Origin of the sequence: Rhodococcus sp. 15-725-2-2b (assembly GCF_002259075.1) — a bacterium.
Lineage (GTDB): Bacteria > Actinomycetota > Actinomycetes > Mycobacteriales > Mycobacteriaceae > Rhodococcoides.
The window spans coordinates 230,686-346,028 of sequence record NZ_NPFL01000006.1; the positions used below are offsets into that span (position 1 = coordinate 230,686).

108 protein-coding genes (2 of these 108 only partly in view) are annotated in these 115,343 nt (G+C 65.1%); 51 read left to right on the top strand and 57 right to left on the bottom strand.

What is annotated here, in order from left to right; translation table 11 throughout:
• Window positions 1-192 carry the 5' end (the start) of a 2-hydroxyacid dehydrogenase gene (locus CH306_RS06825; protein WP_082073834.1) on the bottom strand. The gene continues 804 nt to the left of window position 1, outside the view, so 192 of the gene's 996 nt are visible here — the first part of the coding sequence; the start codon lies at window positions 190-192; its stop codon lies off the left edge, out of view.
• 339 nt (window positions 193-531) lie between these two features.
• Here CH306_RS06825 and CH306_RS06830 point away from each other — a divergent pair, with 339 nt between their 5' ends.
• From CH306_RS06830 to CH306_RS06860, 7 genes are read left to right on the top strand one after another with little or no spacing between them, the layout of a single operon-like run.
• Window positions 532-2,109: an ABC transporter substrate-binding protein gene (locus CH306_RS06830; RefSeq protein ID WP_094646412.1), complete on the top strand. Its 1,578-nt coding sequence runs from the start codon at window positions 532-534 to the stop codon at window positions 2,107-2,109.
• A 1-nt stretch (window position 2,110) separates the two neighbouring features.
• Window positions 2,111-3,040 carry an ABC transporter permease gene (locus CH306_RS06835; RefSeq protein ID WP_032396714.1) on the top strand — a complete coding sequence of 310 codons (930 nt, stop codon included), beginning with the start codon at window positions 2,111-2,113 and terminating at the stop codon, window positions 3,038-3,040.
• Window positions 3,041-3,049: 9 nt separating this feature from the next.
• On the top strand, window positions 3,050-4,036 hold the full coding sequence (locus CH306_RS06840; RefSeq protein ID WP_032396715.1) for an ABC transporter permease: 987 nt from the start codon (window positions 3,050-3,052) through the stop codon (window positions 4,034-4,036).
• On the top strand, window positions 4,033-5,052 hold the full coding sequence (locus CH306_RS06845) for an ABC transporter ATP-binding protein (RefSeq protein WP_032396716.1): 1,020 nt from the start codon (window positions 4,033-4,035) through the stop codon (window positions 5,050-5,052). Before CH306_RS06840 ends, CH306_RS06845 begins: the two co-directional genes overlap by 4 nt.
• Complete coding sequence (locus CH306_RS06850; RefSeq protein ID WP_094646095.1) at window positions 5,045-6,040, top strand: ABC transporter ATP-binding protein; 996 nt, start codon at window positions 5,045-5,047, stop codon at window positions 6,038-6,040. The genes CH306_RS06845 and CH306_RS06850 overlap by 8 nt, the downstream gene beginning before the upstream one ends.
• Window positions 6,040-6,777 carry a sulfite exporter TauE/SafE family protein gene (locus tag CH306_RS06855; RefSeq protein ID WP_094646096.1) on the top strand — a complete coding sequence of 246 codons (738 nt, stop codon included), beginning with the start codon at window positions 6,040-6,042 and terminating at the stop codon, window positions 6,775-6,777. Before CH306_RS06850 ends, CH306_RS06855 begins: the two co-directional genes overlap by 1 nt.
• Window positions 6,778-6,826: 49 nt before the next feature.
• Entirely contained in the window at window positions 6,827-7,900 is a 1,074-nt protein-coding gene (locus tag CH306_RS06860) for an SDR family oxidoreductase (protein WP_094646097.1), read from the top strand.
• 62 nt (window positions 7,901-7,962) lie between these two features.
• Here CH306_RS06860 and CH306_RS06865 read toward each other — a convergent pair whose 3' ends face one another.
• The 3 genes from CH306_RS06865 to CH306_RS06875 all read right to left on the bottom strand — a co-directional run bounded on the left by CH306_RS06865 (window position 7,963) and on the right by CH306_RS06875 (window position 11,570).
• Complete coding sequence (locus CH306_RS06865) at window positions 7,963-9,381, bottom strand: xylulokinase (protein WP_094630600.1); 1,419 nt, start codon at window positions 9,379-9,381, stop codon at window positions 7,963-7,965.
• Window positions 9,382-9,419: 38 nt separating this feature from the next.
• Window positions 9,420-11,117, bottom strand: a complete 1,698-nt coding sequence (locus CH306_RS06870) for a SulP family inorganic anion transporter (RefSeq protein ID WP_032396720.1) — start codon at window positions 11,115-11,117, stop codon at window positions 9,420-9,422.
• 108 nt (window positions 11,118-11,225) lie between these two features.
• Window positions 11,226-11,570, bottom strand: coding sequence for an ArsR/SmtB family transcription factor (locus tag CH306_RS06875; RefSeq protein WP_032397267.1), 345 nt, complete (start codon window positions 11,568-11,570; stop codon window positions 11,226-11,228).
• 116 nt (window positions 11,571-11,686) lie between these two features.
• On the opposite strand from CH306_RS06875, the gene CH306_RS06880 reads away from it, so the two are divergent.
• The 5 genes from CH306_RS06880 (at window position 11,687) to CH306_RS06900 (ending at window position 16,435) form a co-directional block, all read left to right on the top strand.
• Entirely contained in the window at window positions 11,687-12,334 is a 648-nt protein-coding gene (locus CH306_RS06880) for a TetR family transcriptional regulator (protein WP_032396721.1), read from the top strand.
• 148 nt (window positions 12,335-12,482) lie between these two features.
• Entirely contained in the window at window positions 12,483-13,640 is a 1,158-nt protein-coding gene (locus CH306_RS06885) for an acyl-CoA dehydrogenase (protein WP_032396722.1), read from the top strand.
• A 5-nt stretch (window positions 13,641-13,645) separates the two neighbouring features.
• A complete protein-coding gene (locus CH306_RS06890) occupies window positions 13,646-14,494 on the top strand; it encodes a 3-hydroxybutyryl-CoA dehydrogenase (protein WP_306436765.1) in 849 nt (282 codons plus the stop codon).
• A gap of 115 nt (window positions 14,495-14,609) precedes the next feature.
• Complete coding sequence (locus tag CH306_RS06895) at window positions 14,610-15,404, top strand: SDR family NAD(P)-dependent oxidoreductase (RefSeq protein ID WP_045197389.1); 795 nt, start codon at window positions 14,610-14,612, stop codon at window positions 15,402-15,404.
• A gap of 137 nt (window positions 15,405-15,541) precedes the next feature.
• Window positions 15,542-16,435: a glucose 1-dehydrogenase gene (locus CH306_RS06900; RefSeq protein ID WP_094646413.1), complete on the top strand. Its 894-nt coding sequence runs from the start codon at window positions 15,542-15,544 to the stop codon at window positions 16,433-16,435.
• A gap of 77 nt (window positions 16,436-16,512) precedes the next feature.
• Here CH306_RS06900 and CH306_RS06905 read toward each other — a convergent pair whose 3' ends face one another.
• From CH306_RS06905 to CH306_RS06925, 5 genes are all read right to left on the bottom strand, one after another.
• Window positions 16,513-17,271, bottom strand: coding sequence for an SDR family oxidoreductase (locus CH306_RS06905; RefSeq protein ID WP_094646099.1), 759 nt, complete (start codon window positions 17,269-17,271; stop codon window positions 16,513-16,515).
• Between the two features lie 67 nt (window positions 17,272-17,338).
• Window positions 17,339-18,076 (bottom strand): lysophospholipid acyltransferase family protein, encoded by a 738-nt coding sequence (locus CH306_RS06910; protein ID WP_032396726.1) that lies wholly within the window; start codon window positions 18,074-18,076, stop codon window positions 17,339-17,341.
• Window positions 18,077-18,091: 15 nt separating this feature from the next.
• Window positions 18,092-18,847 carry an ABC transporter permease gene (locus CH306_RS06915; protein WP_094646100.1) on the bottom strand — a complete coding sequence of 252 codons (756 nt, stop codon included), beginning with the start codon at window positions 18,845-18,847 and terminating at the stop codon, window positions 18,092-18,094.
• Entirely contained in the window at window positions 18,844-19,839 is a 996-nt protein-coding gene (locus CH306_RS06920) for an ATP-binding cassette domain-containing protein (protein WP_094646101.1), read from the bottom strand. The genes CH306_RS06915 and CH306_RS06920 overlap by 4 nt, the downstream gene beginning before the upstream one ends.
• Window positions 19,840-19,935: 96 nt before the next feature.
• Window positions 19,936-20,802, bottom strand: coding sequence for a lysophospholipid acyltransferase family protein (locus tag CH306_RS06925; RefSeq protein ID WP_230596977.1), 867 nt, complete (start codon window positions 20,800-20,802; stop codon window positions 19,936-19,938).
• Between the two features lie 228 nt (window positions 20,803-21,030).
• Here CH306_RS06925 and CH306_RS06930 point away from each other — a divergent pair, with 228 nt between their 5' ends.
• A complete protein-coding gene (locus CH306_RS06930; RefSeq protein ID WP_032396729.1) occupies window positions 21,031-22,434 on the top strand; it encodes a GntP family permease in 1,404 nt (467 codons plus the stop codon).
• Between the two features lie 58 nt (window positions 22,435-22,492).
• On the opposite strand, the gene CH306_RS06935 is transcribed toward CH306_RS06930, so the two are convergent.
• Entirely contained in the window at window positions 22,493-23,095 is a 603-nt protein-coding gene (locus CH306_RS06935; RefSeq protein ID WP_094646102.1) for a YdeI/OmpD-associated family protein, read from the bottom strand.
• A gap of 119 nt (window positions 23,096-23,214) precedes the next feature.
• Between CH306_RS06935 and CH306_RS06940 the strand changes: the two genes are divergently transcribed.
• Window positions 23,215-23,685, top strand: a complete 471-nt coding sequence (locus CH306_RS06940) for a YdeI/OmpD-associated family protein (protein WP_179272783.1) — start codon at window positions 23,215-23,217, stop codon at window positions 23,683-23,685.
• A 150-nt stretch (window positions 23,686-23,835) separates the two neighbouring features.
• Here the strand turns inward: CH306_RS06940 and CH306_RS06945 are convergent, their stop codons facing one another.
• From CH306_RS06945 to CH306_RS06965, 6 genes are all read right to left on the bottom strand, one after another.
• Window positions 23,836-24,798 carry an SMI1/KNR4 family protein gene (locus tag CH306_RS06945; protein ID WP_094646104.1) on the bottom strand — a complete coding sequence of 321 codons (963 nt, stop codon included), beginning with the start codon at window positions 24,796-24,798 and terminating at the stop codon, window positions 23,836-23,838.
• Window positions 24,799-24,818: 20 nt separating this feature from the next.
• Complete coding sequence (locus tag CH306_RS06950; RefSeq protein WP_032396733.1) at window positions 24,819-25,523, bottom strand: M50 family metallopeptidase; 705 nt, start codon at window positions 25,521-25,523, stop codon at window positions 24,819-24,821.
• A gap of 77 nt (window positions 25,524-25,600) precedes the next feature.
• The gene (locus CH306_RS06955; RefSeq protein WP_094646414.1) at window positions 25,601-26,557 is read right to left on the bottom strand and encodes an acyl-ACP desaturase; all 957 of its coding nucleotides are present in this window, start codon (window positions 26,555-26,557) and stop codon (window positions 25,601-25,603) included.
• Window positions 26,558-26,685: 128 nt separating this feature from the next.
• Window positions 26,686-27,120 carry a GtrA family protein gene (locus tag CH306_RS06960; RefSeq protein ID WP_143545375.1) on the bottom strand — a complete coding sequence of 145 codons (435 nt, stop codon included), beginning with the start codon at window positions 27,118-27,120 and terminating at the stop codon, window positions 26,686-26,688.
• Window positions 27,121-27,284: 164 nt separating this feature from the next.
• On the bottom strand, window positions 27,285-27,452 hold the full coding sequence (locus tag CH306_RS29005) for a hypothetical protein (protein ID WP_176459207.1): 168 nt from the start codon (window positions 27,450-27,452) through the stop codon (window positions 27,285-27,287).
• Window positions 27,453-27,528: 76 nt separating this feature from the next.
• Window positions 27,529-28,914, bottom strand: a complete 1,386-nt coding sequence (locus tag CH306_RS06965; RefSeq protein ID WP_094646105.1) for a maltokinase N-terminal cap-like domain-containing protein — start codon at window positions 28,912-28,914, stop codon at window positions 27,529-27,531.
• A 157-nt stretch (window positions 28,915-29,071) separates the two neighbouring features.
• On the opposite strand from CH306_RS06965, the gene CH306_RS06970 reads away from it, so the two are divergent.
• Together CH306_RS06970 and CH306_RS06975 are read left to right on the top strand one after the other, a co-directional pair.
• Window positions 29,072-29,836, top strand: a complete 765-nt coding sequence (locus tag CH306_RS06970) for a pirin family protein (protein ID WP_094646106.1) — start codon at window positions 29,072-29,074, stop codon at window positions 29,834-29,836.
• A 111-nt stretch (window positions 29,837-29,947) separates the two neighbouring features.
• Window positions 29,948-30,424: a DUF4190 domain-containing protein gene (locus CH306_RS06975; RefSeq protein WP_230596931.1), complete on the top strand. Its 477-nt coding sequence runs from the start codon at window positions 29,948-29,950 to the stop codon at window positions 30,422-30,424.
• 17 nt (window positions 30,425-30,441) lie between these two features.
• Here the strand turns inward: CH306_RS06975 and CH306_RS06980 are convergent, their stop codons facing one another.
• The 4 genes from CH306_RS06980 to CH306_RS06995 form a co-directional block, all read right to left on the bottom strand.
• Window positions 30,442-31,560, bottom strand: coding sequence for a GGDEF domain-containing protein (locus tag CH306_RS06980; protein ID WP_094646107.1), 1,119 nt, complete (start codon window positions 31,558-31,560; stop codon window positions 30,442-30,444).
• A gap of 105 nt (window positions 31,561-31,665) precedes the next feature.
• The gene (locus CH306_RS06985) at window positions 31,666-33,249 is read right to left on the bottom strand and encodes an ABC transporter permease (protein ID WP_256981074.1); all 1,584 of its coding nucleotides are present in this window, start codon (window positions 33,247-33,249) and stop codon (window positions 31,666-31,668) included.
• Window positions 33,246-34,124 carry an ABC transporter ATP-binding protein gene (locus tag CH306_RS06990; protein ID WP_045197412.1) on the bottom strand — a complete coding sequence of 293 codons (879 nt, stop codon included), beginning with the start codon at window positions 34,122-34,124 and terminating at the stop codon, window positions 33,246-33,248. The genes CH306_RS06985 and CH306_RS06990 overlap by 4 nt, the downstream gene beginning before the upstream one ends.
• Window positions 34,121-34,735: a TetR/AcrR family transcriptional regulator gene (locus CH306_RS06995; protein WP_094646417.1), complete on the bottom strand. Its 615-nt coding sequence runs from the start codon at window positions 34,733-34,735 to the stop codon at window positions 34,121-34,123. The genes CH306_RS06990 and CH306_RS06995 overlap by 4 nt, the downstream gene beginning before the upstream one ends.
• A gap of 54 nt (window positions 34,736-34,789) precedes the next feature.
• On the opposite strand from CH306_RS06995, the gene CH306_RS07000 reads away from it, so the two are divergent.
• Window positions 34,790-36,748 carry a M13 family metallopeptidase gene (locus tag CH306_RS07000; protein ID WP_094646108.1) on the top strand — a complete coding sequence of 653 codons (1,959 nt, stop codon included), beginning with the start codon at window positions 34,790-34,792 and terminating at the stop codon, window positions 36,746-36,748.
• Between the two features lie 35 nt (window positions 36,749-36,783).
• Window positions 36,784-38,094, top strand: coding sequence for a cytochrome P450 (locus CH306_RS07005; RefSeq protein WP_094646109.1), 1,311 nt, complete (start codon window positions 36,784-36,786; stop codon window positions 38,092-38,094).
• Here CH306_RS07005 and CH306_RS07010 read toward each other — a convergent pair.
• From CH306_RS07010 to CH306_RS07030, 5 genes are all read right to left on the bottom strand, one after another.
• Window positions 38,072-39,154, bottom strand: a complete 1,083-nt coding sequence (locus CH306_RS07010; RefSeq protein WP_094646110.1) for an ABC transporter ATP-binding protein — start codon at window positions 39,152-39,154, stop codon at window positions 38,072-38,074. The two genes, CH306_RS07005 and CH306_RS07010, sit on opposite strands and share 23 nt — an antisense overlap.
• Window positions 39,154-40,479 carry an ABC transporter substrate-binding protein gene (locus CH306_RS07015; RefSeq protein WP_094646111.1) on the bottom strand — a complete coding sequence of 442 codons (1,326 nt, stop codon included), beginning with the start codon at window positions 40,477-40,479 and terminating at the stop codon, window positions 39,154-39,156. Before CH306_RS07015 ends, CH306_RS07010 begins: the two co-directional genes overlap by 1 nt.
• A gap of 28 nt (window positions 40,480-40,507) precedes the next feature.
• Complete coding sequence (locus CH306_RS07020; protein ID WP_179272836.1) at window positions 40,508-41,368, bottom strand: carbohydrate ABC transporter permease; 861 nt, start codon at window positions 41,366-41,368, stop codon at window positions 40,508-40,510.
• A gap of 26 nt (window positions 41,369-41,394) precedes the next feature.
• Window positions 41,395-42,327 (bottom strand): carbohydrate ABC transporter permease, encoded by a 933-nt coding sequence (locus CH306_RS07025; protein WP_176459206.1) that lies wholly within the window; start codon window positions 42,325-42,327, stop codon window positions 41,395-41,397.
• A gap of 133 nt (window positions 42,328-42,460) precedes the next feature.
• On the bottom strand, window positions 42,461-43,369 hold the full coding sequence (locus tag CH306_RS07030) for a L,D-transpeptidase (RefSeq protein ID WP_094646113.1): 909 nt from the start codon (window positions 43,367-43,369) through the stop codon (window positions 42,461-42,463).
• A 295-nt stretch (window positions 43,370-43,664) separates the two neighbouring features.
• On the opposite strand from CH306_RS07030, the gene CH306_RS07035 reads away from it, so the two are divergent.
• The 4 genes from CH306_RS07035 to CH306_RS07050 are packed head-to-tail and all read left to right on the top strand — an operon-like array spanning window position 43,665 to window position 46,763.
• The gene (locus CH306_RS07035; protein WP_256981075.1) at window positions 43,665-44,384 is read left to right on the top strand and encodes a glycosyltransferase; all 720 of its coding nucleotides are present in this window, start codon (window positions 43,665-43,667) and stop codon (window positions 44,382-44,384) included.
• Window positions 44,381-45,376, top strand: a complete 996-nt coding sequence (locus CH306_RS07040; protein WP_094646115.1) for an acyl-CoA dehydrogenase family protein — start codon at window positions 44,381-44,383, stop codon at window positions 45,374-45,376. The genes CH306_RS07035 and CH306_RS07040 overlap by 4 nt, the downstream gene beginning before the upstream one ends.
• A complete protein-coding gene (locus CH306_RS07045) occupies window positions 45,370-46,119 on the top strand; it encodes a PIG-L deacetylase family protein (RefSeq protein WP_179272825.1) in 750 nt (249 codons plus the stop codon). Before CH306_RS07040 ends, CH306_RS07045 begins: the two co-directional genes overlap by 7 nt.
• Window positions 46,116-46,763: an SAM-dependent methyltransferase gene (locus CH306_RS07050; RefSeq protein ID WP_094646116.1), complete on the top strand. Its 648-nt coding sequence runs from the start codon at window positions 46,116-46,118 to the stop codon at window positions 46,761-46,763. Before CH306_RS07045 ends, CH306_RS07050 begins: the two co-directional genes overlap by 4 nt.
• A 6-nt stretch (window positions 46,764-46,769) precedes the next feature.
• Here the strand turns inward: CH306_RS07050 and CH306_RS07055 are convergent, their stop codons facing one another.
• Both CH306_RS07055 and CH306_RS07060 read right to left on the bottom strand, forming a co-directional pair.
• Window positions 46,770-47,507: a GAF and ANTAR domain-containing protein gene (locus tag CH306_RS07055; protein WP_094629187.1), complete on the bottom strand. Its 738-nt coding sequence runs from the start codon at window positions 47,505-47,507 to the stop codon at window positions 46,770-46,772.
• Window positions 47,508-47,605: 98 nt separating this feature from the next.
• On the bottom strand, window positions 47,606-48,631 hold the full coding sequence (locus tag CH306_RS07060) for a zinc-binding metallopeptidase family protein (RefSeq protein ID WP_032396748.1): 1,026 nt from the start codon (window positions 48,629-48,631) through the stop codon (window positions 47,606-47,608).
• A gap of 222 nt (window positions 48,632-48,853) precedes the next feature.
• Between CH306_RS07060 and nhaA the strand changes: the two genes are divergently transcribed.
• Both nhaA and CH306_RS07070 read left to right on the top strand, forming a co-directional pair.
• A complete protein-coding gene (gene nhaA, locus CH306_RS07065) occupies window positions 48,854-50,710 on the top strand; it encodes a Na+/H+ antiporter NhaA (protein ID WP_094646117.1) in 1,857 nt (618 codons plus the stop codon).
• A gap of 94 nt (window positions 50,711-50,804) precedes the next feature.
• The gene (locus CH306_RS07070) at window positions 50,805-51,191 is read left to right on the top strand and encodes an SdpI family protein (protein WP_179272824.1); all 387 of its coding nucleotides are present in this window, start codon (window positions 50,805-50,807) and stop codon (window positions 51,189-51,191) included.
• 16 nt (window positions 51,192-51,207) lie between these two features.
• On the opposite strand, the gene CH306_RS07075 is transcribed toward CH306_RS07070, so the two are convergent.
• Together CH306_RS07075 and CH306_RS07080 are read right to left on the bottom strand one after the other, a co-directional pair.
• Window positions 51,208-52,293: a DNA polymerase domain-containing protein gene (locus CH306_RS07075; RefSeq protein WP_094646119.1), complete on the bottom strand. Its 1,086-nt coding sequence runs from the start codon at window positions 52,291-52,293 to the stop codon at window positions 51,208-51,210.
• 2 nt (window positions 52,294-52,295) lie between these two features.
• Window positions 52,296-53,345 carry an ATP-dependent DNA ligase gene (locus CH306_RS07080; RefSeq protein WP_094646419.1) on the bottom strand — a complete coding sequence of 350 codons (1,050 nt, stop codon included), beginning with the start codon at window positions 53,343-53,345 and terminating at the stop codon, window positions 52,296-52,298.
• Window positions 53,346-53,449: 104 nt separating this feature from the next.
• Here CH306_RS07080 and lppU point away from each other — a divergent pair, with 104 nt between their 5' ends.
• Entirely contained in the window at window positions 53,450-54,049 is a 600-nt protein-coding gene (gene lppU, locus CH306_RS07085) for an LppU family putative lipoprotein (RefSeq protein ID WP_094629184.1), read from the top strand.
• Window positions 54,046-55,482 carry an MFS transporter gene (locus CH306_RS07090; RefSeq protein WP_094646120.1) on the top strand — a complete coding sequence of 479 codons (1,437 nt, stop codon included), beginning with the start codon at window positions 54,046-54,048 and terminating at the stop codon, window positions 55,480-55,482. The genes lppU and CH306_RS07090 overlap by 4 nt, the downstream gene beginning before the upstream one ends.
• A gap of 14 nt (window positions 55,483-55,496) precedes the next feature.
• Here the strand turns inward: CH306_RS07090 and CH306_RS07095 are convergent, their stop codons facing one another.
• The 5 genes from CH306_RS07095 to CH306_RS07115 all read right to left on the bottom strand — a co-directional run bounded on the left by CH306_RS07095 (window position 55,497) and on the right by CH306_RS07115 (window position 60,100).
• Entirely contained in the window at window positions 55,497-56,375 is an 879-nt protein-coding gene (locus tag CH306_RS07095) for a universal stress protein (protein WP_094646121.1), read from the bottom strand.
• Window positions 56,376-56,490: 115 nt separating this feature from the next.
• Window positions 56,491-57,105: an Rv1733c family protein gene (locus CH306_RS07100; RefSeq protein ID WP_094646122.1), complete on the bottom strand. Its 615-nt coding sequence runs from the start codon at window positions 57,103-57,105 to the stop codon at window positions 56,491-56,493.
• Window positions 57,106-57,204: 99 nt separating this feature from the next.
• The gene (locus tag CH306_RS07105) at window positions 57,205-58,053 is read right to left on the bottom strand and encodes a hypothetical protein (protein WP_094646123.1); all 849 of its coding nucleotides are present in this window, start codon (window positions 58,051-58,053) and stop codon (window positions 57,205-57,207) included.
• Window positions 58,050-58,937 (bottom strand): universal stress protein, encoded by an 888-nt coding sequence (locus tag CH306_RS07110; protein ID WP_179277668.1) that lies wholly within the window; start codon window positions 58,935-58,937, stop codon window positions 58,050-58,052. The genes CH306_RS07105 and CH306_RS07110 overlap by 4 nt, the downstream gene beginning before the upstream one ends.
• Before the next feature lie 140 nt (window positions 58,938-59,077).
• Window positions 59,078-60,100 (bottom strand): Acg family FMN-binding oxidoreductase, encoded by a 1,023-nt coding sequence (locus CH306_RS07115; protein WP_094646420.1) that lies wholly within the window; start codon window positions 60,098-60,100, stop codon window positions 59,078-59,080.
• Between the two features lie 258 nt (window positions 60,101-60,358).
• Here CH306_RS07115 and ilvD point away from each other — a divergent pair, with 258 nt between their 5' ends.
• Entirely contained in the window at window positions 60,359-62,074 is a 1,716-nt protein-coding gene (gene ilvD / locus CH306_RS07120; protein WP_094646125.1) for a dihydroxy-acid dehydratase, read from the top strand.
• Window positions 62,075-62,250: 176 nt separating this feature from the next.
• Here the strand turns inward: ilvD and CH306_RS07125 are convergent, their stop codons facing one another.
• Complete coding sequence (locus CH306_RS07125; protein ID WP_094646126.1) at window positions 62,251-64,383, bottom strand: MFS transporter; 2,133 nt, start codon at window positions 64,381-64,383, stop codon at window positions 62,251-62,253.
• 138 nt (window positions 64,384-64,521) lie between these two features.
• Between CH306_RS07125 and CH306_RS07130 the strand changes: the two genes are divergently transcribed.
• Window positions 64,522-65,193 (top strand): TetR/AcrR family transcriptional regulator, encoded by a 672-nt coding sequence (locus CH306_RS07130; RefSeq protein ID WP_052049897.1) that lies wholly within the window; start codon window positions 64,522-64,524, stop codon window positions 65,191-65,193.
• A gap of 85 nt (window positions 65,194-65,278) precedes the next feature.
• Here CH306_RS07130 and CH306_RS07135 read toward each other — a convergent pair whose 3' ends face one another.
• Both CH306_RS07135 and CH306_RS07140 read right to left on the bottom strand, forming a co-directional pair.
• On the bottom strand, window positions 65,279-65,935 hold the full coding sequence (locus CH306_RS07135) for a hypothetical protein (protein WP_032396769.1): 657 nt from the start codon (window positions 65,933-65,935) through the stop codon (window positions 65,279-65,281).
• Window positions 65,936-66,001: 66 nt separating this feature from the next.
• Window positions 66,002-66,718, bottom strand: a complete 717-nt coding sequence (locus tag CH306_RS07140; protein WP_094646127.1) for a DUF6319 family protein — start codon at window positions 66,716-66,718, stop codon at window positions 66,002-66,004.
• A 400-nt stretch (window positions 66,719-67,118) separates the two neighbouring features.
• Here CH306_RS07140 and CH306_RS07145 point away from each other — a divergent pair, with 400 nt between their 5' ends.
• Genes CH306_RS07145 through CH306_RS07155 form a run of 3 tightly spaced genes read left to right on the top strand, consistent with a single transcriptional unit; the run spans window position 67,119 to window position 71,864 of the window.
• Window positions 67,119-69,416, top strand: coding sequence for a glycerol-3-phosphate 1-O-acyltransferase (locus tag CH306_RS07145; protein ID WP_045197464.1), 2,298 nt, complete (start codon window positions 67,119-67,121; stop codon window positions 69,414-69,416).
• Complete coding sequence (locus CH306_RS07150) at window positions 69,413-70,840, top strand: HAD-IB family hydrolase (protein WP_032396772.1); 1,428 nt, start codon at window positions 69,413-69,415, stop codon at window positions 70,838-70,840. Before CH306_RS07145 ends, CH306_RS07150 begins: the two co-directional genes overlap by 4 nt.
• Window positions 70,833-71,864 (top strand): adenylate/guanylate cyclase domain-containing protein, encoded by a 1,032-nt coding sequence (locus CH306_RS07155; RefSeq protein WP_032396773.1) that lies wholly within the window; start codon window positions 70,833-70,835, stop codon window positions 71,862-71,864. Before CH306_RS07150 ends, CH306_RS07155 begins: the two co-directional genes overlap by 8 nt.
• Here CH306_RS07155 and CH306_RS07160 read toward each other — a convergent pair.
• Genes CH306_RS07160 through CH306_RS07195 form a run of 8 tightly spaced genes read right to left on the bottom strand, consistent with a single transcriptional unit; the run spans window position 71,846 to window position 79,224 of the window.
• Window positions 71,846-72,907 (bottom strand): MSMEG_0565 family glycosyltransferase, encoded by a 1,062-nt coding sequence (locus CH306_RS07160; protein ID WP_094646128.1) that lies wholly within the window; start codon window positions 72,905-72,907, stop codon window positions 71,846-71,848. The two genes, CH306_RS07155 and CH306_RS07160, sit on opposite strands and share 19 nt — an antisense overlap.
• Entirely contained in the window at window positions 72,904-73,755 is an 852-nt protein-coding gene (locus CH306_RS07165) for a carbon-nitrogen hydrolase family protein (protein ID WP_032396775.1), read from the bottom strand. Before CH306_RS07165 ends, CH306_RS07160 begins: the two co-directional genes overlap by 4 nt.
• A 6-nt stretch (window positions 73,756-73,761) precedes the next feature.
• Window positions 73,762-75,036 (bottom strand): MSMEG_0569 family flavin-dependent oxidoreductase, encoded by a 1,275-nt coding sequence (locus tag CH306_RS07170; protein WP_094646421.1) that lies wholly within the window; start codon window positions 75,034-75,036, stop codon window positions 73,762-73,764.
• Between the two features lie 8 nt (window positions 75,037-75,044).
• The gene (locus CH306_RS07175) at window positions 75,045-75,335 is read right to left on the bottom strand and encodes an MSMEG_0570 family nitrogen starvation response protein (RefSeq protein ID WP_032396776.1); all 291 of its coding nucleotides are present in this window, start codon (window positions 75,333-75,335) and stop codon (window positions 75,045-75,047) included.
• Complete coding sequence (locus tag CH306_RS07180; protein ID WP_094629172.1) at window positions 75,328-76,221, bottom strand: carbon-nitrogen hydrolase family protein; 894 nt, start codon at window positions 76,219-76,221, stop codon at window positions 75,328-75,330. Before CH306_RS07180 ends, CH306_RS07175 begins: the two co-directional genes overlap by 8 nt.
• Window positions 76,218-77,633: an MSMEG_0567/sll0787 family protein gene (locus tag CH306_RS07185; protein WP_094646422.1), complete on the bottom strand. Its 1,416-nt coding sequence runs from the start codon at window positions 77,631-77,633 to the stop codon at window positions 76,218-76,220. The genes CH306_RS07180 and CH306_RS07185 overlap by 4 nt, the downstream gene beginning before the upstream one ends.
• A gap of 1 nt (window position 77,634) precedes the next feature.
• Window positions 77,635-78,690 (bottom strand): MSMEG_0568 family radical SAM protein, encoded by a 1,056-nt coding sequence (locus CH306_RS07190; protein WP_094646129.1) that lies wholly within the window; start codon window positions 78,688-78,690, stop codon window positions 77,635-77,637.
• Between the two features lie 9 nt (window positions 78,691-78,699).
• Window positions 78,700-79,224, bottom strand: coding sequence for an MSMEG_0572/Sll0783 family nitrogen starvation response protein (locus tag CH306_RS07195; protein ID WP_027495238.1), 525 nt, complete (start codon window positions 79,222-79,224; stop codon window positions 78,700-78,702).
• Between the two features lie 272 nt (window positions 79,225-79,496).
• On the opposite strand from CH306_RS07195, the gene CH306_RS07200 reads away from it, so the two are divergent.
• From CH306_RS07200 to CH306_RS07210, 3 genes are all read left to right on the top strand, one after another.
• The gene (locus tag CH306_RS07200; RefSeq protein ID WP_045197472.1) at window positions 79,497-79,877 is read left to right on the top strand and encodes a hypothetical protein; all 381 of its coding nucleotides are present in this window, start codon (window positions 79,497-79,499) and stop codon (window positions 79,875-79,877) included.
• Window positions 79,870-80,274, top strand: a complete 405-nt coding sequence (locus CH306_RS07205) for a hypothetical protein (protein ID WP_032396780.1) — start codon at window positions 79,870-79,872, stop codon at window positions 80,272-80,274. The genes CH306_RS07200 and CH306_RS07205 overlap by 8 nt, the downstream gene beginning before the upstream one ends.
• 231 nt (window positions 80,275-80,505) lie before the next feature.
• Window positions 80,506-81,822 (top strand): HNH endonuclease signature motif containing protein, encoded by a 1,317-nt coding sequence (locus tag CH306_RS07210; RefSeq protein ID WP_094646130.1) that lies wholly within the window; start codon window positions 80,506-80,508, stop codon window positions 81,820-81,822.
• Between the two features lie 98 nt (window positions 81,823-81,920).
• Here the strand turns inward: CH306_RS07210 and CH306_RS07215 are convergent, their stop codons facing one another.
• The gene (locus CH306_RS07215) at window positions 81,921-82,349 is read right to left on the bottom strand and encodes a type II toxin-antitoxin system Rv0910 family toxin (protein ID WP_032396781.1); all 429 of its coding nucleotides are present in this window, start codon (window positions 82,347-82,349) and stop codon (window positions 81,921-81,923) included.
• A gap of 60 nt (window positions 82,350-82,409) precedes the next feature.
• On the opposite strand from CH306_RS07215, the gene CH306_RS07220 reads away from it, so the two are divergent.
• The 3 genes from CH306_RS07220 (at window position 82,410) to CH306_RS07230 (ending at window position 87,206) form a co-directional block, all read left to right on the top strand.
• Window positions 82,410-84,680 carry an ATP-dependent DNA ligase gene (locus CH306_RS07220; RefSeq protein WP_094646131.1) on the top strand — a complete coding sequence of 757 codons (2,271 nt, stop codon included), beginning with the start codon at window positions 82,410-82,412 and terminating at the stop codon, window positions 84,678-84,680.
• A 228-nt stretch (window positions 84,681-84,908) separates the two neighbouring features.
• On the top strand, window positions 84,909-86,123 hold the full coding sequence (locus CH306_RS07225) for a lipase family protein (RefSeq protein ID WP_094629168.1): 1,215 nt from the start codon (window positions 84,909-84,911) through the stop codon (window positions 86,121-86,123).
• A gap of 87 nt (window positions 86,124-86,210) precedes the next feature.
• Entirely contained in the window at window positions 86,211-87,206 is a 996-nt protein-coding gene (locus CH306_RS07230) for an iron-siderophore ABC transporter substrate-binding protein (RefSeq protein ID WP_094646132.1), read from the top strand.
• A gap of 36 nt (window positions 87,207-87,242) precedes the next feature.
• On the opposite strand, the gene CH306_RS07235 is transcribed toward CH306_RS07230, so the two are convergent.
• The 4 genes from CH306_RS07235 to CH306_RS07250 all read right to left on the bottom strand — a co-directional run bounded on the left by CH306_RS07235 (window position 87,243) and on the right by CH306_RS07250 (window position 93,193).
• Window positions 87,243-89,108 carry an ABC transporter ATP-binding protein gene (locus CH306_RS07235; protein WP_032396785.1) on the bottom strand — a complete coding sequence of 622 codons (1,866 nt, stop codon included), beginning with the start codon at window positions 89,106-89,108 and terminating at the stop codon, window positions 87,243-87,245.
• 110 nt (window positions 89,109-89,218) lie between these two features.
• Complete coding sequence (gene lon, locus CH306_RS07240; protein WP_094646133.1) at window positions 89,219-91,534, bottom strand: endopeptidase La; 2,316 nt, start codon at window positions 91,532-91,534, stop codon at window positions 89,219-89,221.
• A 109-nt stretch (window positions 91,535-91,643) separates the two neighbouring features.
• Window positions 91,644-92,345 carry a type 1 glutamine amidotransferase domain-containing protein gene (locus tag CH306_RS07245; RefSeq protein WP_094646134.1) on the bottom strand — a complete coding sequence of 234 codons (702 nt, stop codon included), beginning with the start codon at window positions 92,343-92,345 and terminating at the stop codon, window positions 91,644-91,646.
• A gap of 65 nt (window positions 92,346-92,410) precedes the next feature.
• Window positions 92,411-93,193, bottom strand: coding sequence for a putative protein N(5)-glutamine methyltransferase (locus CH306_RS07250; protein ID WP_094646135.1), 783 nt, complete (start codon window positions 93,191-93,193; stop codon window positions 92,411-92,413).
• A 63-nt stretch (window positions 93,194-93,256) separates the two neighbouring features.
• Between CH306_RS07250 and CH306_RS07255 the strand changes: the two genes are divergently transcribed.
• Together CH306_RS07255 and CH306_RS07260 are read left to right on the top strand one after the other, a co-directional pair.
• Window positions 93,257-93,655, top strand: a complete 399-nt coding sequence (locus CH306_RS07255; protein ID WP_045197485.1) for an MmcQ/YjbR family DNA-binding protein — start codon at window positions 93,257-93,259, stop codon at window positions 93,653-93,655.
• 55 nt (window positions 93,656-93,710) lie between these two features.
• Window positions 93,711-94,517: a pentapeptide repeat-containing protein gene (locus CH306_RS07260; RefSeq protein ID WP_094629163.1), complete on the top strand. Its 807-nt coding sequence runs from the start codon at window positions 93,711-93,713 to the stop codon at window positions 94,515-94,517.
• Between the two features lie 3 nt (window positions 94,518-94,520).
• On the opposite strand, the gene CH306_RS07265 is transcribed toward CH306_RS07260, so the two are convergent.
• Entirely contained in the window at window positions 94,521-94,730 is a 210-nt protein-coding gene (locus CH306_RS07265) for a DNA-binding protein (RefSeq protein WP_094646136.1), read from the bottom strand.
• A 35-nt stretch (window positions 94,731-94,765) separates the two neighbouring features.
• On the opposite strand from CH306_RS07265, the gene CH306_RS07270 reads away from it, so the two are divergent.
• The gene (locus CH306_RS07270) at window positions 94,766-95,653 is read left to right on the top strand and encodes an oxidoreductase (RefSeq protein ID WP_094646137.1); all 888 of its coding nucleotides are present in this window, start codon (window positions 94,766-94,768) and stop codon (window positions 95,651-95,653) included.
• 74 nt (window positions 95,654-95,727) lie between these two features.
• Here the strand turns inward: CH306_RS07270 and CH306_RS29010 are convergent, their stop codons facing one another.
• Window positions 95,728-96,759, bottom strand: a complete 1,032-nt coding sequence (locus tag CH306_RS29010; protein ID WP_179272823.1) for a GGDEF domain-containing protein — start codon at window positions 96,757-96,759, stop codon at window positions 95,728-95,730.
• A gap of 537 nt (window positions 96,760-97,296) precedes the next feature.
• On the opposite strand from CH306_RS29010, the gene CH306_RS28785 reads away from it, so the two are divergent.
• The gene (locus CH306_RS28785) at window positions 97,297-97,671 is read left to right on the top strand and encodes a hypothetical protein (RefSeq protein ID WP_143544362.1); all 375 of its coding nucleotides are present in this window, start codon (window positions 97,297-97,299) and stop codon (window positions 97,669-97,671) included.
• 87 nt (window positions 97,672-97,758) lie between these two features.
• Window positions 97,759-98,643: a pirin family protein gene (locus CH306_RS07280; RefSeq protein ID WP_094646139.1), complete on the top strand. Its 885-nt coding sequence runs from the start codon at window positions 97,759-97,761 to the stop codon at window positions 98,641-98,643.
• 9 nt (window positions 98,644-98,652) lie between these two features.
• Here CH306_RS07280 and CH306_RS07285 read toward each other — a convergent pair whose 3' ends face one another.
• The 4 genes from CH306_RS07285 to CH306_RS07300 all read right to left on the bottom strand — a co-directional run bounded on the left by CH306_RS07285 (window position 98,653) and on the right by CH306_RS07300 (window position 103,271).
• A complete protein-coding gene (locus CH306_RS07285) occupies window positions 98,653-99,666 on the bottom strand; it encodes a hemolysin family protein (protein WP_094646140.1) in 1,014 nt (337 codons plus the stop codon).
• Window positions 99,663-101,066 (bottom strand): hemolysin family protein, encoded by a 1,404-nt coding sequence (locus CH306_RS07290; RefSeq protein WP_094646423.1) that lies wholly within the window; start codon window positions 101,064-101,066, stop codon window positions 99,663-99,665. Before CH306_RS07290 ends, CH306_RS07285 begins: the two co-directional genes overlap by 4 nt.
• 192 nt (window positions 101,067-101,258) lie before the next feature.
• Entirely contained in the window at window positions 101,259-101,828 is a 570-nt protein-coding gene (locus CH306_RS07295) for a ribonuclease H family protein (protein WP_094646141.1), read from the bottom strand.
• A gap of 102 nt (window positions 101,829-101,930) precedes the next feature.
• Complete coding sequence (locus CH306_RS07300) at window positions 101,931-103,271, bottom strand: MFS transporter (RefSeq protein ID WP_256981078.1); 1,341 nt, start codon at window positions 103,269-103,271, stop codon at window positions 101,931-101,933.
• Window positions 103,272-103,300: 29 nt separating this feature from the next.
• On the opposite strand from CH306_RS07300, the gene CH306_RS07305 reads away from it, so the two are divergent.
• The 5 genes from CH306_RS07305 to CH306_RS07325 all read left to right on the top strand — a co-directional run bounded on the left by CH306_RS07305 (window position 103,301) and on the right by CH306_RS07325 (window position 107,874).
• Window positions 103,301-104,233 (top strand): DNA-3-methyladenine glycosylase family protein, encoded by a 933-nt coding sequence (locus CH306_RS07305; protein WP_094629156.1) that lies wholly within the window; start codon window positions 103,301-103,303, stop codon window positions 104,231-104,233.
• Window positions 104,234-104,284: 51 nt separating this feature from the next.
• Window positions 104,285-105,229: an aldo/keto reductase gene (locus tag CH306_RS07310; protein ID WP_094629155.1), complete on the top strand. Its 945-nt coding sequence runs from the start codon at window positions 104,285-104,287 to the stop codon at window positions 105,227-105,229.
• Window positions 105,230-105,290: 61 nt separating this feature from the next.
• Complete coding sequence (locus CH306_RS07315; protein WP_032396799.1) at window positions 105,291-106,550, top strand: multidrug effflux MFS transporter; 1,260 nt, start codon at window positions 105,291-105,293, stop codon at window positions 106,548-106,550.
• A 36-nt stretch (window positions 106,551-106,586) separates the two neighbouring features.
• Entirely contained in the window at window positions 106,587-107,111 is a 525-nt protein-coding gene (locus tag CH306_RS07320; protein WP_045197506.1) for a DUF309 domain-containing protein, read from the top strand.
• Between the two features lie 55 nt (window positions 107,112-107,166).
• Complete coding sequence (locus CH306_RS07325) at window positions 107,167-107,874, top strand: hypothetical protein (RefSeq protein ID WP_094646142.1); 708 nt, start codon at window positions 107,167-107,169, stop codon at window positions 107,872-107,874.
• Here CH306_RS07325 and CH306_RS07330 read toward each other — a convergent pair.
• Window positions 107,852-108,616, bottom strand: coding sequence for a deoxyribonuclease IV (locus CH306_RS07330; protein WP_045200588.1), 765 nt, complete (start codon window positions 108,614-108,616; stop codon window positions 107,852-107,854). The genes CH306_RS07325 and CH306_RS07330 overlap by 23 nt on opposite strands.
• Before the next feature lie 75 nt (window positions 108,617-108,691).
• Here CH306_RS07330 and CH306_RS07335 point away from each other — a divergent pair, with 75 nt between their 5' ends.
• From CH306_RS07335 to CH306_RS07350, 4 genes are all read left to right on the top strand, one after another.
• Window positions 108,692-109,426, top strand: a complete 735-nt coding sequence (locus CH306_RS07335; RefSeq protein WP_094646143.1) for an ABC transporter ATP-binding protein — start codon at window positions 108,692-108,694, stop codon at window positions 109,424-109,426.
• Window positions 109,427-109,479: 53 nt separating this feature from the next.
• The gene (locus CH306_RS07340; protein WP_032396801.1) at window positions 109,480-112,002 is read left to right on the top strand and encodes an ABC transporter permease; all 2,523 of its coding nucleotides are present in this window, start codon (window positions 109,480-109,482) and stop codon (window positions 112,000-112,002) included.
• A 183-nt stretch (window positions 112,003-112,185) separates the two neighbouring features.
• Window positions 112,186-114,744, top strand: coding sequence for an alpha/beta fold hydrolase (locus tag CH306_RS07345; protein WP_094646144.1), 2,559 nt, complete (start codon window positions 112,186-112,188; stop codon window positions 114,742-114,744).
• Between the two features lie 99 nt (window positions 114,745-114,843).
• Window positions 114,844-115,343 carry the 5' portion of an alpha/beta fold hydrolase gene (locus CH306_RS07350; protein ID WP_256981079.1) on the top strand. 415 nt of this gene lie beyond the right edge of the window, so the window shows 500 of its 915 coding nt (coding positions 1-500); its start codon is at window positions 114,844-114,846; its stop codon lies beyond the right edge, outside the window.

Sequence of the window (115,343 nt, forward strand, 5' to 3'; positions counted from 1 at the left end):
CGCGGTGATCGAACTGCCGTGTGCGGCCAGAAAGTCCTCGCGCTCGTCGCCCTCGGGAAGAACCAGCGCGTCGTACTCGGAAACCAAGGTGTCCATCAACGACGGTTTGAGTGGTCCAACTCGGAGCACTCGACCGCCCTGTTGCGAATCCTGCTGCGACACAGAGGTTTTCTCTGAGCTGACGGTGACCATTGTTCTCCTCGCGAGATGGTGGAACGTGCGCGTTTCCTGTACGGTATGCCGCTTCTCGAATACCTGTCCAACACGGAAATAACATGGACCGATACCCAAACGGCATGAACGACCCATTGCCGATGCCGCCTCGACTACCCCGACCTGCATCGGGCCTGGTCAGTCCCCCATGCCTGTGACCCAAACCCCATCGAAGCGTCCGATGTGACCCACGAAACTGCTCGAAAACCGGTTTTCGTCCGGTTGACGATGAAGATCGCACGCTCCTACCGTGTGTCTACCGTCACAGATTCGGCTGCGACATGCAGACGCGGATCCTTTTTCCCACTGGAGGCCACCATGAGCCCTGCACTCTTCGTGCAGCAGGGACGGAACCATCGCGTCATCGCATCAGCCGTTGGCGCACTGTCACTTTCATTGATCGTGAGCGGCTGCACCGTCGCCAACTCCAACAACGGTGGAGCCGCTCGCGCCGACACCTTGCGCATCGTTCTTCCGCAGGAACCGCCGACTCTCGAGGCGTGCGATGTCTCGCTCACGTCGGTCGGGGTCGTCACCCGCTCGAACATCACCGAGCCCCTCATGGAACGCAACCCCAGCACCGGCGATCTCGAGCCCAAGCTCGCCGACTCGTGGGAACAGACCTCCGACACGGAGTGGACGTTCGCGATCCACCCCGGCGTGACCTTCAGCGACGGCAGTCCCTTCGAAGCCGAGGACGCCGCGTTCTCCATCGACCGCACGGTCAATTCGGAACTGGGCTGCAACGTCGAAGGTTATGTGTTCGGTGACGCGAACCTGGTGGTGAACGCAGTCGATCCGATGACACTGACTGTGCAGTCCCCGGAACCCGACCCCATCCTGCCGCTACGTCTGTCGTTCGTCGAGATGGTCCCACGCACAGCCAGCTACACCGAGCGCGTGCGTGAACCGATCGGAACGGGACCGTTCGCGATCGAACGCTGGGACTACGGACAGAAGCTCTCGCTCGTACGCAACGAGACCTACTGGGGTCCGAAGCCCGAGTACGCCAGGGCCGAATACCAGTGGCGCAGTGAGGGAAGCGTCCGCGCCTCGATGGTGACCAACGGCGAGGCCGAGATCGCAACATCGGTCGGCCCGGAGGACGGGGCAGGTGACCTGGGAGTCGCTTACCCCAACAACGAGACCACGGCGCTCCGCATCCAGGCAGCGCAGCCGCCGCTGGACGACATGCGGGTGCGGCAGGCGATCAACTACGCGATCAACCGCGGCGGCATCGTCAAAGCACTGTTCCGCGGACTCGGCTCGCCTGCAGCGCAACTCATCTCCGAGGGGGTCGTGGGATTCAACGAGGAGTTGACGCCGTGGCCCTACGACATGGACCGGGCCCGCACGCTGATCGACGAGGCCCGCGCCGACGGCGTACCCGTGGACACCGAGATTCGACTCATCGGGCGCACCGGACAGTTCCCCAAGATCAACGAAACAGTCGAGGTGATCCAGAACTCGCTGTCCAAGATCGGCATGAACGTCACGATCGAAATGATGGATGCCGCCGGCACTGCCGAATATCAGGAACGCCCGTTTCCGGACGTCGGGCCCTACCTGCTGGTGATTCAGCACGGTAACCAGGCCGGCGACTCGGCCTTCACCGTCGACCAGTACTTCACCAGCGACGGATTCCAGAGCGCCTACGGCACAGCTGAATTCGACAAAGAGATCGCCGCGGCGGGCGCACTGACCGGAGAAGACAGGCAGGACGCGTACGCGCAGGTGTTCGCCGACGAACCGAAGGACATCATGCAGATGGCCTACATCGCGCACATGAACGGTGTGCTCGCCAAGGCGTGCTCGGTCGACTACACCCCCAACTCGGCCACGGTCGACGAAATGCATCTCGCCGCGATGACTCGCGCCGATACCGAGAGGCCCTGACATGTTCAGATTTCTCCGCAGACGGATCTACACCAGCCTCGTTCCGCTGTTCGTCGTCCTGCTCGGCGTGTTCTTCCTCGCTCGGCTCACCGGCGACCCCACCAGCCTGTACCTACCCGAGTCGGCAACTCAGGCCCAGCGCGAGGCGTTCCGCGCCACCAACGGCTTCGATCAGCCGGTGCTGACGCAGCTGCTGGACTACTTCAAGGGCGTCGTGCAACTCGACTTCGGGCAGTCGCTCCGTACCGGCGAGGACGCGTCGGCGATGGCACTGCGCGCATTCCCGGCGACACTGCAGCTGGCGTTCGCGACGATGTTCCTCGCGATCCTCGGTGCCGTGATCATCGGCTGCTGGGCCGCGTACCGGCCCAACTCGCTGGCCGATCGCATCTCGAGCCTGCTGTCGATGACCGCAGCCAGCATTCCCGATTTCTGGTTCGCCATCATGGGCGTCTACGTCTTCGCCATCCTGTTCGGCTGGCTGCCCACCTCCGGTGTCGACAACGGAATGCTCTCCTGGATACTGCCGATCGCGACTCTGCTCATTCGTCCCCTCGGAGTCCTCACCCAGGTGGTGCGCGGCGCAATGGTCTCGGCACTGTCGGCACCGTACGTTCGACTCGCGAGAAGCAAAGGCGCAGGCGACCTTCGGGTCGTCACCCACCACGCTCTACGCAATGCCGCGGCACCGGCGCTGACCGTCGCAGGCGACCTGATGGTCGGACTCGTCAACGGCGCGGTGGTCGTCGAGGCCATCTTCGGCTGGCCGGGCATCGGAAAACTGATGATCGACGCCATCCTGCAGCGCGACTTCGCGGTTCTCCAGGCGGCCGTGCTGTTGACAGCGGTGTCCATCTTCGTGCTCAACATCGTCATCGACGCCTGCTACGCACTGCTCGACGCCCGGGTTCGCGACAAGGTGAAGGTCTAGGAGAAACTGATGTCACTCGACTTCGAAGCACCGAAAACGTCCGAGCCCGAGGATGTTCCACCCCAGAGTCCGGTGGAAGCCCGCAAGGCGTCGGCCCCGCTGTGGAAGCTGCTGCTACGCGACAGGGTCGCCACCGTCGCCGCCGCGATCCTGGTGCTGGTCTTCCTCACCGCGGTCTTCGGCCCGATGCTGGTCGGCGACTCGGCAACCGATCAGGACCTCGACCGCTCCAACCTGCCACCATTCACCCTCGACACCGGGTGGATGAACATCCTCGGCACCGATCCATTGGGCCGCAGCATGCTCGCCCGGTTGATCGTGGCCAGTAGAACCACACTCTCGGTTGCCGTTCCGGCCGTCATCCTTTCGGCGATCATCGGATCGTTCATCGGTATGTGGGCCGGCTTCCATCGAGGCTGGCGCGAGACCGCAGCGATGCGCGTTGCCGACGTGATCCTGAGCTTCCCGTCCCTGCTGATGGCGGTCGTCGTGCTCTACGTGTTCTCCCCCAGCGCCGCCAACATCGTTCTGGTCCTGACGGTCACCCGCATCCCGATCTACCTGCGCACCGCCCGCGCGGAGTCGGCCGAGCTGCAGAGTCGGTTGTTCGTCGATGCCGCACGAACATTCGGCGCGAAGAGCGGATCGGTGATCAGACGCCACGTGGCCCCCATCCTGCTACCGACCCTGCTCACCGTCGCGACCCTGGACTTCTGCTTCGTCATTCTCGCCGAGTCGTCACTGAGCTTCCTCGGCATCGGCATTCAGCCGCCGGACGTCTCGTGGGGCCTGATGGTCTCGCAGGGCCGCACCTACCTGCAGACCGCGTGGTGGCTCTCGTTCTTCCCCGGTCTGGCCATTGTCCTGACCACCGTCTCTGCCACCGTGCTCGCCGCGTGGGCGCGCATCGCCACCGATCCAGCGCAGCGCTGGCGACTCAATGTGCCCCGCTCCAAGCGATCTCGCCTGCTCCCCGTACGAAAGGTCGTCTCATGAGCGCACCGGCAACCGCACCTCGACGCGCCGATACCGGCAGCGTAGCCCTGGACGTGCGTGGACTGACCGTCGATCTGCGGACCCCGTCCGGCGTCATCCGCGCCGTGGACGACGTCACCTTCACCGCCCGCCGCGGCGAAACCCTGGCCCTGCTGGGTGAATCCGGCTGCGGCAAGTCCATGACGGCACAGGCCATCGTCGGGTTGCTCGAACCGATCGCAGACATCACCGGCGGTTCGGTCGAGATGGGCGAGATCGACCTGGTGACGGCCAAGACCAAGGTGCGACGCACGGTCGCGGCCACCGAACTGGCCATCGTCTTCCAGGACGCACTGACCGCCCTCAATCCGGTCTACACCGTGGGAACCCAACTGGCCGAACCGTTTCGGATCCATCGCGGTATGTCCGGCAAGCAGGCACGAGCGGAGGCCATCGCGCTGATGGCCCGCGTGGGTATTCCCGAGCCCGAATCCCGTGCCGACTCCTATCCCCACCAGTTCTCCGGCGGCATGCGCCAACGCCTGCTGATCGCGATGGCCGTCGCCCTGAGTCCGTCGGTACTGCTCGCCGACGAACCGACCACCGCCCTCGACGTGACGGTGCAGGCACAGATCATGGCGCTGCTGAAGGAACTACGCACCGAACACGACATGGCCGTCGTACTCATCACCCACGATCTCGCCCTGGTGGCCGAGGAGGCCGACCGAGTCGCGATCATGTACGCGGGCAACGTCGTCGAGACCGGACCGGTGTCCGAGGTGTTCGGCGCACCGCGGCACCCGTACACCAAGGGCCTACTGGACTCGGTACCCGTCCACGCAGTCCGCGGTGAGGATCTGAAGTCAATCGGCGGCACCCCACCGGACCTGCACTCCATTCCCGACGGGTGCGTCTATCAGGCCCGCTGCCCGTTGGCCCGCGAGATCTGCATCAGTACTCGTCCCCCGCTCGAATCCGTCGGCAGCGGCCGGATGTCGGCATGCCACTTCCCGAACGAGGTATCCAGCCATGTCTGAGCAACTGTTGACCGTCCGCGGCCTGAACAAGACCTTCGACGTCGGCCGCGGCAAGCTCCGCGCCCTCGACGCCATCGACCTGGACCTGCGACGCGGTGAAACCCTCGGCCTCGTCGGCGAATCCGGCTGCGGCAAGTCCACTCTCGCGCGCACCCTGATGATGCTCGAACGACCCGACTCGGGCACCGTCGCGTTCGACGGCACGGATCCGTTCGCGCTGCGCGGCAAGGAACTGCTCGCGTGGCGTCGGCGGGTACAGATGGTCTTCCAGGACCCGTACGGTTCGCTCAACTCGCGAATGACCGCCGGGGACATCATCGGCGAGCCGTGGCGAACCCACAAGAGCCTGTACAGGACTCGACGCGACCGCTCCGCGCGCGTACGTGAGCTGCTGCATCTGGTGGGTCTTCGGCCGAGCGACGAGAACCGCTTCCCGCAGGAATTCTCCGGCGGTCAACGCCAACGCCTCGGCATCGCGAGAGCTCTGGCACTGAACCCCGACGTGATCATCTGCGACGAGCCGGTCTCCGCACTCGATCTCTCGGTACAGGCGCAGGTGCTCAACCTGCTCAACGATCTGCAGAAGCAACTCGGCATCTCGTACGTGTTCATCTCGCACGATCTGTCGGTCGTCCGACACGTCGCCGACCGCGTCGCGGTGATGTACCTCGGCCGCATCGTCGAATCCGGGGCCACCGAAGCGGTGTTCGACCGTCCGGCTCACCCGTACACAGCGGCATTGATGTCGGCCGCACCCACACTCGACGCGTCGACGCGCGGGACGAAGATCCTGCTCAAGGGCGAGGTACCGTCGCCGCTGAACCCGCCGTCGGGATGCCGATTCCGCACGCGCTGCTGGAAGGCGACCGAACTGTGCGCCAGTGAGGCACCCCCGGTGGCGCTCGACGCCGACGAGGCCGATCACATCGCCGAATGCCATTACCCGCTCGCAGCAGGCAACCTCGGCCTCGTCGCTGCCGGGACGTGATGGCAACACACCTGAGCATCACCGGCTTCGTCGTCGTCGCCCTGGCCATCTTCTTCGCATCGGCGATGCAGGCGTCGATCGGATTCGGCATGGGCATGCTCGCCGCACCGATCGTGGCGATCGTCGACCCCGGCCTCATCCCGGCAACCCTGATCATGCTCGCCGTCGTCGTCAGTGTGCTCGTGCTGGTTCGCGATCGCACTGCCCTCGACCTCTCGGGTGCCGGGTGGGCGCTCGCCGGTCGCCTCCCCGGTTCGGCGGTGGGTGCTTTGCTGCTCGTCCTGCTGCCCGAACGCGGACTGGCGATTCTGCTGGCACTGGTGGTGCTGGGCGGCGTCGCACTGACGTCGTTCGGCTGGGTCCCCCTGCCGCACAGACGAAATCTGATGGTGGCCGGGGCCGCGTCGGGAATTCTGGGAACGGCCACCTCCATCGGCGGGCCGCCGATGGCGCTGGTGTGGCAACGCAACACCGGAGCCGAGCTGCGCAGCACCATGAGCTGCTTCTTCCTCGTCGGCTCACTCATCTCGCTGGCGGTGCTGGCAGTGGCCGGAGCAGTGGACACCCACACCGCCACGCTGTTCGTGTTCCTGGCCCCGGCGACTGTTCTCGGCTTTCTGCTGTCGCGGGTGGTCAATCGAGTTCTCGATCGTCGACGCCTGCGGATCATCGCGATCACTGTCTCCGCCGTCGGCGCGCTCGTGCTCGTCGCCCAGCAAGTTCTCGCCCTGTTGTGAGACTCGACGCGTCACGTGTCGCTCCGGCCCCAGTGGGTAGACAGCACGGATGACTACGAACAAGACGCGCGCGCTGATCGTCGGTGCCACCGGTATCTCCGGGCAGGCCCTGTGCCGCGCCGCACTCGATGCAGGCTGGACCACCTACGGACTGAGCCGCAGCGGCAGTGTCCCCATCGACGGCGTCGTCCCCGTGGCGGCCGATCTGCTCGACCCGGCCTCGCTCGAGGAGGCACTGAAGGACGTCCGCCCCGAGGTCGTGTTCTTCACCGCCTGGATGAAGAAGGACTCGGAGCAGGAGAACATCGAGGTCAACTCGGCAACTCTGCGCAATGTGCTGAACGTGCTCGGCCCCCTCGACTCGGTGAAGCACGTCGCGTTGATGACCGGACTCAAGCACTACCTCGGACCGTTCGACGCCTACGGCGAGTCCGTGATGGCCGAGACCCCGTTCCACGAGACCGAGGATCGACTCGACACCCCCAACTTCTACTACGCACAGGAGGACGAACTGTTCGCCGGTGCCGAGAAGTTCGGATTCGGCTGGAGTGTGCACCGCGCCCACACCATCTCCGGCTTCGCCGTTGGCAACGCGATGAACATGATGCTCACACTGTCCGTGTACGCGTCGATCTGCAAGGAGCTCGGCGAGAAGTTCGTCTTTCCCGGCTCCGAGACACAGTGGAACGGGCTCACCGACCTCACCGACGCCGACCTGCTCGCCGAGCAGATGATCTGGGCCGCAACCGATGACAACGCGCACAACGAGGCGTTCAACATCGCCAACGGTGACGTCTTCCGCTGGCGCTGGCTGTGGCCGCAGTTCGCCGCGCACTTCGGCGTCGAGCCCGAGGGCTTCGACACCGAGCCGCGCCCCCTCGAACCCCGCATGTCCGACGCGGCCGCCGCGTGGAAGCGCATCGCCGACAAGCACGATCTGGCCGAAAGCGACGTCTCCCGGTTGGCGTCGTGGTGGCACACCGACGGTGACCTCGGCCGCGACATGGAATGCCTGACCGACATGAACAAGTCCAAGAAGGCAGGGTTCCTGGGCTTCCGATCCACCCCGGATGCCATCGCCTCGGTGATCCAGCGCTACCGCGACGCGCGCCTGATTCCCTAGAGAGCGCCAGAGCGGCTCCGCCGCACGTGTGTGGAACTTCGTAGTGGGCTACGAAGTTTCGCTCACATGGGGGTGGTGCCCTCGGTCAGATCCCGCACCTCGGCGTAGCGCTCCCGCACCGCCGGGGTCGGGTCGGCCTCGTAGGTCTGCGACGGTGCCTGGGCCCAGGTCGGCGGCTCAGTGGTCCCGGCCAGGGTCCACGCGGCCTGACGCGCGGCACCGTCGGCGACGTATTCACCCGGCTCGGGCACGGTCACCGGAACTCCGAGAATCGCCGGAGCCAATGCCCGCAACGCGGCGGACTTCGCGCCGCCGCCGATGAGTAGCACCCGTTTCGTCTCCACACCCTGCGCACGCAGGTGGTCGATACCGTCGGCCAAACCGCACAGCAGTCCCTCGATTGCGGCGCGCGCAAGGTGGCCGGGCGTCGAATTGTTCAGTCGCAGGCCGTGAATCGCGCCGGATGCATCGGGACGGTTGGGGGTGCGCTCACCCTCGAGGTACGGCACCAACACCAGGCCATCGCTGGTCGTCGACAGCGCCAACCGAGACAGTTCGTCGTGGTCGACGCCCAGTAGACGCGCCGTCGCATCGAGCACCCGGGCAGCGTTGAGGGTGCACACCAACGGCAACTGCCGGCCGGTGGCGTCGGCGAATCCCGCGACCAGACCCGAACCATCGGCTGCCGCAATCGATGTCACGGCCGATACGACACCGGAAGTGCCCACCGAGACCACCACGTCACCGGGCTGGGCATCGAGGGCGAGGGCCGCGGCGGCGTTGTCTCCGGTACCCGGTCCGATCAGTGCACCGCTGCGGAGTCGGCCGATGGTCTCGTTCGGTGCCGCGACCCGCGGAAGCTGCGGGTTGCGCCCACGAAAACCCAACTGCAACAGATCGGTTCGATACTCGTTCGAGGCGGCGGAGAAGTACCCGGTGCCGCTGGCGTCGCCCCGATCCGTGGCCAGGGAATCGAGCCCGGATGCGCCGCCGAGCTGCCAGCTGAGCCAATCGTGCGGAAGACATACGGCCGCAGTGCGATCGGCGTTCTCCGGCTCGTGGTCGGCGAGCCATCGCAGCTTGGCGACGGTGATCGAGGCCAACGGAACCACTCCGACGGCGTCGGCCCACGCCTGCCCGCCGTCGACGCCGGTCTCCTTTCCCAACTCCGACACCAAGTCGGTTGCGGCCTGCGCCGACCGAGTGTCGTTCCACAGCAGAGCGTTACGGACCACAGTTCCCGTCTCGTCGAGACACACCATGCCGTGTTGCTGCGCACCGACCGATACTGCGTCCACATCGTCGAGTCCGCCTGCTGCCGCCACTGCCTCGTCGAGCGCATCCTTCCAGCGCTGCGGGTCGATCTCGGTGCCGTCGGGATGGGAGGCTCGCCCCTGGCGCACCAACTCTCCCGATTCGGCATCACGAACGAATACTTTGCACGATTGGGTGGAGGAGTCGATTCCTGCAACGAGAGCCACGATGAGCGGTCCTTTCCTACGCAAGTGTGACTTGGACCCTACCCGCGGTGTTCGGCTGCCTCGGTCACGACGGTGCGTGCATAGGCGATGGCCTGCGGGGTGGTCTCGAAAACACGGCGCGCCTCGTCGTCCTTGGTGGTGAACACACCCAGCGCAGTCAGCGGTCGCAGGTGTTCGGGTTTGGCCGCGGAGATCAGGACGGTGATGTGGCGGTGTTCGAGTTCGGTGATCGTGTCCTTGAGCACGATGGCTCCGGTGGCATCGATCGTGGTCACTCGTGACATGCGCAGGATCACCACTTTCACGTCCGACACGTCGGCGAGCTCGAGCAGAAAGCTGTGCGCGGCTCCGAAGAACAACGCGCCGTCGATTCGGTAGGCGACGATGTGTTCGCGAAGCAGATTGCCTTCTTCCTCCGAGACCGCGTCGAGTGCATCCAGAGGCACCTGCTCGACCGTGGCCGATCGCGCGACCGCGCGCAGTGCGAGCACCGCAGCGAACCCGACGCCGACCGCCACGGCCGTCACCAGGTCGAAGACGACCGTGACGAGAAAGGTCGACGCCATCACCACGGTGTCCCCACGACCGGCGCGGGAAATTGCTCGGATGGAGGCAGTTTCGACCATGCGTACCGTCGTCGCCAGGAGCACCCCGGCCAGAGCCGCGAGTGGAATGTCGGCCACCAATCCCGCGGCGGAGTACATGATCGCGGCGAGAATCACGGCGTGAGTGAGTGCGGCGAGCCTGGTGCGCGCTCCGGATCGGACGTTGACGGCGGTGCGGGCGATGGCACCGGTGGCCGGGATCCCGCCGAACAACGGCGCGGCGATGTTCGCCAGGCCTTGCCCGAACAGTTCACGGTCCGGGTTGTGCCGGGCACCGACGCCCATCGAGTCCGCCGCGGTCGCGGACAGCAGCGATTCCAGGGCCGCCAGCGCTGCGACGGCCAGCGCCGGAGCCAACAACGCCGTCACGTCACCGAGGTGGAAGAAGCTCAGGTTCGGAGCGGACAGCGACGACGGTATGGTGCCGATGCGGGCGATGTCGAGGTCGAACAATCGGGTGACGACCGTTGCTCCGGCGACCGCGACCAGAGAGAACGGGATCTTCGGAGCCAGTCGGCCTCCGACGAGCATGACGATCGCGACGGTGACGGCCACGGCGGGTGTCAGGACGCTCGCGTGCGAGACGAACGAGCGCACCGCGTCGAACGCGGATTGCCACACCTTCTCACCCTCGGCGTCGGTGATACCGAGGGCCGACGGAACCTGTTGCAGCGCAATGACGACGGCGATGCCTGCGGTGAACCCTTCGATGACGGGTGCCGGCATGTACCGGACGGCTCGACCGACGCCGGCCGCGGCGAGCACGAGTAGGATTACCCCGGCCATCAGCCCGACGGCGAGTACGCCCGTCGGACCGTACTCGGCGACGATCGGGACGAGCACCACCGTCATGGCACCGGTCGGTCCGGACACCTGGAACCGTGATCCGCCGAACACAGCGGCGACGACTCCCGCGATGATCGCCGTGGTCAGGCCGGCCGCGGCCCCCAGCCCGGTACTGACGCCGAAGCCGAGCGCCAAAGGCAGCGCGACCAGGGCCACGATCAGACCCGCCAGCAGATCCGCACCGGGCGCGCGGAAGGCTGGTTTCCACTCGCTCCATCTGGGCAAGAGCGCCGTCAGAGCCCTGGAGGCGTCGGTCTTACGGTCGGATTTCGTCGGTTCGGACATGTGACGCTCTCTGAGAACTCATCGATCCTGATCCAGTTGATTGCTAAGTTTAGCAAGTAATGAATCAGGTGAACAGCAACGTGAGCCAGACCATCCGAGACCGTCGGGTCAGGTGCGTGCTCCGGACTCGCCCTCCAGCAACTCGGCCTGATTGGCCACCACTCCCGTGAGTATCTCCCGCGCAACGAGCAACAGGTCGGCCACCTTGGGCGACGTCAGCGTGTAGGACACCGACAGGCCTTCCCGAGTGCCTTCGATGAGACCGGCGCGCCGCAGGATGGACAACTGCTGAGACAGATTGGCCGGCTCGATGCCGATTTCCGGAAGCAGCTCGGAGACGGCATGCTCGCGCTCGCTCAGCAACTCCAGTACCCGAATGCGCGCAGGATGCGCCAATGTCTTGAAGAAGTCGGCTTTCATTCTGTACAGCGGCCGGCTCGATTCCGTGGCCATGAAGTCCTCCCGTGGCACCCGCCGCCGCGCAGCAGGCTACTTGCGAACACTAGCAACCAACGCACGGAAGAGAACGTCCTCCCTGCTCGTCCCGAAACTCGGCTACCTTCTCTCCCATGAGCGGAGAACCCGAAGAATCCACCGACTTCAGGCTCACCGTGGCCACCGCGGCCCTCGACCTGTTCTCCGTCAAGGGCTATGAGTCGACGACGGTGGACGACATAGCCGGTGCCGCCGGAATCTCGCGTCGGACATTCTTTCGCCAGTTCCGCGCCAAGGAAGACGTCGTCTTCGCCGACCACGAAATTCTGCTGGAGCAGGCCGGTGCGTTTCTCGAATCGAACGAGGGCGATCCGTGGCGGGCCGTGTGCGATGCCGCGCAGTTGGTGTACGAGCGGTTTTCCGAGTGGCGGGACATGTCGCGCCTGCGTTACCAGGTGGTCCACAAGATCCCCGCTCTGCGTGACCGAGAAATCGTCACCGTGTTTCGCTACGACAGACTCTTCGTCGAATATCTGCAGCGCGTTCTGCCCGATCACCCGCACCTGGAGATCCTGCAGTTCTCGGCCACGGTGACCGCAACGCACAACTACATCCTTCGTCGGATGATTCGCGACGGCCTGCCGACGTCGGTCGAGGATCTGCGTTCGGCACTCGCGCAGGTACGCGCGCAGTTCTCCGGTGAGATCGTCGTCGCGTCGTTCCCCCGAGGCACGTCCGTCACCAAAGTCGTCGACGCGTTGGCCGATCACACAAGCGCCTGATCGATCCGGACCGAATGGCACTGAGTGCCGGATGCTGAAGACCCGGCCTTGATCAGGTCCGTATTCGGTCGTACACTGGGGCAATCCTTGGCACTGAGTGCCCCCTCCGGGCAGTGCTACCCCCGACACACCGAGGAGCGTGGCCGACATGGCCGGAAATCCCGACTTCGATCTGTATCAATCGCCCGAAGAGCACGACGAACTGCGCGCGGCCATTCGGGCCCTCTCGGAGAAGGAGATCGCTCCGTACGCCAAAGAGGTCGACGAGGACTCCCGCTTCCCCGAGGAAGCACTCAAAGCGCTGAACGCCTCGGGCTTCAACGCCATCCACGTTCCCGAGGAATACGACGGCCAGGGTGCGGATTCCGTCGCCGCCTGCATCGTCATCGAAGAGGTCGCCCGCGTCTGCGGCTCGTCCTCACTGATCCCCGCGGTCAACAAGCTCGGCACGATGGGGCTGATCCTCAAGGGCTCCGAGGAACTCAAGAAGCAGGTTCTGCCGTCCCTGGCCGGCGGCGCGATGGCGTCGTATGCCCTGTCCGAGCGCGAAGCGGGATCCGACGCGGCCAGCATGCGCACCCGCGCCAAGGCCGACGGTGACGACTGGATCCTCAACGGCTCCAAGTGTTGGATCACCAACGGCGGCAAGTCCGAGTGGTACACCGTGATGGCCGTGACCGATCCCGACAAGGGTGCCAACGGCATCTCGTCGTTCATCGTGCACAAGGACGACGAGGGATTCGTCGTCGGACCCAAGGAGAAGAAGCTCGGAATCAAGGGCTCACCCACCGCCGAGCTGTACTTCGAGAACTGCAAGATTCCCGGCGATCGCATCATCGGCGAGCCAGGTACCGGCTTCAAGACCGCGCTGGAAACGCTCGACCACACTCGCCCCACCATCGGCGCGCAGGCCGTCGGCCTGGCACAGGGCGCCCTCGACGCAGCCATCGCATACACAAAGGACCGCAAGCAGTTCGGTACCTCGATCTCGAGCTTCCAGGCAGTGCAGTTCATGCTCGCCGACATGGCGATGAAGGTCGAAGCGGCTCGACTGATGGTCTACAGCTCCGCAGCCCGCGCCGAGCGCGGCGAGAAGAACCTCGGGTTCATCTCCGCGGCAGCGAAGTGCTTCGCCTCGGACGTGGCCATGGAGGTCACCACCGACGCCGTGCAGCTCTTCGGCGGCGCCGGTTACACCACCGACTTCCCGGTCGAGCGCATGATGCGCGACGCCAAGATCACCCAGATCTACGAGGGCACCAACCAGATTCAGCGTGTCGTCATGTCGCGGGCGCTGCTCAAATGAGCGACATCGACCTCGTAGGCGTCATCGGCGGCGGCACCATGGGAGCCGGCATCGCCGAGATGTGCGCTCGCTCCGGCAGTTCGGTACTGATTCTGGAGACGAGCCAGGCGACGGCCGACGCCGCCGAAGCCCGCCTCGACAAGTCCTTCGCCCGCGCCGTCAAATCCGGTCGCATCGAAGCCTACGCAGCCGAGAAGGCCCGGGCCGCAATCACGTTGACACTCGACATAAACGACTTCGCCGACCGCGACCTCGTGGTGGAGGCGGCACCGGAGATCGAATCGCTCAAGCTCGATCTGTTCGGCAAGCTCGATTCCATCGTCAAGCCCGAGGGAATCCTGGCGACCAACACCTCGTCGATCCCGGTCATCAAGATGGCCAACGCGACCAAGCGTCCCGACAAGGTCGTCGGAGTGCACTTCTTCAACCCGGTGCCGGTACTGCCGTTGGTCGAGATCGTCGTCAGCCTGCTCACCAGCGAAGAGACAGTGTCCGCGGTGACGGATTACGCCGGCAACACGTTAGGCAAGAAGACGATTCGCGCAGGCGATCGCGCCGGATTCATCGTCAACGCATTGCTCATCCCGTACATGGTCTCGGCCATCCGCATGCTCGAGTCCGGCTTCGCCAGTGCCGAGGACATCGACGAGGGCATGGTCAACGGTTGTGCACACCCCATGGGCCCGTTGCGCCTGACGGACACCGTCGGCCTCGACGTCACCCTCGCGGTCGCCGAGTCGCTCTACGCGGAATTCCGCGAGCCGCACTACGCTCCGCCGCCGCTGCTGCAGCGCATGGTGGACGCCGGAATGCTGGGTCGCAAAACCGGTAAGGGTTTCTACACGTATTCGTAATAGGCCCCCGCGTCTGCGTGAATGGTCCATTCACCCCCGTCAGGGCCGGTGAATGGACCATTCACGTCTTCGGAAAGGCGCACACTGGAGTCGTTCCACGACACTGGGAGGCTTCATGAACATCGATCTCGACGGCCGGACCGCATTGATCTCCGGCTCCAGCCAAGGCATCGGTCTGGCCATTGCCACCGAATTGGCCCGCGCAGGTGCACGCGTCGTCCTCAACGGCCGCAGCGCGTCGGCGCTCGATTCGGCCGAGGAACAGTTGCTGAAGGACGTGCCCGGTGCGCGGGTGATCGTCGTGCCCGCCGATCTGGCGACGGCCGACGGGGTGGAGACGCTGGTCGAAAAGGTCCCCGTCGTCGACATTCTGGTGAACAACCTCGGCATCTTCGGAGCCAAACCCGCCCTCGACATCGACGACGACGAATGGCGACGTTATTTCGAGGTCAATGTGCTCTCGGCCATTCGACTCATCCGCACGTATCTGCCTGCGATGACCGAGGCAGGCTGGGGCCGAATTCAGAACATCTGCAGCGATTCCGCGGTCGTCATTCCCGAGGAGATGATCCATTACGGAATGACCAAGACCGCTCTGCTCGCGGTGACCCGTGGATTCGCGAAAGCTGCTGCAGGAACCGGCGTTACGGTCAATTCCGTCATAGTCGGACCCACCCACACCGAGGGTGTCGAGAAGTTCGTCGGCGAACTCGTCGGTGACGAACTGCCCTGGGACGAGGCACAGGCGCAATTCATGAAGGAACACCGGCCCCAATCGCTCATCGGACGCCTGATCGAGCCGAAGGAAATTGGCAACATGATCGTGTATCTGAGCTCGGAACAGGCTTCCGCAACCACAGGTGGCGCACTGCGCGTCGACGGCGGCTACGTCGACTCGATCCTGCCCTGAGACCGGACACGCTCACCCTCCGAACCCTGTCCGGTCGGTCACAGTTTGTGGCCGACCGCATCGGGGCATCCGTCGAGCACACGGAATCGAGTAGAGGTTCCTCACGCAGTACGTTGCACTCGAAGGACGATTCCCCAGTGAGCGATCAGTACACCTTCACCAACCCCGTCACGCAGTACAGTCAGGACGGCTTCCCGGAACAGCACCAGGATCCGCCCGGTCTCGCGACAGATCTTCGGCCCCTCGCCGACCACGGTGAGCAAACGTACCGTGGATCCGGCCGACTGACCGGCCGCAAGGCCCTGATCACCGGTGCCGATTCCGGAATCGGACGTGCAGCAGCGATTGCCGTCGCACGCGAGGGTGCCGACGTGGTGCTCAACTACCTGCCGTCGGAGGAAAAAGACGCGCAGGAAGTTGCGCAGTCGATCCGCGACGCCGGCCGAACCGCGGTCCTGGCACCGGCAGATATCACCGACGAACAGGCCGCGCGCGGAATCGTGCGCACCACCGTCGACGAGCTCGGTGGGCTCGACCTGCTGATCAACGTGGCCGGTAAGCAGCAGTTCGTCGAAGACCTGGCCGACCTGACGTCCGAGCAATTCGATCAGACGTTCAAAACCAACGTCTACGCACTGTTCTGGATCATCCAGGAAGCGGTGCCCCACATGCCCGCTGGTTCCACCATCGTCAACACCAGTTCGATCCAGGCGTACACACCCTCACCCGGTCTGGTGGATTACGCGACCACGAAGATGGCCATCAACACCATCAGCAAGGCGCTCGCGCAGCAGTTGGCACCCAAGGGAATTCGCGTCAATGTCGTTGCGCCGGGACCGTTCTGGACACCGCTGCAGGCCGCCGGCGGGCAGCCGACCTCGGCACTGCCGGACTTCGGCAAGGAAACACCGCTGGGACGCGCCGGGCAGCCCGCCGAGATCGCCGGTGCCTACGTCTACCTGTCTTCGGCCGAATCGGGCTACGTCTCCGGCGAGACGTTGAACGTCAACGGTGGCATGCCGACGCCGTAGTCGACATCCGTTCTGCGTGAATGGACCATTCACACCCGTCTGGGCTCGTGAATGGTCCATTCACGCATCTGGAGAGGTCAGTCCTTCGGCCCACCGGCGGCGTAGACGACCTGACCCGAGATGAAGCCGGCGCCCTCGCTGACGAAGAACGATGCCAGATGCGCGATGTCGTCGGGGTGACCGACGCGATTGACCGGAATCTGTGACGCCGCAGCAGCTTTGAAGTCCTCGAAAGGCATGCCGACACGTTCTGCGGTGGCCGCCGTCATCTCCGTCTCGATGAACCCGGGGGCGATGGCGTTGGCGGTGACACCGAACTTGCCGAGTTCGATGGCGAGGGTCTTGGTGAAGCCCTGCATTCCGGCCTTGGCGGCGGAGTAATTGGCCTGGCCGCGGTTGCCGAGGGCGGACGTGCTCGACAGGTTGACGATGCGACCCCATTTGGCGTCGATCATGTGCTTTTGGACCGCGCGGGTCATCAGGAACGATCCACGCAGGTGTACGCCGAGAACGGAATCCCAGTCCTGCACCGTCATCTTGAACAGCAGGTTGTCGCGGGTGATGCCTGCGTTGTTGATCAGTACGGTCGGCGCACCGAACTCGCCGGCGATGCGATCGACCGCAGTCTGGACCGATTCTTCGTCGGCGACGTTCGCACCGATGGCCACTGCCTGCCCACCGGCAGCCTGGATCGCGCCGACGGTGTCGCTGCACGCGGCCTCGTCGAGGTCCACCACGGCGACTCCGAAACCATCCTTGGCCAGCCGCTTCGCCACCGCAGCGCCGATTCCACGCGCACTACCGGTGACTACGGCCGTCTTGATCTGATCACTCACGAATATCTCCTGACGAACGCCGAATCGAATTACCTGTCATCTGTTTCTACCAACCCCGCCGGCGCAGTCAGTACGCAGCCACCGCACCGTCGAGCGCCTTCTGCATTCCTTGCGCCACCACCCGCGTGATGTCGATCGGCTTCTCGGGCAGTTCGGTGATGGGTGAATCGATGTAGACGCTCGCCCGCTTCACTCTCGGCGCACCGGGGCCGTAGCTCAGACCGATGCAGATCAGCACCGGCTCGACCCCGAGCTTGCGCGCCCGCATCGCGATGTGTCCGATACCGCTGCCGACGTGCTGCACCGTCGTCGGATCCTCGAGGTTGCAGGTTCCCTCCGGGAACACTGCGAGGTCGTCGCCCCGCTTCATGCGCTCTGCGCTGACATCCATCATGCGGCTGCCCGCAGCGCTGACCGCGCGCATTCCGTGATTCTTGCCGCGGAAGACAGGGATTCCACCCATCATGTCGATTCGCTTGCGCTGCTTGGGTTCCTGGAACAGCTCGTCCTTGGCCAGTACCCGAGTGCGGCCGATGACCGGACGCAGCGGCGACGACCATGCCGCCGCTGCGAGCGTGTACGGATCGTTCTCGGTCAGATGATTGACCGCGATGAGCAGACGCGTGTTGTCGTAGACGAGACGACGCAGCTCCTCACGGGCACCGTCGGGATACGACACCCGCGGGCGGAAGCGTCGGGCAAGGGTGGCATAGGCCAACCTCGCGACCTGACGATTCTGCTGGTGACGCAGGTAGAAGTCGTACACGGTCACATCGTTTTCGAGAATTACCGCAGGCCGATCCATGACGCGAGCTTAGCCTCACACCCGCCTCGAACCCATAGCCCGGATCCCGACGGCAAGTCCGACCACCGCAGTGGCCGCGGCCGCGACGACACCTGCCGGCACCGTCGAACTCGCGAAGTCGCCGGCGAACAGAGCACGTTCGGCGTCCACGAGATATCCGAGAGGGTTGATGTCGACCAGGAACTGCATCCACCCCGGGGCGGCCGTCAGCGGCAGCATCGTGCCCGACAGTATGAGCAGCGGGAACATCAGCGTCTGCTGGATGGACCAGAACACCCAATCCTGTCCGCGCACAGCCAAAGCCAATGCATAGGACAGTGCGCCGAGTCCGACGCCGAACACACCGAGCAGCACGATTCCGACGGCGGCACCGATCGGATTCACGGACAGGCCGAGCGGCAATGCCACCAGAACGATCAGCACGGCCTGAGCGGCCAGCGGCACCATTTCCTTGAACGCGCGCCCGACCAGCAGCGCCGATCGCGGCAACGGTGTCACCAACATTCGTTCGTGAGACCCCTGCTGCAATTCGGCCAACAGATTCGAGCCCGTCATGGACGTTCCGAAGATGGTGATCATTGCAAGCACACCGGGAACGAACCAGTCCCACACACTTCCGGCCCCGAGACCGGGAACATCGGTGAGCAGCGGGCCGAACAATGCCAGGAGAATCAGCGGTTGGACGAGACTGAAGATGACGGTGAACGGATCGCGAACCATCGGCCGCAGTTCGCGGCCCATCACCAACGTGCTTCCGGAGAGTACGTTCATCGGAGTTCTCCTGCCGTGCCGGCGCTTTCGAGTGAAGGCGTGGCCGCCGCAGCGCTCTCTCGAAGGCTGCGCCCGGTGAGACCGAGGAACACGTCGTCGAGGGTCGGACGCGTCATGTCGGCGGTCATTACTTCGATACCGTGGGATTGACTCAGACGCACTATCTGCGGCAGAACCACCTCGGCGCGCTCGACTCGGATGTTCAACCGCGAACCCGCAACCGTCACGTCTCTGACTCCGGCCACACCGCCGATCAACGCAGCCAGCGCCGACGCGTCGGACACGGTGAGGACCACGAGGTCGCCTGCCAGTTCGGACTTGAGCGCCGTGGCGGTGTCATCGGCGATGACGGTGCCACGGTCGACGACGATCACCCGCTCGGCCATGGAATCGGCCTCGTCGAGATAGTGCGTGGTGAGCACGATGGTGGTACCCATCTCGCGTCTGAGCCGGAGAATGTGGTCCCACAGGTTCGCTCGGCTCTGCGGATCCATTCCGGTGGTCGGCTCGTCGAGGAACAACAGGGGCGGTCGATGCACCAGACCCAGTGCGATGTCGAGCCGGCGACGCTGCCCGCCGGAAAGGGTCGAGACCGTACGGGCAGCGAGCTCGCCGAGCTCGAGCGCCTCGATCAATTCGTCTGCGCGACTGCGTGATCTGGGACGTGTCATGCCATAGCACAGGCCCTGCACGACGAGCTCGTCGCGGACGCGTTGACTGTGGCCCGCGCCGTTGCCCTGCCCCACGTAGCCGAGGCTGCGCCGGACGCGATCTCGATCTTTCGTCACGTCGAATCCGGCGATTCGCGCCGAGCCCGAAGTCGGTGACAACAGGGTGGTCAGCATGCGCAGCGTGGTCGACTTGCCGGCCCCGTTGGGTCCGAGCAGCGCCACCAGTTCTCCCTCACCGATCGCCAGATCGATGCCGCGCACCGCCTCCACGGTCTTCTTGCCTTGCCGGAAAGTCTTGGTCAATCCCGATGTTTCGATCATGTGTGACGCCCCTCGTCGTAGCGGTGAATCCCTACGACGGAGACGCTAGAAACGATCGCGGTCAGGTTCGGTCCGTGTTGCCGGGCCGACGAGAAATCAACCGAAGACGGGAAACTTTCGCTTGCTGGCGAGGGCGTCCATCCCGGACTGGATGCTCGCACGTACCTCGTCGTACTTGGCGTCGACGTACGCCTCGTCCTCGCACCGAGCCGGATCGTGGTCCAGTTCCACCGGCGGCATGAAACGCGTACGAATCTTCGCGGGCAACGGAATCTGCGGCAGCGCGGCGGGCGCGATGATCCACGGAAGAGAGATCGCGATCGGGAACACCTTCAACCGTGCGATCTTGTCCAGCTTGAGCACCTTCGCCAGCTTGTCACCGCGGATGAGCACCGGCATCGCGTCGGCCCCACCCACGGTCGCCACCGGCACGATGGGTACACCCGTCCGGATGGCGAGCTTGATGAAGCCGGTTCGGCCGCCCAGCGTCGCCTCGTCTCGCTTGCTCCAGGGCCGCAACGAATCGACCTCACCGCCCGGCCACACGATGACGTCCCGGCCCTCGGCCAACGCCGTCGACATCGAGTCCGGTGCCGCGGGCAGCACGCCCATGGATCGAAAGACTTTGCCGATCAACGGGAACGCCATCAGTGCATCGTGCGCAGTGCCGTGCAGAATCCGCTTCTCGCCGAAGTGTCGCCACCATTGCGCGCCGACCGTCCACGCGTCCCACACGAACGGCGCACCCGAGTGCACCCCCACGACCAGCACCGGCGACTCGGGGATGGTCTCCCAACCGTCGATCTCCATTCGGAAGTACCGATCCATCACCCCGTTCCACAGCCGCTGCTGACGGTCCATCGCGACGGTGTTCTGGTCGTCGAGGTCCCAGCCGCCTGCACGCTCGGCAACAACGGCTCCGAGACCACCGGACGAGTTCGCCCGTCGCTCCTTCATCTTCATCCGCGCAGCGGCGGCGTACCGCTGCGCTTGCTCGCGCAGCTGTTCCTTCGTCGGTTCCCCGGTCGAGTCTCCGGCGCCGTCCCCACCCGTTACGTGATCCCCATCACTCATACTCGCACCGTACTCCACAGCACCCGAGTCGACCGACGACCGGAGCTCGTAACCCCACGCGGCTTGCAGACTGTCCGATATGGTCGAAATTCGAGCCGAACGAACGAGGTAACCCCCATGGATCCGATCGAACCGGCATACGGAACGACTGTCTTGCTGCTGATCGCAGCCGCAGCTGTAGCAATCTTGCTGTTCCTCATCATGAAGGTGAAGCTGCACGCCTTCGTCTCACTCGTCCTGGTCAGCGCGGTCACCGCTGTCGCGGCGGGAATTCCGCTGGCGGACGTGCCGTCGGCCCTGCTCTCGGGCTTCAGTTCCACACTCGGATCTGTTGCCCTACTCGTCGCCTTGGGTGTGATGGTCGGCAGACTGCTCGAAATCACCGGTGGCGCACAGGTATTGGCGGATACCCTGATCAACCGATTCGGGGCCAAGCGCGCCCCGCTCGCCCTGGGTGTCGCCGCACTCATCTTCGGCTTCCCCATCTTCTTCGACGCCGGCCTGGTCGTCTTCCTGCCGATCATCTTCACCGTCGCCAGACGGTTCGGCGGATCCGTGCTGCTGTACGCCCTCCCGACGGCAGGCGCTTTCGCCGCGATGCACGCCATCGTTCCCCCGCACCCCGGTCCCGTCGCAGCCACCGAACTTCTCGGCGGCGACATCGGATCGGTACTGCTGGTCGGCGTCCCCGTCGCCGTCGTCTCCTGGTTCGTCGGCTCCTACCTCGTCGGCACGCAGCTCGGTAAGCGGTTCCACACCCTGCCCGCCGACCTCTTCTCCGACGGCGCAGCCGACACCGACGAACACGACAAGGAAATGGCCGGCCTCCGAGACCCCGCCCCGAAGTTCGGTGCGGTGCTGTTCATCCTGCTGACGCCGCTGGTGCTGATCTCGCTCAATACCGTGGTCAACACACTGACCACTTCAGGCGTACTGACCGGGGACGAGACCTGGGCCGCGGCGCTGACGCTCATCGGCCAGACCCCGATAGCACTGCTCATCACCTTGCTGCTGGCCCTGTTCATCCTCGCGCCGGGACGCTTCCCCGTAGCCGACGGTGCCAAGTACATGGACCAGGCTCTCGGACCCATCTGCTCGATCATCCTGATCACCGGTGCCGGCGGCATGTTCGGTGGAGTACTGCGCGCCAGTGGCATCGGGCAATCCCTCACCGCCTCGTTGTCCGACATCGGGTTGCCGATTCTGCTGCAGGCCTTCCTGATCGCCACCGCACTACGCGTCGCGCAGGGTTCGGCGACCGTGGCATTGACCACCACAGCCGGGCTGATCTCGGTGCAGGTGGCCGAGCTGGATCTGAGCAACTTCAAGATCGCACTGTTGGTGTTCGCACTGGCCGCCGGAGCAACCGTCCTCTCTCACGTCAACGATTCCGGCTTCTGGCTCGTCAGCCGCTTCTTCGGCATGGACGAGAAGACGACCCTCAAGACCTGGACCGTCATGGAAACCACGCTCGGATTGGCGATCTTCGCACTCGCGTCGCTGCTGTGGGTGGTGTTCTAGCGGGGCGAGACGTGACCCGATGATCGACACTCGGCCCAGTCATCGGTGGCGCGCTCCGTCACTGTCGATCGCGCTTGGGTTGCCAACGAGCTGCGCGCTCGCCGATCGATGCGAGCCGCGCAGTCTCGTGCACTCGAGCGGCGCGGGTCTCCGGCCGCTTGGCTGTGGCGATCCACTCCAGAATGCCGCGACGCGCGGACGGAGGGAATCCGTTCCAATTGTTTTCCGCATCAACGTATTCGGAGAATGCAGCCGCAAGGTCGTCGGGAACGATCAGATCCTCGACCTCGTCGAGTACGGTCCACGATCCGTTGGCCACGGCAGCCTCGACGGCGCGCTCCCCCGCCGGGAGCATCAGACCTGCTTCACGGAGGGCTTCGACGCGAATCTTGTTCGGACGGGACCACGCGCTCGCGGGTTTCCGGGGCGAGAAATACAACATGGTTCGCTCGTCGTCGAGCTTGCGGGGTCGGCTGTCGACCCACCCCACCGCAAGGGCTTCCGACACGGCGTCGTCGTAGCTGATCGCCGGCTTTCCGGTGGCCTTCTTCCACGACACCAGCCACGCAGATTGCACCGTCGCGTGATGTTCGGTCAGCCATGTCCGCCACTGCGCACGTGTCTCGGCATGCACTTTCGGTGCGTCGTCCATGACGGCCATGCGTACCCCTTCCCTCACTGCCTCCAAGGTCCGTCATCGGCTCGAAGACCTTGCACTCGATTATGCTGCGATCGTGGGCGACATTTCCTTCGGTGTTGTGTCGACGGCGCGAGGCATCGGTGAGTGACCGCATCCGGTTCGACGGAGTGCTCGAGCCGATGACGTGGGGTAAGAACACGTACACGATCATTCGTGTTCCGACTCGTTTGGTCGAGGCGGCGGAACGGTGGCCGACTCGACGGATCGACGGTTCGATCGAGGGCTCGAGTCTCAATCTCGGTCTCAACAAGGCAGATTCGAATGTGATGCCCGGGTCCTTCGTCTACATCGGTGCAGGTCTTCAACGCCGGTTGGGCATTCGCCCCGGTGATCTGGTCTCGTGCGAGTTCGAGCCGGCCGACCCCGATCTGGTGCCGGTTCCGAAGGACCTCGAGGAGGCGATGAGGAACGCGCAGTGCACACCCGCGTGGGAGCGGAAGCGGCCGAGCGAGCGACGTCAGTTGTTGATGCCGATCGACAACGCGGCGCGCGAGCAGACCCGAGCGGCCCGAGTAGCGCGACTTGTGAAGCTGCTGACCGACAGTTCGTAGACGGATCCCAGCTGTGGATTCGGGTCCACCGCAGTCGATACAGCAGGCGGATGGTCGAGCACGTGCGACCGCCGTTTCGTGCCGATTGCGGACCCTGACCGTCCTACACAGGTGCGGAGGACGCGCAAGCAAATGCCCGTGCTGTTCAGTTCACTCGTCGGCCTCGAGCGCGCATCCCCCTGGCGGAAGCTCGAGGACGATGACGTCGTGTCCCTCTCCGGTGACGATTGCTGTGAAGACCGTTTCCGCTCCATCCATCCACACCCACCAATTCATGTTCGCACCCCGCAGGCGCGGCACCTGACGATAGACCGCTCGGGCGTCCTCGACCACGGCACTCGGGTGCAGCCTCCGAGCGGTATCGATGACGGTGCGGCGCACGTGGTCCAGATCGATCAGATCGTCGTCGTCCGATAGCTGGGATGGCCGAAAATCGATGAGCGGGAATGGTACTCGAACGACGGGAAGAGTAGTGGCGTAGGCCATCGACCCCTCCGAGAACGCGGGGTCGCCCCATTCGAGCACGCCGTCCACGAACGAGGGCGTCACGTCGTCGTAGATCGCCGATCCCGTCTCGACGCTGCGGTGCAACGCTGCAATGAATTCGGCCAACGAGTCGAACCATGGCGCACCCTGGTCAGCGGAGTCGTATGAGAAGCTGCGAATACAACCTCGCCGGGCACCCGTGCGTGTGTCGATGTAAAGTGTTCCGCCCGAACCGTCTTCGGCGAACGGAACATACGCCGGGACGAACATCTCCGCCGTCTCACCTGCCTCCTGGGCAAGGACTTCGGCCGGCCAGTCCTCACCCAGATCGTCGATCGGATGCGGATTTTCGAGACTGAACCTGTGCCGATCCACCGCTCGGTCGAGCGAGTACAGAGTGAAGTCCGGCAATACGGATCCGGCCGGCACATACTCCTCGCCGTAGGTTTCGTGCTGCCCGTCGTGCAACCCGTAGAACTCGCGCAACTCCTCCGTCCACGGCGTCGTCGCGCGTTCAGCGGCCTCGCGCTCACTCACAGACCTTGGCGGCCGAATCGACGCAGCGGTGATCGGCGCGCGTTCACGAAGCGTCGCCATGTATGCCGTCCATACCTCGGTGAGGTTCACGACTCGAACCTAGACGAGCATCACTGCACCGGCATAAGTATTCGCCACGCGCCCAATGCCAATGAGCCGACGGTGACGAGCAGGAACAGCCCGACCCAGACGATGCCGGGTAGGAAGGTCAATCGAGCCAGCTGATCGGCGTCGGAGTCCCGCGCCCGTCCTGCGCTGCGCGATTTCTGCAGTTCGAGCACGGGACGCGGACCGGCGATCAGCAGGAAGAACGTGATGAAGTACGCCGCGGCGACCTGTTGCTCTCCGGTGCCCCACCAGGACACGACGAACAGGGCGGCCCCGACGGTGACCAGGGAGAGCAATCCGTAGATGTTGCGAATCATCAACAGCATCAACGCGATCGAGACGATACCGATCCACAGCACCGCGGACGCATGCTGAGTCCCGAGCACGAACGCGGCACCGAGACCGAGTAGCGACGGCCCGACATAGCCGGCGAAAGTCATGGCGATGACGCCGAGCCCGGTGGGCTTGCCCTTCGAGATCGCGACGCCCGAGGTGTCCGAATGCAAGCGCAGGCCCATCAGCTGACGACCGGTAATCAGCGCAACGAACAGGTGCGCACCCTCGTGCGCGATGGTCACCACGTTGCGCGCGATCCGCCACGTCTGCGGCAACACGACGATGACGAGTGCAATCACAGCAGCAACTTGGACGATCCATACCGGTGGATCAGGACTCACCGCGGAGATGCGGTCCCAGAATTCGTTCACACCCAAGTATGCGGCTTCGCCGCAGTGGCATGGTTATGTGCCGCTGAGGGCACATAACCGCACCACTGCCGCAGGCACTACGACGCGCGTGCTTCGGCCTTCGCACGTTCGCGGGCGAGGGAGCGATCACGCATCTCCTCGAACTTGGTGGCCTGACGCTCGAGGTCTTCGAGGAACGCGGCGAGTTCCTCGCGCTTGTTCTCGCCGCGGCCGGTGAAGTCGTTGCGCTCGAACACGCTCCACTTGCGCAGGACCGGCCAGACGACGTCCTCGAGGTGCTGACGCAGGTCGTAGATGCCGTGCTTGGCCATCAACACACCGTTGCGGCGGAAGTTCGGCATACCGGCACCGGGCATGACGAAGTTCATCACGATGTCCGAGACCGCCTGCAACGTCTGATCGGGAGCGATGTCCATCGCCGCGCCGGTGATGTTGCGGTAGAAGATCATGTGCAGGTTCTCGTCGGCGGCGATGCGCTGGAGCATGCGGTCGGCGATCGGATCGTCGCAGACCTTACCGGTGTTGCGGTGCGAGACGCGGGTGGCCAGCTCCTGGAACGTCACGTAGGCGACCGAGTGCAGCAGACCCACCCCTGCACCGGCAGGCGACGCATATCCGTTGGTCATGTGGATCATGCGGGCTTCTTCGAGGGCGACGGGATCGACGCCGCGGGTGACGACGAGGTAGTCACGCATGACGATGCCGTGCCGGTTCTCCTCGGCGGTCCACCGGCCGACCCACGTGCCCCAGGCACCGTCCTGGGAGAAGTTCTCGGCGATCTCCCGGTGGTACGACGGCAGGTTGTCCTCGGTGAGGAGGTTGGTGATCATCGCGGCCTGTGCGACGTCGGAGAGCTTGGACTGCTCCGGGTCGTAGTCCTGGCCGCCGAGTGCGGCGAAGTTACGACCTTCGTCCCACGGCACGTAGTCGTGAGGGTGCCACTCCCGAGCCATGGACAGGTGACGGTTCACATTGTCCTCGGCAGTGGGCACCAGCTCTTGCAGAAGCTCGAGCTGTGTCAGATCCCTGGCCATCGACATGCCTCCTCGCGTTGACGTCGGCTCGCCAGCCTAGGGCGATCGATGCGTCGTGCGGGGTGCCTTGCCCGGATTCTGTTAGAGGTCGCAATCACCGGCGAGGCCGGGTGGTGCGATTTCACAGCTCACCGAGTGGCGAGATTCGATACGGGGGTTGCGAGAGTCGGTGAACGGAACACCCAGCCACGGAGAGCGAGGAATCGGGCGGCTCCGAAGATGCCACTCACGGCGATCACGACCAGAACCTGTACGTACGTCGGTGCCGCCGGGAACAGGATGTGCATTGCGGCCAGTGAGGCGGTGCTCAGACCGAGCCCGATCAGGGCCAGTCCTCCGGCTTCCCACTGAGTCTGGAACCAACCGACTCGACCGGTCGCATGGAAGGTGTGACGGCGGTGCAGTTCGTTGGCCAGGACGGTACTTGCGGCCACACCCGCGAGGTTGGCGGTGAACGATCCGAGGGAAGCGAGCGCGACGAACAACAGGGCGTACACACCGTTGCTCGACACCCCGACGATCACGAATCGCGTGAACTGAGCGAGCACCGACTCCCCGAGCATCCGCGACCTGATGCGGGGCGCACAGCCAGACGAACCGGACGCAGCTGGAGCTTTCAGGGAAATGCTCACGAGGACTCCAGTTGTAGAACCGGAAGCGTCGGTCGGCGCTTCGACTCGATACAACTCCGCGCACCGACGAATCGGTCTCGGGCGTGACGGAAGTCTCAGGCTTTCGTGGAACTTTCTTCCCGGGCGCGCTTCTTGCGGTCCAGGTCGATGTTGAGGCTGTCGGGCTTGATCGATGCGACGAACAACACCGCAACGAGCACGACCACTACGACGATGGTGACGACGACCACCGCGATGCCGAAAATTGCCAAGATACCGTTCATGTCCTGCCTCCCGTGTCAGGCAATACGGTACTTGTCGTAGACGGGCCGGTCGACGTCGCCCCTCGTGCGTCGCAGTTCAACTCACCAGGCGCGCTACGGCCCGCATCGGCAACAACAGCCAGGTGGGCCGATTGCGCGCCTCGTACAGAACTTCGTACACGGCCTTGTCCAGTTCGTATGCACGCAACAGGTCGGCCTCGTCACGGGGATCGTGCCCGGCCACCGAGGCGTATCCGTCGAAGAATGCCGAGATGCTCCGCGCCGCCCACTGCTCGGCCCGCTCACGCGCCGACTCGTCCTCGGGGCGGTCGACCAGCAGGTGGTTGGCGGCGTAGTCGAACGAGCGCAGCATTCCTGCGACGTCGCGCAGCGCGCTGTCCATCTGCCTACGTTCGGCCAGGGTCTTAGCCGGCTCACCCTCGAAATCGATGAGCAGCCACCGTTCGGGAGTGCCCAGCACCTGACCCAGATGCAGGTCGCCGTGGATGCGCTGCACCGTGGTGCTGTTCGACGCCTCCGCCCGCGAGATCAGCGCGGTCGCCGCCGGGATGTACTGCGCGATCTCCGGCACCACCCGTGCCACTCCCGATATGCGGGCGAGGATCTCCTCGACGGCGGTAGCTTCCACCGACCGCTCGGCGGTGCCCAACTCCGATGCCAAATCGTGGTGTACCTGCGCCACAGCTGCTCCGATTCGATGCGCGTCCGGGGCGAAATCGGCCGGCAGCTCTTCGATCGGTGTCTGCGGGGAATCGAACACCTCCTGCACGCTGGCCAGCGCCGCAGTCCAGCCTTCGGCGGAGTTCGCGGCGAAATCCTGGGCCATGCCGAGCGTCGTGGGTTCACCGCCGACTTCGGCTTCGAGCCAGCCGCGAAGCGGCGCGACGTTGACGCTCCCCGCCGCCGCCAACGCGCGATGCAGTTCCACATCGGGGCTGATTCCCGGCGGCACCTGACGAAACAGCTTGAGCAACAGCAGATCACCGAGAATCACCGAGGTGTTGGACTGCTCTGCCCCCAGAACCCGACCGCGCAGACCGCTCGGCACACTCGAACCGTCGACGATCCTGAATTCGATACTGCCAGTGGCTTTTCCGGCGGCAAGTGCATCGCCGTACAGGCCGATGATCTCGGGGTCGCGTAAACCGTCGAACACGGCCACCTCGCCCGCCACGGGCAGGGTCCACGGTCGGAGATCGTCGGTCAGCTCGGTGCGGAACCCCAGTGGAACCTGGTAGGTCTGCGTCACGGCGGTGCCGTCCTGCGTCAGCTGCACCTCCACCAGCAGATGCTCGGCCGCGAAATGCGGCTCGTCCAGGAGCACGTCGCGCGCGACGATGCGCACCGCTCCGACCGTCGAACCCTTTGCGCCGAACCACCGTTGACCTGGCAACCACGCCGCCAGAGCATCCTCGAGCTGGGGTTCGATCGTGCGTGCCACACTCGAGCTGGAACCGACCATGAGAATCTCTCGCCGCCTTCGGGGGAGTTTGCGGAGCTTGTGACCGTACTCAGCGAAACCTACCCACTCCCGGCGACGCTCACACACCGACCGCAAAGACACCCGAACGTTATGCAGGTCGTACGCCGGTGCACGGACATGCTCGTAGAGTGGTCACATGTCCGCTCCACTGACCGCCCACATCGACGTACACCGCGCCGGTGATCGATCGAAAACCCGTGTGTCCTGGCTGGACTCGAAACATTCGTTCTCCTTCGGCCAGCACTACGACCCCGACAACACCCATCACGGACTGTTGCTGGTCAACAACGACGACATCGTCACCGCCGGTCAGGGTTTCGAGACACATCCGCATCGCGACATGGAGATCGTCACGTGGGTGATGCAGGGTTCACTGGTGCATCAGGATTCCATCGGACACTCCGGAATCATCCATCCCGGCCTCGCGCAACGGATGACCGCGGGCAAGGGCATCATGCACTCCGAGAAGAACGACTCCTGGAGCATCGACGGCAACAGGCACACCGAACCCGTTCGCTTCGTGCAAATGTGGGTGCTCCCGGACATTCCCGGTGCCACACCCGGATACGAACAGCTCGAGATCGGCGACGAACTACTGCGCGGCGGGTTGGTCACCGTCGCGTCGGGAATGCACAAGCACCGTGATCGGGCAGCGATCACCATCGGCCAGAAGTCGGCTGCACTGCACGCGGCAAGGTTGTTGCCCGGAGCCTCCGTGACCGTGCCCGACGCCCCGTTCGTGCACCTGTTCGTCGCGCGCGGCACCGTCACGCTCGAGGGGGTGGGCGAGCTCTGGGAGGGTGATGCAGTCCGCATGAGTTCCACTGGCGGACAACGTGTTACCGCGACCGAATCGGCCGAGGTACTCATCTGGGAGATGCATTCGCGGCTCGGCGGGTGACTCACCCGTTCGATGACAAGTTGATCACGGGAGCACGTGGCTCCTGTGCGCACCGAAGCCACCCACATACACTCCGAGCGTTCACGATCGCCGATATCGGAGGTACTCAACGTGTCGAATCAGAATCCGCCGCCCGGAAACTATCCCCCGCCCGGAAACTACCCTTCACCCGGTGAGTACCCCCAGCAGGGCGGCTACCAACAACAGCCACCGGCACCGAAGAACACCGTCGGCACGGTGGCTCTGGTCCTGGCGATTCTGGGTGTGTTGTTCTCCTGGACCATCGTCGGGGGCATTCTTCTCGGCCTGATCGCCATCGTTCTCGGCTTCGTCGGACGTTCCAGGTACAAGAAGCGCACCGCCACCAACGGCACCGTGTCACTCATCGCGATCGTTCTGGGTTTCGTGGCCGCAGCGCTGTCGATCGTTCTCGTCGTCGTCGGGGTCGGCCTGTTCAACGCAGTCGGTGGACAGGACTTCACCGACTGCCTCAGCAACGCAGGCAGCGATACTGCCGCACAACAGCAATGTGCCGACGAATTCCAGCAGAACGTCGAGAACCAGTACGACGACTCCACACCGAACTGAGCCGCCGCGTCAGGCACTCAGGTCTCGGTGCCTGACGGAGACCGATCACGTCGGGGCGTCGAGCCCGCCACGACCACCTGATTGCCGCCCTGCTGCTTGGCTTCGTACATCGCCGCGTCGGCTCGCCGCAACAGCAGCGTGGTGAGTTCCACGATGTCGAAATCGATGTCCTCGGAAATTGGATACGTGCAATGCGCGACGCCGATGCTCACCGTCAGGGGCGCGGGGTCCTCCGCGGAATGCGCGGCGCAGCGATACTTCTCGGCCAGCGCGAGGGCCTGGTTCTCGGCCGATTTGGTCACCACGGCGAACTCTTCACCGCCCACCCGCGCAACCAGCACACCGTCCGTCGTCAACCGACGTGCGACGAGTTGCAGGGCCGCGTCCCCCTGGTGGTGACCGAATCTGTCGTTGATCGACTTGAATCGGTCCACGTCGACGACCATCACCGACACATCGTTCGCCCCCAGGAAATACACCGGCAGTGCCTCGTCGAGCCCGCGCCGGTTGCGCACTTGAGTGAGTGGATCGAAGTTGGCCGCCTGCGCCTGAACCTGCAGTTTGAGAAGCAGATACTGGAAGAACGTGGGGCCCATGAACGTGATGGGCAACAGCACCACCAGCTGCGCGACGGCCAATCCGGGATCGGTGTCGGGTGAGAGCAGGATCAGCACGAAGAAGAGCGTCACGGCCGACCCGGCCCACAGCAAGTGCAGCGCCATGACTTTCGGACTGTGGAAGAGCTGGACGTACACGCTGTTGGCTGCGAGCATCGCGAGGGCCAGGAAGGTGGTCTGGGGCGATCCGTAGGACAACAGAACCAGCGTCACTCCGACGTCCGAGTACACGGCGAACAACAGAGACACCCGCTTCGAAGGCCAGGGAGCTTTCAGCCAGGCGACACCGACCGCGAGCGTCGACACGATCGCAACCACGATGATCGACCGGCCGACAGTCGATGTCGGCGGGGAATCGGTGAGCAACAACAGTGCGGCAGCGGCGAGTCCGTACGAGAACGTACTCAAGGATGCAGCGAGGCGATACGGAGCGAGCGCACCGTGCAGCCCGAGGTAGCTCACCACCGATTCGTAGCTGTGCGGCTGGTTCCACCATGTGCGCAGGAATGTCGAGTGCACGTAACCTCCATGCGCGTTCGGCTCAGAGATCACGGACCCGACAGGACGCCACCATGTCGGACCGGGCCGGACAAATCGGCCACACCCGATGCTATCGGACGCACATCACGCTCGGATGCCTCTTTGTCGGAACGCTGTGAAACCTCCCATACCGACGACGATGGCGATCACGACGAGCCATCCGATCGGCGCGAATTCGACTGCCGCTCCCGGCAATCGCGGAACATGAGTGAAGGGCGAGAGATCGAGCCAGGGCTGAGGCAGGCCCACGACCGACCCGACCTGGCCGACGGCGACGAAGCCTCCCAGAACGGCCCACAGGACGGTCGCGAATCGGGGGACAGCGCCGAACAGGGCAAGGCCGATGGCCGTCACCACCCATACGGCCGGGAGCTGACCCAGTGCGCCGCCGACGACGGACGGCAGTTCGCCCGAGACATCGCCGGTCGCCGACCCGTACGTCAGCCCGATGGTGAGGCCGACGACCAGCAGCAGCCACGCCGGGCCGAGAACGGCCAGGAGTAGGTGCCCTGCCAGCCAGCGGATCCGCGAGACGCCGGTGGCGAGAACGATCTCGGCCAGACCCGCCTCTTCCTCGGCGTGGAGGCGCAGCAGGGCCGACACCGAGTAGGCCGCCACCATGATGCCGACGATGCTCAGCACGGCCGCGACGAACGATTGTTCGAGTGTGGTACCGCCGAATTTTCCGAGCGCGTCGCCGATAGTAGTACTGCTGCCGAGCTGGTCGTCGATCCCGTCCGTGGAAGCTCCGACGACAGTGCCGAACAGGGCGAGCCCGACGGTCCAGACGACGATGGTTCCGCGAGAGAGTCGCCAGGCGAGAGCGACGGGACCGGACAGTGACGGAGCGGCGGCCACCCGCCCGCGGCGCTCGGCCCGCAGCCCACTGCCGAGGTCGCGTCGACTCGCGGTCACGAATGCCGCGGCACAGAATGCGGCTGCGGCCGCCGGCGACAGCAACAGCGGCCACCACCTCTCGTCGGCGAACGGCCGCACCTGCGCCGACCACCCGATCGGCGAGAACCACGACAGGGTTCCCGAGCCGATGTCGCCGACAGCTCTGAGAACGAACGCTGCGGCCAGCACGCCTAGGGCGTAACCGCGAGCCACCCGAGCTCCCGACGCCACCTGCGCCGACACTGCCGCACAGCCGACGAAGACGATCCCCACCACGGCGACCGACGCCCCGTACGCGACGCTCCCGGCCACCGGCAGGCCGAACGCCCACAGCGAGAGAGACGACAACATTCCCGTCGCCGCCACCGCGCCGCCCGCCAACGCGATCGCCGCGGCCAACCCGGCGTAGCGTCCCACCGCCGTCGATCCGATCAGCTCGGTTCGACCCGCATCCTCCTCACCTCGGGTGTGACGGACCACAGTGAGGATCGCCGCCAGCGGAACCAGCGCCAGCACCAACCCCGAACGCCAGGACACCAGAGCTCCCAGGTCACTACCGAAGATCGGGCCGACGAGCGCTGCCTGCGCGGGCGCCGACAGAGTCCCGAGGTAGAACGCCTGACGATCCGCCGCCGTCGGATACAGGCCCTCGAAGCTGACCGCGTACAGCAGCGGCAACGCCCCGAGCAGAACGATCCACACCGGTGCCACCAGACGATCGCGACGCAGATACAACCGCAGCAACGCGCCGGTTCCTGTCAGAGCCTTCATGCGTAGTACCTCAGGAACAGTTCTTCGAGTGTCGGAGCGGAGCTGACCAGGCTGCGGACTCCGGCGTCGGCCAGCACGTGCATCGTCGCCGCAAGGGCCTCGTTCTCCACCGTGCAGGTGACCGATGATCCCGCGACTCGGACGTCGGACACCCCCGCGAGCGTGGTCAAACCGTCGGGCATGCGCTCGAGATCGGCAGTGACCGTCGTACGAGACAGGTGTCGCATCGACGCCAGAGTCCCGGTATCGACCGTCCGCCCGTCCTTGACGATCGTCACCGAACTGCACAGAGCATCCACCTCGGACAGGATGTGCGAGGACAACAGCACCGTGACTCCGCGTCGGGCAGCATCTTTCACACAATCGCCGAAGTGCTGCTCCATCAGCGGATCGAGTCCCGAGGTGGGTTCGTCGAGGACGAGCAACTCCACGTTCGACGCAAGAGCCGAGATCAGCGCCACCTTCTGGCGATTGCCCTTGGAGTAGGTGCGGGTGCGCTTGCCCGGGTCGAGGGAGAACCTCTCGATCAGCTCGGCGCGACGAGCAGAGTCGATGCCTCCTCGCATTCGGCCGAGCAGGTCGATCACCTCACCGCCGGTGAGCGACGGCCACAGCGTCACGTCACCCGGCACGTAGGCCAGGCGTCGATGCAGCGCTACGGTGTCGGTCCAGGGGTCGCTGCCGAGCAGCCGCACGTCGCCTTTCGTCGCGCGGATCAGACCCAGCAGGATGCGGATCGTCGTGGATTTGCCGGCTCCGTTGGGACCGAGGAAGCCGTGCACCTCACCGGTCGGTACGTGCAGCGACAGTCCGTCGAGCGCCCGAACCGAACCGAATTTCTTCACCAGGTCGTCCACTGCGATTGCGTCGGTCATTCTTTCGCCTCCAGATACGTGTCCAAAGCTCGGGAGTCGGTGAACAGTCCGTCGGTGTAGAGCTCGAGCGCGGGCAACATGACCTCGTGGCCTAGGGCGCTCAGTGCCTCGCGGAAATCGACGTCGGGGCCGGCCATCTGCACGTACAGCAGTAGTCCGCCGACGTTCTGTCGCGTCAGGAATCGGGCGCGTGCCGCGGGGTCTCGACTGGGGGTGAATCGGCCGTCGCGGACTCCTTCGTCGATGTAGCGGACGGCGTCGTCGACCATGTGCTCGAACAACTCTCGCGCCAGCGCACCGCCCGAGGAGAAGCTCCGCACCATGTAGGCAACCAGCGGCGCGTACTCGTCGATCCGAGCGAGCTGTTCCATCATGCCTGCGGGCGCAGCCGAGGCGGTCTTCGATTCGCGGATCACTCGCAGAACGTGCTCGTCGCACGCTGTGCGCAGCCCGTCCTTGGACCCGAAGTGGTGATTGAGCAGCCCGGGAGAGACTCCTGCCGCGGTGGCGATGGACCGCACGCCTGCGGTGAAGCCCTGTGAGCCGAAGACGCCGATCGCGGTGTCGCGGATTCGTGCCCTGGTGGTGAGATCCTCCGATACTGAACGCATGTACAGCACATTAAACACCCGTTCAATCGAGCGCAAGAGTGTAAAGATGGACGCATGACTTCAGTAGTGAACTCGGGCATCGATCTCAGCTACCAGGACGAGAACACACGCGCACAGGACGACCTGTTCGTGCACGTCAACGGCAAATGGCTCGAGGAGTACGACATCCCGGCCGACCGCGCAGTCGACGGAGCATTCCGCACGCTGTACGACCGCGCCGAGGTCGACGTACAGACCATCATCGAAGAATCGGCCGCCGCGAACCCGCCCGCGGGTAGCGACGCGCAGAAGATCGGCGACCTGTTCTCGAGCTTCATGGACGCCGACCGTGCCGAGCAACTCGGCGTCACCCCGATCGCCGACGAGCTCACCGCCATCTCCGACGCCACCGACCTCGTCACCCTCGCAGGCGTTCTCGGCTCCCTGCAACGCACGGGCGTCGGCGGTGCAATCGGCCACTACGTCGACACCGACGCCAAGCAGTCCGATCGCTACCTGGTCCACTTCAGCCAATCCGGCATCGGCCTGCCGGACGAGTCGTACTACCGCCAGGACGAGTACGCCGAGATCCGTACGAGCTACCTCGAGCACATCTCGAAGATGTTCGCGCTCAGCGGCATCGAGTACGACGCGCAGACGGTGTTCGACCTCGAGCAGAAGATCGCCGCCGGCCACTGGGACGTCGTGGCCAGGCGTGACGCCGAGAAGAGCTACAACCTGGTCGATTTCGACACCCTGGTTCAGAATGGTGCCGGATTCAATTGGGCTGCATGGATTTCCGGGCTCGGTGCCACTACCGAGCAGTTCGCCGAGATCGTCGTGCGCCAGCCACCGTTCCTCAGCACCTTCGTCTCACTGTGGACTTCCGAGGACATCGAGGCATGGAAGGCGTGGCTGGCCTGGCGCGTCGTGCATTCGCGTGCGCCGTTCCTGACGAGCGCGATCGTGGACGAGAACTTTGCGTTCTACGGAACGACGCTGACCGGTACCGAGGAGAATCGCGAACGGTGGAAGCGCGGAGTCTCCCTGGTTCAGGACGTGCTCGGGGAGGCCGTCGGCAAGCTCTACGTCGAACGCCACTTCCCGGCCGACTCCAAGGCCAGGATGCAGGTGCTCGTCGAGAACCTCACCGAGGCGTATCGACGCAACATCTCCGAGCTCGAATGGATGAGCCCGGAGACGCGTGAGAAGGCCTTGGACAAGCTGGGCAAGTTCACCCCCAAGATCGGCTACCCCGATCGGTGGCGCGATTACTCGAGCGTCGAGATCAGCGCCGACGATCTGCTCGGCAACTACCGCCGCGGCTACACCGCGGACTACCAGCGCGACCTCGACAAGCTCGGCGGACCCGTCGACCGTGACGAGTGGTTCATGACGCCGCAGACCGTCAATGCGTACTACAACCCCGGCATGAACGAGATCGTCTTTCCCGCAGCCATTCTGCAGCCACCGTTCTTCGACCCCGAGGCCGACGACGCGGCCAACTACGGCGGCATCGGAGCCGTCATCGGTCACGAGATCGGCCACGGATTCGACGATCAAGGTGCCAAGTACGACGGTGACGGCAACATGGTGGACTGGTGGACCGACAGCGACCGCACCGAATTCGGCAAGCGCACCACGGCCCTGATCGAGCAGTACAACGAATTCGAACCCAAGGCACTGCCCGGCCACAAGGTCAACGGCGAGTTCACCATCGGCGAGAACATCGGCGACCTCGGTGGTCTGTCGATCGCGGTTGCCGCCTACGAGATCTCGCTCGAAGGCAAGGACGCGCCGGTGCTCGACGGCCTGAGCGGCCTGCAGCGCGTGTTCTTCGGGTGGTCACAGGTGTGGCGCACCAAGGCACGCGATGCCGAGGCAATCCGTCGACTCGCCGTCGATCCGCACTCGCCGCCGGAGTTCCGCTGCAACGGAGTCGTGCGAAATCTCGACAGTTTTCACGAAGCATTCGACGTACGGCCCGGAGATGCGCTGTACTTGGACCCGGGGAAGCGCGTCAAGATCTGGTAGCAACAGGCTGGTACACAACGGGGAGGGGACATCGGATGAAGGAATTCGCACGCTGGCTGGCCGCACACGGGGTGGTGCGCCTCGCGGCCAAACGGGGGGCGGCCGCAGGTGATCGGCAAGCGATGCTGCTGGTCGATCCGGCGACCCGGGCCGATCCGACACCCGTCTACGAGGAGTTGCGCGCCACCGCGCCGCTGGTGAAGACACGGATCTCGAACATCACCGTGCACCACCGGGTGGCGTTCGACCTGTTGCGCTCGGACGATTTCCGCGTCACCCAGCTGGGCGCAACCCTCCCCGGGCCGCTGCGTTGGATCGAGGCGCACACCCGGTCCGGTGCACTGCACCCGATTCTGCCGCCCTCGCTGCTCTCGGTCGAGCCACCCGACCACACGAGGTACCGCAAGCTGGTGTCCTCGGTCTTCACCGCCCGCGCGGTGAAGAAGATGCGCGATCAGGTGCAGGAAACGGCCGATGCTCTGCTCGACGAGCTGTCCGACGGTTCTCCGGTCGTCGACATCGTCGATCGCTACTGTGCGCGTCTACCGGTCGCGGTCATCGGGCGCATCCTCGGAGTGCCGGTGGAGGACAATCAGCGAGTCCTCGAGTTCGGCGAGATGGCCGCACCCAGCCTCGACATCGGATTGTCGTGGTCTCAGTTCAAGCAGGTCGAACGCGGTCTGATCGGATTCGACGCCTGGCTGTCGCAACATATCGCCGGATTGCGTCGCAATCCCGGTGACGATCTGATGAGTCAGCTGATCGCCGCGGAGGACGAGGGCGTCGGCCTCAACGACGAGGAGCTCAGGGCCACCGCAGGTCTGGTGTTGGCTGCGGGGTTCGAGACGACGGTCAATCTGCTCGGCAGCGGGATCCAACTGCTGCTGGATCACCCCGACCAACTGGCTGTGCTGCAACAGGATCCGTCACACTGGCCCACGGCTGTCGACGAGATGCTGCGGATGGAGTCTCCCGTACAGCTCACGGCCCGCATGGCCAAGCGCGACGTGGAGATCGAGGGAGTGACGGTGCACGCGGGCAAGCTCGCCGTGCTGGTGCTGGCCGGTGCCAATCGGGATCCGCTGGTGTTCGAGGACCCCAATCGCTTCGACGTCACCCGCGCCAATGCCGGTAAGCACCTGTCGTTCTCGGGCGGGCGGCACTACTGCCTCGGCGCTGCACTGGCCAAGGCCGAATCGGAAGTGGGCCTCAAGACCCTGTTCGACCGGTACCCTCACCTGCGGTCGGCAGGCGAGGGAACCCGTCGCAACACCCGTGTCCTGCACGGATGGGCCACGCTCCCAGTGAATCTCGGCGAGCCGGCTACGACAACCGCAGGCCTGTAACGGAATCGAAGAAGAACAGCTCGTCCAGCTTGGGTACCAGCCGAACGGTTTCGGCCAGTGCGATGGACAGCTTGCGATCGACTCGGACCGACATCCTCCCGGATGCGGTGGTCCACCCATCGATCGTGGCGGGTGCGGAGGCGTAGACGAACGACTCCGCACCCAGTTCCTCGATCAGCTCGACGGTCAGGTGCAGGCCGCCGGCACTGTCGCCGACCAGATCCCACGATTCCGGTCGCACGCCGACGACGACCCGCTCGCCCGCCGAGGACGGGACGGGAATGCGCAACTCACCGAGTACGGCCGCGCCGTCGCGCACGGGGGCGTCGACCAGATTCATCCCGGGTGACCCGATGAATCCGGCGACGAACGTGTTGACGGGATTGTCGTACAGCTCCCGCGGCGCAGCGATCTGCTGCAACTTGCCGTCCAGCAACACGGCGACTCGATCACCCATGGTCATGGCCTCGACCTGATCGTGGGTGACGTAGACCGTCGTGGTGCCCAATCGTCGCTGCAGACCGGCAATCTGAGCCCTGGTCGACACCCGCAGTTTGGCATCGAGGTTGGACAACGGTTCGTCCATGCAGAACACCTTGGGTTGACGCACGATGGCGCGCCCCATGGCCACTCGCTGTCGCTGTCCGCCCGAGAGCTTGCCGGGCTTGCGGTTCAGCAATGGCTCGAGCTCGAGCATCTTCGCGGCATCGAGTACTCGTGCTGCGGTGTCGGACTTGCTCATTCCGGCATTGCGCAGCGCGAAGCCCATGTTGTCGCCGACGGTCATGTTGGGGTACAGCGCGTAGTTCTGGAACACCATCGCGACATCCCTGGCCCGCGGGGCCAATGACGTGACGTCCACTCCGCCGATGTCGATGTGACCGCTTTCGACGGACTCGAGACCGGCGAGCATTCGCAGACTCGTCGACTTCCCACACCCCGAAGGTCCGACGAGAACGATGAATTCACCGTCCGCGATGTCGAGTTCGAGGTTGTCGACAGCGAGCGAATCGGCACCCGGGTACCGGTGCGAAACACCGGCGTAGTGAACGGCGGCCATTACTTCGGCAGCTTCGGGGTGATCTGGCGGTCGATGATCTGCTGCAACTGATCCGAGACGGATGCGAATGTCGTTGCGACATCGGCATTCTGCAACGCGATCTGCTCGAGTCCACTACCGATGATCTTGTCGCCGCCGGGGACGAACACGCGGGCGTAATCCTGCGAACGCGTCAGCGCCAACTGGTCCACGGCCATCTTCGCGTTGGGGTTCGCCTCGAGGAATGCGATCTCCGACGGGTCCTGCTGCGCAGACTTGCGGACCGGCATGTAGCCGGTGTTCTGGGAGAAGTACGCGGTGTTGGCACCGTTGGTGACGAAATCGATGAATTTGAGCGCGTTGACCTTTCGCTCGTCCGAGATCTTCGCCGGAATGGCCAGACCGGCTCCGCCGGTGGGGCAACCGGGGGTCCCCTCGGTGGCAGGCAGGAACGCGGTACCGAACTCGAACGCCGCCCCGCCCTTGATGGTGGACAGGTCGCCGGTGGAGGCGATGGTGGACGCGATGATGCCGGCGGCGAAGTCGTTGGCGATGTCGTTGGAGACCGCGGCGTACTTCTTGGTGTGGATCATGTCCTGCAGGAACTTGCCTGCCGCAATGGTATTGGGGTCGTCGAACTTCAGCTCGAACTGATCGGAGTAGGATCCCCCGAACGTCCAGATGGGTCCCTCGAACGTCCACCCGAGGTAGTCGACGGCGTTACCCCAACCGTGAGCGAGCTTGCCGTTTCCGACGACGGCCTGAATGCGCGGGCCCCATTCGTCGAACTCCTGCCAGGTGGCCGGCCCGCGATCGGGCAGTCCGGCCTGCTGCCAGACGGCCTTGTTGTAGTAGAACAGCGGCGTCGAGCGCGCGTACGGCAATGCCCAGTGGCTGCCGTTCCAGTTGTAATCTGCCAGCAACGAATCCACGTAGTCGGACTGGTCGACGCCTGCCGCGGAGAAGTGCTTGTCGAGCGGCTCGATCGCACCGGTGAGGGCATAGTTGAACCACCAGACGTCCGAGAGCACGACGACGTCGGGCACATCGTTGCCGGACAGCGCCGCGTTGAACTTCTGCGACACCTCCTCGTAGTTCTTGCCACCGTCGATGAGATTGACCGTCAGGCCGGGGTTCTCGGCCTGGAAGCGCGAGATCAGTTCCTTCTCGAACTCCTGGGACTTGCCGGGGTGGTTCGACCAGAAGTTGATGGTGTTCGCGTCGCCTTCGACAGCCTCGCCGCCCGACCCACCCGATCCGGGGCCGCTGCACGCAGCGAGGGCTGCGGCGGCCGCGGCCGCACCGGTGAGCGTGAGGAAGCCACGCCGATTGATGATGTGTGCCATGGTGTTCGACTCCTGATAGTGAGGTGAATCAGCCCTTGACCGCACCGGAGGTGAGGCCCTTGATCATGTGGCGTTGCAGGACGAGAAAGACGAGAAGGATCGGCAGAATGGTCAGCACCGTCGCGGCCATCACCGCCCCCCAGTTGGTGTAGCCCTCGCTGTTCTGGAGCAGCGTCAACCCGACCGGAAGCGGTGCGACGGACGAGTCGTCGGACATCAGGAACGGCCAGAGGTACTCGTTCCATTCGGTGACGATCGTGATGATGGCGAAGGCGACCATGGTCGGGCCGGACAGCGGCAGGATCACCCGGAACATCAGCCGTACCGGTCCGGCACCGTCCATCCGCGCGGCCTCGATGATCTCCGGTGGCAGCGACAGGAAGTGGTTGCGCATCAGGAACGTACCGAAGGCGACCCCCGCCAGCGGAATTATGATGCCCTGGAACGAGTTCCGCCACCCCAACTCGGAAATGAGCGAGTAGTTGGAGATGACGGTGATCTGATTGGGCACCATGAGGGCGGCGACGATGACGAGAAAGACGACGTTCTTGCCCGGGAAGCGCAGGAACACCAGTCCGTAGGCACTGAGAACCCCGAGGACGAACTTGATGGACGACACGGCCGTGGTGATGATGATGGAGTTGCGCAGATACGTGAAGAACGGCACCTCCGTCGTCGCCTCGTCGTAGTTCTGTGGATGGAACACGCTGGGCCACCACGTGACCGGCTGAACGTAGATGTCGGGTCGATCCTTGAAGGAGGTGATCAGGATCCAGAACAGTGGCAGCCCGATCATCAGCAGGACGGCGACCATGGCCGCGTATCCGAGGATGTTGGCGCTGCGTCGCGCACGTTGCTGGTCGCGCGGCCCTGGCACCTTTTCCGGCATTGCCGTCCGAGGCCTGTTCGTCACTGTCATCGTTGATCGTCTCGATCCATGATTCGTACCTGCACGAGGGTGACGATCAGCAGGACGAGGAACAGGATCGTCGCGACCGTGGCACCGTAGCCGGCCCGGAAGTTGCGGAACGTCTCCTCGTAGACCTGGTAGACCATCGTGGTGGTGCCGGTGCCCAGCGGGCCACCGCGCGTCATGACGTTGATGATGTCGAAGACCTGGAGCGAGTTGAGCAGCACCGTGATCGACAGAAAGAACGTCGTCGGGCGCAGTTGCGGCAGAAGCACTTTGCGGAACGTGGTCCAGCGACTCGCCTGATCGATCTCGGCCGCTTCCATCAGTTCCTTGCGCACACCCTGCAGAGCCGCGAGGTAGATGACGAAGGTGTAGCCCAGGTTCTTCCACAGGTACGTCACGGTGATCATGACCATCGCCCACTTCGGGTCCTGATAGAAGTCCGGGACGGTACCGAGGCCGAAGCGTCGCATCAGATCCTGGACGAGCCCGAAGTTGGGGTCGAAGACGAACTGGAATGCGATACCGATCGCTGCACCCGAGATGACGTACGGAGCGAACACGGCGGAGCGAACGAAGTTGCGGCCCCTGAGCTTTCGATCGAGCAGCAGCGCCAGCACGAGGCCGAGAACCAGTGAGCCCACCACCGCGGCGACCGTGAACACGACGGTGTTGCCGACGATCTGCCAGGTGTCCTCGCGGGAGGCCCACTCGCGGTAGTTGTCGAATCCGACGAACGTGGACGTGGGCGAGGACAGGTTCCAGTCGAAGAACGAGAACTGGAAGTTCTCCACCAGCGGCCGATACGTGAACACGCCCAGCAGAACCAGATTGGGGCCCACGAGAATCAGGAACAGTGCGTAATCGGTCCACGGCCGGGAGAAGAATCGCTTCTCGCGTGCCGTGGGCAGCACTCGTTCGGTTGTTGCACTCACCGCGAGGACTGTGCTCAGTCGCGGCTAACGAATGGTGAACTCAGCCCCAACGCTCACCGTCGTACAGACCAACCTATGTGAGCGGAACTTCGTAGTGGGCTACGAAGTTCCGTGCACATGCGGCGAAGCCGCTCTAGCGGTTCCAGTCTCCGAGACCGTCGGATCCGCTGAGGGTGCCGCCGTCGGTGTTGACGACGATGACCGGGTCGCCCTTCTGGGCGTTCTCGAAGAACCACTTGCCGTCTTCGGTGCTGACGTTGAGGCAGCCGTGGGAGGCGTTGGAGTAGCCCTGCTGCGACTCCGACCACGGAGCAGCGTGCACGAAGATGCCGCTGTAGGAGATGCGCGTCGCGTACTCGACGTAGGTGCGGTAGCCCTCCTCGGAGTCCACGGGGACGCCGTAAGTCGACGAGTCCATGTACATGTCGCGGAACCGTTCGCCGACGATGTAGGTGCCGTTGGGGGTCTCGTGCCCGACCTTGCCCATCGAGGTGGGCATGGTGCGGACCACCTCGCCGTTGCGGGTGACGGTGATCTGCTTGGTGTTGTCGTCGGCCGTGGTGATGATGGAGTCGCCGGTGGAGAATTCGGCCTTCGCTCCGCCCGCCTCGACGGTCACCTGGGTGTGCGCCGGGTAGAACTCGTTGGGCAGCCACCGGACCTGGGTGTCGTTGATCCAGTAGAAGTGCCCGGGTACGGACGGGTTGGTGGTGACGCGGATGGCGCGCAGCGCGGCGTCACGATCGCCGATCGCCTCGTCGAAGCGGATGGCGATGGGCTGCGCGACTCCGACGACCTCGCCGCCCGAGGGGCTGATGCTCGGATCGGAGAAGTTCGCGGGCGCGAGCTGCGGGGTGAGCTGCTGCGGCGCGGGTGCAGCCGGATCCGCGGATCCCGGCATCCCGGGGATGGAGACGTCCGGGCCGCCCGGCCACAGTGGCGCGGCCTGTGCCGAACCGAATGCGGCGGACGTGGCAAGGGCTGTACCTGCAACGATCGCGCCGATACGGGCGAATCTGCGTGTGCGAACCGGTGATGCCATGTAACCCGACCATCCTTCGTGCTGCGTCGCGACACCCGCGAACTGTGCTGCCGCGGGGCAACGCCCATTAACACATACCGCCCCGACATTTGCTAATCGGATATCCCCGAAACGGACGAAAGAAACCACCGGTACGAGTATCTTCTCGCAACCGGTCCCGGAGCCGTCTCACCAGGCTGCGGCGGATGTGTCGGCAGCCGGGGAACGGGTATGTGCGATGAGAGCACATCCCGTCCAGACACCGGCGGTTTCCGAAACGGACTCTTTTTCGTCCGGTGTCCGTAAAGGGTGGACCGTGATCTCCGATGCTTTCCCCCGTACCCCCGTCACCCACATCGTCGTCGTCGTACCCGCGCACAACGAGCAGGATCTGCTCGACGCCTGCCTGACCGCCCTGGTACGAGCACAACGCCGAGTCCGCGATGTGGCCTCGGTGTCCGTCTCGACGATCGTCGTGCTCGATGCGTGCACCGATGACTCTGCGCGCATCGCAGCACGTCACCCGTCCGTGTCGGCCGTCGAGGTGGCACACCGCAACGTCGGCGCGGCGAGAGCTGCCGGATTCGCGACGCACGGCCCGGAACACAGCCCATCGACGTGGTTCGCCACCACCGATGCCGACACCCGGGTGGGTGAGGACTGGCTGCTCGGCCATCTCCGACACGCCGCCGACGGCGCTCGGGCAGTGGCCGGAACGGTGGCAGTCGATTTCGAGGGTCACATCGAGGAGAACCTCGGGTTGCGGTCGTCGTACGACGCGCACTATCGAAACGAGTTCGGCCACCCACACGTGCACGGTGCCAACCTCGGCGTCCGAGCGGCGGAGTATCTCTCCATCGGCGGATTTGCACCTCTGACCACCGGCGAGGACCACGATCTGGTCCGACGCCTCGAGCTCGGCGGCTTCGAGTGCCGTCGGGTGTGCGACATTCCGGTCACGACGTCGGGTCGGCTGCGCGGCCGAGCGCCCGACGGCATGGCCGGATTCCTACGTGCCCTGGAGGCCACCGCATGAGCGAGACCGGTTTTCTCGAATCCACCGACCGAGCCGACGTCGACACCGGGCTGCGCGCCGCGTTCTTGGCGTTCGAGGCGGACGGTCGTCTCGACCTCGCGCTGCCCGGCTCGGGATACACCGATCTGCGCTGGCAATCGCTCGCCGCCCTGAGTCGGCACAACACGGTGCTGGGCCGGTGGTCCGAAGCGCATACCGACGCGATCGCGATCCTGCACGAACTCGACGGCCCGACGCCACAGCGTGGGCAGATCTGGGGAGTGTGGGCTGCGGAACCGCCTGCTCCGATTCTCGAAGCGGTGCCGAGTGATTCGGGCTGGGTTCTCACCGGGACGAAACCGTGGTGCTCGGGTGCGTCACTGTGTACCCATGCGCTCGTGACTGCACGCGTGGAGGGCAGCCCTCGGCTGTTCGCCGTCGACCTGACGCACCCGGGCGCAACTCCGGTACCGAACACGTGGCATGCAGTGGGGATGAGCGAGAGCGATTCCGGCTCGGTCGCCTTCGACAGTGTCCCTGCCGTTGCGGTCGGCGGCCCGACCGACTACCTCACACGACCGGGCTTCTGGCACGGGGCGATCGGGGTGTCGGCAGCCTGGTTCGGGAGCGCATGCGCGGTGGCGGACACGCTTCATGCTGCAGTCCGCGACAGACCCGATCCGCACCGTACTGCACATCTCGGTGCCATCGCGGCCGCACTCGGAGCGGCGTCGAGCGCACTGACCACCGCCGCAGCGGAGGTGGATGCCGATCCGTTCGACCGATCCGGTCGCGCCCGAACCCGGGCCCGCATCGTGCGGGCTGTGGTCGAGGATGCGGCAACTCAGTGCATCGACCGCGTCGGGCGCGCTCTCGGTGCAGGCCCGCTGTGCAGCGATTCCCAACACGCCCGACGCGTCGCAGATCTCACCGTCTACCTGCGGCAGAGTCACGCCGAGCGCGACCTGGAAGCCCTCGGGCACGACATCGCAGAGGAGGACAACCCTTGGTAGAGAACGCATTCGATGCCGAAACCGATGTCGGCACAGCCGAATCGGACTGGATGTCGGCCGACTGGTCCATTCCCGGCCTGCAGTGGAAGGACGTCCTCACCATGGTCGTCGTCGCCCCGCACCCGGACGACGAGGTGCTCGGCGTCGGCGGCCTGCTCTCTCTGGCTGCGGCATCGGGCGTCGATGTTCGGGTGGTCGCCGTGACCGACGGCGACGGCTCCCATCCCGGTTCCCCCACCGTCACGGCAGAGGATCTGCGTGCGCGTCGCCCCGCCGAGTCCGAGCGCGCGTTGGCCGAATTGGGGATCGACCACTCCCCGATCCGTCTGCAGATCGCCGACGGTGACGTCGAGAACCACGAGAGCGCGGTGGCCGATGCGCTGATGCCGCTGCTCGACGCCACCCCCGGCACCTGGTGTCTGACGCCGTGGCGCGGGGACGGCCATCCCGACCACGAAGCCACCGCGCGGGCCTGTCTCACCGCGGCGAACGCCGTCGGGATACCGGTGGTGGAGTACCCGATCTGGATGTGGCACTGGGCAACTCCGAATCATCCTGCCGTGCCGTGGACACGTGGACGCCGCATCGACCTGCCGCCGCGCACCCTCGACGCCAAACGAGCGTCGATCGAGCAGTTCGATTCGCAGATCCGCCCATTGTCCGATCACCCTGCGGACCGAGCGGTGTTGCCGCCGCACATATTGGCTCGGTACCGGCGACCGTTCGAGGTGGTGTTCGCGTGAGCGAGGGTTCTCGAACAAGCCTCGGTGCCGAGTACTTCCGCACCGTCTATGCGGACAAGGACGATCCGTTCATGCTCGACAGCAAGTGGTACGAGCGTCGCAAATACGCGCTGACCATGGCCTCGCTGCCGAAACCGCAGTATCGGCGCGCGCTCGAACCCGGCTGCTCCATCGGGGTGCTCACCGAACAGTTGGCGATCCGGTGCGATCACGTGGTCTCGACCGATGTGGTGCACAGCGCCCTCGATTCGGCACGGAGGCGCGTAGGTGACACTGCTGCAGTCGAATTCGCGCTGTGGTCGCTGTCCGACGACTGGTCGACCCTGCCCACACCCGAGGCGACGTTCGATCTCGTCGTCATCAGCGAGGTCGGGTACTACCTCGACGCCGACGACCTGTCGTCGGCGATGACGCGCGTCGTCGAGCACCTCGAAGCCGAGGGCACCCTGGTGGCTGCACACTGGCGTCACGACGTGGACGACTACCCGATCTCGGGTGACCGCGTTCACGAGATCATCGCCGCCACACCGGGATTGGCACTACTGAGTCGCTATCTGGACGAGGACGTCCGGATCGAGGTCTTCGTCGCCTCGGACAGCCCGGCCGTGTCGGTCGCGAGCACCGACGGCCTCGACGTGCGGTGAATCGACTCAGTCGGACGATTCGGCCGCGTCGGCGACCAGCTGCGCGGCGAGGTCGGCGAGCTTGACGTTGGTGTCTTGCGAGAGCTTGGCCAACAAAGCGAAAGCTGCCTGCGAGTTCAGGTTGTAGCGCTCCATCAGCATGCCCTTGGCCTGACCGATCAGGTCTCGGCTCGTCAATGCCGCCCGGATCTGCTGTTCTTCACGCGCGGTGGAGAACGCGATGGCCGCGTGCGCAGCGAACAGCGAACCGATCGATTCGGCCTCGGCCGAGAAGGCGTTCGTTCGGGTGGAGTGGAGGTTCAACGCGCCGAAGTTGAAGCCCTCGACGTAGAGCTGGAAGCAGATCATGCTCTTGACACCCAGCGCCGAGGCGGCGACGGTGAACTGTGGCCAGCGAGAATCGCTGTCCATGTCGTCGATCCTGATGGTGGTCTGTTCGATCGCCGATTCGAGGCAGGGACCTTCGCCCAGCTGCTCCTGGATCTTGTCGCAGTGGCCCGCCACCTCGCCGACGAGGGCCGCACTGTGCACGAACTTGCCCTGCAACACCGTCGTGATGGACGCGAATTCGGCGGACGGGATGTTGGCCACCGCCGCCTCGGTGATCGTGGCCAGGACCCGATCGGGATCGGAGTGCTGCCGACGTAGTCTCTCGGCGACCTCGGCCAGTCGTCGGCTGAGCTCGAAGTCCGTGACGCGCGGATGGGCGGTCGAGTCCAGTGTCTGCTCGCTGATGGCGGTCACCTCGTCCTGCTGCGCCGGGGCGCGTCCCGGTATCGGCGAAGTGCCGACACCACAGGATACGCCCCGGTTGCAAATCCGGGAGGACCGTTAGCCCGGCATCAGAGTGTGCTGGGGGCGATCAGCGAGTGGACGAATCCGATCTTCTTCACGACGGTCGCAGGCAGCACGAACGGGTAGAGGTCCTGGTGGCCCATCGACCGGTTGATCTGGTTCAGTGCCCACGACAACGGCAGCCACCACTCGATGATCTGATCGAAACCGACGTCACCCGGCAGCGGGCTCTCCAGCGTCGAACCGGCCGGGGCCATACCGAAGGCTGCAGCCGTGTCGAGCGTGTCACGGATGTGGAGATAGTGCGCGAACGTTTCGGCCCAGTCCTCGGCGGGGTGCATGGTGGCGTAGGAGGAGACGTAATCGTCCTCCCAGTTGGCCGGCGCACCCTCGCTGTAGTGGCGATCGAGTGCGGCCTGGTAATCGGAATCCGGATCGCCGAAGAGCTCCTCGAACGCCGCGCGGTGCTCACCGTTGCCGACCAGCACCATCTGGTAGTAGTGGCCGATCTCGTGACGGAAGTGTCCGACCAGGGTGCGATACGGCTCGGACATCGCCACACGCAACTGTTCGCGGTGCACGTCGTCGCCCTCGGCGAGGTCGAGGGTGATCAGACCGTTGTCGTGGCCGGTCATCACCTGCTGGTTCGCGCTCGAGAGCAGATCGAACGTCAGTCCCGTCGTGTCGTCCTCGTCCCGGCCGACGATGGGCAGGCCCAATTCGGTCAGTTCGAGTACGACTCGACGCTTGTTGGTCTCGGCATCCGCGTAGGCGGCCATCGCGTCGACGTCGTCGTCGGCGGGGCGAGTACGCGTGAGCCGGCACGACACGCAGAGATCGTCGCTGTCGTCGGTGTCGACGAGCCAGTTGCAGCGCGCCGTGTTGAGGTTGGCGCACATCTTCCACGTGGTGCCGTCCACCTCGGCCTCTGCGACACCGTCGTCGGCCTTGTCGGGGAGCACCAGCAGAGCTCTGCTCGGCAGATGGAAGCCGAGCGCGCTCGAGCAGCTCAGACACAGTGAGTTCTCGAACGACAGCTTCTGTCCGCATTTGCGGCAGATGAAATCACGCATGGATGTTCCTTCGTGGCAGGGGTGAGTCGGGCTCGTATTCCCGTTTCCGGACGGACTAATGCCCTTCATCGAATATGTTGTGCACATCTCCCTCGCCGTGCGGCGAGTTCGACAGCGCAATAACGTTACTCTGCGGGCTGTCACCTGCAAGGAAGCAAACCGTCGACCCACACGTTGGTACAGACTGCTTCACAACACTCTTCGAGAGGATGCGGGCCGCAGATGGCAGATCAGATCACGCCGACGAATCGGCCCATGGCACGTTTCGCCGAACGGATCTCGCGGGCCCGCGGCGAGAAGAACAGCGAAACCCTGGCGGCGGGCTTCCTGCTCGCAGCGACACTGATCGCGCTGATCTGGGCCAACTCACCCTTCGGCGAGACCTACCAGTCGTTCTGGCACACCGAACTCTCCGTCACCGTCGGCGAGCACGGCATCTCCCTCGACCTCGCCCACTGGGTCAACGACGGGCTCATGGCGTTGTTCTTCTTCGTCGTCGGGCTCGAGGTCAAGCGTGAGTTCGCGATGGGTGAGCTCACCGACCGATCTCGTGCCGCCATCCCAATCGTCGCGGCGGTTGCCGGTCTGGCCGCGCCGGCGTTGCTGTTTCTCGCCTTCAATCCGTCCGGGCCCGCCGCCCAGGCATGGGGCGTCGTGATCTCCACCGACACCGCGTTCCTCCTCGGGGCACTCGCCGTCCTCGGCCCGAAGAAGGCCGCTCGGTTGCGCATCTTCCTGCTCACGCTCGCTGTCGCGGACGATGTGGGCGCGCTGGCGATCATCGCCTTCTTCTACACCGACAACCTCGACGTGGTGCCGTTGGTGCTGGCGTTCGTCGGTCTGGCGCTGATCTTCCTACTGCGTCGGCTCGAGGTGTGGCGCGGCGTCGGGTACTTCGTCGTTGCACTGTTCACCTGGGTTGCGATGTACGAGTCCGGAGTTCACCCCACCCTCGCGGGAGTGATGATCGCGTTGATTCTTCCGGTCTATCCGCCGCGCCGCACCGAGGTGGAACGCGCGGCGGATCTGACACGCGCGTTCCGGCAGTCGCCCAATCCCGAATACGCCCGAGCCGCCCGTCTCGGACTCGATCGCGCGGTGTCGGTCAACGAACGTCTCATGCGGCTCTACCAGCCGTACACGGCCTTCATCATCGTGCCGATCTTCGCGCTCGCCAACGCCGGAGTCGTGCTGAGCTCGGACACTCTGAAAGCCGCGTCGACCTCGACGCTCACCTGGGGCATCATCGCCGGTCTCGTTCTCGGCAAGCTCGTCGGAATCACCGCTGCATCTGCTGTTTTCGCGAAGTTGAGACCGTCGTCCTTGGCTCCAGGACTGACGCTCTCCCACATCGCAGGCGGTGCCGCGATGTCCGGAATCGGATTCACGATCTCGTTGTTCATCATCGATCTCGCGCTCGACGACCCGTTGCTGGCCGACGAAGCACGGGTCGGCGTGTTGGTGGCCTCGGTGATCGCCGCACTGCTCGGCTGGGTCCTCTTCCGGATCGACGAGAAGATTCATCCTCCGAAGGCCGAAGCATCCCTTCGCATTCTGCGTCCGGTCGACGCCAGGCGCGATCACATCCGCGGCCCGGTGGATGCACCACTGACCATCGTGGAGTACGCGGATTTCGAATGCCCGTTCTGCAGCAAGGCAACCGGCAGTGTCGCCGAGGTACGCAAGCACTTCGGCGACGACCTTCGATACGTCTACCGGCACCTGCCGCTCGACGACTATCACCCACACGCTCGCTACGCGGCGTACGCCAGCGAGGCCGCAGCCGCGCAGGGCAAGTTCTGGGAGATGGCCGACGTGTTGTTCCGTAACAGCGACGCACTCGAGCCCGACGACATCGACGGCTACGCACGTGAACTCGGCCTGGACATGGACAGATTCGAGGACGACATCCGTACCGGCGACTACGTGGTACGCGTCGAGGACGACGAACTCGACGCCACCTCCTCGGACGTCGACGGCACCCCGACGTTCTACCTGGGACGCGGCGACAAGAATCTCACCCGGCATATCGGACCGTACGATGCGGCGACGTTGATCCGGGAGCTCGAATCCATGTGATCGTGGGCAGGGTGGAAGAAATTCTCACTCCACCGAAGCCGACCGGCCGGTATGCTGCAGTGAGGCGTACAGCACCGAGGTGGGGGGATCGACCGTGGACGCAGAATCCGCGCGCGCGGTAACGGGAGCGATCGCACTGACACTGTTCGTGCTGTCGCTGACGGTATGGGTGACCGCATTGGCGACCAAAGACCCGGAGCAAGAACCCAATTCGCTGATCGGCATCAAGACGCGGGCAACCAAGTCCAGCAAGAAAGCCTGGGTCGCCGGCCATCGAGCCGCGTATGCGTACATGATGGCAGGTGCCGCCCATTGCCTCGCATCAGCGGTGTCGATCGCAGGGCTACTGGTCTTGGGCTCGGTCCCCGCCACGACCATGCTGACGCTCTCGGTGGTCCTGGCACTCGGCGGAGCCGTCATTCTCACGACGAGCGGCATCAAAGCCGACCGCGAAGCGAAACGACACGTGGGCACGGTGTGATCGACCTGCTCGAGGATCAGCTGTCCGTGCGATTCCCCTCCGCATCCCAGTGCTCGGCAACCTTTTTCGAGGGCTGCACTCGTGGCGGTTCTCCGGGCATCTTGGGGTAATCGGGCGGGAAGTTCAGCTCTCCGCCGGGCAGGGTTTCCCACAGGTGCAGAAGAGGTTCGAGGGAGTAGGCCTGCTCGTCCATATCGGCCCACGGGTCGCCGTCCCGAACAAGCTCCGGCACCGTCACGAGGTTGTATTCACGTGGATCGGTGACGTCGGCCAACTGTGACCACGCCATCGGAGTGCTCACCGTCGCGCCCGGTCGAGCCCGCAGACTCCAGGCGCTGGCGATGGTTCGGTCGCGGTTGTTCTGGTTGTAGTCGATGAAGATGCGTTCTCCGCGTTCCTCTTTCCACCAGTTGGTGGTCACCCCGTCGTCGCGCCGTTCGAGTTCTCGACCCAGACCGATGGCCGCGTGACGCACCTGCTCGAAGGTGTACTGCGGCTCGATGCGAACGTAGATGTGGATACCCCGATTCCCGCTCGTCTTCGGATATCCCCGTAAGCCCAACTCCTCCAACAGCTCTCGCGTCACATCGGCTACTCGCAACGCGTCCGAGAACGTGGTACCCGGTTGCGGATCGAGATCGAGACGCAACTCGTCGGGATGGTCGACGTCCGGTCGACGGACCGGCCACGGATGAAACGTCAACGTACCCATCTGCGCCGCCCACACCAGCGACGCGGGTTCGGACGGACACAGTTCCTCGGCGGTGCGCTTGCTGGGGAACGCGATCTTCACCGTCTCTATCCACTCGGGAGCGCCCTTGGGCAACCGCTTCTGATAGAAGCCGTCGCCCTCCTTGTCCTGGGGGCCGAGCGCCAACCGCATGCCCTCGCGATAGCCGTCGGGCCACCGTTCCATCGCGGTGGGGCGATCTCCGATCACCCGCATCAGCGGCTCCCCGACGGCCGCGAAGTACTCGCACACCTGCAGTTTGGTGATCTCCGGAGTACGTTCGGTCGCCTCGTAGATCACGCGATCGGGGCTCGACACTCGTACTTCGCGCTCGCCGACCTGCACGAACGCGGGAGGCGTTTTCGCGGCCATGTCTATCGTCCCCCGGCAATCACGTCGGCAACGTCGTAGCGCACCGGAACCTCGAGCTGGTCGTAGGCACACGAGCGTGGATCACGATCGGGCCGCCAGCGTAGGAACCTGGCCACGTGCCGCAGCCGCGCCCCTTCCATCTGGTCGTAGGCCACCTCGATGACCCGCTCGATGCGCACCGGAATCCAGTTGCGGTCGTTGGACGAATTCCAGCGGGTCGCCTCACCGTCGTACGTGACGTCGTCACCGAGTCGGAGCGGTTCGAGTTCTTCGAGCAGTTCCAACCGGCGCTTGTCGGTGAACGCCGACGCACCGCCGATCATCCGCAGATCGTCGCCATCGTAGAGACCGAGTAGCAAGGATCCGATACCGTTGCCGGACTTGTGGATTCGATAGCCGATCAACACGCAGTCCGCGGTACGCGCATGCTTGATCTTGATCATCTCGCGCTTGTTCGGCAGATAGATCCCGTCGAGTTTCTTGGCCACCACACCGTCGAGCCCGGCACCTTCGAAACGCTCGAACCAGTCCTCGGCCACGGCCGCATCATCGGTGGCGGAGGTGACGAAACAACTCGGGCCACCCGTTCCCACCGTGTCGAGCAATCTCGCGCGGCGGGTCGAGAACGGCTCGGCCGTCAGATCCTCGTCGCCGACGGCCAACAGATCGAAGCCGATGAACTGCGCCGGAGTCTTCTCCGCGAGCATCGTCACCCGACTCGCTGCGGGATGAATCCGTTCGGACAGCGACTCCCAGTCGAGGCGCGTGGAACCGTTCTTCTCGCGCGGTACGACGATCTCGCCGTCGACGACGATCTTCTCGGGTAGCTCGGCCTTGATCGCCGCCACCAACTCCGGGAAGTAGCGGGCCAGGTCCTTTCCCCCGCGTGACCCGAGCACCACCTCGTCACCGTCACGGAAGACGATGGCGCGAAACCCGTCCCATTTCGGCTCGTACGACCACACCGCAGGCCCGTCTTCGGGCTGGGCGGGCACCACTTTCGCGGCTTTGGCGAGCATCGGCGCGACCGGCACGGCAAGAGGAAGATCCACGCAGTTCATCCTGCCTCATGCAGCCGACAAGCGAGTCGGATATTTTCTACACGAGCACGGTCGACGGACACGGCACGCTCGAACCTACGAGGGCAGGACTCACCATGACGTCATCCAACCGTTCGGTCCGCGCTCTCGTTCTCGCGCTGTCGTCGTGCGCGGCCCTGATACTCGGCGGGTGCGCCTCCGAGGTGTCCGGTACCGCCGTCGCCATCTCCGGTGCCACCATTCCCGCCACCACGACCACCAACCCTCCCACCACACCACCGACCACCGACATCGACGACGGCGGCAGTGTCGACATCGACGTGGAGATCGGCGAGTGCGTCAACCTGGGCGGCACCGTCGACGAGGCGGCCATCGCCAACGCGACCTGCGGGTCTGCGGAGTCCAACTACGTCGTCTTCGCCAAGACGCCCACCTCGGCCGAATGCCCCGAGGACGCCGATCAGTACTACTACGAGACCTACTTCGACATCGAACAGGGAGCTCTGTGCCTCGACATCGACTGGCAGGTCGGCGGATGCATGGACCTCGTCGGTGAATTCGCTCAGCGGATCGACTGCGCCACCCCCGGTGCCGACACCCGCCGCGTCGTGACCATCCTGCAGGGCACCTCGTCCGTCGACGACTGCCCCGACCCGGCGCTGTACGGATTCGAGAAGGACTCACGCAACTTCGTCGTCTGCGTCGAACGGTTGTGACCGCTGAGGGCATCACACTCTCGAGCGCGAGGGGCCGCTGGATCGTCGCAGCCACGGTGCTCGGTTCGGCTCTGGCGATGCTCGACGCCACCGTGGTCAATATCGCGTTGCCTGCTATCGGCCGCGACCTCGGTGCAGGCGTCACCGGTCTGCAGTGGACTCTGAGCGGCTACACCCTGGCCCTGGCCTCGCTGATCTTGTTGGGCGGCTCCCTCGGTGACCGACTGGGGCGCAGGCGGGTGTTCGTCTGGGGCACCGTCTGGTTCGCGGCCGCATCGGTGCTGTGCGGGCTGGCTCCGAGTATCGAGGTGCTGATCGCGGCGCGACTACTTCAGGGCGTCGGTGCGGCCTTGCTGACGCCGGGTTCGCTCGCGCTGATATCGGCCTCCATCAAGGCCGAGGATCGCGGAGCTGCAATCGGTCTGTGGTCGGGGCTGGGCGGCGTCGCGTCGGCGGTCGGTCCGTTGCTCGGGGGCTGGTTGGTCGACGCCGTCGGGTGGCGTTCGGTGTTCCTGATCAACATCCCGCTCGCCGTCGTGGTGGTCTGGGTGGCGGCGAAACATGTTCCGGAAAGCCGAGATCCGCATGCGGCCGGTCGGCTCGACGTACCGGGCGCGGTGGCGGTGGCGGCAGCATTGGGGCTGCTGACCTACGGGCTGATCGAATCACAGGTTCCGGCAGTGCTTCTCGGCGTCGCGGCCGTCGCTGTGTTCGTCGTGATCGAGCGACGCTCACACGATCCACTGGTCCCGCCGTCGCTGTTCGCATCGCGAGTGTTTCTGGCGGCCAATCTCGTGACGTTCGCCGTCTACGCGGCCCTGGGCGGAGTGTTCTTCCTTCTGGTGCTGCAGCTGCAGTTCGCCGTGGGTTACTCGCCCATAGCGGCCGGAGTGGCCACGCTACCGATCACCGCTCTCATGCTGGCGCTGTCCGCCCGCGCGGGGCGCATCGCCGGACGCATAGGACCGCGTATTCCGATGACCGTGGGACCACTGCTGGCAGCACTGGGGTTGGTGCTCATGCTCCGCATCGGGCCCGGATCCACCTATGCCACAGACATTCTGCCCGCGGTTGTCGTCTTCGGACTCGGATTGTCCGCTCTGGTGGCCCCACTGACCGGAGCGGTTCTGGGCGCGGTGTCCACCGATCGCGCCGGAATCGCGTCGGGAGTCAACAATGCCGTGGCCCGCACCAGTCAACTGCTCGCCGTGGCCGCACTGCCTGCGCTCGCCGGTATCGCAGGGTCTGATTACTCTGCCCCGGAGACGTTCTCGGACGGCTTCCACACCGCAATGCTGATATGCGCCGGACTGCTGGTGATCGGTGCGGTCATCGCGGCGGTACTCATCCGCGGCACCGGCGACGAGGCGTCGAACTGCCCACCGCACTGCGACATCGGCTCACCACCACCTGCCTCGCGTCGGACCGCGTGACTCATCGCGCTGGGTCATCGCACGATCAGCACCGAGCAATCGGCGTGGTGGACGAGATTCTGACTGACCGATCCCAGAATCGTTCCGAGGACAGCACCCCGGCCTCGGCAGCCCACCACGAGCATCGACGCCGACGCGGACATCGCCCGCAAACCACGCGTCGGACTCGACTGCGCGCTCACAGTGCTCAGCGCAACATCCGGATACTTCTCGTGCATGGTCTCCACATGCGTTTCGAGCCAATGCTTCTCGTGTGCGCGAATATTCGCCCAATCGACGTCCTCGAATCCGGTTCCGAGACCTGCCTGAGCCGCGAATCCCCAATAGTTCACCGCGACGACCGGCATTCCGAGGGTGTGGGCGATCTCGAGCGCGGCACCGAGCGCCCGATCCGACTGCTCACTTCCGTCGACCCCCACCACGATCGGACGAGCGGGGTCGACGCTGTCGACGGCGTTGCGCACGAGCAGCACCGGGCACTGCGCATGCGTCCCGGCTCGAAGCGTGTTGCTGCCGAGAGTGAGGTCCCTCAGTGCGCTCGACTTTCTCGATCCCAGCACGACCAGTTCCGCGCCTGCATCCGAGACGTACGAGGCGATGGTTCCATCGGCGGTGACGGAATCGACGGACACCTCGGGTGCGGCCTCGTGGATCGCGGCCGCAGCGCGGGCGAGATGTTTGCGTCCGATCGTGCGCAGGTCCCTCTCCAGCGCACCGCCGTCGACGAATGCCGCCGATCCGTACCAATCCCCCTCGGGGACTGCATGAACCAAACGCAGGGGTGCGCGCACCTTCGCCGCATAGGTCGCCGCCCACTGCGCCGCGGAATCGGCCTCACTGGAGCCGTCGATGCCCACCAGGATGGGAAGCATGCGGTCGGTGGAATTGCTCATGATTCTTCCTCGTCTCGTGGTCGACTGTCTTTGCAGTCGAATCGAATCGAACGTAGATCTGCAACCGCGCCCACAGTCAGAGCACTCGGTCCATCATCGAAGTGGCCGAGGTCCCTCATGCCGAATCCCCCTTGGTTCGACCACGTTCGGTCTCGAACTTCAGCCAGTCGCGGTCCCACTGGCGCATTCTGGCGCGCCGGTCGAAGTACCGCGTCGCCTGAAGACAGGTGAGGACAACGACCGTGCATGCCACCCAGAAGCCAACGGCTGCAACAATTCCCAACAGGACATTCGACGTCGCGGACGACGGCTCCGCAACCCACCTGCCCTCGGTATCGACTCGCACCGACACTGTGGCACCCTGTTCGGCTTCGTCCGGAAGGCGAACCTCGTCGCTGTGCCGCTGTCCCGGTGGCCATTCCCAGGCGACGGTCGCGTAGTACTCGGTGTGGTCGAAGACGGCACCGTCTTCCGATCGCAGCGTGGGTTCACTCGTCACCAGGGCATCGATCTGCTGGGTGGTGGCGCTCGTTCGGGCCGCCGCGGCATCGAGATCGGCGTAGGTGAGCGATCCGAGCAGCGCGGCGAAGGGGACGAGTCCCAGAATCACCGCCATCGCGCACGCGAAAGCGAGAGCCGCAGTCCGATCACGGCCCCGCATCAGAGGATTGGTGCTCCACGGTGCCAGGCGCCACCAGCGAGCGAAGTCGTAGCCGAACACCGCAACCACCCACTCTCCCGAATCGTGTGTCCTTCGAGTGTTTCGCCGCGGACGAGGGGGCAACAGGGCACAAGGTCACGAACTGGAGTTCTCGGGGTCGAAGTTCGCTCAGCGGAAGAGGGCGGACACCGCTTCGAGATCGGCATCGGATCGGCGGCCGCTCGAGTCCAGTTCGACGTAGAAGCACTCGTAGCCACGCGGGTCGGCACCGCGGTCACCGGTACTGCGCCGCTCGAACACTCGTGCATTCGGCCATCGGTCGAGCACGGCCGTTGCGAGAACATGCCCGTCCGGTGAGACTCCACCGATCGGTCCGTACTCCGCGATCATCACCGCATGGACCGCGCCCCCGATCGCGGCCGTGGTCACCGGAAAGACTCTCGGTCCCGTGTCCGCCGGGATGTCGACCGTGATGGACTCGGACCCCAGCACCACCGCCCCCGACATCTCTGCTGCCTCGTCGTCGTTCATCGTCGTGGTCCTCCGCGGTGCATGGTTCGGTGTCGGATGGGTGGTGCGGCCGGGGCATGTCAGTTCGACGCCCGAGACCGACGTAGGAACCACTCCGACCAGGCGGTGCATCGGCGGTTCCTCCGAATGCGGCCGCGGCAGAGCCTGTTCGAGGACATCTCTTCGCACATCCAGGACGGGACGCGCGATTCCGTGCACAACGACGGTGGAGACTGTTGCGCGATCCGGATTCTCGGCGTCGAACTCCAGCACGACCGACGAGTCGAGCATGCTACGACCCAACTGCGACCGCCCCTCGGCGTAGAAGTACACCCGACTCCCGATCCAGATGCAGGGCACGACGTCGACGGTGGGGCCGAAGTGATCGTGGCCGATCAACCGAGCCCGCGTCGCGCTGCGTGCGAGCCGGTCCGCGGTGCTCGCGTCGAGAATGCGCCGGCGTTCTTCCTTGCGGCGCAGTCGATTCGGCACCGTACGGTTGGTCATCGGTCCCTGCAGATCATCACCGGGCAGTGTGCATGCCGGGTGAGGTTGCTGCTGGTCGATCCGAACAGGGCACTGGCGACGATTCCTCGCCCGTGGCTGCCGACCACCACGATTCCGGCCCGCTTGGACTGCTCTATCAGCAGGTGTGCCGGATTGCCCTGCTGTACGACATGTTCCACGGTGACATCCGGATACTTCTCGCTCCACCCGGCGAGGCACTCGGACAGCAACAGCTGCTGTTCGCGCTCGATCTCGATGTCGTCGGGCGATCCTGGCAGAGACAAGGCGGCACCCTGGGACAACGAGCTCCAGGCATGTGCCGCAATCATCGGCACGTCGAACCGCGAGGCCAGATCGAATGCCTGCTCGACCGCGGCTTCACTCGTCGCACTGCCGTCGATGCCGACGAGGATCGGTGCGTCGACGGCGTCGATTCCCTCGCGCCACACGATCACCGGGCACCACGCCGTGGTCGATGTCCGCTGTGCTGTGCTCCCGAACAGCGCCGACACGATCGGCCCGGAACCGGAATTGCCGACGACGAGCATGCGCGCGGTGCGAGAGAGTTCGACCATCATCGAGCACGCCGGCATTTCCTCCACGGAGGTGGTCACGGCGCTGTGTGGATGCCGGGCCAGCACTGCGGCAGCAACGTCGGTGACGATGCGTTCTGCCGCCCGACGCTGTTCGTCCCAGATGTCGAGGGGAACGACCGATGCGGACTCGCCCAGGTAGAACGCGGGATGCTGCACCGCCCCGGCGATGTGCAGCGGTGCCTTCAACCGCTCGGCGAGGGATGCCGCCCAGTGTGCAGCGCAGATGCTGCTCGGCGAACCATCCACGCCCACGACGATTTTCTGATGGTGTTCCAGAACCATGGCCATCTCCTGTCCTCGGTCCGGACGGACCACACGGCCGGGCCCGTCGACGGTCATCCGTTCTCGGATGCTCGCTTGCTATTGGACAGCTCGACAGCGGCCGCGCCACAGAGCCTTTGGTCACCGGTCCGACGCGTGATACCCGGTCACAGGGACGTGGTTCGGCGCGAGCCCCCTGCCGTACTGCGGGCAGCTACCGACAGCACCGACGACACCGCTCGTCGCGGGGTCGGGGCGAGAGGCGAGCCGACCGCCGGTGCACCGATCCGAATCAGCACCTGCGGCGCACCCTGTCCGGCGGCCAAGGACTTGACCAGGCGTCGACTGCCCGACTGCTCGGTCATATGTGTGAGAGGACAGGTCGCAAGACCATCGGCGGTTGCGGCCAGCAGGAAGGCGGACAAGGCCCGCCCGCACTGCAACCAGTCGAGGCGTTCATCGGACGCGGTACCGAGAATCACCACCGTCGACTCGTCCGCCGCCGGCTCTCGTGTTTCCGTTCTGCCGACTCGGCGTGGTTCGGGAAAGGCTCGGCCCACCTGCACCCTGGAGGACTCCGCACGATCGGTGAGAGCCTCCGGCGGAATTCCTCCCGATCGGAACGAGTGCCCGGCCCACCACCGGATCTCGGCCTGATACGTCGCGTCGTACTTTCGTACGCTAGCGCTGAGCCTCGACGCCGTGGCCAGCGTCTCCTTGGCCTCGGCGGACAGGAACGTCGTTCGGATGTCGTCGGTTCCGTCGCCGTGACCGACGTAGCGCGCGGGAATTCGGTTGTCCGGCACCGGACCGAACGCCCGGCGATCCGAGTGGCGGCGATTGATCGCAGCCAACAGGTCGAACTCGTGCGATCGAGGGTGCGCGTCGTGGGTCAATCGAATACGAGCGAGATGGTCCGGCGCACCGGCCGTCGGCATCGGTTCGACGTCGGCCGTCCACCGAAAGGCAGCGGCTGCAGTGCACAGATGGTCGAGCGCTGCCCCACAGCTGAGCACCATCTGCCGCTCGGTCGGGTCTATCGCCCCGAGCAGTCGGGACCGATCGGTGAACAGGTCGAGTCCGTGTTCGGAGTACACCCACCTCCACGGTTGACTGTTGTGCACCGACGGAGCGCGGCACGCAAGCTCCACCAACATCTCCACCACGGCAGAATCCGGCTGATCGTTCATCGTCTCTCCTCGACCTCCCACCGCACGGTGATGGCTGCCCACCACTGTCGACCCGCGTTGGCAGTGCACGACAGGGCCGTTGGTCACTGTGTGGAGGGGACTTGCGGTGAAGAAATCCCGCCGAGGACTCACCTCGGCCACCACTGTTCGTGATGCGCCGAACCCGCGGGTTTAGGGTTGACGGTGAATGCGACCTCAGGAGCGGAACCTCCGGGACGCGACCGAGGAATTATTTTTCGCCGACCGCTCAGGAGTGTCATGACGACCCCGCAGAATCCCCACGAAGGCATCGACGTCAAGCCGCGCAGCCGCGACGTCACCGATGGACTGGAGAAGACCGCCGCCCGCGGCATGCTCCGCGCCGTCGGAATGGGCGACGAAGACTGGGGCAAGTCCCAGATCGGTGTCGCGTCCTCGTGGAACGAGATCACCCCGTGCAACCTCTCGCTCGAACGTCTGGCGAAGGCCGTCAAGAAGGGCGTCCACGCCGCAGGCGGCTACCCGCTGGAATTCGGCACCATTTCGGTGTCCGACGGCATCTCGATGGGTCACGAGGGCATGCACTTCTCGTTGGTCTCACGTGAGGTGATCGCCGACAGCGTCGAAACCGTCATCAGCGCAGAACGTCTCGACGGTTCCGTTCTGCTCGCCGGTTGCGACAAGTCGCTGCCCGGAATGCTCATGGCCGCAGCACGTCTGGATCTGGCGAGCGTATTCCTCTACGCCGGCTCCACATTGCCCGGTTTCGCGACCCTGTCCGACGGCAGCGAGCACCAGGTGACGATCATCGACGCCTTCGAGGCCGTCGGTGCCTGTTCACGCGGATTGATGTCGCGCGCCGACGTCGACACCATCGAACGCGCCATCTGCCCCGGAGAAGGTGCCTGCGGCGGAATGTACACTGCCAACACGATGGCCAGCGCAGCCGAAGCGATGGGAATGTCGTTGCCCGGCAGCGCATCTCCCCCCGCTCCCGATCGCCGACGCGACGGATTCGCACACGCCAGCGGCGAGGCCGTCGTCGATCTGCTGCGACGCGGCATCCGCACCAGCGACATCCTCACCAAGGAAGCCTTCGAGAACGCCATCGCCGTCGTCATGGCATTCGGCGGCTCGACCAACGCGGTGCTGCACCTGCTCGCCATCGCGCACGAAGCCCAGGTGGACCTGACCCTCGCCGACTTCACCCGAGTCGGCGCAAAGGTGCCGCACCTGGCCGACGTCAAGCCCTTCGGCAAGCACGTCATGACCGACGTCGACGCGATCGGCGGAGTTCCGGTGGTCATGAAGGCTCTGCTCGACGCCGGCCTGATGCACGGCGACTGCATGACGGTCACCGGAAAGACCGTGGCACAGAACCTCGCTCACATCGCACCCCCGGACCCCGACGGCAAGGTACTGCGCGCACTTGACAAGCCGATCCACCCGACCGGCGGCATCACCATCCTCGAGGGCTCGCTCGCCCCCGGCGGGGCCGTGGTCAAGTCCGCAGGCTTCGACTCCGACGTCTTCGTCGGCACCGCACGAGTTTTCGAGCGTGAACGCGCGGCCATGGACGCCCTCGAAGACGGCACCATCGCAGCGGGCGACGTCGTGGTCATCCGCTACGAGGGACCCAAGGGTGGGCCGGGGATGCGCGAGATGCTCGCGATCACCGGAGCCATCAAGGGCGCCGGACTCGGCAAGGACGTCCTGCTGCTCACCGACGGCCGATTCTCCGGCGGCACCACGGGCCTGTGCGTCGGACACGTGGCACCAGAGGCAGTCGACGGCGGTCCCATCGCCTTCGTCCGCGACGGTGACCAGATCCGACTCGACGTGGGCAAGGGCACCCTCGACCTGCTCGTCGACGCAGCCGAATTGGACACCCGCGCACAGGGCTGGGCACCACTGCCGCCCCGCTACACCCGAGGAGTACTGGCCAAGTACTCCAAGCTGGTGGGTTCGGCATCGAACGGTGCGGTGCTGATCTAGCCGACCCCCTGCCCCGCCCGCCCCCCCTGCCGCGTCAATGGACCATCGCATACGTCTCGGCGGTGCAATGGTCCATTGACGCAGCGATGCGCCGCGCGTGAATGAACCACTGCATACGTCTGAAGAGTGCAAGGGTCCATTGACGCGAATGGGGCGGGCGGGCGGACAGTGAAGAGCTACAGCGGCATTGCCCACATGGAGCTCGAGCGTTCCTTGAATGCGGTGCAGTTTGCTTGTTGTCTGCTGGCCCGTTGGTAGAAGGTCTGCAGCGGCGAGGTCGATTCGACCGGCTCCGGTGCGGGTGCAACCGGAAGGTCGCTCAATTCGAGCGCAGCGTCGAGAGCTTCCTCGGCCTCGACGCGTCGGGTGCGCGCCAGGTTGGACAGGGCGAGCTGGTGGATCGTCACGCGGTCACCGGACTTGCTGTCCACCGTGGCCTGCCGGGCGACGGAGGCGTCGAGTTCGTACACCTTCGAGGCCAGCTGATAGATGCTGGGACGCTCGAGCTCGGCGTCCACCAGAGCCGGCTCGGCCACGATGCGTGCAGCCGGCGGTGCGGTCTCCTCGGCGATTCGCAAAGCGTGTCGTGCACCGGATTTCTGGGGCTTGGCCGACGGCCGCTCGAGGAGTTGTTCGAGCTCCGCGACCTCTCGATCTGCTGCCGGATCCTTGGCCGGCGGTGCGACGAAGGGGACGATCGGCTCGAACGCGATCTTCTCCGACGACGCCGTCGCAGTCTTGGCCGGGATGAGCAGCGCCACGATCACGGTGCCGACGCCGAACATCACGGCGGCAACGACACTCGTGTGCACCACTGCGTCACCGAACGCCGCGACGGCATTGGCTTCGAGATTGTCGGCGAACCCGCTGAGGAATGCATTCTGGTCGCGGATGACGTCGGAGACGATCACCGCACCGGCCAGCGAATCCTGAGACGCGGCAAGCCCTTCCGCCGCCTGCCCGGTGTACTGGCCGTTCGGCTGCTTGCCGGGGAAGGTCTGCAGAAACCCTTCGATTCCCTGACGGTAGGACGCGGCGAGCACCGATCCGAGCACAGCGATCCCCAGCGATCCGCCGAGTTCGAGGGCGGTGTCGTTGAGGCCGCCGCCGACCCCGAGCTTGCTGTCCGGGAACTCGCCCATGATGGAGTCGGTGCAGGGCGAGACGGACAGGCCGATTGCGAGACCGAGCAGCGTCAGTACTGGAAGGAAGTCGGAGTACGTTGCCGTCGCGTCGATCCCGATGAGCGAGACGACCGACAGCGTTCCCACGACCATGCCTGCGGTGACGGTGATGCGGGGTCCCAGTTTCGGCGTGAGCCACATCGTGATTCCGGATCCGACGAAGACTGCCCCGGCCAAGGGCAGGAGGTGAATGCCGGTGGACACCGGACCGAAACCGAGAGCGAACTGGAGGTATTGCGCGACGAAGTAGATGGCACCGAAGGTGACGAGGAAGAAGATCAGCACCGCCAGGGTGGCTCCGCTGAGGACGCGGGACGAGAACATTCGGACGTCGAGCAACGGATTGGGATGGCGCAGTTCCCATCCCACGAAGCCCAGGACCGACAGCAGCCCGACGAGCGCGAAGTACAACGGCCCGACCGTCCAGCCGAAGTGCATCCCCTCGATGATGGCGTACACGATGGTCGACACGGCCAGCACCGACAGCAGACCACCGATCCAGTCGATCGCACCCGGGTCGACGGCCCGTGACGGCGGGACCAGTACGACGGCTCCGACGATGGCGGCCAACGCGATCGGAACATTGATCAGGAACGTCGAATGCCAGGTGTAGCTCTCGAGAAGCCAGCCCGCCAACAGCGGCCCTGCCGCGATCGCGAGTCCCGAGGTGGCCGCCCACACGGTGACCGCGGTGGCGCGCTCCCGTTTCGGGAAGGTCGCCACCAGCAACGACAGTGTGGCGGGCATGACGATGGCAGCGGCCACACCCATGACGATGCGGGCCAGGATCACCCCGAGGGTGGCATCGGTGAGCGCCCCGGCCACCGAACCGGCGACGAAGATGATGAGACCGATGATCAGAGCGCCACGGCGGCTGTAGCGATCTCCGATCACGCCGCACAACAACATCAACGACGCGTAGGGGACGGTGTAGCCGTCGATCACCCACTGCAGGTCGCTGCTCGTCAGGCTCAGGTCGAGTGTCATCGCCGGTGCGGCGACCAGCAGTGACGTGTTGGCCATGACCACGATCAGCAGGCTCAGGCACAGCACCACCAGCGCCGACCAGCGTCGCGGGTACGGCTTGTGCATGTCTTGGACAGGCGTCATCGCAAGCAGTGTCATCGTGTGTTCCCCCCCGTTGGCAAAGTGCGAGACACACCTTGCACAGTGCTGTGCAGCTTAGGAACCATCGGCTAGGATCGGCAATCTTTTGTGGCGGCAGCCACACTGGCCGCCCGCGATCGTGCTAGATGTTGTCCTGTGCGCAAGACGACGGAGTCGAGTTCGATTGCACGGGACGCAGCAGCGCCGCCCGTGCAACGCCGTGACGCCCGGTCCAACCGAGCGCGAATTCTGCACGTTGCGCAAGGGGTCCTGGCAGACAATCCCGATGCGACCATCAACGATGTCGCCGCTGCCGCAGGAGTAGTCCGGCGAACCGTGTACGCCCACTTCGCCTCTCGCGAAGCTCTGATCGACGGTATCGCCCTGGAGGCAGCGGACAGCATCTCGGCCGCACTCGGCCGGGTTCCCGCCGCGGACGAATCGGCCGTCACGGTGTTCGTCCGGCAGACACTCGCTCTGACACGCGTCGGCGATCAGTACCGACTGCTACTCGCCGTTGCGCGAACAGATTTGGGACACAACAGTATTCACGATCTCCTCGGACCGATGCGAGAATCGGCCGCCGCCGTCATCCGGCGCGGCCAGCGCGAGGGTGTGTTCTCCTCGTATCTCGCCGCAGAAGTACTGATCCTCAACATCGAGGCGATCGCACTGTCGATCCTCGATGCCACCAACGCCGGTGCGATCGGCGACCCGGCGGGAGCGACGACGACGTCGAGCCTGGTGCTGCTGGGAATCGCGCCGGACGACGCCGAACGCATCGTCGCCGACATTCGGTCGTCCGACTCGTCGGCCCGCGCCCGCTGAGAGCCTCACCTACCCCGCGAACGGCGAAGGCCCCGTTCGCGCAACACATCGCGCGAACGGGGCCTTCGGTCGAAACCAGGTGGAGCTAGGGAGCCGGGACGAACCCTGCGCCGAGTCCGTTGCCCTGATCGACGTTGCGAAGGATCGCGTCGAAGTTGGTGCCGACCTCGGGTCCGAAGCACGCCACGCCGAGGTAGGCGTTGACCATGCCGACAAGGGTGTTGCCGACGACGACCGGGCTGCCCGAGTCACCTTCGACGACGCACAGCTGAGCCCAGGTCTCCTGCGACTGCAGAATGTCGCCGTACGCGAGTCCACAGGTGTTGCCGGTGGTACGGCCTTCCTTGCAGACGATGTTCGGGAACGCCGTCGGCGGGCCGACCTGAGAGATGGTCACATTGCCGACGCGGTTGATCGGTGCGACCTTGTCACGCTGGAATTCGATGAGGGCGTAGTCGTATTCCGGGTTCGAGAACGCGATGCGGCCGACCTCGCCGAGGGAGGTGTCGTACTCGGGAACGATGGAGGCACCCGCCTGACCGCAGTGGCCGGCGGTGAAGCCGACCAGGTTTCCGTTGCGGTCGTTTCCGATCGTCGTCAGCGTGCACTCGGCCTGGCCTCCGACGATGATTCCCGAGCCGCCGCCGAGAGCAGCTGGAGCGGCCGCGGATGCGGTCCCCACGCCGACGCTGGCTACGATTGCAGCCGCCCCCACGACGACGAGCATGAATTTCTTGAACATGTACTCCCTCTCAGCGGTGTCGGCAGAACCCTAGCAACAACAGGTGTACGAACACGAGTGAGTCGTTCATACGTCCTGCTCGAGGGCGGCAAGCGTCGTGCGCGCCTCTTCGAGTTGCCGGCTCAGTTCTGCAACGCGCCGTGCGGCCTCTTCGCGCGCGTGGGAGATGACTGCCTCGACTGCGTCGCGTGCCGTGGGATCGCCCAACTCCCGAACAGCGCGGCTCACCGACTCCGGGCTCACCGGTTGCGCTTTGGTGGGCCGCTTCGCACCCTGGGTCACCGTGACCGACCAATCGTTGTCGGCGCCGGCATGAATGGTGACGCTGATTCCGCCCGGTGGCTTCTTGACTCGACGGGGAGAAGAACTCTGCGGTGACGCAGTCTTCGGTTGTTCCACCGCCTTGGGCTGTACCGGTTCTGCCTTGGGCGCCACCGCCTCGGGCGCGGGTTGCAGCGGCTCGGCTCTTCTCACCGACGGAGCCGCCGAGGCCTTCTTGGCAGGTACACGCTTGGCCGGCGCAGGCGGGGTTGCCGCGTTGCGGGTGATGCGCAGTTCCTCGGCTTCGTAGGGCAATTCGTCGTTGACGCCCTTCGGGCTGATCGTGACCGTGTTGCCGTCGATCGACACGACCTTCGCCGAGGTGCCGTCGGGCAGCCCGAGGCTCGGGTTCGGTTCACGGAGATAGACGGTGGCACGACGCCCCTCGGCCAGCGCCGCCGCCAGTGTCGTCAGATTCTCGGAGGTCAACGAATCGTTCACGGCGCGCCCACGGGGTGGCATTCGACTACCGACCTTTCTCGAAAGTGTTTGCGAATACTGTCGCACAGATGCAGGTGAGATGCGGCCGGGCAGCGCAGAGCGCGTCGGATCGACGCATCGAGAGGCAATTTGTCTGTTAATCCAAGTAACTGGAACCACAAGTAACTGTTACTTGGATTAACACTTAGATTGAGGGTGACCGAGAAGGTCGATGACTCCGACCCTATACGACAGCCGTCGCGCGCGCCGCCCGAGCCCACTCCAGGTGTCGTCGCCCCTCACCGAGTACCGGCCGGTAGCTGCCCGACTCTCGGGGAGATCGGCGTCCGGGAACCACCCTCGCCGAACCACCCTCGCGCGCGGTTTCTGCCGCGTAGCCTGGCGGCGTGCCTTCTTGCGGAGGTGCGGAACAGGAGTCTCGATGTACCACCTCGACGCGGACGAACAGTCGCTCAGCGACGGTCCGCACGTGTATTTGCTCGACGCCAAATCCACCCTCGAGGTGCAGGCTCTGAATCAGTGGATCGACGCCACCACACCGGACGGCGAGCCCCGTCCGCCCTCGGTTGTGCTCTCGGGTGAGGCGAGAACGTCACTGTCGGACAGTGTTCGCGGGTACGCCGACGATCCGCTGCTGATCCCGCTGCGGGTCACGTTGTCCGATCGCAAGAACGGCATTCTGCACCGCATCTTCGCGCCCCGTGGTCGGTCCAAGCCCACCCAGGTATGGCAGCGATGGGTGGCAGGCGACGACCCCGACCACTCCGCGGTGCTGGTCGGGGAACCCGCGACGCTCAGTGATCTGCGAGAGCGGTTCGAACGCGGTGGCGGCACGTCCCTGTCGTCGTTCATTCTGCGTCAGGCCAGTCTGGCATTGGACAAGGCCGAGCGCGGCGTCATCGGCTCCGAGTACAAGATCCCGCGCTTCGTCGTCGAGGACATGACGGAGCAGAAGAAGTTCCGCGACGGGATCACCGAGCTCGCGGAAGAGGTCGGCCAGGATCGCGAGGCCGTCGACAAGCGCGTCCAGGACATCCTGGGCGAGATGGTGGCAACCGAGACCCGTCGTGCAGTCGAGATGTGGGGAACCCTCGGGGCGTACTTCTCGCGGGCGTACAAGGTGGACGTGGACCGCGATCAACTGCAGAAGGTGCGCGAGCTCAACAAGAACTATCCGTTGGTGTTCCTTCCCAACCACCGTTCCTATCTCGACCCGCTCGTGCTGCGTCCGGCGCTGCTGGCCGAAGGGCTGCCGCTCAACCACGTCATGGGCGGCATCAACGTCGGCTTCTGGCCGCTGGGTCCGATCGCCAAACGCAGTGGCGTGGTGCTCATCCAGCGGAAATTCTCGGACGCGATCTACAAGTGGACGCTGCGCCAGTACATGAGCTTCCTGCTGAGCAAGCGGTTCAACCTCGAGTGGTACATCGAAGGCGGCCGCAGCCGCACCGGAAAGCTCCGCCCGCCGCGGTTCGGGTTGTTGACCTATCTGGTCGACGCACTCGAGACCAGCGATGCCGAGGACGTCTACCTGGTTCCGACGTCCATCACCTACGACCGCCTCCACGAGGTCGGTGCGATGGCCGAGGAGTCGCACGGAGCGAAGAAGCAGGCCGAGGGCATTCGCATGGCCATCGGCTACATCCGGGCGCAGGGCACGTTGCGCGGCAACGTGTACCTGAACTTCGGCGAGCCGATGTCGGTGGCGTCGATCGTCGCCGACAATCCCGACAAGCGGGTGGCGGTGCAGAAGATCGCGCTCGGCGTCTCCCACGCGATCAACGACGCGACACCGGTGACGCCGGCGGCGTTGGTCACCATGGCCCTGCTCGGCATCGAGGATCGCGCTCTCAACGTCAACGAGATGTGGGCGATCATCGCCCCGCTCGCGCGCTACATAAAACGCCGCAACCTGCCCACCGCGGGCGGCGTGGACATCGCCGACGTCGATGTCGTGCGCTCGGCCGTCATCGCACAGGTCAACGCCAACGTCGTCAAGCGTTTCGACGACGGCCCCGAGCCGCTGTTCTACCTGGCCCAGGACAAGCACCTGGTGGCAGCGTTCTTCCGCAACAACGCCATCCACTTCTTCGTCATGCGCGCCATCGGCGAGTTGGTGGTGCTCCCGACCAGCGGCGATTCGACGCCGTTGACCCAGGAATCTCTGTGGCAGTCGGCACTGCAGTTGCGCGATCTGCTCAAGTTCGAGTTCTTCTTCGGCGACAAGAAGGACTTCGGCGAACGGCTCGAATCCGAGGTCGATCTCATCGATCCGGACTGGCGCACCCACATCAGCGACCCCGATTACGCTGCGCGACAACTTCAGTCGCAGGATCTGCATCTGGCGCACCGTGTGTTGCAGCCGATCTTCGAGGCCTACCAGGTGGTTGCCGATCAGCTGATGTTGCTGCCCCAGAGCGGTGAGTTCGACAAGCCGAAGTTCATCACCGAATGCCTCGGTGCTGCTCAGGCCAGACGGCTTCGTCAGCAGCTCGATCACAGCGAGTCGATCTCCGGCGAATTGTTCGACACTGCACTGCAATTGGCGGAGAATCGCGACCTGGTCGATTCGAGCGCAGACGGTATCGCCCGCCGCCGCAGGGCATTCGCGCTCGAGATCGACGAGTGGGCACGCAAGGTGCGCACGATCCGCGACATGGCGCACCGCATGCTGCGCGAGGTGGATCCGATCTCGGCCCCCGAGGAGAACAATTCATGACCGAATTCGACGATCGACTCATCGCGATCGCCGCCGCTCCACCCGGCCGAGACACCGTGGCATTCTTCGATCTCGACGGCACTCTGATCAACGGGTTCTCGGCCCGCGCAGTCTTTCTCGAACGACTCAAGACCCTGGACGTGACGGTCAAGGAACTGTGGGAGATATCGAGCGCCGTCGTCGAGATGCGGATGCGTAACTCCCCGGTCGACAACCTGATGGGCAAGGCAGTCCGCGGCCTCGAAGGCCGTCGGGAAGAAGACCTCATGGAGCAGGCGTACACGCTGTTCCGCAACGAGATCGCGCCGATGATCTACCCACAGGCCCGCGCGCTCGTCGAAGCTCATCGCCATGCCGGGCACCGATTGGTGATGGCCACCTCGGCCACGCCGTACCAGGCTCTGCCCGTGCAGCAGGACATGATGTTCGAGACTCTGCTCTGCACCACTCCGGTGGTCACCGACGGGATACTCACCGGCGAACTGGTCGGCGATTCGTTGTGGGGCCCGCGCAAGGCACAGGCCGCGATCGACTACGCCGAGCGGGAGGGCATCGCACTGGCCGGCTGCTTCGCCTACTCCAACGGCGGCGAGGACGTGCCGCTGCTCGAGGCCGTCGGGCGCCCCGTCGCACTCAATCCGGACCCGGAACTACAGCGGTACGCGGCAAAGAAGAAATGGCCGTCGCTGACGCTGGAGAGCCCCAAGCGCGGCACCGACCTCACCTCGGCCGTACGCAGCACCGCCGCTCTCGGTTCGGTGCTGGCCAGCGCATCTATCGGCCTGGGACTGGGACTGCTGACGCGCAGCCGCCGCAACGGAGCGAACATCACCAGCACCATCGCTCCGGACATCGCGTTGACCATCGCCGGCGTCAAGCTCGACGTGACCGGCACCGAGAACGCGTGGTCGGCACGCCCGGCGGTCTTCATGTTCAACCACCAGAGCACCGCCGACTCGATCATCGTCACCTCCATTCTCCGACGCGACATCACCGCGGTCGCCAAGCGAGAACTCGAACGCGACCCACGATTCGCATTGCTGGGCAGGATCTTCGACGTCGCCTACGTCGACCGCGGCGATCCCGCTCAGGCCCGCGAGGCGATGCGCCCGGCCATCGAGAAGCTGCACAGTGGCATCTCGGTCGCCATCGCGCCCGAGGGCACGCGGATGCCGACGTCGCGTCTCGGCCGATTCAAGAAGGGCGGATTTCACCTGGCGATGCAGGCCGGAGTGCCCATCGTTCCGATCGTCATCCACAATGCGGGCGACGTGATGTGGAAAAAGGATTTCACCGTCCATTCCGGTACCGTCAAGGTCACCGTCGGCGAGCCAATTCCCACCACGGACTGGGAGCCCGAGAAGATCGACTCGTACGTCGACGATGTCCGTTCCTATTTCGACAGAACGTTGGGATATGCCTGAGAACCAGATCAACTCGGTGGTGCAAGCGGAGATCGAACGCAATCTCCTGGGGGGCACGCCGAAGTACAACCGTTCCGACATCGTCAGCAAGTCGGGGCTGCCGCTCGAGCGGGTCATCGCACTGTGGATCGGCATGGGCTTTCCCATCCACACCGACACCGAGGCCGTCGTCTACACCGACGCAGACCTCGAGGCACTGAAGCTGATCACCGGACTCACCGAACAGAAGGTCATCAAGCCCGAGATGGAGGTCGCGATTGCGCGCACCCTCGGCCAGTCGATGTCCAGGCTCGCCGAATGGCAAGTGGGCGTGGTGAACTCTCACATCCTCGAGCGCATCACCAGTAACGACGAGGACAAGAACGACATCGACGCCATCCGGCGCAACGCCAGGGACATCGCGGCCGAGACTGTGCCCACCCTCGAAGCGCTCCAGGGTTACACCTGGCGTCGGCATCTGGCCGCAGCAGCGGGACGGTCCATCGCCGCTCCCGACGACGCCACCGACAGCCCCGTCATGGCCGTCGGCTTCGCGGACATGGTCGGCTACACCAGCCTGACGCGTCGACTCGACATCGGCGAACTGACGACACTGCTCGAGGAGTTCGAGTCGCTCGCCACCAATATCATTGCGCGCGGGCGCGGTTCGGTGATCAAGAACGTCGGCGACGAAGTGATGTTCAGCGCACAGACGCCCGAGGACGCAGCGCACATCGCCCTCGACCTTCAGGACGCGTTCGCCGAGCAGGAAGACATGCCGGATCTGCGCGTCGGGTTGGCCTGGGGACCGGTTCTCGCCCGCTACGGCGACCTGTACGGCTCGGTGGTCAACATCGCTGCGCGCCTGACCAGTTCGGCCAATCCCGGAACGACTCTCGTCGACACGGTCATGACCGAAGAGCTGCGTCACGATTCCGAGTTCTACCTCAAATCGATTCGCTCACTACGGGTCAAGGGGTTCCACAAGCTCAAGCCCCACGGACTCAGGCGCAACAAGCGCAACGGTCAGCGCAGCGAGGAATAGAACTCGAGGTGTCGACGCGCGGCCTCGTCCCACGTCAGGCTGCGCGCCAGCGTCAGACCGGGTGACGGGTCCTGCGGGGTCGCGAGCGCACGTTCCAGTTCGGCCGCCATGGTCGCTGCCGTGGACGCGTAGGTAACGCTGTCTCCGAACACTTCCCGCAGGACCGGCAGATCTCGCGCGACGACGGGAGTCGACGCCGCGAGAGCCTCCATGGCCGCCAGCCCGAAACCCTCCTTGGTGGAGAAGAACGGCAGCACAGCGGCCTGCGCCACGAGGTGCGGCAACTCGTCGTCGTCGACGGTACCGAGTATCACCGGCTCGATACCGAGTTCTGCTGCGCGCCGGTCGAACTCGGAACGGTAGTCGCGGTAGTCGAACAGCGTCTCGCCGCCGGCGAAGACCAGGCGCAGATCGTGCGCAGCCAGCCGGGCGAAGGCGTCGAGCAGATCGAGACTGCCCTTGCGTGGTTCTATACCCCCGACTGCGAGCACGTAGCGGCCGAGCTTCTCGCGCCAGTGCGATCGACCCGATTGCGCAGCCGCAGTGAACCTCTCGGCGTCGACGCCGTTGGGTATGACCGTAGGCTCGAATCCCCATCCGCGGCGAACATCGCTTGCCACTGCCGCCGACACACAGATACGCGCATACGGCGCTGTGATCGCGCGTTCGTGGCATGCGGCCAGCTCGGGCGTGGTGAACTCGTCCAGGTGATGGATGGTCCTGATGCAGCGGCCGACGGCATTGGCGGAAATGCAGTCCTGCGCGTGGACGATGTCGTACTCGTTCGGTGTGAACGCCTGCCGCAGAACATCTATCGACCGCAGAATTCGTTCTCCGACGTTCTCTTCGTCCCGGTGCTCGAACGGGACCATTCTGATGTCGACGGCGGGGTCGACGGCACGGAAGAACGTGCTGTCGCCGCCGCGACCGAGAGACCACACCGAGACGTCCTGACCGGCGCGCGCCAGTGCCTCCGCCAACGCCAGCGTGTGCACCACTCCGCCGCGCGGCTTGGACGAGTACGTCAACAGGCTGATCTTCACTGGCCCGGCTTCTCCTGCAACAGATTCGGATAGGCATCCACCCGGCGTTCCGCCAGGTGATGCAGTCCCCGGCGGGCTCGGTCGACCTCGGCGTCGACATCGATCTCGTGCACCGCGAGCCCGCCCTTGGACCAGGTCCGCGCCAGTACGTCACCACCGGGACCGACGATCTTCGCCTGACCCAGAAAGCGGAGGGACCCCATCACCCCGGTCTGATTGGACGAGACCAGCACCACCTGGTTCTCGGCCGCTCGGGCTGCGTCGTACAGATCGAACAGTCGGGACTGTCGATCGTTCGGCAGCGAGGACGCCCGATCTGTGACGCTGGCGGGCCACGCCGACAGCGCCGCAATGATTCTCGCTCCGTCGAGCGCCAACGTCCGCGCCGACTCCGGGAACGTCTTGTCGTAGTCGATCAGCATCCCCATCCGCCCCACCGGGGTATCGAAGGCCTCGAAGTGGTCACCGGCCGCGTAGGCGAGCGACTCCCCGAGCGGCTGATGCACCTTGCGGTGACTACCCAGAATGCCGTCTCCCGTCAGACAGGCGGCAGCGTTGTACCGCAACCCTTTCGACAGCTCGGTGTACCCGATGCAGATCGTCATGTCTCCGGCCGCGGCGATGATGGCGGCCAATTCCGGACCGTCGGGATCGAGGGTGGGCGGCAGTTCCGCGGGATCCGGATTGCTCAGGCTGTTGATGTAGCCCCCGAGGGACGCGTCGGGCAGCACCAGGAGATCGATGCCTTCTCGAGCCGCACTGGAGATGATCGTGGTGATCTTCAGTACGGCCCGGTCGACATCTCTCCCGAAATGTGCTGCCAGCGCGCCGATCTTGATAGGAGCCAACGGGACTCAGACCATCTGGCTCTGCGGCTGCACTGAGCTTCGAGACTGTGCTGCACTGATCTCGAGACCGATCTGGTCGGCGAGGAACTGCGCGTCCCGGGCCACCGAGGCGAAGCGTCCCGAACCCCAGGTGTGCTGCCACGGCAGGCCGAGGAAGTACAGGCCCGGCACCGAGGTGACGCCCCGGTTGTGCGTCGGGTGCCCCTCACCGTCGAAGGTACCGACCTTCAGCCACCGGTAGTCGGTGCGAAAGCCGACCGACCAGACGACGGCGTTGATCTCGGTGGTGGCGAGGTCGAGTTCGGTGGTCTCGGTCTCCGGCCGCCACACCGGCACGTAGCGATCCTCGGTGGGGGCGCTGATTCCCTCGCGCTCGATGTAGGCGTCGATGTTGTCCTTGATGCTTTCGGCCACCCGATCCGCGGCATCGAGAGATGCCTCCAGGGTGGGTGCGAACTGCAGAACGCCGCCCTCGACGCCGAGCAATCGGCCGTAGAGTTGCATCCCCTCGGTGGCGAATGCGCGCAGGTCGATGTCTCGACCACCGTCACGACCGGTGACGTAGTGGTTGGTGTTCTCGCGTTTGCCGACGCCACCGGGTTGATCTTCGATGGAGACATCGTAGACCCCCATGTCGTGCAACCAGGCGACACAGTCGCGGCCCCGATAGAAGCGTGCGACGCGGGGAGCGGTTCCGGCCACCAGGTGAACACGTCGGCCGTCGAGGTGCAGGTCCTCGGCGATCTGAGCACCGGACTGTCCGGTGCCGACCACCAGCACGTCGCCGTCCGGGAACTGATGGGATCCTCGGTAATCGGACGAGTGGATCTGGACGATGTCACGCGGTAGCTTCTCGGCGAACCGCGGGATGGTGGGGATGTGATAGCCACCGACGGCGACGACGATCTGGTCGGCATGCATGGGGCCGTCGGACGTCTGCAGGTCGAAGCCGCCATCCAGGCCCTGCAGAGCTCGGTCGACAGAAACATGTTCTCGTACAGGCGCATCGAAGCTCTCGGCGTAACGGCGCACGAAGGCGTACACCTCGTCGCGCTGCATGAATCCGTCGGGATCGTCACCGTCGTAGGAGTATCCGGGGAGTGCGCACTGCCAGTTCGGCGTGACGAGAGTGAAGTTGTCCCAGCGCGAGTCCTTCCACTCGTGCGCGATCGTGTCGCGCTCCAACACGAGGTGTTCGATGCCACGCTGCGTCAGATGCCAGCTGATCGACAGGCCGGCCTGTCCGCCGCCGACGACGATCACGCGATGATGCTCGACGATCTCTCCGGTCACAGCAGTTCAGCTCCCGACATACTCAGTACGCGAACGGCACCGGCCTCGTACGAGGTACTGACACCGTGGATCTCTTCCATCTGCTGCGCGGCCGAGGTGCACCGCATGCCGAACTTGGCGAGAACTCGATCGCTGGCGATCGTCAACGCCTCCGACGTCCGCTGTACGAACTCCGCCACCGGGTACTCCTGCCCGGGTGTCAGATAGTCGTGCATCACCAGAGACGGTGAATAGCAGGACTGTTCGCGACCATCGGGCCATCGGACGAGGAACGACATCTCAGGCATGGATCGGCTCCTTCGTGATGGTCCGATACACGGAGGGGCGGCGATCACGAAGGTTGTACATGCCGCCGCCACGTGCCGCGCCGATGAGTGCGGCGACGTCGACGGTGGCCGTGGCCAAGCCCGGTTCGACGCCCGTTCCGGCGAGGATCTCTCCGCCGGGTCCGACGATCTTCGCGCTGCAGACGAATCGAAGCGATCCGAAGGTGCCTGCCTGATTGGCTGCGACCCAGACGATCTGGTTCTCGAGAGCGCGGGCTCGGTCGTAGATGTCGAACCGCTGTTTCCACCGGTCCTCTTCCATGTTCTCGACGGTCGCGGTGCGGGCCGTCGGCCAGGCGGAGATGGACGCGACGATCTCGGCTCCGTCGAGCGCGAGTTCCCTTGCTGCCTCGGGGAATCCCTTGTCGTAGCAGATCTGCATGCCCATGCGGCCGATCGGAGTGTCGAAGGCGGAGTAGCTGTCTCCCGCGTCGTAGCAGAGGTTTTCACCCAGCGGCTGATGCACCTTGCGGTAGGAACCCAGAATGCCGCTGCCGTCGACCGTCACGGCGGCGTTGTAGCGGGTATCGCCGTCCTTCTCGCAGAAGCCGAACGTGATGACGGTGTCGCCCGCCATGTCGATGACCCGCCTGATCTCGGGTCCGTCGAGTTCGAGGGCCGGGGGCAGTGCTTTCAGTCGACGCTGTCGCGATTCCTCGGTCTCGTCGCCGCCACCGAGGCTCGGCAGGTAGCCGCCGAGGCAGGCCTCGGGTAGGACGAGCAGTTGGCTGCCGCGGTTGCGTGATTCCTCGAGCAGGGCGGCGATGGTGGCGTAACCCTGTTCCATGTCGCGACCGAACTCGGCTGCGGCGACAGAAATGGTGACGGGCTTCGGGTGGGTGGTCATGCTTCTCCCAATCCGGTCACGGTGGACGTGACCGCGCGAGTGGTGATTCCGTCGGGCCATCGCAGCGCGACGCCCGGAATGTCGGTGAGCTCTCCGCAGACTGCGGACAGGGCAGGTCCCGACGGTGCAGTGGGTGCACCGGGACGGTCCGCGGTGATCATCGCGAACCCTGGAAAACACGTGATCCATTCACCCATCGACGCTGCGTCGGGCTTCGGTATCGAGGCGATGTCGAGTACGGCACCGGTTCCGCTCGCCTCGGCGAGCATTCCGGTGGTGCCGGCCAGGCCCGCCATCGAGACGTCCTTGGCGGCCTTGGGTGCGGTGCGGGCTACGAACGACGCCATTTCCGTCAATTCGTCGGAGTTCCGGCGAGAAGACGAATCCCATTGCTGCCCATGGTATCCGCGCCTCCACTCGCCCTCGACGTCTGCGGTGAGCGTCAACCGATCGCCGACGCTTCCGCCGCCGGCACGCACCGGTCGAGAGGTCCGCCCGAGTGCGGTGACCGACAGCGATGACGGCACCCCGGCCTGAGTGTGGCCGCCGAGTACCGGGACCTGCCATGCCGCAGAGGCATTGGCGAGACCACGGATGATGCGGGTCAGCCGACTCTGGGTGGGGGCTCCGACGGAATCGAGCATTCCGACAGCGCGCGCACCCATCGCCGACAGGTCGTTCAGATTGACCAGCGCCGCGCACCAGCCGGCCCACTCCGGATCACGATCGACCATGGAAGGGATGATGGCATCGCACGCGGCAATCATGTCGCTACCTGGTACCGGAACGCCGTCGTCGCCGCGAAAACCTCTGGCTCCGAGCCCGAGTGGCTGCGCCTTCAGAGGTGCGAGCACCCCGGCCAACATTGCCTTGGTCGACGAGACGAGTCGTTCGATGCGGTCGATCGGCCAGTACATCGCAACGTGCGGTGTGTTGGCCACCTCGACGTCGCCGCGGCGAATCCACCCGAGGCGGGTGAACAGTTGCTCGTTGCGCTTCTGCACCGTCGCGTCGAAGCGAAGTACGCCTCGACTCTCCGCATGGGCGCAGGCTGCCCGAACCAGGGCGGGCCCGACGCCGGACGTACGCGCCGCGGCGGAGACCACGAGGCGGCTCCCGGCCCACCACCCCAGATCCGTTGCGGTACAGGGTGCCAGCCGCACTCCGCCGAGCACTGTACCGTCCCGATCGGTGGCGACCAGAACGACTGCGCGGGAATCGTCGTCGACGTCGTCGTGATCGGTGCCGGCGAACAGGCCCTGCTCGGCAACGAAGGTCGCTCTCCTGAGGGCACGATAGGCGTCCAACTGCGCTGCGCTTTCGCACGGTTGGATGATGAACCTCGGCTCGACGACAGTGGTTGCAGTACCGGACAATCCGGCAAGGTCGCCCGCTTCTACGACACCGAACATGTCAGCCTCCCGCGTTCTGCAGAACGCTGCACGCACCGCATGCCGCGCAGCCTGCCTTCTGATCGGATCCGAGCATCGCCGCGGCCTGGAGTTCCTTGGCGACGCGTCGGGTGACGTTTTCGAGGACGTCCCGGTCGGGGGCACTCGCTCGGTCCACGTCCACCGCCAACGTTCCGGCGAGCGGACGGAACGGAACGACGAAGGGGTAGACACCCATGTCGATGAGTTCCGCTGCCCCGGACACCAATTCGTCCGGATCCTCGCCGAGCCCCACCAGAATGTACGTCGAGACCTGGTTGCGTCCGAAGACACGAACCGCTTCTCTCCACGCAGCGCGGTACTCGTCCATCGAGACCGATGCCTTGCCCGGCATCCACCGGCGTCGAACGTCGTCGTCGAGGGATTCGACGTGGATGCCGATGGATTCGGCACCGGCGTCGTACAGATCCTGAATTGTCGAGAGGTCGCCGGGAGGTTCGCACTGCACCTGGATCGGCAGCTGCGGAACCACAGCCTTGATGGCTCGCACGCATCGAGCAAGGTGACGGGCACCGCGGTCCTTGGCGGCCGAGGTGCCCGTCGTCATGACCATCTGCGTGACGCCGTCGAGCCGCACCGCAGCCTCGGCCACCTCGGCGAGCTGCGCCGGGGTCTTGACGGCGATCGTGTCGCCGGCGTCGAGCGACGCCTCGATGGAGCAGAAACGGCAGCGTTGATCCGCGTCGTAGCGGATGCAGGTCTGCACCACGGTGGTCGCGAGAACGCTGGAGCCGTGCAGCTTCGCGATCTTCTCGTAGGCGATACCGTCGGCGGTTTCCAGGTCGTAGAACTTCGGACGGTCGACGGCCTGCACGTCGAGCCCGATGTCGTTGCCGTCGAACAGCACTCGACCCTCTTCGAGGACGTATGGACTGAGCGGATTGCGCGGGATGGCTGCGCCGAGGCCATCGATCGTGACATGCCCGTCGTCGCTCGGCCCGGCGCCTGCCGTTCTCGAGACCGGCGTGGATCCTCGGATACCGAGCAACGCCAGATCTACACGCGTACTGACCGACACGGTGCGCTCCTAGACCATGTAGGTCGAGTTGATGATGGCACCCTTGCGCGCGTAGTGGATCAGCGCGTCCTGCACGTCCAGGGGGTGGGCCGGGATGACGCCCTCGATCAGGTCCTCTTCGCGACCGCCGTGCAGGGCCAGTCCGAAGCGGCAGCAGAACACGGTGCCACCCTCGGCGATGAAGGTCGCGAGCGAATCGTTGATGTTCTGCTCGCCCGGGAACCCGGAGTCACCGGTGGTGGGAAAGCCGCGAGTGGCAAGGCAATTGATGGCACCGGGACCGTAGAAGTACATGGCCGACTCGAAGCCCTTGCGCAGAGCGCGGGTCGCCTGGAGTACCGCGACGAACGACACAGAGGACTCGTGGGCGATGCCGTGCACCAGCGTGAAGTAGCTCTCGCCATTCTCGGCCTTGTAATCGGGGAAGATCTTGGTGGAGCCGTAGATGTTGCTGCCCTTGGGAAGTGAAGGGTGCGGAATCTCTTCGAGGGACTTCTTGATGTTCTCGGCGATGGACTGGTCGAGATCTGACACTGGTGTCTCCTGAGGTTCGCGGAACTGGCTGAATGCAGTGGGCAACTACTCGAGATGCGGTGGACACCGATGGCCACCTGAGGAAGAGAGGTCATGTCCGGCGAGAGAGCGGATCCTCTGCGGCCGTGGAACAAGTACAAGCCCCATCCATTTCCGATTGGTCACACCCGGAACAACGCCGTGTTTCGAGGGCCTCACAGTGTTGACGTGGCGTTACGCGGATAGTGTGGAGGCTGCATCACCCATCCACCACGAACTTGACGAGGAACTCGATGATCGGCGCCGTCACCGGCTTGTTGTATGCGTTGTCCCTGGTCGTCGGTGTCTGGGTGCTCGCGAAGCTCGTCATGAACCGACCGGTTCTGCTGAAGAACAAGTCCGATCGCGCACTGTTCTGGACCATCGCGGCCACCGAGGCCGTCGTCGCGCTGCAGGCCGTCATCGGGTTCGTCATGATGTTCACCTCGGACCGCGAGATACACCGGCTGACATTCGGGTCCTACCTCGTCGGGCTGTTGTTCCTTCTCCCCCTCGGCACGTGGTGGTCTCTGGGCGACCGCTCGCGCGGCGGCACTGCCGTACTCCTCGTTGCCGTCCTCACCCTCGCGGCCATGGTGCTGCGCCTGAGCCAGATTTGGGCCGGATATGCCTGACAACCTCCAGCAAGCGACGCGCACCGGATTCGGGCGCTTCCTCATCGCCGTCTACGCCGTGTTCGCCGTCGCCGCGACATCACGCTCGATCGTGCAACTCACCACGCGATTCGACGACGCACCGGTGGCGTACCTGCTCTCGGCGTTCGCTGCTGTGGTCTACATCGTCGCCACGGTAGGACTGGCCCGAGCAACAGAAGCGTCTCGACGAGTGGTGACGGTCTCCTGCATCATCGAACTCGTCGGAGTCATCGGCATCGGCACGCTCAGCTACATTCAGCCCCAGGACTTCCCGGAGCCGACGGTGTGGTCGCACTTCGGATCCGGATACGTCTTCATCCCGGTGGTGCTCCCCATCGCAGGACTGTGGTGGTTGCGAAAGACCCGACAGCTCTAGGGGTCCGTCACCGGACACACGGAAAGTCTCGACCGTCGTGAATACGTAGGCCGCTCCGGAGAACTTCCAACCGTGAAGCGCTGGGATCCGGGTTACGGACTCGGAGTCCCTCGATGCTCGGCCTTATCACGGGGTACCGACAAGTTCGGATCAGCGAATAGTTAAGCAGGACAACAGTTTTCGATTCAACCATGATTGCCAGTCGAACGCACGTTCGATACACTTCATGGCATGACCACAGCGATCTGGCAACTGAGCGAGGCAGAACTCCTCGCCGACGCCGCCACGGTCTCCCACCAGATCCAACTGCTCGAAGCCCGACGCATCGCCCTCGTCGCCGAAATCGACACCCGCGTCTCCCGCGAAAAACTCGGATTCCCCGGCCCCGCCGGCTGGCTCACCTCCACCACCCTGCTCTCACCGTCCAAAGCCACCAAGATCGTCGCCCTCGCCCGCGGACTGAAGAACTTCCCCGACATCGCCGACGCCGTGAACACCGGCGTCATGACCATCGACCACGCCGCGCTGATCCTCACCTTCGCCGAAACCCCACCGAAGAACCTCCCCCCAGCAGGCCAAGACATCGCGCGCAAAGCGATGATCACCGCCGCCACCGCACCCGAAGCACGCACAGGCCGCATCCGCGAAGCGATCACCAAACTCCACGACACCTACGGCGGAAAGACACCACCCGCCGACGACACCGACCGCAACGAACTCTTCGCCTCCAAGACCTTGAACGGGCGGCTGGTACTCAAAGGAGACTTCGATGCCGTCACCGGCGAGAAACTCCTCACCGCACTCTCCCCGCTGACCGAACCACGACCCGACCCCGACGGCACCCAAGACGATCGCAGCCCCGCCAAGCGCCGCGCCGACGCCTTCGGACACATCCTCGACCAATACCTCGCCTCCAGTAACCGCCCCACCGAAGGCGGTGAACGCCCGCACCTGAACCTGCACATCACCCTGCGCGATCTCACCGACCTCCGCGACAATGCCGACGCAGACGACATCGCCGACGACGAGAACACCCGCGCTGCAGACGAATCCGACACAGATCCAGTTACCGCAGATCGTGGCGCGTACCGGGACCTGTTCGGTGACGGCACTACCGTCGGGTGGCTCCCCTGGATGGGACCACTGTCGCGCAACACCTCCCTCCAACTCGCCTGCGACTGCCTGCTCACCGCCATCGTCATGGACGAGAACGGCAACCCACTCAACCTTGCCCGCACCGCACGCACCGTCACCGCCAAACAACGCAAAGCCCTCATCGCGAGAGACCACACCTGTGCTTTCCCCGGCTGCGGCAAACCCGCCGCCTGGACAGAAGCGCATCACATCCGGCACTGGGCCGATGGTGGCCCCACCGACATGAACAACCTCGTCCTCCTGTGCGGATTCCACCACCGACTCCTCCACCACTCCGATTGGGAAGTGTTCATCGGCACCGACGGCCACCCGTGGTTCGTGCCACCGGCCACCGTCGACCCGTACCGACAACCCCGACCATCCCACGCCCGAGCAGGCCCCCACATCGCCTGAGCCTGCCCACACGAACCGCAGAAACAATCCAGCCCCGCACCGAGAACACGGTGCGGGGCTGGAAGAGATTGTCGTGCAGCTAGTTCAACGAAAATCCGTCAGCTCAACGCCGCCAGGTTCGCAACGGATTTCTTCACATCGGTATCGAGTGCTCGCGCCACCACCGATCCCACCGGACCGAACAGCACACCCCCGCCGAACTTCGCATCGAGCGTCAGCTCCGATCCACCCTCGGCCTCACGTACATGGACCGTCAGCGAGATTCGCACTCCACCCTTACCTCGGCCGGACATCTCGATCAGCTTGGGCTCGTCGTACTCCGTGAAGGTCCAGTTGATCGTGTTCTTGAAGCCCTTCACCTTCACCAGCGACTCCACTTCGGTGCCCTTGCCGACCTTCTTGGGCGGTGGGCTGCACCATCCACCGTGGATGGTCATCCACTCGTCGAACCGATCGAGTGCGGAAGCTTTGTCCCACGCACCCTGCGGATTCTCGGGCATCTGTACTGAGACACTGATCGTCGCCATAAGAAAAGAGCCTGTCACAACTCCCCCGCATCTTCAGACGGCGGCCGTTAACCTGAGACGATGGCCACCCTCGAGATCGATGGTCGCAAGGTCTCCGTCACCAACCTCGACAAAGTGCTGTTCCCCGAAACAGGGACCACCAAGGGCAACATCATCGAGTACTACGTTGCCATCGCGCCTGCGATGCTTCCTCACCTCGTGGGCCGAGCGGTGACCCGTAAGCGTTGGCCCAACGGCGTGGACCAGTCGTCGTTCTTCGAGAAGAACCTTGCCGCCTCCGCACCCGACTGGCTCGATCGGCGTTCGATGCAGCATTCCGACCGCGTCGTCACCTACCCATTGTTCTCCACTGCAGCCGATCTGGCCTGGCTCGGTCAACAAGCGGCCATCGAAGCGCACGTGCCACAGTGGCGGTTCGACGGCACCGAAGCCGGACCGGCCACCCGCATGGTCTTCGACCTCGATCCCGGCGACGACGTGGATCTCGCGCGATGCGCCGAAGTAGCCTGCGAGATAAGGGATCTGATCGGCGATATCGGGATGACCGCATATCCGATCACCAGCGGCAGCAAGGGAATCCACCTGTACGTGCCGCTCGAAAAACCGCTGTCGACCTCCGGCGCGTCCACGGTCGCCAAGCGTGTTGCCACGCTGCTCGAAGAGCGCTCGCCGGACCGGGTCACGGCCACGATGGCAAAGGCGAAGCGAACCGGGAGGGTATTCGTGGACTGGAGCCAGAACAACGGCAAGAAGACCACGGTCGCCCCGTACTCTCTCCGTGGACGAGCGCTCCCCACGGTCGCGGCACCACGCACCTGGGACGAGCTGGAAGCATCGGGGCTGCAACAACTTCGATTCGAAGAGGTCCTCGAGCGATTCCAGGACCTCGGCGATCTTCTCGCAGAGCTGGACCCCACCGTCGACTCGGCACCCGAAAGTAGTTCTGCCACGGACAAACTCGTCAAGTACCGCAGCATGCGTAGCGCCGACAAGACCCCCGAACCGATACCGACCGCCACCGAACCGCAGGGCAACAACGACACGTTCGTGATCCAGGAACACCATGCCCGACGGCTGCACTACGACTTCCGACTCGAGCACGACGGCGTCCTGGTCTCGTGGGCCGTCCCGAAGAACATCCCGGTGGACCCGAAGCAGAACCGGCTGGCGGTACACACCGAGGACCACCCACTCGAATACGCGTCGTTCTCCGGTCGGATACCCAAGGGCGAGTACGGCGGTGGCGACGTCTCGATCTGGGACAGCGGAACCTACGAACTCGAGAAATGGCGAGAGGACGAGGTCATCGTCGTTCTGCACGGAAAGAAGGCGACCGGGCGCTTCGCCCTGATCCACACCAAGGGCAATCAGTGGCTCATGCATCTGATGAAGGACGCACCCGACAAGCCCGAGCCGAAGAACATCTCGCCGATGCTCGCCACCGCGGGCGACATCCTCGATCTCCCGGACGACGAGTGGTCGTTCGAGGGCAAGTGGGACGGGTTCCGCATCATTGCAGAACTGACGCACGGTTCGATGACGCTGCGCACGCGAAGCGGTAACGACTACACCGAAAAGTTCGGCGCACTCCAATCTTTCGCAGATGACCTGGCCGAGCACGACGCCATCGTCGACGGAGAAGTCGTGGTATTCGACGACGACGGGGTCAGTAGCTTCGAGAAACTGCAGAACGCCACCCGTGACCAGATCCGATTCATCGCGTTCGATCTGCTTCACCTCGACGGCACGTCACTGCTGCGCAAGAAATACTCGGATCGACGACGGCTGCTCGAACTACTGACCACAGGACTCGACTCGGTGCTGGTGCCACCGCGGCTGACGGGGACCGCTGCGGACGCCATCGCCGAAAGCAGAGAACGAGGCTGGGAAGGCGTCGTCGCCAAACGAACCGACTCCGTCTATCAACCCGGCAAGCGCGCCCACACCTGGATCAAGCACAAGAACTGGCGGAGTCAGGAGATCGTGATCGGCGGGTGGCGTCGGGGGCAGGGTCGTCGTTCCGGTGGGTTCGGCTCACTCCTGATGGGCATTCCCGACGGGGACGGATTGCGATACGTAGGGCGCGTCGGAACCGGGTTCGACGACCGTGCGCTCGATACGCTCGCTGCCCTCCTCGCGCCACTCGAGGCGTCGGACAGTCCCTTCTCCTCGGTGCTGCCCGCGGCCGATCGGAACGGAGCGGTGTGGGTCGAGCCGGTGCTCGTCGGCGAGGTGCGGTACTACGAGGCCACGGAATCCGGCCATCTGCGGCATCCGAGCTGGCGCGGTCTCCGCCCGGACAAGGAACCGAAGGCGGTGCATCGGGAATGACGAGAAATGCCTCGGGTGAAAAACTTGGACCCGGTCGGAAAAACGAGGATAGGTAACGTTCGGTTGCCATAAAATGAGCCGATGCGTACCGTTGCGCCCATCGTTTCCGGGGGGAGCGTAACAACTCGAGCATCATCAGCTATAACGGTTTGCGGGCCGGCTCTACGGGGGCTTGCCAGATCGCCGCAGCGCTCGTCGCTTCGGTTCAGGCACGGAGGGGTTTACCACATGCGGGTTCTCAAGTTGGCAGGCGCTGTCAGCATGACGGCGGTTGCAGTTCTGTGTTCGTCACTCGTCGGCGCAGGTCAAGCTGCTGCTACGCCGCTGTACCCGACGCCGATCGCCGACGGCTTCTACGCACCGCCAGCCGATCTCGATGCGCTCGCTCCGGGCGACGTGATCTCCAGCCGCCCGATGCCACCGCCGCCCGGATTCTTCGGCGTGGACGTGTGGCAGTTGAAATTCCGCTCCACCAATTCGGCCGGCGATCCCATCGCCGCAATCAATACCGTCTTGGTTCCACAAAACAAAGCACCGAACGGCCCTTTACTTTCTTACCAACACATCATCAATGCACTCGGTCTCGAATGTGCACCTTCACAAGCGCTCTGGACCAACGATCCCAATTTGATGATTCGTGAGGCGCCCGCTCTGAACGCAGTACTGCAGCGCGGGTGGACGGTCGTCATCGCCGATCACCTCGGACCCAACAGCGCATACGGTGCAGCCAAGCTCGGCGGGCAGATCGTGCTCGACAGCATTCGCGCCACTCAGCGCTTCGATCCCATCCAGGTTCAGCAGAGCCCCGTTGCGTTGGCCGGCTACTCCGGCGGCGGAATGGCCACGGCATGGGCAGCCGCGCTTCAGAACGACTACGCGCCCGAGCTGAACATCGTCGGCAGCGCGAACGGTGGCGCTCCGATGAACCTCGAGCGGATGGCCCGCGATCTCGGTTTCGCCCCGCACCCCATGTTCGGTCTGGCGTTCGCTGCCGCGCTCGGTATCGAACGCGAGTACCCCACCCGCATCCCGATCAGCTCTCAGCTCAACCCGCTCGGCAAGGAGATCGAGAACAAGATCCAGAACGGGTGCACCAACGACATCATCGCCGCGGGCGCGGGTAAGAGCGCCATGGAGGTCGCAGGCACGCTGGACCTCATCAACAGTCCGGAAGCGATCGCCGCCGTCAACGACAACAGCGTCGAGCTGTATCCCGGTGTACCGAAGGCACCGTACTTCGAGTGGCACAGCCCCACCGATGCGTTGATCCCGGTCAGCGCCATCGACAACACGATCGCCCGATACTGCCGCGCCGGAGTGCTCGTGACCGAGGTGAAGGTGCCCAGCAACGATCACCTGACCGCTGCCGTACTCGGCCTGCCACAGGCCCTCGAGTGGATCGACCAGCGATTCGCGGGAGTGCCGGCCACGACCAACTGCTGATCGCGCCGCCCGACCCCCTCGCACATGATCGACGCATCGGTGGGTCGGTTAGGCTAACCTCGCCAACTTCAGTTGCGAGGAGATCACATGAAGAAGACCGTCCAGCTCGTGGCCGCCGGTGCGTCCGTCCTGGCTCTGGCAGCGGGCTGTTCGTCCGATGCCGACACCGACGCATCCGGTGGCCCCGGTAGCGCCGCCGGCTTCCCCGTCACCATCGAGCACCGTTTCGGTGAGACCGTCATCGACGCCGAACCCACCCGTGTCGTGACGATCGGCTTCAACGAGCAGGACTTCGCACTCGCGCTGGGCGTCAAGCCCGTCGCGACACGCGGCAACCTGAGCTACGACTACCGACAGCGCCCGTGGGCTCGAGCAGCCCTGGGCGGAACCGAGATTCCCGAAGTCGGCAGTACCGACCTCAACCTGGAGCAGATCGCGGCGCAAGCACCCGACCTGATCCTCGGCCCGTACTCCTTCATCGACCAGGGCCAGTACGACACCCTGTCCGGGATGGCCCCCACGATCGCCGACATCGGCGGCTACGACGACGTACCCGCCGCAACCTGGCAGCAGGAGTTCGCCGTGGTCGGCGAAGCCCTCGGCAAGTCGCAGGAAGCCCAGGATCGAACGGCCGAGCTGGAGCAGAAGTTCGCCGACACCGAAGCCGCGAACCCCCAATTCACCGGCAAGTCACTGTCTCTCGCGTTCGTCATGGACGACGGCAGCTACCTGCTTCTCGGCAAGGACGACATCCGCGCCCTGTTCTTCACCGACCTCGGCTTCGAGATTCCCGACGCCTCCGAGACCATCAGTGCGGAGAACCTCGATCGACTCGACACCGACGTCCTCGTCATCGCCGGCCAGAGCCGCGAGCAGCTGCAGGCCAACCCTCTGCTCGCCGCCCTCGACGTCGTCCGGCAGGACCGCACCGCCTACATCGGCTCCTTCAGTACGGACCTACCCTCGGCCCTCGGATACTCGAGCCCACTCTCGCTGGACTACGCGATCGACGGATTCACCCCGATGCTCGCCGCCGCAACCGACGACGACCCAGCAACCGTGGTCCCGGACCCGGTTCCGTAGGGTCACTCCGCAGGCTCCGATCCCGGCTTCGCAGGCTCACTCCGCCTGCGCGAATTGCGTCCGATGCAGCTCCTCGTAGCGGCCTCCTGCTGCGAGGAGCTCGTCGTGGGTGCCGCGCTCGGCGACTCTTCCGTCCTCGATCACCAGGATCACGTCCGCAGCTCGGATGGTCGACAGCCGGTGCGCGATGACAACCGACGTCTTGCCTTCCAGCGCCTCGGCCAACGCGGCCTGCACCGCGGCCTCCGACGTCGAGTCCAACGATGCCGTTGCCTCGTCGAGGATGACCACTCGCGGCTGTGCGATCAGCAACCGCGCGATCGTCAGGCGCTGACGCTCACCACCGGAGAGTCGATACCCGCGCTCGCCGACGACGGTGTCCAGACCGTCGGGCAGGGAGCGCACGAGGTCCGCGAGCCGCGCCCTCGAGAGCGCATCCCACAGTTCGTCGTCGGTGGCGTCGGGACGCGGTAGCAACAGATTCGACCGAATGCTCTCGTGGAACAGGTGCCCGTCCTGGGTCACCATTCCCACTGTGCCGCGGACGGATTCGGCCGTCAGGTCCCGCACATCGACGCCGCCGAGCCGGACCGAACCGCCGTCGACGTCGTAGAGCCGTGCGATCAACTGCGCGATCGTGGACTTGCCTGCACCGGATGTGCCGACCAGCGCAACCATCTGGCCGGGTTCGGCTCGGAACGACACACCGTGCAGAACCTCCTCTCCCCCGCGCGAATCCAAGGTGGCGACCTCCTCGAGCGAGGCGAGCGATACTTTGTCCGCGGACGGGTACGCGAACCTGACATCATCGAGTTCGACGGCCACCGGCCCGGGCGGTAGCGCTGTCGCGTCGGGCTTGTCGGCTATCAACGGAACGAGGTCGAGGACCTCGAATACTCGCTCGAAGCTCACCAACGCGCTCATGACCTCCACGCGGGCGCTGGCCAGCGCGGTCAGGGGTGAGTACAGCCGGGCCAACAGAAGTGACAGTGCCACAACCGAACCCGGGTCCAGAGTCCCACGGAGGGCGTAGAAGCCGCCCAATCCGTACACCACGGCGAGCGCCAGTGCCGAGACCAGTGTCAGCGCGGTGACGAACACCGTCTGCACCATGGCACTGCGCACTCCGATATCGCGCACCCTGGCCGCCCGGACCGCGAACTCGACCGATTCCTGTTCGGGATGCCCGAACAACTTCACCAGGGTTGCTCCCGGTGCCGAGAAACGCTCGGTCATCTGCGTACTCATCGCCGAATTGTGCGCTGCCGCTTCCCGTTGCAGCCGCGCGAGGCGTCGACCCATCCGGCGCGCAGGAAGTACGAACACCGGCAGCAGAACCAGTGCGAGAAGGGTGATCTGCCAGGAGATTCCGATCATGACCACCAACGTCAGTACCAGGGTCACGAGATTGCTGACGACACCGGACAGGGTGGTGCTGAATGCGCGCTGCGCTCCGATCACGTCGTTGTTGAGTCGACTCACCAACGCACCGGTGCGGGTTCGCGTGAAGAATGCGATCGGCATCCGTTGCACGTGGTCGAACACGGCCGTCCGCAGATCCAGGATCAGGCTCTCGCCGATGTTCGCCGAGAGCCATCGGTTGATCAGACCGACCACAGCGTCCACCAGAGCAATCCCTGCGATCGCCGATGCAAGCAGTACCACCACGCGTAGCTCTCGCCCGTCGACGATCGCATTGACCACCCGCCCCGCCAAGACCGGTGTGGCCACCGCGAGAACGGCCAGAGCCACGCTGAGCACCAGAAACCCGCCGAGTGCGCGGCGATGCGGTGCCGCGAACGTCAGGATCCTGCGGGCCGTCTCCTTCGAGAACGACGACTGGGTGTCGGGCCTGTTCATCGTGCGATACATCTGATTCCAGGCGGTCATCTCCATGCTCATCCCACCAACGTAGAACCTCGACACGACTCGAGGTCAAGCGCGGCACCCGAGACCGACGGGAGGGGCAGGCGGCCGAGCCACCTGCCCCTCCCACGACGATCACCGCGGCGCTATGCCGCAGCAGTTGCCGTCGCCGGCTCCAGTGCGAGCGCGAGAATATCCGCGACGTCGGTCATCGGACGAACATCCAACGCCTCCAACACCTCTGCGGGTACGTCGTCCAGATCCGGCTCGTTGCGCGCCGGAATGAACACGGTCTTCAGTCCCGCACGCTGCGCAGCCAGCAACTTCTGCTTCACCCCGCCGATCGGCAGCACCCGACCGTTCAACGTGACCTCACCGGTCATGCCGACATCCGAGCGCACCGGACGCCCGGTGGCCATCGACACCAGGGCGGTCACCATCGTCACACCGGCCGAAGGACCGTCCTTCGGCACCGCGCCCGCCGGAACGTGCACGTGAATTCTCCGATCCAGAGATTCCTGCGTGACGCCGAATTGCGCTGCGTGCGAGCGCACGTAGGACAGAGCGATCTGTGCGGACTCCTTCATCACGTCACCGAGCTGGCCGGTGAGCTCGAGCCGGGAGTCGCCTTCGGTCGCCGCGGCCTCGATGAACAGCACATCTCCGCCGAGTCCGGTGACCGCGAGACCCGTTGCCACTCCTGGTACTTCGGTGCGCTCGTGCGCCTCGGGTGTGAACCGCGGGCGACCGAGGTACGGCACCAGGTCCGGCTCGTCGATCTTCAGGACACCGGTGGTGCCCACCAGCTTCGTCGCCACCTTGCGAAGCGCCTTGGCCAGCAATCGCTCGAGTTGCCGCACACCCGGCTCACGGGTGTAGTCGGCCGCGATCTTGCGCAGCGCGGCGTCGGTGACCGTCACCTCCTCGGATGTGATTGCCGCCCTGTCCATCTGACGGGGAAGCAGGTAGTTCCGGGCGATGACGACCTTGTCGTCCTCGGTGTAGCCGTCGATGGTCACCAATTCCATACGGTCGAGCAACGGCCCGGGAATCTGGTCGATCACATTGGCGGTAGCGAGAAAGACCACGTCGGACAGGTCGAGGTCCAGATCGAGATAGTGATCACGGAACGTGTGATTCTGAGCCGGGTCCAGCACCTCGAGCAACGCAGCACTGGGGTCGCCGCGATAGTCCGAGCCGACCTTGTCGATCTCGTCCAGCAGGACAACCGGATTCATCGATCCCGCCTCGCCGATGGCCCGCACGATCCGGCCCGGCAGCGCGCCGACGTAAGTACGACGGTGCCCGCGGATCTCGGCCTCGTCGCGGACGCCGCCGAGAGCGACACGTACGAACTTCCGACCGAGTGCACGTGCGACCGACTCACCCAGTGAGGTCTTGCCGACTCCGGGCGGACCTGCGAGCACCATGACGGCACCGGACCCACGCCCACCGACCGACTGCAGTCCACGCTCGGAGCGACGGGCCCGGACGGCCAGGTATTCGACGATACGATCCTTCACGTCGTCGAGTCCGTGGTGGTCGGCATCGAGAACCGCACGCGCCGAATCGATGTCGTTGTTGTCGGTCGTGGTGTTGTTCCACGGCAGATCCAGCACGGTATCGAGCCAGGTGCGGATCCAGCCCGACTCGGGGTTCTGATCGCTGGCCCGCTCGAGTTTGCCGACCTCGCGCAGCGCCTGTTCGCGCACCTTCTCGGGTAGATCCGCTGCCTCGACGCGGCCGCGGTAGTCGTCGGCACCGTCGGGCTCGTCCTCGCCGAGTTCCTTGCGGATGGCCGCCAACTGCTGCCGGAGCAGGAACTCCTTCTGAGTCTTCTCCATGCCCTCGCGGACGTCACCGGAGATCTTGTCGTTGACCTCGACTTCGGCGAGATGAGCCTTGGTCCACTCGATGAGTGAGGTCAGACGCGTTGCCACGTCCGGGGTTTCGAGAAGGTCCCGTTTCTGCACGTCGGTGAGGTACGACGCGTAGCCGGCCGTGTCGGCGATCGCGCCCGGGTCGGTGAGTTTGTTGACCGAGTCGATCACCTGCCACGCATCTCGGCGCTGCAGCATCGCAACGACGAGTTGCTTGTACTCGGCCGCCAGGGCTTTGAGGTCGTCACTCGGGGGCACATCTGCAACGGTCTCGGCCTCGACCCACAGGGCGGCACCGGGTCCGCTGACTCCGTGGCCGATGTGCGCGCGGCGCGTGGCCTTGATGACAGCGGCCGGGCGGCCGTCTGCGAGGCGTCCCATCTGCACGATCGTGGCGAGGACTCCGTATGCGGCGTAGCGGTCCTCGAGACGCGGCGCGACGAGCAGCGTGCCGTCGTTGCTCGCCTTTGCGGCGTCGACGGCGGCACGCGCTGCCTCGTCGAGTTCTACGGGCACCACCATGCCGGGCAGGACGATCGGGTCGGTCAGGAACAGTACGGGGACACGAACGGTTTCGGTCACTTCTCCTCCAAAGGATTGAGCTATAGAGGCTCAACTTCGAAAGCAGTAGTGATGTTCCCGCCGATGTTCCTTGTTCTCCGTGGGCAGAACGCCGACCGCCCCGCACCGGTTACTTCAGCGCGCTGACCAGCTTCTCCGCGAGGGGACGCGTCGACGCCGGGTTCTGACCGGTGTACAGGTTCCGGTCGACGACGACCTTTGGTGCCCACGCGTCGGTGGAGTCGAACTTCGCGCCGTTCTCGCGCAACCGGGACTCGAGCAACCACGGAGCCTTGTCGGCGAGACCTGCTTGGGTCTCCTCTTCGTCGGTGAATCCGGTGAGCTCGTACCCGTCGAACGCCCAGGTTCCGTCGCTGCGGACGGCGGGGAGCAGGGCGGCAGGCGCGTGGCACACCGCGGAGACCACCTTGTTGGAGTCGAGGAAGTCGATCACCAGTGCCCCGAAGCTCTCGGAGACGGCGAGGTCCTCCATCGGCCCGTGACCACCGGGCACGAAGACGACGTCGAAGTCGGACGCCTTCTGCTCCTCCAGCTTTGCGGGCGAGGACAGGATCGACTCGATGGAGGCGAGGTAGCTCTTCTGATCCGCCACCTTCTCCTCGTCGCCGCCGTTGGCATCGACGGCCAAGCTGCCTTCGTCGACGACCGGAGCCTTACCGCCCGGCGTCGCGACCGTGATATCCCAGCCTGCGTCGACGAACGTGCGATGGGACTCGACGAGCTCCTCGGCCCAGTACCCGGTGGGGTACTTGCTTCCGTCGTTCAGGGTCCAGTGGTCGGCAGCGGTGACTGCGAACAGCAATGTTGTCATGGTCGAACAACCTCTCGTCGTCGGTATCTGGTCCTGCATGCCACGCGGGAGCCCGATCGAAACCCTCACCGACTCGGAGTCGAACCGATCACCACGACGGCATCGAGTGCCTCGGATTCGTCGATGCGACCGGTGAAGCCGGCGTCGACTACAGCTCGTAGCGTCGAATGTGCCAGTGCTGCACTGGTTTCGATGAGGAGGTAGCCGCCGGGAGCCAGCCACTGCGGCGCACCGACCGCGACCCGACGATGAATCCCGGCACCGTCCGAACCACCGTCGAGCGCGATGTGCGGCTCGTGGATGCGCGCCTCTCGTGGCATCAGCCCGATGTCGGCCGTCGGAACGTAGGGCGCGTTGACGACGATCGCGTCGAATCTGCCGCGCATCTCCGGCGGCAGGGCGTCGTACAGGTCGCCGCGATGTACGTGACCGACCGGTGCCGTGCCCACGCCTGCGGCGACATTGCGCGATGCACACCGAACCGCCACCGCGTCGACATCGGCAGCATGCAACTCGGTGACACCGTCGACCGACAGGCCTATCGCCCCGGATCCACAGCACAGGTCCAGTAACACCGAAGGATGCAGCGCTGCAGCACATTCGACGAGAAATTCGGTTCGCCGGCGAGGTACGAACACGCCCGGTTCGACGGCGATGCGTCGACCACAGAACGCGACCCAGCCGACGACATGCTCGAGCGGTTCGCCGGCGACGCGGCGTGCGAGCATTGCGGTCAGCTCCGCCGGGGTCGACGCGGACTCGACGAGAATGTCGGCTTCCTCGTCGGCGAACACGCATCCGGCTCTGCGCAGCGAGGACACCACCTCGCCGTACTCGAGTTCCGACATCGACCGTGCCTTCCGGAGTGCTTTTCGCCCGCCTGCCCGCCCGCTGAAATACTGTAGTCCGGTATGTCGCACGACAGGACGAACTGGGAAGCCGCTGTCCGACGGATGTGCTTGGCCCTGCCCGAGACCTACGAGGAGCAGGCATGGGTCGGGACACGCTGGCGAGTTCGCGGGCGCACCTTCGCCCACGTTCTCGAGATCCTCGACGGCGCCCCGCCTGCATCCGCCGCAGCCGCCGGCACCGACGGTCCGGCTCACGTGCTGATCTTTCGCTCCAGCGGAATCGAACTCGACGCACTGTCCGCCCGTGCCGGGTTCTTCAAGCCCGGATGGGGTCCGCAGATCATCGGAATGCTGCTCGACGAGTCCGTGGACCGGACCGAACTCGGCGAACTGATCACCGAGAGTTACTGCGATCGCGCCCCGAAGAAGCTCATCGCACTGCTGAATCGACCGGAGTGACTGCCGCGAACAAACTCGCTTGACGCTGCCTCGCGTCGGGGGACAGAGTGGCCGCATGCGCGCGCCCGAGAACTTGCTGGCCGATTGCGGCAGTTGTTTCGGACTCTGTTGCGTCGCTCTGCCCTTCGCGAAGTCGTCGGACTTCGCTGTCGACAAGGCCGCCGGCGAGCCGTGCCGGAACCTCCTCGGGGACTCGCGGTGCGGCATTCATTCGACGTTGCGGGAGAAAGGCTTTCCCGGGTGCGCGGTGTACGACTGCTTCGGTGCGGGCCAGAAGGTATCGCAGTCCACGTTCGCCGGACGCAACTGGCGGCAGCAACCGTCGAACTCGTCGGAGATGTTCGCGGTGTTCCCGATCATGCGTGATCTGCACGAACTGCTGTGGTACCTCGCGGATGTGCGTGACCGGGATTCGACTGCGCCGCTGCACAATCGGATCGGCCACGAGTACGACGAACTGGAGGCGCTGACCGAGTCGGCTCCCGAGGTTCTACTGTCGGTCGACGTCTCCGGGCTGCGTTCGCGAATCAACGAGTTGCTGATCGAGGCAAGCGATCTGGTTCGAACCGAAGTGAAGGGCAAGAAGAAGAACTACCGCGGCCGCGACCTGATCGGCGCACAGCTTGCCGGCGCGGACCTGCGCGGAGCGAGCCTGCGCGGTACGTATCTCATCGGGGCCGACCTGCGCAGGGCGGACCTGCGTCTGGCCGACATGATCGGCGCGGATCTCCGGGGTGCCGACCTCCGCGGCACGGACATGCTCGGCAGCATCTATGCCACGCAGTTCCAGATCGGCGCGGCACGTGGTGACCGAGCAACACGGCTACCCGAATCCTTGGCCCGTCCCAGTCATTGGGCCTGAACTTCAGCCGAGCGAGCGACCGGTCTGCTCCAACGCCGCTTGGACGACCGTCAACGCCTTGGGACCGACACCGTGCAGTTTCTTCAGCTCGGCCGCGGGCACCCCCGCAAGATCGTCCAGGCACATGTATCCCGCCGCGCGGAATGCCCGAGACGCAGGATTTCCGGTGCCCTTCGGAAAGTCCGGACGTTCGTCGGCTTCTGCTCTGCTCACGGGCAAAGTCTAAAACAGACCGGTAACCTGGCGGCGTGCCCGAAAACAAGCAGAGACGCGTTGTCATCACCGGTGCGAACACCGGTATCGGCTACTACACCGCCCTGGAGTTGGCGAAGCGCGGCGACCACGTAACGCTCGCGTGCCGCAACAAGGACAAGGCCGATGCCGCCGCGGCCAAAATTTCGGCGGAGGCACCCCGCGGAACCGTCGACACCGCCACCCTGAACCTCGCGGACCTGGCCTCGGTGCGTGAATACGCCGCGTCGGCACCGGAGTCGATCGACGCGCTGATCAACAATGCGGGCGTGATGATGCCGTCAATGCGGACCGAGACGGCGGACGGCTTCGAGCTCCAGCTCGGCACCAATCACCTAGGCCACTTCGCCTTGACCGGCCTGCTGTTCCCCAAGCTCGCTGCGGACGCGAAGATCACCACGATCGCATCCGTCGCACACCGGCAGGGACCCAAGCTCGATTTCGACAATCTTCAGCTCGAGCGTGGGTACAACCCTCAGCGTGGATACGCCAATTCCAAGCTTGCGAACATCCTGTTCGCTCTGGAACTCCAGCGCCGGATCGACAAGGCCAGACTGAAGATCACCAGCAATGCCGCGCACCCCGGAATCTCGGCCACCGAGCTGTACTCGAGCCCCGACGGGCTGGGCAGCAACAAGATCCTGTCCACCCTCGCTCCGATCGGACTGAAGATCTTCTCGCAATCCGCCAGTGCCGGAGCACGTCCCACGCTCTACGCCGTCGACGTTGCGGGTGGCGGCACGTACAGCGGCCCCAAATCCCTGTTCGAGACGCGCGGCAAGCCGGGCCCGGCGAGCATGACCAAGACCGCACAGGACCCGGCTCTTGCCGCGAAGCTGTGGGACGCCAGCGAGAAATTGACGGGAGTCGGCTACCCGTTCTGACGGGGAACCGTCACCGGGCGGGCGCGGGCAGAGGAAGTCCGCGCTCGCTCATGACAGTACGAGCGAATTGAGCTCTACATCGTCTCGAGCATCGTCCGATTTCCACCGTCCGCTTTCGCTCGGTACATGAGAGAGTCCGCCGCGCGCGTCGCGTCGTTGACCACATCGACCCCTGATGACCATGCCTCCGAATCAGGAGCGATCACGACAGCGCCGGCACTGACCGTGACCGGTATCGGATCCGAGCAGTCCGTCAGCGTGCCGCTCACGTCGAGCACCAGGTCACACAATTGTTCTGCCTCGCCGACGAGGACGGCCACGAACTCCTCGCCCCCGGTTCTCGCCACCACCCCCACCTTCCCGAGGTGGGCGCGGAGTCGGTCGGCAACGAGGACGATGACGGCATCGCCCTGGTCGTGTCCATAGCGGTCGTTGACGCTCTTGAACCGATCGATATCGACCAGAACGAGAACGAAAGCCAACTGCTCGCGGTGGGCGACCATGCGCAGATCTTCGATGGCATTCTGCAATCCGCGTCTGTTCTTCATTCGGGTCAGCGGATCGATCTCGGACTGCCGCGCATCCTCGCACACCAACGACCAGGCGATCTGGGCGAAGATCGGGACACCCGACGTCGCCCCTGCGGCCACCAGCACGGCGGCGATCGCATCCCACGGACCCCACAAGCCCTGCACATATGCGGCCGCCCCGATGTAGACGATCACCAGATTGGCGAACACCAGGTGCGCGACGAGCAGTCTCGGACCGAGGAAGAAGGTGCACATCGACCCGGTCAGCGCGAAGAGGAACGTGCCGATCAGCGCCGACGTGGGGACATCGAGAAGAATCACCGACGCAAGACCGACGTCGCCGAATACCAGGAAAGCCACCAGCTGCCACTTGCGGTCCGGTAGCGGCCCGACCAGCAACCACAGGATCGCGGCGAACTGCAGAACCAGGATGAAGATCACGTAGGCAACCGGACCCGATCCGGTCGGCCCGTTCGGTGAGGCCAGCATCAACATCGACACGGCGGCGTACAGAGCCACACAGCTCGCGAACACGACTCGGATCAGTCGGTGCAGCGGACGAGTCGACTTGTGCACGAAAATCCAGTCGAAATCGTGCGGGGCAGCGAACCAGTGGCGAAGAACCTGAGCCGCACTGGGCTGAGGTCCGAGCGGCGGAGCGGTGATACTCGAGATCGACCTCGGCGGCGAGGGCGTGCTCGACCGTTTGCGGTGGCGACTACGCGCCTGCCCGTGCGCCCGCGTCGAACGTGGTTGTACCGACGCATTCGATCGCTCGCCGTGCCGCGATGCGGGCGATCGAAAGTCTTCGTACATGAGGCTCCCTCGAGAAACGACCTGCCCAGGTCCGAAAGCGTACCGATCACCGGTTCGACTCGCCGGAAATCTTCCGATCCGGTCTCGGGCGGCGGATCGGGTCGAGCCGAGGGCATCCATCACGATGTGGACGTCTTCCCACACACAAAAAGGGAGACACCCACTACTGACGGCGGTCGGGGGCGACAGCAGTAGCGGGTGTCTCATTGAGCATTCGCAGCCCCTCTCGAGGTGGATGGGTGCCGGATGAGGAATTTTTTCGAAGTTTTTCCACGACCCGAGGAATAGCCTGTGACCATGCCTTTCACCGCAGCGAATCACTACGACTTCACCGGCGACGACATCACCGGGACCGTCGATGCCCATCGATCCGCAGGCGTCTGGGCGGCGCAGCTCGTTCTGAGCGGACAGACGTTCGAGTCCACCGACGTCACCCGATCGGACCTGGGTTTCGAGATTCGCACCGTCGTCGACAATCTTTCGGACGGTAACCGGACCCACCTGCTTGTCGTATTGCCACGCGTGGCCGTCGACTCCGACGACAACCAACCCGTGACCTTCACCTCCTACGCGGTGCTCTACACGGTCCACGGTGGATCGACCGAGGTGCACGGTGCGGCCGAGTCGTACGACGTGCGGCTGCTCAGCGGAACCGCGTCCCTCGTCGGTTAGTCCGGACCGGGAACAGCCCTCGTCGCATTCGGGTTGTTCCACGTAGTCGATTCGAGCGCCAAGACTTTCGTGCCATCAGGAGCAGACGTGATCGAAATTCTCACCCCACGCGAGGTTCCTCTCGGCGGCCCGCGCGCCCTGAAGGTTCGGCGCACGCTCCCGCAGCGGCAGCGTTCACTGATCGGCGCGTGGTGCTTCGCGGACCACTACGGCCCCGACACCTCGTCGATGGACGTGCCACCCCATCCACACACCGGACTCCAGACCGTGAGCTGGTTGTTCTCCGGCGAGATCGAACACCGCGACAGCGTCGGATCACATGCCATGGTGCGGCCGGGTGAGCTGAATCTGATGACGGCCGGCTACGGCATCAGTCACTCCGAGACCTCCACCCCGGAGACCGAGATTCTGCACGGCATGCAGCTGTGGGTTGCCCTGCCGGCTCGATCGCGCTTCACCGCGCCGACTTTCGAGCACCACGTGCCACCGACCCACACGAGCCAGGGGCTGACCGCACGAGTGTTCCTCGGCTCGCTGCTCGGTGAGACCTCACCGGTGGCGACGTTCACCCCGCTCCTCGGAGCCGAGCTCGTGCTCGACGCCGGAGCCCGCGTCACCCTCGACGTCGACTCGACGTTCGAGCACGGCGTCATCGTCGATCAGGGCACCGTGACGATGGACGAGACCGTCCTTGCAGCAGCCGAATTGGGTTACCGCGAACCGGGCAGTTCGACGCTCGATCTCCACAACCCGACCCGAGAGCAGGTGCGACTGCTGCTGCTCGGTGGACCGCCGTTCGGCGAGCAGATCGTCATGTGGTGGAACTTCGTCGGCCGCAGCCACGAGGACGTCGTCGAGTACCGGGCCGCCTACGAGCGCGAGAGCGAGCAGTTCGGCACCGTCGAGGGGTATCCGGGATCTCGACTGCACGCGCCACCTCTGCCCAACAGCCGGATGCAACCTCGCGGCTGAATCACATTGCTATGCAGCAGGAGCCGTGGGTAGTACCCGCTTGATGACGTCGGTGAGCGTGACGATGCCGAGGAACCGTCCACCGGTCTCCACGACCGCCAGCTGCACGCTGCGGTTGCGCATCTGCCGTAGCAACTCGTACACCGGTGTCGATCCGTCGACCGTGTAGGCCTCCCGCGCGTAGTCGGCCGCCGGCTCCCCGACGTCGGCCAGCAACGTGTCTCTCACATGGACGACGCCGGGCGTCGCGCCGGAGCTGTCGGTGAGCAGTACCCGAAGGTGACCGGAACGCAGCGCGGCCGCCTGCACATCGGAGACGGTGGCACCGTGCGGCACCGAGGTCGCCTCGGAGTCGGGCACCGTGATCGTCTCGACGGTCAGTGTCTCGAGTTCGATCACCCGGGTGATCTGGGTTTGCAGTTCCGGTTCCAGTACACCGACCTGCGACGAGTACTCGACGAGATTGCGGATGGTCTCGGCGTCGCGTCCGCCGACCGCGGCGCTCTCCACCGGCTCCACTCCCGACCGTTCGACGAGCTTGTTGGCGATCTTGTTGACCCACACCAGGAACAGCCGGAAGGGGCGGATGAACGCCCGAGACGGTAGCCCGATGATGGTGGCAGCGAGTTCGGGATGCGCGATGGCCCAGGACTTGGGGGCCATCTCACCGATCACCAGATGCAGGAACGTGACGAGCAACAGCGACAGCGCGAACGCGGCGGTTCCGGCCAACCAACCCGGCACACCCCACGAGGTGAACACCGGCCCCAGCCAGGAATCGACGGCGGGCTTGGTGACGGCACCGAGAGCGAAGGTGCAGGCAGTGATGCCCAGCTGCGCGCCCGCCAACATGATCGTCAACTCGTTCATTCCGCGCAGCGCCGCCCGCACCGATCGGCTCGTTCCGGCTTTCTCCTCCAGTCGGTGCCTTCGGGCACCGAGCAGAGCGAACTCGATGACGACGAAGAACGCACTCAGCGCGATGAGCGCGACCGTCACGGCGACGACGACCCATGCGTTCATCGGTCCGCCTCCTCGTCCGACTCCTGCGAATCCTCGCTGCCGTCCGGCGAATTCTCGTGGAGTCTGATTCTCAGCTCACTCGGCACGTGCCGATCGACCTCGAGCACCTCCACCTCCAAAGACGGACGCGGCGGCACCTCTTCCATGAGGTCGGCCCCGAACACCGCGAGGTCGATCCGCACCGTGTCTCCGACCTCGGGCAGATTTCCGCCCTCTGCGATGAGCAGGCCGGCAAGTGTCTCGTAATCGCCTCGCGGCAACAGCATGTCGCGACCGATGGTGCGTTCGACCTCGTCGACGTGGACGTCGCCGTCCATGAGCCACACTCCGTCTTTCCGAACCTCCACGCCGACGATGTCCTCGTCGTGCTCGTCGGTGATCTCGCCGACCAGCTCCTCGGCGAGATCCTCGATGGTCAGCACACCGGCGAATCCGCCGTATTCATCGATCACGCATGCCAATTCGTTCTTCGTGCTCGACAACAGCTCCAAGGCATCCTCGAGCGGCATCAGCTCCGGCACGATCAGCGGTGCTCGCATGATCTCGGTGACCGAACGGCTGTCGTCGGGGGCAGCGGCCAACACCTCGGCCAGCTGCACCACACCGATCGGCTCGTCACGGTCGCCGATCACCGGGTAGCGCGTGTGCGCACGCACCATCCGCGCCCGCATCTCGCCGATGGCGGTGGCGGGGGTGACTGCGTCCACCCGACTACGCGGGATCATGGCGTGCTCGACGTCGCGTTCCGGAAAGTCCAGGATGCGGTCGAGCAGCAACGACAGATCCTCGGTGAGATCCCCGCTGGCCCGGGAATCGTCGATGATGCTCTCGAGATCCTTGGCGGTGGCACTGCTGTCCACGTCGTGCACCGGTTCGACGCGCAGTAGACGCAGCATCGCGTTGGAGGACTTGTCGAAGAAGGTGATCAGCCAACCGAACGCGGCCAGGTAGATCAGCGTCGACCGGGCGAGGCGTCGGGACAGCGGATCGGGGTTCGCGATCGCGAGATTCTTCGGATAGAGCTCGCCGAAGATCATCTGCACGACGGTCGCGAGCACGAGAGCGCCCACCGTGCCGATCGAAATTCCCACCGCGATGGGAACTCCGGCGCTGCTCAGCAGCTCGCCCAGCGATTCGCCGATGAACGGCTCGGCCACGTAGCCGACCATCAGACCGGTGACCGTGATGCCCAGCTGCGCGCCCGACAGCATGAACGAGGTGCGCTTGGTGACCTTCAGTGCCCGCTCGGCCGACGCGTCGCCCTTCTCGGCTCCGGTACGCAGCGTCGCCCGGTCGACGGACATGTAAGCGAACTCCTGAGCCACGAAGTATCCGTTGGCCGCGATGATCGCGGCGGTGAGTACGAAGCCGAGGAGCAACGACAGTAGCGCGGTGATCACCATGCGATCACTCGAAATCGGACGGCCGAAGCAGTGACCTCTGATGGAGCAGCGGCCACGGACGGCCTAGGGGGATCTATGCAGTGCACAGTGCTCTCGACGCCTCCGGTATCGGACAATCCCGAAATGAGTGGAATGTCGCGATCCTACCGAGTGCCGGGGGAGGATTCCGACGTCCAGGCGAACGAGCGATCAGAACAGAGTGGGAACCGCGTCGTCGGACGTCGACGTCTCACGCGCAGCCGGGGCCTGGACCGGAGACGAGGGAACTGCATCCGCCGGGTCCGGTGTCGATTTGTCGGTCGCGTTCTTGGCCGGCGCTGTCGGACCGCCTGCGGCCACGGCGCGTGCCGCCTCCCCTGCCAAGGCGTCGGCTGCTTCGTTGAAGTGATTGCCGACGTGTCCGCGGACCCACCGGAACCGGACCGGACCTTCGCGTTCGGTGATGGCTCGCTCGATGCTCTGCACGAGCTCGAGGTTGCGTACCGGGGAACCGCCCGCAGTTTTCCAGCCCTTGCGCTTCCAGCCTGCGAGCCACTCGGACGCGCACTTGATGGCGTACTGCGAATCGGATTCGATCAACAGCGGCTCGGGGCCGGGGTGCGCCAGCACCGCCTCCAGCAGGGCCCTGAGCTCGGCGACCTGGTTGGTGCCCGAGGGCTCACCGCCGGAGTTGCTCGGCCCCGTGTGGTTGACCCACGCCCACCCGATTGCTCCGCCGGGGTTACGCAGACACGAGCCGTCCGTACTCACGATGATCACGGTCTCAGACCCTACGTCGGGGCACCGACAAAGCCCGGGTGACTCGCGCACGAACGCCGCGGGACTTGCCCGATGGGTCCGAGGCACGACCGACCCCGCGTATCAGGGCACGCGGGCGACCCTCGATTTCCTACCGTCCACGGTGAGCAACACGAACGCCAGTCCTGCCAACACGGCGATCACGGCCGAGAACAGTACCCCCGCCGCCACCAGCCCCCACTCGCTCGCCGCAGCTCCCGCGCCGATGACCGGGACCGAAATGGCGACGTAGAGCACCACGAAGAACGTCGACGTCACTTCTGCTCGACGGTGCGGCGGAAGTTCCGCGTCGACGGCCGACATGCCGTTGCTGAACGTCACACCCTGCCCCACTCCGCACAGCACAGCCGCAACGATCAGCACCGTCAGCGATGCCACCAGCAACGACACTGCCAGGCACACCAATCCGAGCATCAGGACCACGCAACCCCACCGCTGCGCCGACGTCGGGTCGGCCTTGCGCACGGTGATCTGCGCGGTCGCCGATGCGGCGAAGACTGCGAACACCACGGCACCCGTCACCGCGTGGTTGTCGATCTGCAGCACGCCGGCGATGAATCCCGGTGAGACCGCGGTGAACAGTCCGAGTACCGCGAACCCGGCGAAGCCACCGATCGAGGCGCGCAGAAACGTGCCGCGGACATCCGCCGGTACGGACAAGCGCTGCATGTGCGGCCGGGCACCGCGTGCGACCCTGACGGTCTCGGGCGCGAGGAACACCGCCACCGCTGCCACGACGAGCAGGACGATATCGACGAAGAACGTCAGGCGCAGCGGTTGGGGAAGGTACTCGGCCAACAGTCCCGCAACCAACGGGCCGAGGCCGAGTCCGCCGATGTTGGCCGCGGTGGCGATGGCCGGGGCTCGGTCGCGCCACTTGTCCGGTACCAGTTCGATCAAGGTCACCGTCGCGGTGCCCACGAAGATTCCTGCCGATATTCCGGACAGCAGGCGCCCGATCACCAGGGCCGTCAACGACTCGGCGAACACGAACACCACGGCGCTGACCAGTCCGAAAGCGATGGCGGCCAACAGCATCGGCCGACGCCCGAGCGAATCGGACCAGCGGCCGAAGGCCAGCAGGGCACCGAGTACACCGACCGCGTACGCCGCGAACACCAGGGTGACGACGAAGACGGAGAAGCCGAACTCGATCTCGTACAGCGCATAGAGCGGCGTCGGCATCGTCGTGCCCATCATCGCCACGACGAACGCGTAGGCAACTCCGACGAACGCGGCTGCGCGCGATCGAGTCACGAAGAACCTCCTGATGGTGTCGATGGAACCGGACGCGGCGAGGGAGTCCGTGCGGTGATCCCGCGTTCCGCGGGGCACTATGTATCTTGCCGTCGGTACTGCGATCGTGCCGATCGACGCCCCGCCGAGGACCCATTCGGGCCACACGGCCACGACCCTTCGGAGGTGAAGAACCGATGCCCGACGACGCCGGTTCCGACGGGGTGGTCCGACTCGTCACCTCCGAACAGCGGATCGACGTTCGGATGTCGGTGTCGCCGCTGCGTCGAGGCCGAGGTGATCCCACGTACGAGTCGACGCCGGACGGCGGGATCTGGCGCACGTCGCGCATGAGCTCCGGTCCGGTGACGTACCGCCTGACCCAGACCTCGCCGACGAGTGCCCAGGTTCGAGCGTGGGGCCCCGGTGCACCCGACCTGTTGGACGCGGCACCCGCGCTCCTCGGAGTGGACGACGATGCCTCCACGTTCGCACCCGAGCACCCGATTCTCCAGGAAGCCCACCGGCGGCTGCCGCACCTGCGACTGGGTAGAACGGGGCTGGTGCTCGAGGCCCTGATCCCGGCGATCATCGAGCAACGAGTACACGGACTTTCGGCCTTCGGGTCGTGGCGTTACCTGGTGACCAAGTTCGGCGAGAAGGCACCGGGTCCGACGCCGAAGCCGATGTTCGTCTTCCCGACACCCGACGTGTGGCGCCGTATCCCGTCGTGGGAGTACCACCGCGCCAACGTCGACCCGGCCCGGTCCAAGACCGTCGTCCGCGTTGCCTGCGCGGCCGGTCGTCTGGAGGAGGCGTCGGGAATGACACCCGAGGACGCTGCGCGCAGGCTGCGGGCCATCCCGGGCGTCGGCGTCTGGACGGCGGCCGAGACCGCGCAACGCGCCCTCGGGGATCCCGACGCATTGTCGGTGGGCGACTATCACTTGGCGTCGGTGGTGGGCTGGTCGCTGTTGGGTAGGCCGATCGACGACGCGGAGATGGTCGAGTATCTCCGACCCCTGGCACCGCACAGGCATCGCGCGATTCGGCTGCTGTATCTGAGCGGCAAGGCCACCAAGCCCAAGTTCGGTCCTCGCACCGCGCTGGTGGATCACACGTGGCACTGAGCCTTCGCTGCTCGTACAGTCGAGTTGTTCGCCAACGTAAGGGGTTTGTCTGTGGTTGCCATCGGTAGTTCCGATCTGGAGATCTTTCCGCTCGCACTGGGCGGGAACACGTTCGGCTGGACCAGCGACGAGGCCGAGTCGTTCGAGATCCTCGACGCGTTCACCGCAGGCGGAGGCAACTTCGTCGACACCGCAGATTCGTACTCGGCATTCGCCGACGGCAACTCCGGCGGTGAGTCCGAAACGATCATCGGCAAGTGGACCGGAGCCCGCGGAAACCGGGACGATGTCGTCATCGCCACCAAGGTCAGCCAACATCCCGAGTTCCGCGGACTGGCCCCGGAGAACATCCGTGCCGCCGCAGACGCGTCGCTGGCTCGGCTGCAGACCGACCGAATCGACGTCTACTACGCGCACTACGACGACGAGAAGACTCCGCTGGTCGAGTCCCTCGCCGCGTTCGACGCATTGGTCCGGGCAGGCAAGGTGCGGTACGTGGCCATCTCGAACTACACCCCGGCGCGGGTGCGTGAATGGCTCGACCTCGCCCGAGACAACGGTTTCTCGGCACCGATCGCACTGCAGCCGCACTACAACCTGGTCGCCCGCCGTGACTACGAAGGCGAGCTGCAGAATCTGGCCGTCGAGAACGATCTCGGCGTGTTTCCCTACTTCTCCCTCGCCGCCGGATTCCTCACCGGTAAGTACCGCACCCGAGAGGACCTGGCCGGCAAGCAACGCGAACGTCTGACCACGGGGTACTTCTCGGACGCCGGTCTCGACGTGGTGCAAGGCCTACGTGAGATCGCCGACTCACGTTCGGCGGAGATTTCGAGCGTGGCCCTCGCGTGGCTGCTCGCGCGACCGGGCGTCACCGCCCCGATCGCCAGCGCGAGCAAGATCTCCCAGCTACCGGCTCTGCTCGACGCACCCGCATTGGCTCTGACCAGCCAGGAAGTGGAGAAGCTGACCGTACTGTCCGACGCCGTGGCATAGGACACGAAAGTTGTAGTCAGCAACCGGGAACAGAACGAGTACCCCGGTTGCTGAACGTCGGGTGGCCCAAGCACCGAACACGACAGCAGCCGAGACACCCGTAGCACCAGCGACGAACACCTCTCCCGAGCCGACGTCGAAGGAACGCCTGCGGGTGATCCTGGTTCTCGGCGCACTCATCGCGCTCGGTCCGCTGACCATCGACATGTATCTGCCGGCTCTTCCGGCCATCGCCGACGACCTGAACACCCCGTCGTCGGCGGTGCAGCTCACCCTCGCAGGCACGTTGATCGGCCTCGCCCTCGGACAGCTCGTCATCGGGCCGCTCTCGGACATCGTCGGCCGACGACTACCGCTCATCGTCGGTACCGGAGTGCACATCCTGGCCTCCGTCGCCTGCATCGTGGCTCCCAACATCGCCGTTCTCGGTGGCCTACGCGTGGTGCAGGGTCTCGGTGCCGCCGCCGCTGCAGTGGTCGCGATGGCCATCGTGCGAGACCTGTTCAGCGGCCGCGCGGCCGCAACCGTGCTGTCCCGGCTGATGCTCGTCATGGGCGTCGCACCCGTGCTGGCGCCCTCGCTCGGCGGTGCCGTGCTGCTGGTGGGATCGTGGCGTCTCGTGTTCGCCGCGCTGGCAATCATGGGTGTCGCCCTGATGACACTGGCGATCGTGTCGCTACGCGAGACGCTGCCGCCCGAGCGCCGTCGCGCGAGCGGAGTCATGCCGGTGTTGCGCACCTACCGCTCTCTGCTGCGCGACGCACAGTTCGTGGTGCTCGTTCTCGTCGCGGCCCTCGCGATGTCCTCGTTGTTCGCATACATCGCCGGTTCGTCGTTCGTTCTGCAGGAGGAATTCGGCCTCGACGAGCAGCAGTTCGCCATCGTCTTCGCCGCCGGTGCGATCTCGCTCATCGGTGCATCTCAGCTCAACGTCCTCCTGCTCGGACGCTTCGCTCCGGTGCAGATCGTGCTGGCCGCACTGTCGTTCGCCGTGCTCGCGGGCGGCGTCATGGCCGTGCTGGCGATCGCCGAGATCGGTGGGATGGCCGGCTTCGTGATTCCGCTGTGGTTCGTGCTCGGTGCCGTCGGATTCGTCATGCCCAACGCACCTGCGCTCGCGCTGTCCAGGCACGGTGAGGCCGCAGGCGGTGCCGCTGCCCTTCTCGGAGCAGCTCAGTTCGGGCTCGGTGCCATCGTCGCGCCGATCGTCGGTGCCCTCGGAAACGACGCCGTTGCCGTGTCCACCACGATGGTCGCGACCTCTGCCGCCGCACTGGCAGCTCTGGGTGTCATCACCGCACGCACGTCGTCGCGACTGTGAGCTCGGTGCGGGCCACCACCCGCTAGGGTTTCCGCCATGGCCGAACGTGAACGTGATGCGCACGGTAAGCCCCTGAACGCCAGGCCTCGGGACGGTCTCGGGCGGCCCCTCGCTCGCGGCGGCAACGGAACCCCACGCGTGCCCGACGACCTCCGGCTTCCGCCCGCCGCCGCACTCGTCGAAGCCCAGAGATTCCTCGACGCGAACATGCCGTTCCATGCGCACGAGGTACTGGAAGGCACGTGGAAGAGCTGCTCGCCCGACGAGCGTCCGTTGTGGCAGGGCCTGGCCCAACTCGCCGTCGGTTTGACCCATCTGATGCGTGGCAACCGCGTCGGTGCCGGTTCGCTGCTCCGGCAAGGACACGACCGGCTCATCGGTTTCGAGGCCGACCCTCCGCATCGTGTCGATGTCGCCGGTCTGCTGACCTGGTCCGAGGGCCTGCTCGGCGAGCTCGAGACCGGAAGGTTACCGGCCTCTCCCGGCATTCCGGCGCTGCGCACCACCGACCGAACCGATCCCGACGGGGGCGTCCTGGCGTCCGATTCCGGCTCGAGCTAACCTGAGCAAGGTTAGGTAAGGCTAGGACAATCCGATCGGAAGTGGGGTCGCCGACATGAGCGTGTTCGGACCGCTGAGACTCGTGCACCGCGAGACGATCAGCCCGGCCCAGCTCGGACGCACTCTCTGCACCGAGGTAGCCGAACAGGTCCCGTACTGGGTCGCCGTCCTGACCCCGGCGGAGCGACCGTTGCTCACCGAACAGTTCACGAAATTCGAGCAGACGTCGATGACGTTCGCACTGCCCGACGGTCCGCATCACCGCCGCGTTCTGCTGCTGGCCGCCCTGGGCTCGGCCGTATCCACGTGGCAGAGAAACAACCGTCGCGGCTCCTCGGCCGGCGCGTTGGTCGACCTCGATCTCGATCGCACCGGTGCCGTTCACCCGGTCCGACTCCCCGCGGTCCACACCGACGCCCTCACCGTGCCCTCCCACGCCGAACACCTTCTCGACGATGTCGCGAGGCGGCTCGCCTCGGTGCCGAACGCCGGCCGCGACTATGCGCTGACCCGCAACTATCCCGCGCTGGCCTGCCGCGCGGGAGCTCAGATCATCGTCCGTGACTCTGCCCTGGCCGAGCCCAGCCGCGACCACGCCATCGACATCGGAATCACAGTGACCGACATAGGCATTGCCCTGGCACGAATCACCTGGGCGCACGGCCTGCAGGGAGCCGACGAGCTGATCCGGTTGTGGTCGGACACCGCTCGCCAGCTGGCGACGACGACGACGCCCGCCGCTACAGGCTCTTCAGCAGCCTGACGTCGTCTTCGATCCCCTCGGGCGGAGTCTCGAGGATCACCGGCGCGTCGGCCGCCAGCGCGACGGCCGTCAGGATCTCGGCGTCGATCGTTCCGGTGCCGAGATTCGCGTGCCGGTCTCGCGCCGAATCGAACTCGTCGCGTGAATTGTTCAGATGCACCAGATCGATTCGTCCGGTGATGGCCTTGATTCGGTCGACCACGTCGACCAGATCCTCGCCCCCGGCCCACGCATGGCAGGTGTCCAGACAGAATCCGGCACCGAATTCACCGATCGCGTCCCACAACCGGGCGATGTCGTCGAAGTGGCGTGCCATCGCGGAGTCTCCGCCCGCGGTGTTCTCGACGAAGATCGGCACGGCGAAGCCACCCTGCTCCGCCTGGCGCTCGAACAGCTTGCGCCAGTTGTCGATTCCCTTCGCGGTGTCCTCGCCCTCACGAACGTGGCCGCCGTGGACGACCAGACCGATGGCCCCGATCTCGGCCGCGGCAGCAGCCTGCTCGACGACGGCCTTGCGCGAGGGAATGCGGATCCGATTGTTCAAACTCGCCACGTTGAGCACGTAGGACGAGTGCACCACCACGTCGACGTCGCCGGTCAACAGCGCCTCGCCCTGCGGGTGCGGGGAAAGTTTGTTCCACTTCTGCGGATCGGTGAGGAACATCTGGACGAGGTCGACGCCGAGCGCCTCGGCGGTACCGAGAGGGTCGCTGCTGTCGCGGACGTGGGCTCCGATGCGCATGACGCCCATCATAGGGGTGGTGTTCAGGGTCTCCCCTGATAGCGACGGGCGCGGAACGCTGGAACACTGGCACGCATGAGCGACATTGCCGCACGTGCGGTCGACGTATCGAAGGTTTACGGATCCGGGGACACCCAGGTTCACGCACTGTCGGGGGTGAGCGTCGACTTCGCGCGTGGCGAATTCACCGCCATCATGGGACCGTCGGGTTCGGGCAAGTCGACGCTGATGCACTGCCTGGCCGGATTGGACAACGCATCCTCGGGCACGGTGACCATCGGCGACACCGAGTTGACGGCACTCTCCGACAAGGAGATGACCGGATTGCGCAGGGACCGAATCGGATTCGTGTTCCAGGCGTTCAATCTGGTGCCGACACTGACCGCGCTGGAGAACATCACGTTGCCGCTCGACATCGCGGGCCGCGTAGCGGACCAGGCCTGGCTCGACACCGTGGTCGACAAATTGGGCCTGCGCGACCGCCTCGATCACCGTCCCAGCGAACTCTCGGGCGGGCAGCAGCAGCGAGTGGCGTGCGCGCGTGCGCTGGCGGGCAGGCCCGACATCGTGTTCGGCGACGAGCCGACCGGTAACCTGGATTCTCGCTCGTCCGGCGAGGTGCTGTCGATTCTGCGCACTGCCGCAGACGAATTCGACCAGACCGTCGTCATCGTCACGCACGATCCACGCGCGGCCAGCTACGCCGACCGCGTCGTGTTCCTCGCCGACGGTGCGGTCATCGATCAGCTGAACTCGCCCACGGCCGACGCCGTACTCGAACGGATGAAGAAGCTGGAGACGGTCCGATAATGGCGCATTCCGTTTCCAACAAACCTCCTCGACAAAAGCCGTCGGGCAATCCCATGCGCAAGGTGTCGTTGAGAAACCTTGCAGCACACAAGGTTCGGTTGGCGTTGACCGTGCTGTCCGTCGTGCTCGGCACGGCGTTCGTCGCGGGTTCGTTCGTCTTCACCGACACCCTCCAGCGCACCTTCTCCTCGCTGTTCGCCGACACCGCACAGGGCGCGGACGTTCGAGTGAGCCCCGAGGACGCGCGCTCTTCCGGCGTGCCGAACGAGGACATCGCAGCAATCTCGGCGTTGCCGAACGTGCGCGCCGTGTCCCCGTACGTCGGCGGACAGTTGGTACTGCTGGGCTCGGACGGTGCCGCCGTCCAGTCCGGCGGCGCACCGACCATCGGTGAGTCGTACCTCCCGGACGACCAACGACTCGGCGATCCGACCACCTTCGTCGACGGTTCGGCTCCCACCGCTCCTGGTCAGATCGCCATCAATGCCGGTGGCGCCGAGCGCGCAGGCCTGAAAGTGGGTGACGCAACCCAGGTCCTCGTGCCGTCCAAGGGCATCACCGACGTCACCGTCAGCGGAATCTATTCCACGGCAACCGAATCCGGCGGCTACATCGGAATCCAGTTCGTGCAGAGCCAGGCGAACGAGCTGTTCACCGACGGCGCTCACGTGCAGTACATCGACGTCGCGGGCAACGATCTCGCCGCACAGGGATTGGGTCAGAGCGATCTTCGCGACGAGATCGCCGCGGCATTTCCCGATCTGAAGGTCCAGACCGCCGCGGACGTACAGGCCGAGACTCAGGCCGAGGTCGAGTCCGCGCTGTCGTTCATCAACTACTTCCTGCTCGCCTTCGGCGGGATCGCCCTGCTGGTCGGCACCTTCATCATCTACAACACGTTCTCGATGATCGTCGCGCAACGCGTCCGCGAACTGGCACTGCTGCGCGCCATCGGAGCCAGCCGCGGACAGGTCAGCCGGTCGGTCGTCCTCGAAGCCCTCGTCGTGGGCGTCATCGGCAGCGTCCTGGGCTTCGTCGGCGGAGTCGGGCTCGCCTACGGCCTACGAGCACTGCTGAACGCCTTCGACCTGGGCCTGCCGTCGGGACCGCTGGCACTGGAGCCGCGCACCGTTGTCGTCGCCTTCGCCGTCGGAATCCTCGTCACCGTGCTGAGCGCGTACGCACCGGCCCGACGAGCGGCCAAGATTCCGCCGGTCGCCGCGATGCGAGAGGAGTTCGCCTCTGCGGGCGACACCCTGCGCACCCGGACGTTCGTGGGCGTCGGCCTGGGAATCGCAGGCGCAGCCGCACTGATCATCGGCGCGCAGTCGACCGGCGGGGCTGCCGCTGCCACGGTCGGCGCGGGAGCCGTCGCGCTGATCGTCGCCACCGCACTGGCCGCACCGTCGCTGTCACGGCCGGTGGTCGGCGCGCTGGGTGCCGTCATCACCCGTCCGTTCGGCGCGATCGGACGCTTGGCCAGGACCAACTCGGTACGCAACCCGCGACGCACCGCGGCCACCGCCTTCGCCCTGATGCTCGGACTCATGCTCGTCACCGTCATCGGCGTGCTCGGATCCACCGCCAAGGCCAGTGTCGACTCACTCGTGGACACCGGCGTCGAGGCGGACTACATCCTGTCCGGTCCGCAGTCGATCGGTGTTCCGACCGGTGCAACGACTGCAGCACAGCAGGTGACCGGCGTGGACCGCACAGCGGTACTGCACCCGGTATTCGTCACCATCGCCGGCCAGGAGGAGTACGGCGCCGCCATCGACGGCTCACCCGAGGGACTGCTCGAGCTGTCGATGGTTCAGGGCACTGCAGACCTCGACAGCGAGGGATTCTCGGTGTCGGAGACCGAAGCGGCGACGCGCGGGTGGACGGTCGGAACCGAGGTCACCTTCGACACCGTGGACGGGGCGTCGGTCCCGGTGACCGTCACCGGCGTGTTCACCGACAATCCGCTCATCGGGAGTTGGATCGTCTCGGGCGACATCTACCAGGAGGTGACGCCGTCCATCACCCGGTCCGACATCCTGGTTCTGGTCAAGGCCACGCCCGGAACAGACCTGGACACGCTGCGGTCCGACCTCGAGGCCGCGACCAAGCCGTTCGTCGTCGTCCAGGTCCAGGACGTGGAGGAGTTCAAGGGTAGCCAGGGTCAACAGATCGACACCCTGCTCGCCGTTCTGTACGGATTGCTGGCACTGGCCGTCGTGATCGCCGTGCTCGGCATCGTCAACACGCTGGCCCTGTCGGTCGTCGAGCGGCGTCGGGAGATCGGCATGCTGCGCGCGATAGGCATGCAGCGGCCTCAGGTACGACGCATCATCTATCTCGAGTCGCTGCTCATCGCACTGTTCGGCGCGATCGTGGGCGTCGTCCTCGGCATCGCGTTCGGGTGGGGATTCGTGCAGACTCTCCGCGACGAGGGCCTGGGCACCATGACCGTGCCGTGGGGCCAGGTGGTGGCGATGCTGCTCGGATCCGCTGTCGTCGGTGTGTTGGCCGCGCTGTGGCCCGCCGTTCGAGCAGCACGCACGAAGCCTCTCGAGGCCATCGCGGACCTGTAGGGGCGTACCCGAAACCGACCGGACATTCCGCAACGTCACCCGATTGTTGTGGAATGTCCGGTTTTCCGCTTGCGTAAAAAGGCTGTTCACGTCTACCTTTGGAGCGGTAAAACAGTCTCGGAGCCGGTTTAGAGGTATCAAACCGACTTCGCAATCACGGGTCGGGCTCGTGCAAGGAGAATCATGTCTATTCAGGACATCGATGCGCCGACCCGACTGTCGCTGGCCCCGCTGTGTCGGCCGGAACGTCGCGACACCCTGATGGCCCGCTACCGCGAGGTGGCCCACGCTCTGCCGCACGCAATCGCACTCGACGTCGACGGCACCTCGCTCACCTTCGACGAGCTCCTGCATCGCGCCTACTCGTCGGCACGGAAGATCGCCACGCTCTTTCCCACCGATTCTCGGCCGCTCGCCGTGGAGACCGACGCGACGACGCATTCGATCGAGTTGATGCTCGCCGTCGTCGCAGCGGGCCATCCCCTGGTTCCACTGGACCCCATGCTTCCCGCCGAGCGTCGCGCCACGATCATCGACCAGGCCGGCGCGACAGCGTTGGACCCCGCCACCGTCGCCGCAGCCATCGACTCCTGTGTTCCACTGCCGACGCTGTCGGGCGACCACACTGCGGTGATCAATTACACCTCGGGATCCACCGGCACCGCCAAGGGTGTGATCCTCAGCCACCGCATGTGTCTGACCAAGGCATACGAGGTCGCCACCGCGTTGGCACTGAGCCCACACGACCGCGTCGGAAACTCCCTTCCGGTCAGCTTCGGTGCCGGCTTGAACACCCTGTTCGCGGGGTTGCTCAGCGGTGCCGCCGTGTACTGCCGCGACCCCAGGTCCGGTGTCCCCAGCAGCACCGTCGAGTGGGCAGCCGAGCATTCCCTGACCACGCTGCATTGCTCGTCGTCGCTGCTGCGCGCAGTCTCCGGAGCCGATCACGGACCCATCGGGCGCGGGGCCGTGTCCACGCTGCGGGTGGTCGTCACGTACGGGGAATCCCTGCACTCCGACGATGCCGACGGCTTTCGGCGGCGATTCGACAGCCGCGCAACGGTGGTCAACTGGTACGCGACCACCGAAGCCGGTGCCGTCGCGTACAGCGAATACCCGCCCGAACGAGCGCTGCCGTCGGGCTTTCTCCCTGCAGGCAGACCCATCACGGGCAAGCTCGTCGAAGTCGTGACCTCCGACGGTTCCACGTGTGCACCGGACGTGATCGGCGAAGTACGGGTGACGGCGAGCTGCCTGGCCGACGGCTACCTCGGCGGCGCCGGTCTGGACTCCCAACGATTCACCGCCCTCGGCGACGGACTGTTCCGGTATCGCACCGGCGATCTGGGCCGACTCGACGACCACGGGACGCTGCACCTGGCCGGACGCATCGACGACGCGGTCAAGGTGCGCGGATACCTGGTGGAGCCGGCCGAGGTCGAGGCAGCACTGCGCGCCATGCCGGAGATCGGCGACGCAGCGGTGATCGGTCGGACCTCCGGCACCGACACCGACCTGGTCGCCTACGTGTGCTCGGCTCGTTCCGGTCGGCGACCCTCCGTGGGCGAGATTCGAGCGTCGCTGCGCCGGACGCTGCCGGAATGGATGGTCCCCACCCACATCGTCGCGCTCGACGCGATGCCGCGAAACGAGCGCGGCAAGCTCGACCGAAGTGCACTGCCCGAGCCCGCCGATCGACGCGTCGAGCGCACGGCGGTCGGCCCGACCGAGTACATCGTGGCCGAGGCCGCGCGCACCGCGATCGGGCTGGACACCATCGGCCGGGACGAGGATTTCCTGGCGCTGGGCGGCAACTCGCTGACCACAACGGCGATGCTGGCTCACCTTCGTGAGAGCCTGAAGATCGATCTGACGCCGGAGGACGTATTCACGGCGACCACCGTTCGAGCATTGGCCGTGACAGTCGATGCTCGCCTGGAGGAAGCAGCGACTGCGCGTCGGCGTACAACCGGCGAACACGATGTCCTCGTGCCGCTGCGCACCGAGGGCAGCAAGGCACCGATCTTCCTGATCGGCGGTGCAGGCGTCGGTGCGATGGCCTTTCTCAACCTCGTCAAGCACATCGACGAGGACCGCCCGGTGTATGCGCTGCAGGCGCACGGCCGAGGCAAGCGCGGACGCCCGGACCGAACGATTCGGCGAACCGCGAAGCGCTACGTCGACGCTGTTCGTACGGTCCAGCCCGAGGGCCCGTTCCATCTGGTCGGTCACTCGCTCGGCGGCTGGATCGCCATCGCGATGGCGGAGGAGATCCGAGACTCCGGCCTCGGCTCCCCGCACCTGCTGCTTCTCGACACGCGGCTGTTCCGGCATCTGCTGGACAGGTTGCCCGGTGGTACCGAGGTTCCGGCTGCGCCGCCTGCTCGTACGCGAGAAGAAGCAGGCTTCCACCTCGGTCGCATCGGCACCGCCGCCCTCTGGGTGCGGATGCGGTTCGCCGGGCTGCTGCGGTACCCGACGACAATGGAATGGTTGGTCTTCGCAAGCATCGGGTACGTGGCGTTGAACAAGCACGTGCCGACACCGTGGTCGGGTTCGATGACCGTGGTTCGCACAGCGGAGAACGTGAAGGATCTCAGGTCGTGGCAGGCGGTCGGCCGTGGTGAGCTGAGTTTCGTCGACATCCCCGGAGATCACGTCGACATGTTGCGCGAACCGATGGCCGAACACTTGGCCGAGACGATCGCGAACACCTTCGACGAGGCGGGGCTCGCGCGCTGACCGAGGGTCTGTCGCAGTGTCGGCTCAGCTTGTACGTTTGTGCCAGCGGCTCGCCGAGCCACGCGACGATCCGGGAATCACACGACGAGGAGGTCGACCATGAGTTCATCGTACGAATTGCAGTCGGTAGAACTACACAAGGACGTCCTGCGATACGTGGACATGGGCGACGGCCCTCCCGTGATTCTGGTGCACGGCCTGCTCGGATCGCATCAGTCCTGGGGCACGCAGCTCGAACGTCTGTCGCGGAAGTATCGGGTCGTCGCGCCCGACCTGTTCGGCCACGGTGAATCCGACAAGCCCACCGGCGACTACTCGCTGAGTTCGCACTCGGCCACCATTCGCGACCTCATGGATCACCTGAACATCGACTCGGCCCCGATGGTCGGTCACTCGCTCGGCGGCGGCATCGTCATGCAGCTGACGTACCTCTTCCCCGAGCGGGTCGATCGCCTGGCGCTGGTCAGCAGCGGCGGCCTCGGCCCGGAAGTGAGTCTGCTCCTCAAGGCCGCGACGCTGCCCGGCAGTGAGCTGGTACTGCCACTGCTCGCATCGGACTGGTTCCGCAGGAACACCGAGGGCGCGCTTGCCCAGCTGGG

What these genes read in the sequence shown, in the direction of transcription:
- CH306_RS07115 (WP_094646420.1), bottom strand. Translation starts at nt 60,100, where the DNA reads ATGAACGATCAGCCGGATTCTGCCGTGGTGGAGATGTTGGTGGAGCTT.
- CH306_RS06870 (WP_032396720.1), bottom strand. Translation starts at nt 11,117, where the DNA reads ATGTCCGAACCGACGAAATCCGACCGTAAGACCGACGCCTCCAGGGCT.
- CH306_RS07225 (WP_094629168.1), top strand. Translation starts at nt 84,909, where the DNA reads ATGCGGGTTCTCAAGTTGGCAGGCGCTGTCAGCATGACGGCGGTTGCA.
- CH306_RS07000 (WP_094646108.1), top strand. Translation starts at nt 34,790, where the DNA reads ATGACTTCAGTAGTGAACTCGGGCATCGATCTCAGCTACCAGGACGAG.
- CH306_RS07215 (WP_032396781.1), bottom strand. Translation starts at nt 82,349, where the DNA reads ATGGCGACGATCAGTGTCTCAGTACAGATGCCCGAGAATCCGCAGGGT.
- CH306_RS28785 (WP_143544362.1), top strand. Translation starts at nt 97,297, where the DNA reads ATGCCTTTCACCGCAGCGAATCACTACGACTTCACCGGCGACGACATC.
- CH306_RS07210 (WP_094646130.1), top strand. Translation starts at nt 80,506, where the DNA reads ATGACCACAGCGATCTGGCAACTGAGCGAGGCAGAACTCCTCGCCGAC.
- CH306_RS06895 (WP_045197389.1), top strand. Translation starts at nt 14,610, where the DNA reads ATGAACATCGATCTCGACGGCCGGACCGCATTGATCTCCGGCTCCAGC.
- CH306_RS06960 (WP_143545375.1), bottom strand. Translation starts at nt 27,120, where the DNA reads ATGCTCGGGGAGTCGGTGCTCGCTCAGTTCACGCGATTCGTGATCGTC.
- CH306_RS07235 (WP_032396785.1), bottom strand. Translation starts at nt 89,108, where the DNA reads ATGAGCATGGAGATGACCGCCTGGAATCAGATGTATCGCACGATGAAC.
- CH306_RS07320 (WP_045197506.1), top strand. Translation starts at nt 106,587, where the DNA reads ATGGCCGAACGTGAACGTGATGCGCACGGTAAGCCCCTGAACGCCAGG.
- CH306_RS29005 (WP_176459207.1), bottom strand. Translation starts at nt 27,452, where the DNA reads ATGAACGGTATCTTGGCAATTTTCGGCATCGCGGTGGTCGTCGTCACC.
- CH306_RS06935 (WP_094646102.1), bottom strand. Translation starts at nt 23,095, where the DNA reads ATGGCCGTCATGGACGACGCACCGAAAGTGCATGCCGAGACACGTGCG.
- ilvD (WP_094646125.1), top strand. Translation starts at nt 60,359, where the DNA reads ATGACGACCCCGCAGAATCCCCACGAAGGCATCGACGTCAAGCCGCGC.
- CH306_RS06915 (WP_094646100.1), bottom strand. Translation starts at nt 18,847, where the DNA reads ATGAACGTACTCTCCGGAAGCACGTTGGTGATGGGCCGCGAACTGCGG.
- CH306_RS06955 (WP_094646414.1), bottom strand. Translation starts at nt 26,557, where the DNA reads ATGGCCAGGGATCTGACACAGCTCGAGCTTCTGCAAGAGCTGGTGCCC.
- CH306_RS06965 (WP_094646105.1), bottom strand. Translation starts at nt 28,914, where the DNA reads ATGGTCGGTTCCAGCTCGAGTGTGGCACGCACGATCGAACCCCAGCTC.
- nhaA (WP_094646117.1), top strand. Translation starts at nt 48,854, where the DNA reads ATGGCAGATCAGATCACGCCGACGAATCGGCCCATGGCACGTTTCGCC.
- CH306_RS07250 (WP_094646135.1), bottom strand. Translation starts at nt 93,193, where the DNA reads ATGTCGGAACTCGAGTACGGCGAGGTGGTGTCCTCGCTGCGCAGAGCC.
- CH306_RS07330 (WP_045200588.1), bottom strand. Translation starts at nt 108,616, where the DNA reads ATGCGCATCGGAGCCCACGTCCGCGACAGCAGCGACCCTCTCGGTACC.
- CH306_RS06860 (WP_094646097.1), top strand. Translation starts at nt 6,827, where the DNA reads ATGACTACGAACAAGACGCGCGCGCTGATCGTCGGTGCCACCGGTATC.
- CH306_RS07125 (WP_094646126.1), bottom strand. Translation starts at nt 64,383, where the DNA reads ATGACACTGCTTGCGATGACGCCTGTCCAAGACATGCACAAGCCGTAC.
- CH306_RS06830 (WP_094646412.1), top strand. Translation starts at nt 532, where the DNA reads ATGAGCCCTGCACTCTTCGTGCAGCAGGGACGGAACCATCGCGTCATC.
- CH306_RS07040 (WP_094646115.1), top strand. Translation starts at nt 44,381, where the DNA reads ATGAGCGAGACCGGTTTTCTCGAATCCACCGACCGAGCCGACGTCGAC.
- CH306_RS07155 (WP_032396773.1), top strand. Translation starts at nt 70,833, where the DNA reads ATGCCTGAGAACCAGATCAACTCGGTGGTGCAAGCGGAGATCGAACGC.
- CH306_RS07150 (WP_032396772.1), top strand. Translation starts at nt 69,413, where the DNA reads ATGACCGAATTCGACGATCGACTCATCGCGATCGCCGCCGCTCCACCC.
- CH306_RS06970 (WP_094646106.1), top strand. Translation starts at nt 29,072, where the DNA reads ATGTCCGCTCCACTGACCGCCCACATCGACGTACACCGCGCCGGTGAT.
- CH306_RS07095 (WP_094646121.1), bottom strand. Translation starts at nt 56,375, where the DNA reads ATGAGCAATTCCACCGACCGCATGCTTCCCATCCTGGTGGGCATCGAC.
- CH306_RS07060 (WP_032396748.1), bottom strand. Translation starts at nt 48,631, where the DNA reads ATGCGTGATTTCATCTGCCGCAAATGCGGACAGAAGCTGTCGTTCGAG.
- CH306_RS06850 (WP_094646095.1), top strand. Translation starts at nt 5,045, where the DNA reads ATGTCTGAGCAACTGTTGACCGTCCGCGGCCTGAACAAGACCTTCGAC.
- CH306_RS06910 (WP_032396726.1), bottom strand. Translation starts at nt 18,076, where the DNA reads ATGGATCGGCCTGCGGTAATTCTCGAAAACGATGTGACCGTGTACGAC.
- CH306_RS07200 (WP_045197472.1), top strand. Translation starts at nt 79,497, where the DNA reads ATGATCGGCGCCGTCACCGGCTTGTTGTATGCGTTGTCCCTGGTCGTC.
- CH306_RS07255 (WP_045197485.1), top strand. Translation starts at nt 93,257, where the DNA reads ATGTCGCACGACAGGACGAACTGGGAAGCCGCTGTCCGACGGATGTGC.
- CH306_RS07015 (WP_094646111.1), bottom strand. Translation starts at nt 40,479, where the DNA reads ATGGCACACATCATCAATCGGCGTGGCTTCCTCACGCTCACCGGTGCG.
- CH306_RS06845 (WP_032396716.1), top strand. Translation starts at nt 4,033, where the DNA reads ATGAGCGCACCGGCAACCGCACCTCGACGCGCCGATACCGGCAGCGTA.
- CH306_RS07260 (WP_094629163.1), top strand. Translation starts at nt 93,711, where the DNA reads ATGCGCGCGCCCGAGAACTTGCTGGCCGATTGCGGCAGTTGTTTCGGA.
- CH306_RS06855 (WP_094646096.1), top strand. Translation starts at nt 6,040, where the DNA reads ATGGCAACACACCTGAGCATCACCGGCTTCGTCGTCGTCGCCCTGGCC.
- CH306_RS07245 (WP_094646134.1), bottom strand. Translation starts at nt 92,345, where the DNA reads ATGACAACATTGCTGTTCGCAGTCACCGCTGCCGACCACTGGACCCTG.
- CH306_RS06920 (WP_094646101.1), bottom strand. Translation starts at nt 19,839, where the DNA reads ATGATCGAAACATCGGGATTGACCAAGACTTTCCGGCAAGGCAAGAAG.
- CH306_RS06840 (WP_032396715.1), top strand. Translation starts at nt 3,050, where the DNA reads ATGTCACTCGACTTCGAAGCACCGAAAACGTCCGAGCCCGAGGATGTT.
- CH306_RS07175 (WP_032396776.1), bottom strand. Translation starts at nt 75,335, where the DNA reads ATGCCTGAGATGTCGTTCCTCGTCCGATGGCCCGATGGTCGCGAACAG.
- CH306_RS07020 (WP_179272836.1), bottom strand. Translation starts at nt 41,368, where the DNA reads ATGCCGGAAAAGGTGCCAGGGCCGCGCGACCAGCAACGTGCGCGACGC.
- CH306_RS06985 (WP_256981074.1), bottom strand. Translation starts at nt 33,249, where the DNA reads ATGAAGGCTCTGACAGGAACCGGCGCGTTGCTGCGGTTGTATCTGCGT.
- CH306_RS07145 (WP_045197464.1), top strand. Translation starts at nt 67,119, where the DNA reads ATGTACCACCTCGACGCGGACGAACAGTCGCTCAGCGACGGTCCGCAC.
- CH306_RS07180 (WP_094629172.1), bottom strand. Translation starts at nt 76,221, where the DNA reads ATGACCACCCACCCGAAGCCCGTCACCATTTCTGTCGCCGCAGCCGAG.
- CH306_RS07285 (WP_094646140.1), bottom strand. Translation starts at nt 99,666, where the DNA reads ATGAACGCATGGGTCGTCGTCGCCGTGACGGTCGCGCTCATCGCGCTG.
- CH306_RS07135 (WP_032396769.1), bottom strand. Translation starts at nt 65,935, where the DNA reads ATGTTCAAGAAATTCATGCTCGTCGTCGTGGGGGCGGCTGCAATCGTA.
- CH306_RS07220 (WP_094646131.1), top strand. Translation starts at nt 82,410, where the DNA reads ATGGCCACCCTCGAGATCGATGGTCGCAAGGTCTCCGTCACCAACCTC.
- CH306_RS06880 (WP_032396721.1), top strand. Translation starts at nt 11,687, where the DNA reads ATGAGCGGAGAACCCGAAGAATCCACCGACTTCAGGCTCACCGTGGCC.
- CH306_RS07010 (WP_094646110.1), bottom strand. Translation starts at nt 39,154, where the DNA reads ATGGCCGCCGTTCACTACGCCGGTGTTTCGCACCGGTACCCGGGTGCC.
- CH306_RS06835 (WP_032396714.1), top strand. Translation starts at nt 2,111, where the DNA reads ATGTTCAGATTTCTCCGCAGACGGATCTACACCAGCCTCGTTCCGCTG.
- CH306_RS06885 (WP_032396722.1), top strand. Translation starts at nt 12,483, where the DNA reads ATGGCCGGAAATCCCGACTTCGATCTGTATCAATCGCCCGAAGAGCAC.
- CH306_RS07345 (WP_094646144.1), top strand. Translation starts at nt 112,186, where the DNA reads ATGTCTATTCAGGACATCGATGCGCCGACCCGACTGTCGCTGGCCCCG.
- CH306_RS07140 (WP_094646127.1), bottom strand. Translation starts at nt 66,718, where the DNA reads ATGCCACCCCGTGGGCGCGCCGTGAACGATTCGTTGACCTCCGAGAAT.
- lppU (WP_094629184.1), top strand. Translation starts at nt 53,450, where the DNA reads ATGACGTCATCCAACCGTTCGGTCCGCGCTCTCGTTCTCGCGCTGTCG.
- CH306_RS06995 (WP_094646417.1), bottom strand. Translation starts at nt 34,735, where the DNA reads ATGCGTTCAGTATCGGAGGATCTCACCACCAGGGCACGAATCCGCGAC.
- CH306_RS07305 (WP_094629156.1), top strand. Translation starts at nt 103,301, where the DNA reads ATGCCCGACGACGCCGGTTCCGACGGGGTGGTCCGACTCGTCACCTCC.
- CH306_RS07230 (WP_094646132.1), top strand. Translation starts at nt 86,211, where the DNA reads ATGAAGAAGACCGTCCAGCTCGTGGCCGCCGGTGCGTCCGTCCTGGCT.
- CH306_RS07110 (WP_179277668.1), bottom strand. Translation starts at nt 58,937, where the DNA reads ATGGCCATGGTTCTGGAACACCATCAGAAAATCGTCGTGGGCGTGGAT.
- CH306_RS06925 (WP_230596977.1), bottom strand. Translation starts at nt 20,802, where the DNA reads ATGAAGATGAAGGAGCGACGGGCGAACTCGTCCGGTGGTCTCGGAGCC.
- CH306_RS07185 (WP_094646422.1), bottom strand. Translation starts at nt 77,633, where the DNA reads ATGTTCGGTGTCGTAGAAGCGGGCGACCTTGCCGGATTGTCCGGTACT.
- CH306_RS06990 (WP_045197412.1), bottom strand. Translation starts at nt 34,124, where the DNA reads ATGACCGACGCAATCGCAGTGGACGACCTGGTGAAGAAATTCGGTTCG.
- CH306_RS07005 (WP_094646109.1), top strand. Translation starts at nt 36,784, where the DNA reads ATGAAGGAATTCGCACGCTGGCTGGCCGCACACGGGGTGGTGCGCCTC.
- CH306_RS06875 (WP_032397267.1), bottom strand. Translation starts at nt 11,570, where the DNA reads ATGGCCACGGAATCGAGCCGGCCGCTGTACAGAATGAAAGCCGACTTC.
- CH306_RS07340 (WP_032396801.1), top strand. Translation starts at nt 109,480, where the DNA reads ATGCGCAAGGTGTCGTTGAGAAACCTTGCAGCACACAAGGTTCGGTTG.
- CH306_RS07335 (WP_094646143.1), top strand. Translation starts at nt 108,692, where the DNA reads ATGAGCGACATTGCCGCACGTGCGGTCGACGTATCGAAGGTTTACGGA.
- CH306_RS06930 (WP_032396729.1), top strand. Translation starts at nt 21,031, where the DNA reads ATGGATCCGATCGAACCGGCATACGGAACGACTGTCTTGCTGCTGATC.
- CH306_RS07030 (WP_094646113.1), bottom strand. Translation starts at nt 43,369, where the DNA reads ATGGCATCACCGGTTCGCACACGCAGATTCGCCCGTATCGGCGCGATC.
- CH306_RS07205 (WP_032396780.1), top strand. Translation starts at nt 79,870, where the DNA reads ATGCCTGACAACCTCCAGCAAGCGACGCGCACCGGATTCGGGCGCTTC.
- CH306_RS07105 (WP_094646123.1), bottom strand. Translation starts at nt 58,053, where the DNA reads ATGACCAACCGTACGGTGCCGAATCGACTGCGCCGCAAGGAAGAACGC.
- CH306_RS07075 (WP_094646119.1), bottom strand. Translation starts at nt 52,293, where the DNA reads ATGGCCGCGAAAACGCCTCCCGCGTTCGTGCAGGTCGGCGAGCGCGAA.
- CH306_RS07325 (WP_094646142.1), top strand. Translation starts at nt 107,167, where the DNA reads ATGAGCGTGTTCGGACCGCTGAGACTCGTGCACCGCGAGACGATCAGC.